This window comes from Bdellovibrionales bacterium (genome assembly GCA_041662785.1).
GTDB lineage: Bacteria > Pseudomonadota > Alphaproteobacteria > UBA9219 > UBA9219 > UBA8914.
This window is the reverse complement of record JBAZRW010000001.1, coordinates 402,699-517,526: the sequence shown is the minus strand read 5'-3', so window position 1 is coordinate 517,526 and position 114,828 is coordinate 402,699. Positions and strand designations below refer to the sequence as shown.

Annotated in this window: 108 protein-coding genes, 3 tRNA genes, 2 rRNA genes and 1 pseudogene (2 of these 114 running past the window's edge); 52 read left to right on the top strand and 62 right to left on the bottom strand. The window is 54.9% G+C overall.

Translation table 11 applies throughout. The features are described from left to right. The 7 genes from WC612_02420 to aroC all read right to left on the bottom strand — a co-directional run. Positions 1-1,170: ribosomal RNA gene (locus tag WC612_02420) — 23S ribosomal RNA — on the bottom strand; it reaches 1,577 nt to the left of the window's first position. 439 nt (positions 1,171-1,609) lie between these two features. Next, a tRNA-Ala gene (locus tag WC612_02415) sits at positions 1,610-1,685 on the bottom strand. Positions 1,686-1,707: 22 nt separating this feature from the next. Then, positions 1,708-1,784 (bottom strand) — tRNA-Ile (locus WC612_02410). Positions 1,785-1,944: 160 nt separating this feature from the next. Beyond that, positions 1,945-3,435 (bottom strand): 16S ribosomal RNA (locus tag WC612_02405). Together the 16S and 23S rRNA genes with 2 tRNA genes alongside form the textbook arrangement of a ribosomal RNA operon. A gap of 681 nt (positions 3,436-4,116) precedes the next feature. Further along, a complete protein-coding gene (radC, locus tag WC612_02400; GenBank protein ID MFA6279631.1) occupies positions 4,117-4,821 on the bottom strand; it encodes a DNA repair protein RadC in 705 nt (234 codons plus the stop codon). Positions 4,822-5,002: 181 nt separating this feature from the next. Continuing rightward, positions 5,003-6,001, bottom strand: coding sequence for a type I methionyl aminopeptidase (map, locus tag WC612_02395; GenBank protein ID MFA6279630.1), 999 nt, complete (start codon positions 5,999-6,001; stop codon positions 5,003-5,005). A gap of 143 nt (positions 6,002-6,144) precedes the next feature. Continuing rightward, a complete protein-coding gene (aroC, locus tag WC612_02390) occupies positions 6,145-7,212 on the bottom strand; it encodes a chorismate synthase (GenBank protein MFA6279629.1) in 1,068 nt (355 codons plus the stop codon). A 208-nt stretch (positions 7,213-7,420) separates the two neighbouring features. Here aroC and WC612_02385 point away from each other — a divergent pair, with 208 nt between their 5' ends. Further along, the gene (locus WC612_02385) at positions 7,421-8,683 is read left to right on the top strand and encodes a hypothetical protein (GenBank protein ID MFA6279628.1); all 1,263 of its coding nucleotides are present in this window, start codon (positions 7,421-7,423) and stop codon (positions 8,681-8,683) included. Positions 8,684-8,709: 26 nt separating this feature from the next. Here WC612_02385 and fabI read toward each other — a convergent pair whose 3' ends face one another. Next, positions 8,710-9,567, bottom strand: a complete 858-nt coding sequence (fabI, locus tag WC612_02380) for an enoyl-ACP reductase FabI (GenBank protein ID MFA6279627.1) — start codon at positions 9,565-9,567, stop codon at positions 8,710-8,712. Positions 9,568-9,888: 321 nt separating this feature from the next. On the opposite strand from fabI, the gene WC612_02375 reads away from it, so the two are divergent. Then, entirely contained in the window at positions 9,889-10,731 is an 843-nt protein-coding gene (locus WC612_02375; GenBank protein MFA6279626.1) for an undecaprenyl-diphosphate phosphatase, read from the top strand. Positions 10,732-10,738: 7 nt separating this feature from the next. On the opposite strand, the gene WC612_02370 is transcribed toward WC612_02375, so the two are convergent. Both WC612_02370 and WC612_02365 read right to left on the bottom strand, forming a co-directional pair. Then, positions 10,739-11,146 carry a (deoxy)nucleoside triphosphate pyrophosphohydrolase gene (locus WC612_02370; protein ID MFA6279625.1) on the bottom strand — a complete coding sequence of 136 codons (408 nt, stop codon included), beginning with the start codon at positions 11,144-11,146 and terminating at the stop codon, positions 10,739-10,741. A 15-nt stretch (positions 11,147-11,161) separates the two neighbouring features. Then, positions 11,162-12,151 (bottom strand): ABC transporter ATP-binding protein, encoded by a 990-nt coding sequence (locus WC612_02365; GenBank protein MFA6279624.1) that lies wholly within the window; start codon positions 12,149-12,151, stop codon positions 11,162-11,164. A gap of 79 nt (positions 12,152-12,230) precedes the next feature. On the opposite strand from WC612_02365, the gene polA reads away from it, so the two are divergent. Further along, complete coding sequence (gene polA / locus WC612_02360) at positions 12,231-15,101, top strand: DNA polymerase I (GenBank protein MFA6279623.1); 2,871 nt, start codon at positions 12,231-12,233, stop codon at positions 15,099-15,101. Between the two features lie 37 nt (positions 15,102-15,138). On the opposite strand, the gene WC612_02355 is transcribed toward polA, so the two are convergent. Then, positions 15,139-15,585, bottom strand: a complete 447-nt coding sequence (locus WC612_02355) for a hypothetical protein (protein ID MFA6279622.1) — start codon at positions 15,583-15,585, stop codon at positions 15,139-15,141. Between the two features lie 131 nt (positions 15,586-15,716). On the opposite strand from WC612_02355, the gene WC612_02350 reads away from it, so the two are divergent. The 8 genes from WC612_02350 to rsmA all read left to right on the top strand — a co-directional run bounded on the left by WC612_02350 (position 15,717) and on the right by rsmA (position 23,804). Next, the gene (locus tag WC612_02350) at positions 15,717-16,007 is read left to right on the top strand and encodes a hypothetical protein (GenBank protein ID MFA6279621.1); all 291 of its coding nucleotides are present in this window, start codon (positions 15,717-15,719) and stop codon (positions 16,005-16,007) included. Positions 16,008-16,019: 12 nt separating this feature from the next. Next, positions 16,020-16,412 (top strand): hypothetical protein, encoded by a 393-nt coding sequence (locus tag WC612_02345; GenBank protein MFA6279620.1) that lies wholly within the window; start codon positions 16,020-16,022, stop codon positions 16,410-16,412. 279 nt (positions 16,413-16,691) lie between these two features. Next, on the top strand, positions 16,692-17,579 hold the full coding sequence (locus WC612_02340; GenBank protein MFA6279619.1) for a 4-(cytidine 5'-diphospho)-2-C-methyl-D-erythritol kinase: 888 nt from the start codon (positions 16,692-16,694) through the stop codon (positions 17,577-17,579). Between the two features lie 341 nt (positions 17,580-17,920). Continuing rightward, positions 17,921-19,264, top strand: coding sequence for a peptidoglycan DD-metalloendopeptidase family protein (locus WC612_02335; protein MFA6279618.1), 1,344 nt, complete (start codon positions 17,921-17,923; stop codon positions 19,262-19,264). 75 nt (positions 19,265-19,339) lie between these two features. Beyond that, positions 19,340-20,464 carry an LPS export ABC transporter permease LptF gene (gene lptF, locus WC612_02330; GenBank protein MFA6279617.1) on the top strand — a complete coding sequence of 375 codons (1,125 nt, stop codon included), beginning with the start codon at positions 19,340-19,342 and terminating at the stop codon, positions 20,462-20,464. Next, complete coding sequence (locus WC612_02325; protein MFA6279616.1) at positions 20,461-21,549, top strand: LptF/LptG family permease; 1,089 nt, start codon at positions 20,461-20,463, stop codon at positions 21,547-21,549. The genes lptF and WC612_02325 overlap by 4 nt, the downstream gene beginning before the upstream one ends. Positions 21,550-21,606: 57 nt before the next feature. Continuing rightward, entirely contained in the window at positions 21,607-22,950 is a 1,344-nt protein-coding gene (locus tag WC612_02320; protein MFA6279615.1) for a peptidylprolyl isomerase, read from the top strand. Positions 22,951-22,961: 11 nt separating this feature from the next. After that, a complete protein-coding gene (gene rsmA / locus WC612_02315; protein ID MFA6279614.1) occupies positions 22,962-23,804 on the top strand; it encodes a 16S rRNA (adenine(1518)-N(6)/adenine(1519)-N(6))-dimethyltransferase RsmA in 843 nt (280 codons plus the stop codon). Between the two features lie 250 nt (positions 23,805-24,054). Here rsmA and gmk read toward each other — a convergent pair whose 3' ends face one another. The 3 genes from gmk to WC612_02300 form a co-directional block, all read right to left on the bottom strand. Next, complete coding sequence (gmk, locus tag WC612_02310) at positions 24,055-24,705, bottom strand: guanylate kinase (protein MFA6279613.1); 651 nt, start codon at positions 24,703-24,705, stop codon at positions 24,055-24,057. Positions 24,706-24,782: 77 nt separating this feature from the next. Then, positions 24,783-27,152 (bottom strand): phospholipid carrier-dependent glycosyltransferase, encoded by a 2,370-nt coding sequence (locus WC612_02305; protein MFA6279612.1) that lies wholly within the window; start codon positions 27,150-27,152, stop codon positions 24,783-24,785. 17 nt (positions 27,153-27,169) lie between these two features. Further along, the gene (locus WC612_02300; GenBank protein MFA6279611.1) at positions 27,170-28,111 is read right to left on the bottom strand and encodes a cation diffusion facilitator family transporter; all 942 of its coding nucleotides are present in this window, start codon (positions 28,109-28,111) and stop codon (positions 27,170-27,172) included. A gap of 185 nt (positions 28,112-28,296) precedes the next feature. On the opposite strand from WC612_02300, the gene WC612_02295 reads away from it, so the two are divergent. From WC612_02295 to WC612_02280, 4 genes are all read left to right on the top strand, one after another. Further along, positions 28,297-28,770: an RT0821/Lpp0805 family surface protein gene (locus WC612_02295; GenBank protein MFA6279610.1), complete on the top strand. Its 474-nt coding sequence runs from the start codon at positions 28,297-28,299 to the stop codon at positions 28,768-28,770. A 24-nt stretch (positions 28,771-28,794) separates the two neighbouring features. Then, positions 28,795-29,736 carry a DnaJ C-terminal domain-containing protein gene (locus WC612_02290; GenBank protein ID MFA6279609.1) on the top strand — a complete coding sequence of 314 codons (942 nt, stop codon included), beginning with the start codon at positions 28,795-28,797 and terminating at the stop codon, positions 29,734-29,736. Next, positions 29,733-30,122: a YraN family protein gene (locus tag WC612_02285; GenBank protein MFA6279608.1), complete on the top strand. Its 390-nt coding sequence runs from the start codon at positions 29,733-29,735 to the stop codon at positions 30,120-30,122. The genes WC612_02290 and WC612_02285 overlap by 4 nt, the downstream gene beginning before the upstream one ends. Before the next feature lie 519 nt (positions 30,123-30,641). Further along, positions 30,642-31,499: a tetratricopeptide repeat protein gene (locus WC612_02280; GenBank protein ID MFA6279607.1), complete on the top strand. Its 858-nt coding sequence runs from the start codon at positions 30,642-30,644 to the stop codon at positions 31,497-31,499. A 337-nt stretch (positions 31,500-31,836) separates the two neighbouring features. On the opposite strand, the gene WC612_02275 is transcribed toward WC612_02280, so the two are convergent. Further along, positions 31,837-33,129: an adenylosuccinate synthase gene (locus WC612_02275; protein MFA6279606.1), complete on the bottom strand. Its 1,293-nt coding sequence runs from the start codon at positions 33,127-33,129 to the stop codon at positions 31,837-31,839. A gap of 261 nt (positions 33,130-33,390) precedes the next feature. Between WC612_02275 and WC612_02270 the strand changes: the two genes are divergently transcribed. From WC612_02270 to WC612_02255, 4 genes are read left to right on the top strand one after another with little or no spacing between them, the layout of a single operon-like run. After that, a complete protein-coding gene (locus WC612_02270; protein MFA6279605.1) occupies positions 33,391-33,516 on the top strand; it encodes a hypothetical protein in 126 nt (41 codons plus the stop codon). Between the two features lie 13 nt (positions 33,517-33,529). Next, positions 33,530-33,775, top strand: a complete 246-nt coding sequence (locus WC612_02265; protein MFA6279604.1) for a type II toxin-antitoxin system RelE/ParE family toxin — start codon at positions 33,530-33,532, stop codon at positions 33,773-33,775. After that, positions 33,756-34,046 carry a transcriptional regulator gene (locus WC612_02260; GenBank protein ID MFA6279603.1) on the top strand — a complete coding sequence of 97 codons (291 nt, stop codon included), beginning with the start codon at positions 33,756-33,758 and terminating at the stop codon, positions 34,044-34,046. Before WC612_02265 ends, WC612_02260 begins: the two co-directional genes overlap by 20 nt. 35 nt (positions 34,047-34,081) lie before the next feature. Next, positions 34,082-34,663 (top strand): YqaA family protein, encoded by a 582-nt coding sequence (locus WC612_02255; protein MFA6279602.1) that lies wholly within the window; start codon positions 34,082-34,084, stop codon positions 34,661-34,663. On the opposite strand, the gene WC612_02250 is transcribed toward WC612_02255, so the two are convergent. From WC612_02250 to WC612_02240, 3 genes are read right to left on the bottom strand one after another with little or no spacing between them, the layout of a single operon-like run. Further along, positions 34,613-35,329 (bottom strand): hypothetical protein, encoded by a 717-nt coding sequence (locus tag WC612_02250; GenBank protein ID MFA6279601.1) that lies wholly within the window; start codon positions 35,327-35,329, stop codon positions 34,613-34,615. The two genes, WC612_02255 and WC612_02250, sit on opposite strands and share 51 nt — an antisense overlap. Next, positions 35,326-36,411: an AI-2E family transporter gene (locus tag WC612_02245; GenBank protein MFA6279600.1), complete on the bottom strand. Its 1,086-nt coding sequence runs from the start codon at positions 36,409-36,411 to the stop codon at positions 35,326-35,328. The genes WC612_02250 and WC612_02245 overlap by 4 nt, the downstream gene beginning before the upstream one ends. Positions 36,412-36,432: 21 nt before the next feature. Beyond that, a complete protein-coding gene (locus tag WC612_02240; GenBank protein MFA6279599.1) occupies positions 36,433-37,527 on the bottom strand; it encodes a DUF2066 domain-containing protein in 1,095 nt (364 codons plus the stop codon). A gap of 77 nt (positions 37,528-37,604) precedes the next feature. Here WC612_02240 and purM point away from each other — a divergent pair, with 77 nt between their 5' ends. Beyond that, positions 37,605-38,684 carry a phosphoribosylformylglycinamidine cyclo-ligase gene (gene purM / locus WC612_02235; protein MFA6279598.1) on the top strand — a complete coding sequence of 360 codons (1,080 nt, stop codon included), beginning with the start codon at positions 37,605-37,607 and terminating at the stop codon, positions 38,682-38,684. Beyond that, on the top strand, positions 38,672-39,325 hold the full coding sequence (gene purN, locus WC612_02230; protein MFA6279597.1) for a phosphoribosylglycinamide formyltransferase: 654 nt from the start codon (positions 38,672-38,674) through the stop codon (positions 39,323-39,325). The genes purM and purN overlap by 13 nt, the downstream gene beginning before the upstream one ends. A 391-nt stretch (positions 39,326-39,716) precedes the next feature. Here the strand turns inward: purN and gap are convergent, their stop codons facing one another. Genes gap through tkt form a run of 3 tightly spaced genes read right to left on the bottom strand, consistent with a single transcriptional unit; the run spans position 39,717 to position 43,223 of the window. Further along, positions 39,717-40,724 (bottom strand): type I glyceraldehyde-3-phosphate dehydrogenase, encoded by a 1,008-nt coding sequence (gap, locus tag WC612_02225; GenBank protein ID MFA6279596.1) that lies wholly within the window; start codon positions 40,722-40,724, stop codon positions 39,717-39,719. Between the two features lie 42 nt (positions 40,725-40,766). Next, positions 40,767-41,213: an NUDIX hydrolase gene (locus WC612_02220; protein ID MFA6279595.1), complete on the bottom strand. Its 447-nt coding sequence runs from the start codon at positions 41,211-41,213 to the stop codon at positions 40,767-40,769. A gap of 18 nt (positions 41,214-41,231) precedes the next feature. After that, on the bottom strand, positions 41,232-43,223 hold the full coding sequence (gene tkt, locus WC612_02215; GenBank protein ID MFA6279594.1) for a transketolase: 1,992 nt from the start codon (positions 43,221-43,223) through the stop codon (positions 41,232-41,234). A gap of 174 nt (positions 43,224-43,397) precedes the next feature. On the opposite strand from tkt, the gene WC612_02210 reads away from it, so the two are divergent. Together WC612_02210 and WC612_02205 are read left to right on the top strand one after the other, a co-directional pair. Next, positions 43,398-43,622, top strand: a complete 225-nt coding sequence (locus WC612_02210) for a hypothetical protein (protein ID MFA6279593.1) — start codon at positions 43,398-43,400, stop codon at positions 43,620-43,622. A gap of 13 nt (positions 43,623-43,635) precedes the next feature. Next, entirely contained in the window at positions 43,636-43,995 is a 360-nt protein-coding gene (locus tag WC612_02205) for a cell division protein ZapA (protein MFA6279592.1), read from the top strand. A gap of 22 nt (positions 43,996-44,017) precedes the next feature. On the opposite strand, the gene WC612_02200 is transcribed toward WC612_02205, so the two are convergent. After that, positions 44,018-44,455 carry a hypothetical protein gene (locus WC612_02200; protein MFA6279591.1) on the bottom strand — a complete coding sequence of 146 codons (438 nt, stop codon included), beginning with the start codon at positions 44,453-44,455 and terminating at the stop codon, positions 44,018-44,020. 238 nt (positions 44,456-44,693) lie between these two features. Between WC612_02200 and WC612_02195 the strand changes: the two genes are divergently transcribed. Together WC612_02195 and WC612_02190 are read left to right on the top strand one after the other, a co-directional pair. Next, positions 44,694-44,960: a hypothetical protein gene (locus WC612_02195; protein MFA6279590.1), complete on the top strand. Its 267-nt coding sequence runs from the start codon at positions 44,694-44,696 to the stop codon at positions 44,958-44,960. Positions 44,961-45,210: 250 nt separating this feature from the next. Then, positions 45,211-46,746: an AAA family ATPase gene (locus WC612_02190; protein MFA6279589.1), complete on the top strand. Its 1,536-nt coding sequence runs from the start codon at positions 45,211-45,213 to the stop codon at positions 46,744-46,746. Between the two features lie 52 nt (positions 46,747-46,798). Here WC612_02190 and gatB read toward each other — a convergent pair whose 3' ends face one another. Continuing rightward, positions 46,799-48,253 (bottom strand): Asp-tRNA(Asn)/Glu-tRNA(Gln) amidotransferase subunit GatB, encoded by a 1,455-nt coding sequence (gatB, locus tag WC612_02185; GenBank protein MFA6279588.1) that lies wholly within the window; start codon positions 48,251-48,253, stop codon positions 46,799-46,801. Between the two features lie 57 nt (positions 48,254-48,310). Between gatB and WC612_02180 the strand changes: the two genes are divergently transcribed. The 3 genes from WC612_02180 (at position 48,311) to WC612_02170 (ending at position 51,999) form a co-directional block, all read left to right on the top strand. After that, positions 48,311-49,021, top strand: coding sequence for a YggS family pyridoxal phosphate-dependent enzyme (locus WC612_02180; GenBank protein ID MFA6279587.1), 711 nt, complete (start codon positions 48,311-48,313; stop codon positions 49,019-49,021). A gap of 71 nt (positions 49,022-49,092) precedes the next feature. Beyond that, positions 49,093-49,980 carry a tol-pal system protein YbgF gene (gene ybgF / locus WC612_02175; GenBank protein ID MFA6279586.1) on the top strand — a complete coding sequence of 296 codons (888 nt, stop codon included), beginning with the start codon at positions 49,093-49,095 and terminating at the stop codon, positions 49,978-49,980. Between the two features lie 144 nt (positions 49,981-50,124). Next, the gene (locus WC612_02170; GenBank protein ID MFA6279585.1) at positions 50,125-51,999 is read left to right on the top strand and encodes an anthranilate synthase family protein; all 1,875 of its coding nucleotides are present in this window, start codon (positions 50,125-50,127) and stop codon (positions 51,997-51,999) included. Positions 52,000-52,090: 91 nt separating this feature from the next. On the opposite strand, the gene WC612_02165 is transcribed toward WC612_02170, so the two are convergent. The 10 genes from WC612_02165 to WC612_02120 form a co-directional block, all read right to left on the bottom strand. Then, positions 52,091-53,320, bottom strand: coding sequence for a phosphoglycerate kinase (locus WC612_02165; GenBank protein MFA6279584.1), 1,230 nt, complete (start codon positions 53,318-53,320; stop codon positions 52,091-52,093). Between the two features lie 85 nt (positions 53,321-53,405). Next, positions 53,406-54,014, bottom strand: coding sequence for a hypothetical protein (locus tag WC612_02160; protein MFA6279583.1), 609 nt, complete (start codon positions 54,012-54,014; stop codon positions 53,406-53,408). Between the two features lie 334 nt (positions 54,015-54,348). Further along, on the bottom strand, positions 54,349-55,050 hold the full coding sequence (locus tag WC612_02155; protein ID MFA6279582.1) for a SprT family zinc-dependent metalloprotease: 702 nt from the start codon (positions 55,048-55,050) through the stop codon (positions 54,349-54,351). Continuing rightward, on the bottom strand, positions 55,047-55,244 hold the full coding sequence (locus WC612_02150; GenBank protein ID MFA6279581.1) for a hypothetical protein: 198 nt from the start codon (positions 55,242-55,244) through the stop codon (positions 55,047-55,049). Before WC612_02150 ends, WC612_02155 begins: the two co-directional genes overlap by 4 nt. A gap of 18 nt (positions 55,245-55,262) precedes the next feature. Then, the gene (locus WC612_02145; GenBank protein MFA6279580.1) at positions 55,263-62,621 is read right to left on the bottom strand and encodes a tail fiber domain-containing protein; all 7,359 of its coding nucleotides are present in this window, start codon (positions 62,619-62,621) and stop codon (positions 55,263-55,265) included. Positions 62,622-62,912: 291 nt separating this feature from the next. After that, positions 62,913-63,278 carry a histidine triad nucleotide-binding protein gene (locus tag WC612_02140; protein ID MFA6279579.1) on the bottom strand — a complete coding sequence of 122 codons (366 nt, stop codon included), beginning with the start codon at positions 63,276-63,278 and terminating at the stop codon, positions 62,913-62,915. Between the two features lie 27 nt (positions 63,279-63,305). Continuing rightward, positions 63,306-63,899 (bottom strand): hypothetical protein, encoded by a 594-nt coding sequence (locus WC612_02135; GenBank protein MFA6279578.1) that lies wholly within the window; start codon positions 63,897-63,899, stop codon positions 63,306-63,308. Further along, positions 63,899-64,429, bottom strand: a complete 531-nt coding sequence (locus tag WC612_02130; GenBank protein ID MFA6279577.1) for a Smr/MutS family protein — start codon at positions 64,427-64,429, stop codon at positions 63,899-63,901. Before WC612_02130 ends, WC612_02135 begins: the two co-directional genes overlap by 1 nt. Continuing rightward, a complete protein-coding gene (locus tag WC612_02125) occupies positions 64,426-65,493 on the bottom strand; it encodes a murein transglycosylase A (protein ID MFA6279576.1) in 1,068 nt (355 codons plus the stop codon). Before WC612_02125 ends, WC612_02130 begins: the two co-directional genes overlap by 4 nt. Next, the gene (locus tag WC612_02120) at positions 65,490-66,164 is read right to left on the bottom strand and encodes a Tim44/TimA family putative adaptor protein (GenBank protein MFA6279575.1); all 675 of its coding nucleotides are present in this window, start codon (positions 66,162-66,164) and stop codon (positions 65,490-65,492) included. The genes WC612_02125 and WC612_02120 overlap by 4 nt, the downstream gene beginning before the upstream one ends. Before the next feature lie 125 nt (positions 66,165-66,289). Here WC612_02120 and secB point away from each other — a divergent pair, with 125 nt between their 5' ends. Further along, positions 66,290-66,757, top strand: a complete 468-nt coding sequence (gene secB, locus WC612_02115; protein ID MFA6279574.1) for a protein-export chaperone SecB — start codon at positions 66,290-66,292, stop codon at positions 66,755-66,757. Here the strand turns inward: secB and WC612_02110 are convergent. The 4 genes from WC612_02110 to rsmI all read right to left on the bottom strand — a co-directional run bounded on the left by WC612_02110 (position 66,754) and on the right by rsmI (position 69,493). Beyond that, positions 66,754-67,065 carry a hypothetical protein gene (locus WC612_02110; GenBank protein ID MFA6279573.1) on the bottom strand — a complete coding sequence of 104 codons (312 nt, stop codon included), beginning with the start codon at positions 67,063-67,065 and terminating at the stop codon, positions 66,754-66,756. The genes secB and WC612_02110 overlap by 4 nt on opposite strands. Positions 67,066-67,287: 222 nt before the next feature. After that, positions 67,288-67,455: a hypothetical protein gene (locus WC612_02105; GenBank protein ID MFA6279572.1), complete on the bottom strand. Its 168-nt coding sequence runs from the start codon at positions 67,453-67,455 to the stop codon at positions 67,288-67,290. Between the two features lie 223 nt (positions 67,456-67,678). Beyond that, complete coding sequence (rpsD, locus tag WC612_02100) at positions 67,679-68,293, bottom strand: 30S ribosomal protein S4 (protein MFA6279571.1); 615 nt, start codon at positions 68,291-68,293, stop codon at positions 67,679-67,681. Between the two features lie 231 nt (positions 68,294-68,524). Further along, positions 68,525-69,493: a 16S rRNA (cytidine(1402)-2'-O)-methyltransferase gene (rsmI, locus tag WC612_02095; GenBank protein MFA6279570.1), complete on the bottom strand. Its 969-nt coding sequence runs from the start codon at positions 69,491-69,493 to the stop codon at positions 68,525-68,527. Between rsmI and WC612_02090 the strand changes: the two genes are divergently transcribed. Then, on the top strand, positions 69,487-70,674 hold the full coding sequence (locus WC612_02090; GenBank protein ID MFA6279569.1) for a penicillin-binding protein activator: 1,188 nt from the start codon (positions 69,487-69,489) through the stop codon (positions 70,672-70,674). The two genes, rsmI and WC612_02090, sit on opposite strands and share 7 nt — an antisense overlap. 59 nt (positions 70,675-70,733) lie before the next feature. On the opposite strand, the gene WC612_02085 is transcribed toward WC612_02090, so the two are convergent. From WC612_02085 to WC612_02060, 6 genes are all read right to left on the bottom strand, one after another. After that, positions 70,734-71,438, bottom strand: a complete 705-nt coding sequence (locus tag WC612_02085) for a hypothetical protein (GenBank protein ID MFA6279568.1) — start codon at positions 71,436-71,438, stop codon at positions 70,734-70,736. A 340-nt stretch (positions 71,439-71,778) separates the two neighbouring features. Beyond that, positions 71,779-72,723, bottom strand: coding sequence for a hypothetical protein (locus tag WC612_02080; protein ID MFA6279567.1), 945 nt, complete (start codon positions 72,721-72,723; stop codon positions 71,779-71,781). 26 nt (positions 72,724-72,749) lie between these two features. After that, positions 72,750-73,199: a hypothetical protein gene (locus tag WC612_02075; protein ID MFA6279566.1), complete on the bottom strand. Its 450-nt coding sequence runs from the start codon at positions 73,197-73,199 to the stop codon at positions 72,750-72,752. Positions 73,200-74,031: 832 nt separating this feature from the next. After that, entirely contained in the window at positions 74,032-74,904 is an 873-nt protein-coding gene (locus tag WC612_02070; protein ID MFA6279565.1) for a transporter substrate-binding domain-containing protein, read from the bottom strand. Positions 74,905-75,030: 126 nt separating this feature from the next. Beyond that, positions 75,031-75,705 carry a hypothetical protein gene (locus WC612_02065; protein MFA6279564.1) on the bottom strand — a complete coding sequence of 225 codons (675 nt, stop codon included), beginning with the start codon at positions 75,703-75,705 and terminating at the stop codon, positions 75,031-75,033. A gap of 76 nt (positions 75,706-75,781) precedes the next feature. Further along, positions 75,782-76,405: a hypothetical protein gene (locus tag WC612_02060; GenBank protein MFA6279563.1), complete on the bottom strand. Its 624-nt coding sequence runs from the start codon at positions 76,403-76,405 to the stop codon at positions 75,782-75,784. A 168-nt stretch (positions 76,406-76,573) separates the two neighbouring features. Between WC612_02060 and leuS the strand changes: the two genes are divergently transcribed. The 3 genes from leuS to holA are packed head-to-tail and all read left to right on the top strand — an operon-like array spanning position 76,574 to position 80,712. Beyond that, entirely contained in the window at positions 76,574-79,165 is a 2,592-nt protein-coding gene (gene leuS / locus WC612_02055) for a leucine--tRNA ligase (protein ID MFA6279562.1), read from the top strand. Next, positions 79,162-79,689 (top strand): LPS assembly lipoprotein LptE, encoded by a 528-nt coding sequence (gene lptE, locus WC612_02050; GenBank protein ID MFA6279561.1) that lies wholly within the window; start codon positions 79,162-79,164, stop codon positions 79,687-79,689. The genes leuS and lptE overlap by 4 nt, the downstream gene beginning before the upstream one ends. Before the next feature lie 3 nt (positions 79,690-79,692). Continuing rightward, on the top strand, positions 79,693-80,712 hold the full coding sequence (holA, locus tag WC612_02045) for a DNA polymerase III subunit delta (GenBank protein MFA6279560.1): 1,020 nt from the start codon (positions 79,693-79,695) through the stop codon (positions 80,710-80,712). Positions 80,713-80,988: 276 nt separating this feature from the next. Here the strand turns inward: holA and WC612_02040 are convergent, their stop codons facing one another. Then, positions 80,989-82,107 carry a DUF2336 domain-containing protein gene (locus WC612_02040; protein ID MFA6279559.1) on the bottom strand — a complete coding sequence of 373 codons (1,119 nt, stop codon included), beginning with the start codon at positions 82,105-82,107 and terminating at the stop codon, positions 80,989-80,991. A 174-nt stretch (positions 82,108-82,281) separates the two neighbouring features. Here WC612_02040 and WC612_02035 point away from each other — a divergent pair, with 174 nt between their 5' ends. Beyond that, the gene (locus WC612_02035) at positions 82,282-82,803 is read left to right on the top strand and encodes an adenine phosphoribosyltransferase (protein MFA6279558.1); all 522 of its coding nucleotides are present in this window, start codon (positions 82,282-82,284) and stop codon (positions 82,801-82,803) included. Positions 82,804-82,826: 23 nt separating this feature from the next. Here the strand turns inward: WC612_02035 and WC612_02030 are convergent, their stop codons facing one another. Further along, a complete protein-coding gene (locus WC612_02030; protein ID MFA6279557.1) occupies positions 82,827-84,167 on the bottom strand; it encodes a D-alanyl-D-alanine carboxypeptidase in 1,341 nt (446 codons plus the stop codon). Positions 84,168-84,396: 229 nt separating this feature from the next. On the opposite strand from WC612_02030, the gene WC612_02025 reads away from it, so the two are divergent. Further along, complete coding sequence (locus WC612_02025; protein ID MFA6279556.1) at positions 84,397-84,795, top strand: phasin family protein; 399 nt, start codon at positions 84,397-84,399, stop codon at positions 84,793-84,795. Positions 84,796-84,849: 54 nt separating this feature from the next. Here WC612_02025 and WC612_02020 read toward each other — a convergent pair whose 3' ends face one another. Both WC612_02020 and ndk read right to left on the bottom strand, forming a co-directional pair. Further along, on the bottom strand, positions 84,850-85,599 hold the full coding sequence (locus tag WC612_02020; GenBank protein ID MFA6279555.1) for a sulfur transferase domain-containing protein: 750 nt from the start codon (positions 85,597-85,599) through the stop codon (positions 84,850-84,852). Between the two features lie 29 nt (positions 85,600-85,628). Beyond that, the gene (ndk, locus tag WC612_02015) at positions 85,629-86,051 is read right to left on the bottom strand and encodes a nucleoside-diphosphate kinase (protein ID MFA6279554.1); all 423 of its coding nucleotides are present in this window, start codon (positions 86,049-86,051) and stop codon (positions 85,629-85,631) included. Between the two features lie 202 nt (positions 86,052-86,253). On the opposite strand from ndk, the gene WC612_02010 reads away from it, so the two are divergent. Further along, the gene (locus tag WC612_02010; GenBank protein MFA6279553.1) at positions 86,254-86,718 is read left to right on the top strand and encodes a hypothetical protein; all 465 of its coding nucleotides are present in this window, start codon (positions 86,254-86,256) and stop codon (positions 86,716-86,718) included. Here WC612_02010 and WC612_02005 read toward each other — a convergent pair. Continuing rightward, positions 86,715-87,488: an SDR family NAD(P)-dependent oxidoreductase gene (locus tag WC612_02005; GenBank protein ID MFA6279552.1), complete on the bottom strand. Its 774-nt coding sequence runs from the start codon at positions 87,486-87,488 to the stop codon at positions 86,715-86,717. The genes WC612_02010 and WC612_02005 overlap by 4 nt on opposite strands. A 473-nt stretch (positions 87,489-87,961) precedes the next feature. Between WC612_02005 and WC612_02000 the strand changes: the two genes are divergently transcribed. Then, on the top strand, positions 87,962-88,297 hold the full coding sequence (locus WC612_02000) for a hypothetical protein (protein MFA6279551.1): 336 nt from the start codon (positions 87,962-87,964) through the stop codon (positions 88,295-88,297). 18 nt (positions 88,298-88,315) lie between these two features. Here the strand turns inward: WC612_02000 and WC612_01995 are convergent, their stop codons facing one another. The 4 genes from WC612_01995 to ruvX all read right to left on the bottom strand — a co-directional run bounded on the left by WC612_01995 (position 88,316) and on the right by ruvX (position 91,621). Beyond that, complete coding sequence (locus WC612_01995; GenBank protein MFA6279550.1) at positions 88,316-89,407, bottom strand: WD40 repeat domain-containing protein; 1,092 nt, start codon at positions 89,405-89,407, stop codon at positions 88,316-88,318. A 245-nt stretch (positions 89,408-89,652) separates the two neighbouring features. Then, complete coding sequence (locus tag WC612_01990) at positions 89,653-90,561, bottom strand: complex I NDUFA9 subunit family protein (GenBank protein MFA6279549.1); 909 nt, start codon at positions 90,559-90,561, stop codon at positions 89,653-89,655. Next, entirely contained in the window at positions 90,558-91,130 is a 573-nt protein-coding gene (locus WC612_01985) for a flavodoxin domain-containing protein (protein ID MFA6279548.1), read from the bottom strand. The genes WC612_01990 and WC612_01985 overlap by 4 nt, the downstream gene beginning before the upstream one ends. Further along, the gene (ruvX, locus tag WC612_01980; protein ID MFA6279547.1) at positions 91,127-91,621 is read right to left on the bottom strand and encodes a Holliday junction resolvase RuvX; all 495 of its coding nucleotides are present in this window, start codon (positions 91,619-91,621) and stop codon (positions 91,127-91,129) included. Before ruvX ends, WC612_01985 begins: the two co-directional genes overlap by 4 nt. Between ruvX and WC612_01975 the strand changes: the two genes are divergently transcribed. The 7 genes from WC612_01975 to WC612_01945 all read left to right on the top strand — a co-directional run bounded on the left by WC612_01975 (position 91,614) and on the right by WC612_01945 (position 96,700). Further along, positions 91,614-91,829 carry a hypothetical protein gene (locus WC612_01975; GenBank protein ID MFA6279546.1) on the top strand — a complete coding sequence of 72 codons (216 nt, stop codon included), beginning with the start codon at positions 91,614-91,616 and terminating at the stop codon, positions 91,827-91,829. The genes ruvX and WC612_01975 overlap by 8 nt on opposite strands. Positions 91,830-91,863: 34 nt before the next feature. Continuing rightward, complete coding sequence (gene gatC / locus WC612_01970) at positions 91,864-92,154, top strand: Asp-tRNA(Asn)/Glu-tRNA(Gln) amidotransferase subunit GatC (GenBank protein ID MFA6279545.1); 291 nt, start codon at positions 91,864-91,866, stop codon at positions 92,152-92,154. A gap of 127 nt (positions 92,155-92,281) precedes the next feature. Further along, entirely contained in the window at positions 92,282-93,766 is a 1,485-nt protein-coding gene (gene gatA / locus WC612_01965; protein MFA6279544.1) for an Asp-tRNA(Asn)/Glu-tRNA(Gln) amidotransferase subunit GatA, read from the top strand. A 329-nt stretch (positions 93,767-94,095) separates the two neighbouring features. After that, a tRNA-Gly gene (locus WC612_01960) sits at positions 94,096-94,169 on the top strand. Between the two features lie 163 nt (positions 94,170-94,332). Next, positions 94,333-95,574, top strand: coding sequence for an integrase arm-type DNA-binding domain-containing protein (locus tag WC612_01955; protein MFA6279543.1), 1,242 nt, complete (start codon positions 94,333-94,335; stop codon positions 95,572-95,574). Beyond that, positions 95,571-96,404, top strand: coding sequence for a hypothetical protein (locus WC612_01950; protein MFA6279542.1), 834 nt, complete (start codon positions 95,571-95,573; stop codon positions 96,402-96,404). The genes WC612_01955 and WC612_01950 overlap by 4 nt, the downstream gene beginning before the upstream one ends. An 80-nt stretch (positions 96,405-96,484) precedes the next feature. Next, the gene (locus WC612_01945; GenBank protein MFA6279541.1) at positions 96,485-96,700 is read left to right on the top strand and encodes an AlpA family transcriptional regulator; all 216 of its coding nucleotides are present in this window, start codon (positions 96,485-96,487) and stop codon (positions 96,698-96,700) included. A gap of 596 nt (positions 96,701-97,296) precedes the next feature. Here WC612_01945 and WC612_01940 read toward each other — a convergent pair. Next, positions 97,297-97,707 carry a hypothetical protein gene (locus WC612_01940; GenBank protein ID MFA6279540.1) on the bottom strand — a complete coding sequence of 137 codons (411 nt, stop codon included), beginning with the start codon at positions 97,705-97,707 and terminating at the stop codon, positions 97,297-97,299. A gap of 227 nt (positions 97,708-97,934) precedes the next feature. On the opposite strand from WC612_01940, the pseudogene WC612_01935 reads away from it, so the two are divergent. Beyond that, positions 97,935-98,315, top strand: a pseudogene (locus WC612_01935) (type ISP restriction/modification enzyme). Between the two features lie 177 nt (positions 98,316-98,492). After that, positions 98,493-99,725, top strand: coding sequence for an HD domain-containing protein (locus WC612_01930; GenBank protein ID MFA6279539.1), 1,233 nt, complete (start codon positions 98,493-98,495; stop codon positions 99,723-99,725). 118 nt (positions 99,726-99,843) lie between these two features. On the opposite strand, the gene WC612_01925 is transcribed toward WC612_01930, so the two are convergent. The 4 genes from WC612_01925 to mnmG are packed head-to-tail and all read right to left on the bottom strand — an operon-like array spanning position 99,844 to position 104,180. Continuing rightward, positions 99,844-100,764, bottom strand: a complete 921-nt coding sequence (locus WC612_01925; protein ID MFA6279538.1) for a ParB/RepB/Spo0J family partition protein — start codon at positions 100,762-100,764, stop codon at positions 99,844-99,846. A 26-nt stretch (positions 100,765-100,790) separates the two neighbouring features. Beyond that, entirely contained in the window at positions 100,791-101,621 is an 831-nt protein-coding gene (locus WC612_01920; protein ID MFA6279537.1) for a ParA family protein, read from the bottom strand. Then, positions 101,587-102,288, bottom strand: a complete 702-nt coding sequence (rsmG, locus tag WC612_01915; protein MFA6279536.1) for a 16S rRNA (guanine(527)-N(7))-methyltransferase RsmG — start codon at positions 102,286-102,288, stop codon at positions 101,587-101,589. The genes WC612_01920 and rsmG overlap by 35 nt, the downstream gene beginning before the upstream one ends. Beyond that, positions 102,285-104,180: a tRNA uridine-5-carboxymethylaminomethyl(34) synthesis enzyme MnmG gene (gene mnmG, locus WC612_01910; protein ID MFA6279535.1), complete on the bottom strand. Its 1,896-nt coding sequence runs from the start codon at positions 104,178-104,180 to the stop codon at positions 102,285-102,287. The genes rsmG and mnmG overlap by 4 nt, the downstream gene beginning before the upstream one ends. 124 nt (positions 104,181-104,304) lie before the next feature. Between mnmG and WC612_01905 the strand changes: the two genes are divergently transcribed. Next, positions 104,305-104,766, top strand: coding sequence for a hypothetical protein (locus WC612_01905; protein MFA6279534.1), 462 nt, complete (start codon positions 104,305-104,307; stop codon positions 104,764-104,766). 7 nt (positions 104,767-104,773) lie between these two features. Here the strand turns inward: WC612_01905 and mnmE are convergent, their stop codons facing one another. Beyond that, complete coding sequence (gene mnmE / locus WC612_01900; protein ID MFA6279533.1) at positions 104,774-106,261, bottom strand: tRNA uridine-5-carboxymethylaminomethyl(34) synthesis GTPase MnmE; 1,488 nt, start codon at positions 106,259-106,261, stop codon at positions 104,774-104,776. Between the two features lie 6 nt (positions 106,262-106,267). Next, positions 106,268-106,561, bottom strand: a complete 294-nt coding sequence (locus WC612_01895; GenBank protein MFA6279532.1) for a DUF6489 family protein — start codon at positions 106,559-106,561, stop codon at positions 106,268-106,270. A gap of 324 nt (positions 106,562-106,885) precedes the next feature. Between WC612_01895 and WC612_01890 the strand changes: the two genes are divergently transcribed. Further along, on the top strand, positions 106,886-108,871 hold the full coding sequence (locus WC612_01890; GenBank protein MFA6279531.1) for a hypothetical protein: 1,986 nt from the start codon (positions 106,886-106,888) through the stop codon (positions 108,869-108,871). Positions 108,872-108,898: 27 nt separating this feature from the next. Further along, the gene (locus WC612_01885) at positions 108,899-109,537 is read left to right on the top strand and encodes a dienelactone hydrolase family protein (GenBank protein MFA6279530.1); all 639 of its coding nucleotides are present in this window, start codon (positions 108,899-108,901) and stop codon (positions 109,535-109,537) included. Here the strand turns inward: WC612_01885 and dnaQ are convergent. From dnaQ to WC612_01870, 3 genes are read right to left on the bottom strand one after another with little or no spacing between them, the layout of a single operon-like run. After that, positions 109,534-110,229 carry a DNA polymerase III subunit epsilon gene (gene dnaQ, locus WC612_01880; protein MFA6279529.1) on the bottom strand — a complete coding sequence of 232 codons (696 nt, stop codon included), beginning with the start codon at positions 110,227-110,229 and terminating at the stop codon, positions 109,534-109,536. The genes WC612_01885 and dnaQ overlap by 4 nt on opposite strands. Then, complete coding sequence (gene coaE, locus WC612_01875; GenBank protein ID MFA6279528.1) at positions 110,226-110,837, bottom strand: dephospho-CoA kinase; 612 nt, start codon at positions 110,835-110,837, stop codon at positions 110,226-110,228. Before coaE ends, dnaQ begins: the two co-directional genes overlap by 4 nt. Further along, a complete protein-coding gene (locus WC612_01870; protein ID MFA6279527.1) occupies positions 110,834-111,694 on the bottom strand; it encodes a shikimate dehydrogenase in 861 nt (286 codons plus the stop codon). The genes coaE and WC612_01870 overlap by 4 nt, the downstream gene beginning before the upstream one ends. 378 nt (positions 111,695-112,072) lie before the next feature. Between WC612_01870 and hemE the strand changes: the two genes are divergently transcribed. The 3 genes from hemE to rho all read left to right on the top strand — a co-directional run. Then, positions 112,073-113,116, top strand: coding sequence for a uroporphyrinogen decarboxylase (gene hemE / locus WC612_01865; GenBank protein MFA6279526.1), 1,044 nt, complete (start codon positions 112,073-112,075; stop codon positions 113,114-113,116). After that, entirely contained in the window at positions 113,113-114,084 is a 972-nt protein-coding gene (gene hemH / locus WC612_01860; protein ID MFA6279525.1) for a ferrochelatase, read from the top strand. Before hemE ends, hemH begins: the two co-directional genes overlap by 4 nt. 244 nt (positions 114,085-114,328) lie before the next feature. After that, on the top strand, positions 114,329-114,828 hold the start of the coding sequence (rho, locus tag WC612_01855; protein ID MFA6279524.1) for a transcription termination factor Rho. It continues 799 nt past the right edge of the window; 500 of the gene's 1,299 nt are visible here — the first part of the coding sequence; the start codon lies at positions 114,329-114,331; its stop codon lies beyond the right edge, outside the window.

The window sequence follows — 114,828 nt, the reverse complement described above, 5'->3', positions numbered from 1 at the left end:
CGCGCGTCTTACGACGCACCCATCGCTTCGGTGGATGACTTGATCCCCGTTACATTTTCGGCGCAGGCCGGCTTAACTAGACCAGTGAGCTATTACGCTTTCTTTAAAGGATGGCTGCTTCTAAGCCAACCTCCTGGCTGTCTTGGCCTTCCCACATCCTTCCCAACTTAGTCACCACTGGGGGACCTTAGCGGATGGTCTGGGCTCTTTCCCTCTCGACTACGGACCTTAGCACCCATAGTCTGCCTCCCAAGTTAAACTCTTCGGTATTCGGAGTTTGGTTAAGTTTGGTAAGGCTCGCGCCCCCCTAGCTCATCCAGTGCTCTACCCCCGAAGGTCATCACTTAAGGCTCTACCTAAATAGATTTCGCGGAGAACCAGCTATTTCCTAGTTTGATTGGCCTTTCACCCCTAACCACAGCTCATCCCCGTCTTTTTCAACAGACGTGGGTTCGGTCCTCCAGCAAGTGTTACCTTGCCTTCAACCTGGCCATGGCTAGATCACTAGGTTTCGGGTCTCATCCATGCAACTCAGTCGCCCTATTCAGACTCGCTTTCGCTTCGCCTCCACCTATCGGCTTAAGCTTGCTGCATAAACGAACTCGCTGACCCATTATACAAAAGGTACGCCCTCACCCTTGCGGGCTCGGACTGTTTGTAAGCATTCGGTTTCAGGTACTATTTCACTCCCCTCATCGGGGTGCTTTTCACCTTTCCCTCACGGTACTTGTTCACTATCGGTCACAGAGGAGTACTTAGGCTTGGAGGGTGGTCCCCCCATGTTCAAACAGGATTTCACGTGTCCCGCCCTACTCAAGAATTAATCTCTTCATCTACTCTTACGGGGCTATCACCCACTATGGCTCACCTTTCCAAGTGATTCTGATTTGAAAAGACCAATTACTGGCCTGGTCCGCGTTCGCTCGCCACTACTTGCGGAGTCTCGGTTGATTTCCTTTCCTCCAGGTACTTAGATGTTTCAGTTCCCTGGGTTTGCTTCACAAACCTATGTATTCAGTTTGTAATACACCTTACGGTGTGGGTTTCCCCATTCGGACATTTCCGGATCAAAGCCTACTCGCAGCTCCCCGGAACTTATCGCAGCGTGTTACGTCCTTCATCGCCTCTCTGTGCCAAGGCATCCACCAAATGCTCTTGTCATGCTTGATCCTTATCAGAAGCCAGATGTTCTCATAAGCTTGTACCAATACAAAGCTTCATCTTGCGCTTGCAGGGCTGACATATTGACCCCAGCCCCTTTCGGGAGGCTGTCCAGACCTTTAGGTAAATCTGGGTGGGCCTGCCTGCAGGCTAACTTCTGACTGTCTTGTTTTACGTTTTCCCGCTCCTCTTGCACTCGACATGCAAGGTTTGCACGTAAAACAAAACGCTTTCATTGCGATTGCCCTTATCATCATCACAATGACAGGTACAATCAGTTCAAATCCTATTCACAATGGCCAAGAACATCCGCCGCACCCCGAAGAGCGGGGCGGAAACTTTTTTCTTCTCTCGGAAAACCAAAAAGGCACGCTTGCTTTTAACTGGTGGAGCTGATCGGGCCCGTGCGCGAAGCGCACAAAACAAAATCAGAAACACGCCGTTTAACTGGTGGAGCTGATCGGGATCGAACCGACGACCCTCTGCTTGCAAAGCAGATGCTCTCCCAGCTGAGCTACAGCCCCGTTAAATCGCAGCGAAATTGAGTGGTGGGCCTGGTAAGATTTGAACTTACGACCTCACGCTTATCAAGCGCGCGCTCTAACCAGCTGAGCTACAAGCCCCTCGAATGCAAAAGCGAACTTTTGCAAACTGGCTTCCGTGAGAAGGGATACGTAGACGGCGGAACCGGATGACCCGCGTGATTTGGGTCAGCAAGAATATCAAGTACTAAGTTTTGATGTGAAGGTGTCCGAAGACAAAATCAAACATCAAAATCCTTAGAAAGGAGGTGATCCAGCCGCAGGTTCCCCTACGGCTACCTTGTTACGACTTAGCACCAGTCATCGACCCCATCGTGGTCGGCTACCCCCTTGCGGTTAGCTCACCGACTTAAGACAAAACCAACTCCCATTGCTTGACGGGCGGTGTGTACAAGGCCCGGGAACGTATTCACCGTGGCATTCTGATCCACGATTACTAGCGATTCCAACTTCATGCACTCGAGTTGCAGAGTGCAATCTGAACTGAGATGGCTTTTGGGGATTCGCTCCAGCTCGCGCTTTCGCATCCCACTGTCACCACCATTGTAGTACGTGTGTAGCCCAGCCCGTAAGGGCCATGAGGACTTGACGTCATCCCCGCCTTCCTCCGGCTTATCACCGGCGGTTCCTTTAGAGTGCCCAGCATAACCTGGTAGCAACTAAAGGTGAGGGTTGCGCTCGTTGCGGGACTTAACCCAACATCTCACGACACGAGCTGACGACAGCCATGCAGCACCTGTGTTCCACCCGGCCGAACCGAAGGATCTGATCTCTCAGACCCATAATGGACATGTCAAGAGCTGGTAAGGTTCTTCGCGTTGCGTCGAATTAAACCACATACTCCACCGCTTGTGCGGGCCCCCGTCAATTCATTTGAGTTTCAACCTTGCGGCCGTACTCCCCAGGCGGTATGCTTATTGTGTTAACTGCGACACCCAAGGGCAAAGCCCCCAAACGTCTAGCATACATCGTTTACGGCGTGGACTACCAGGGTATCTAATCCTGTTTGCTACCCACGCTTTCGTGCCTCAGCGTCAATGTCGGACCAGTGAGCCGCCTTCGCCACCGGTGTTCTTCCCAATATCTACGAATTTCACCTCTACACTGGGAATTCCACTCACCTCTTCCGAATTCTATTCTGACAGTCTCAAACGCAGTTCCTGGGTTGAGCCCAGGGCTTTCACATCTGACTTATCAAACCGCCTACGCACCCTTTACGCCCAGTAATTCCGAACAACGCTAGCTCCCTTCGTATTACCGCGGCTGCTGGCACGAAGTTAGCCGGAGCTTATTCTGTAGGTACCGTCATCATCGTCCCTACCAAAAGAACTTTACAACCCGAAGGCCTTCATCATTCACGCGGCATGGCTGGATCAGGGTTTCCCCCATTGTCCAATATTCCCCACTGCTGCCTCCCGTAGGAGTCTGGGCCGTGTCTCAGTCCCAGTGAGGCTGGTCATCCTCTCAGACCAGCTATAGATCGTAGCCTTGGTGAGCCATTACCTCACCAACAAGCTAATCTAGCGCGGGCCCATCTTTTGGCGATAAATCTTTCCCCCGTAGGGCTTATTCGGTATTAGCGTCAGTTTCCCGACGTTATTCCGAACCAAAAGGTAGGTTCCCACGTGTTACTCTCCCGTGCGCCACTAATGTATTGCTACATCCGTTCGACTTGCATGTGTTAAGCCTGCCGCCAGCGTTCGTTCTGAGCCATGATCAAACTCTCAAGTTGAACTTGAGCATGTAACTTGCGTTACAAAATCTCACATAGCTTTATCGTATTTTCCGTTTTTCAACGGACATTGTTCAAACTAAATCTCAGGGTTTTTGGTTTGTTTCTTCCTGCTCTTGCGAGCAAAAAGAAATTCTACTTAAACTTGTCAATCTAGGATGTCACATACGACAAAACCGAAAACCACATTCTAACACTTGAGGCATTAGAATATGGCGTTTGGATATTCCCCAGCCAGAAACGCCAGACCCGAAGGTCAAAACATTTCCCGCCACAGAACCGCCGTCTGCGCATCCCTTCTCATTACCTATTCACGATGTCCAAGAACATGGATCCTTTCGAGATCCGAACCAACCCACAGAAAAAGCGACACTCACACACCCCAAGCTTTGCATTTGCTTGTCTTGGGCCATGGCTTGTCGAAGTGTCAATAAGTTAGCCACCGGAAGTCGTTGTTATCGGCGTCCGATGAAAAGCAACCTACTGCCTTTCTTTCCGCTTGTCTAGAGAAAAATAACTTTTTGTTGTGGATAATTAATTTTTCCCTAAAGCCCTTAGAAAATGGCTCAAACGCATGGTTTTTTAGGCCTTTCCGACAACCCTGACAACCCTTTTTTGGCGGCTATGCACAAAAAATATGCTTTCACCCCCCCCCCAAAAAAAGGGGGGGGGAAAGAGCCGTTACAACAGCCCTAGCGCCTTAAAACTCGCCACTTCATCGCGGCCCACGATGAGGTGGTCGTGAATCACGATATCAAGAGGCTTGCAGGCCGCCTGAATCGCACGAGTCATATCGATATCGGCCTTGCTGGGTGTCACGTCACCACTGGGATGATTGTGCGCCAAAACCAAGGCCCCCGCGCCGACTTCCAACGCGCGCTGCACGATCTCACGCGGGTAGACAGGCGTGTGATCGATTGTGCCACGCTGCTGCACTTCCTCGGCAATCAGGCGATTGCGGCGATCCAGAAACAGCAAGCGAAAATGCTCCTTCGCCTCATGCGCCATCGCCGCGCGGCAGTAATCCACGACACGTTGCCAGCTGTCCAACACAGGACGCGCGATGATGGTCGACTTCAGCCCGCGCCGCGAGGAGGCCGCCGTCGTCTTGAGCAAACAAATCGCGTTATCGCTAAGACCAAACGCGCGAAGCCTTTCAACAGGGGCGTTCAAAAGACTCCACAAGCCATCGAACTCATCCAAAAGTTTTTTCGCCAAAGGCTTCACGTCACGACGCGGAATCGCCGCAAACAACAGCACCTCCAGCAATTCGTAATCCTTCAGCGAATCCGCGCCCGACTCGATCAGCCGCGCACGCAAACGATCCCGATGCCCTTCATAGTGAGGCTTTTCACGCACCCGTTTCTCTGGAAAGGCTTCAGTCATAATGCACCAAGAGAAAGGGCGCTTTCTCTTACGTCATCCCCGCGCCCTCGTCCCGCCGCCCTTGCGGCGGGCGAAAGGGCAAAGCGGGGATCCCGTTTCCTTGTTTGAAATCGCAAGAAACCAAACGGGACTCCCGCTTTCGCGGGAGTGACGGTGTTTTTTTCTGGCGCCCCTTTTCTCATCACAACGTCTCCGCTCCCTCATACGGCGGGCAGTGCCAGCCCTTGGGTGAGCCGGTAAAAATCTCATAGCCCGTTTCCGTCACCGCCAAGGAATGTTCGAACTGCGCGGTGAGCGAGCGATCCTTGGTCACCGCCGTCCAGCCATCGGGCATAACCTTGACCGCGAATTTGCCCGCGTTGATCATCGGCTCAATCGTCAGGAACATGCCCACACGAAGCACCGTCCCCTGCCCCGCACGCCCATAATGCAAAACGGACGGCGCGGTGTGAAACACGCGGCCCAACCCATGCCCACAAAAATCACGCACGATAGAAAAACCAAAAGGCTCGGCATAAGACTGAATCGCATGGCCGATATCGCCGATTGTCGCGCCGTCGCGCACCACGCCAATGCCGCGCATCATGGCCTCATACGTCACCTCGACAAGACGCCGCGCCTTAAGCGAAACTTTATCGCCAACATAAAACATGCGGCTGGTATCGCCATACCAGCCGTCAAGAATCACCGTCACGTCAATGTTGGCAATGTCGCCGTTTTTCAGCTTCCGGTCGCTGGGGATGCCATGACACACCACCTCATTCAGCGAAATGCACGTCGCCTTGGGATAGCCCCGATAGCCCAAAGGCGCGGACACCGCGCCGTGATCGCGCGTGAACGCATCGCACAAATCATTCAAAGCGTCCGTTGTCACGTCCGGCCGCACAAAAGGCGTGATGTAGTCCAAGACCTCCGCCGCCAAGCGCCCCGCCTTGCGCATGCCCTCAAAGGCCTCAGCGCCATGGCACTTGATCGTCTCCCTGTCTTCGCTTTCGCCCTGTTCGTTCATACCGCGTCCTAATCCCCAATAAACGGCCAAAAAACTGAGAATCAGGATAATCGGAAAAAGCAGCCAGCGCCACCCCTCACCCAAAAGCCAACAAAAAAGGCCTCGCGCCGCCACGAAGCCTTTCCTTCCCTGAACTCTGTGCTCTGGCCCCTGAACTCTAACTTCGGACACAGCTCCGCACAGCAATGTCAATAGCAGAATCTTCCCGCTACGTCAAGGGAAAAAAGCGGATAACGCCAGTTTTATTTCCCTTATAAATCAGAGCGTTGCCAAATATGTCGGAAAAAACACCGTTTTCTATCCCGCTTAACCGCCTATTGATACGCCTTTTGCCGCAGCATGGCGTCGGCCAGAACGCAGGCCACCATCGCCTCGCCTACGGGCACGGCGCGAATCCCCACGCAAGGGTCATGGCGGCCCTTGGTCACAATTTCCGTATTCTCGCCCTGCACATCGATGGTCTGGTGCGGCGTGAGGATTGAGCTGGTCGGCTTCAGCGCAAAACGCGCCACAATGTCCTGCCCCGTCGAGATACCGCCCAGAATGCCGCCCGCATGATTGGAAAGGAAAACGGGCTTACCATCCTTGCCCTTTCGCATTTCATCGGCATTTACCGCGCCCGTAAGCGCCGCCGCCGCAAAGCCACTACCAATCTCCACGCCCTTCACGGCGTTGATGGACATCAGCGCGCGCGCAATGTCGCTATCCAGCTTGTCATAGAGAGGATCGCCCCACCCAGCGGGAACGCCGCTGGCATGAACCTCAACCACCGCGCCAACGGACTGGCCACCCTTACGGATTTCTTCAAGATAATTTTGCCAAAATACCGCCGCCTTAGCATTGGGACTGAAGACGGGATTGCGATCAACCTCGCCCCAGTTCCATTCGCTGCGATCCACAATATGTTCGCCGATTTGCACCATCGCACCGCGCACCGTAATGCCTTCGCCCAAAACCTTACGCGCCACCGCGCCCGCCGCGACGCGGCAAGCCGTCTCGCGCGCGCTAGAGCGTCCGCCGCCGCGATAATCGCGAATGCCGTATTTGGTCTGATAGGTGTAATCCGCATGGCCCGGACGGAATTTATCTTTAATCTCGCTGTAATCTTTAGAGCGTTGATCCGTGTTTTCGATCATGAGGCTGATGGGAGTGCCCGTCGTCTGCCCTTCAAACGTGCCCGACAGGATCTTGACCGTATCGGCTTCCTGCCGTTGCGTCGTCAAGGGCGACTGGCCGGGTTTGCGCTTGTCCAAAAAGGGTTGGATATCCGCCTCGGTCAGGGGCAAGCGAGCGGGGCAGCCATCAATCACAACACCAATCGCAGAGCCGTGGCTTTCCCCCCATGTCGTGAAGCGAAACAGGGAGCCGAAAGAATTAGACATGTGAGCCTGATTTAAGTTGAAAAAATTAACGCAACAAGACTTATAGCCTATTTGCCACAAACAGAAGCCCTTTTTTATACAACTAGGGGGCGGCATAACGGCAGCGAAACGCCCAGAATTAAGAAAAATTAAGATTCAAAAGATTCACGTCAAATTAAGCACTGCTGTAGTATTCTGCCTTTAAGAAAGTTATTTTTAGAGAACAATTATGCGTAAAAACTATCACCTTCTCAAACAACTTTCCCCACAACCGCCGCCGATGTTTATGGGGGATCCCCTTAAGCTGAATCTGGCTGCGGTCGCGCTGGTGCGCGCCACAAACATTTTTCCTGTGATGGATAAAAACGGCAGCGTTTTTTTTGATACGGGCATTAATGGGGAGCGCCCAAAAGAAAAAGGTTTTCGTAATTCGGTTCATTTTGCTTTGAACCACCACGTTCAGGCGAACAACGGCGGCGACTGGGCGGATGCGCCCTATGTGATTATTGCCGGTTTTGAGGAAACCCACCGTCCTATTCAGGAAAAAATGTCAAAAGCTGGACTGGCGGACAGAACAATGGAGGGGATTCATCTCGGCGCTTTTAATCCTCTCGATACTTGGTTTTGTCTCGGCTATGACGCAAAGTTAGAGCTACCTCACGCTGCGGTTGTTGCGCCACAAAGCCATGACACACGAACAAGTCACACATGGCCAAAATTGAATGATAACGAGCTTTTCAAGATTGAGGGGAACAGAACAACCTACAAACGCACAAATTATACGACGAACGACTTTCTTTCTGTTATGGAAAAAAGCGCGGCGTTTATGGGACTGTTGTCCTATAACGGCATAGAGGAAAAAACCGTTCATGAAATAGCAAATTTAGCGCGGCAGGAAACAGGGTTTAAACTTAACACCGTTCTACGTCAGGCCGGATATGGTAGCGAAGCAATCGCTGTTCTGAATGGCATTTTGCGTTATCAAATTAAAGATTTAGCCACAATCCACACGATGGAAGCCAAAGGTTATCCCTTTATGCGTACGTCAGGCCATAATTGGCAGGGGGTATCCATTGATTCGGCAGAAGACAAAACCATCGATAAAACGGCCCATGAACTGGGGGCAATCTTTGGGGCAGAGAGATACCATAGGCATACGCCCTATAGTGATCTGGAAGACTCTATTAACGGTCTGATCGCCGATACGCCGCGAGATGGGCCTGCTCGATTGAACGGTGTGGTTACAGCCCCCAATGGCATTCAGTATACGCACGCTATGCGCATTGAATCGGCGCTCAACAATCGAAAAATAGATGAATCAACAAGAATTGCCGCGCTTCAATTTTTAAAAGATCGCTACAATGTTTGTTGGGATTGGGAAGATGTTGAGGGGAAATACCGTGCAAAATTATTGGGGCCACCAGCTTCTGCTCCTAGCCTCCCTCACAATATTTCGAGGCACATAAAGGGCAACCCTGCCCCCAGCGCATAGGCTAGATTAGGCCACCGGTCATCCGATCATTTCGCCAAAAAGCCGCTGAGAAGCTCGGTCACAGGCTCGGCCTGCTCAACCGCCATCATGCCGATATTGTGATACCCGCTATCGACGTGCATCACTTCACCCGTCACGCCCGCGCCCAAATCACTGAGCAAATAAAGGGCCGAATGCCCCACTTCAATCGTCGTGACGTTACGGCGCATCGGCGCGTTGATCTCGTTCCAGCGCATGATATAGCGGAAATCGCCGATACCGCTGGCGGCCAGAGTCTTGATCGGCCCCGCCGAGATTGCGTTCACGCGAATGTTTTGTGCGCCCAGATCAACGGACAGATAGCGCACGCTGGCTTCCAGCGCGGCCTTGGCCACGCCCATCACGTTGTAATGCGGCATGACGCGCTCGGCCCCGATATAGCTGAGCGTCAGCAAACTGCCGCCCTCGTTCATCAGCGGCACAGCGCGCTGCGCCACGGCGGTGAAGGAATAGCACGAGATATCCATCGTCTTTAAAAAGTTGGAGCGCGTTGTGTTAACGTAATGCCCGTCCAGCTCGGTCTTGTCGGAATAGGCGATGCCGTGAACGACAAAATCCAGATGACCCCATTTTTCCTTGATCACCGCGAACAGACGGTCAAGGCTGGCCTCATCCGTCACGTCGCAAGGCTCAATGATTGGCGAGTTCAGCGAATTGGCCAATGGCACAACGCGCTTTTGCAACGCCTCGCCCTGATAGGTGAAGGCAATTTCCGCGCCATGGGCCGCGCAAACCTGCGCGATTCCCCAAGCAATGGAGCGATCATTGGCCACGCCCATAATAAGGCCGCGCTTGCCTTCCATCATCCGCCCCGTTAGTGGCGCGTTGATTCCTTTGCTCTCCATAGGTCTATCCTCTTGATTTTTTGGCGCGAGGCGAACTTAGCCCCGTCTGCGGGGACAATTTACACGATTAGCTCCATACGTCAAATGGCATGACGATTTTATGTGGTTTTTCTGGGGCAACTAGGTTAATGAGCAAAGATATGGCCGCTTTCAGATAAAATGATTCAAAAAAACGGGATCCCCGCTTTCGCGGGGATGACGGTAGAGGGATTAAATTAAACACAAAACCTGTCATTCCCGCGCCCTCGTCCCGCCGCACTTGCGGCGGGCGAAAGGGCAAAGCGGGAATCCCGTTTGTTTTCTTTCTCAACGAGTCGTTTCATGAGCCATTTGGTATCAGCACAACGAGAGGGCACTCAATCAATGATCGAGAACTGGATCAATACCGTTATCATGGGCCTTGTCGAAGGCATCACCGAGTTTCTGCCCATCTCCTCAACGGGTCATTTGCTGCTGATGGACAAGATTTTGGGCTTTCAGGGTCCTGCGGGCAACGTCTTTGAGATCGTGATTCAGTCCGGCGCGATTCTGGCCGTTGTCGTCGTTTACTTCCAGCGCCTGTGGCAGGTCGCCGTAACCGCGCCCAAGAACGCAAAGGCGCAGCGCTTTATCGCCGCCGTCTTGCTGGCCTTCCTGCCCGCGATGGTCATCGGCTTTTTCGCGCACGATTTTATCAAGGCGGTTTTGTTTAACCCCACTATCATCGCCATTTCCTTTATCGTCGGAGGCATCGCCATTCTGGTGATTGAGAAGAAAGCCCCCGCGCCATCCATCAATCAGATCGAAGCCATGCCGCTGAAAACCGCGCTGTGGATCGGCTTTGCCCAATGCCTTGCCATGATTCCGGGCGTATCGCGTTCAGGCGCGACAATCATGGGATCGCTTTTGCTGAAGGTCGAGAGGAAAACCGCCGCCGAGTTTTCCTTTTTCCTTGCCATCCCCACGATGGTCGCGGCCACGGTCTATGACCTTTACAAAAACCGTGATTCTCTTACGCTGGATGATGGCGCGGTGATTGGCGTCGGGTTTGTGGTCGCGTTTCTTTCGGCGCTTGTCGTCGTCAAAACCTTTGTCGGGTTTGTGGGCCGCCACGGCTTCGCACCGTTCGCGTGGTATCGCATCGCGGCGGGCATCGTCGCGCTTATCGCGTTGTGGGTGCTTTAGCCCCCGCCTATACCAATGCCTTTTTAACGGCCTCTTTCAGGCCGATGTCGGCGGGCGGCATGGCGTACTGATCGATCTCGTCCGCGCCTGCCCACATCAACGTCTGCCCCTCCATCGCGGTCGGCTCGCCCTGCCACACGCGGCACAGAAAAAGCGGCATGAACAGCTGAAATGCCTCATAAGCGTGGCTGGCAAAAGTCAGCGGGATTAAATCCGTTTCCTGCACGATAAGTGCTAGCTCCTCACGCAATTCGCGCACCAAAGCGCCTTCGGACGTTTCCTTCGGCCCAATCTTGCCACCCGGAAACTCCCACAGGCCCGCCATGTCCTTGCCCGCCGGACGCTGCGCGAGCAGCACGCGCCGCTGCGGATCCATCAGCGCCACCGCCGACACAAACAAAAGAGGAAGGGTCATAAAGGCGCTTTCTCCTCAAAAGAGCGTGGGGAAAGCCTGTTTTCCTGAAGGCGCATCAGGGGTGAGGCCTTTGGTAAATTTCAGGAAAACGTCTTCAAGGTTCGTCTCATACGTCACGATATCGACGATGTTAAGGCCGTTGACCTGCACGCTCAGCATCATTTGCCCCAAGGACAAGGACGCCTTGGCCGCTGGCAGTTTCAGGCGGCGTGGGCTTTCCAGCACCCAACCATGCGGGCGCAGGTTCGGCGGCACGTCATGCAAATCGCGATCCACCGTGATGGTCAGGCTCTTGTTATCCAACTGGCTAAGGAGATTGTCTTTCGTGTCGTTGGCGACGATGCGGCCCTCGTGCAAAATGGCAAGGCTCTCGCACAACTCTTGCGCTTCTTCAAGATAGTGCGTGGTGAGAAGGATCGTCGTCCCCCCCTTTTGCAATTGCTTGATCTGCGCCCATAACGCGCGGCGCTGCTCCACGTCCACGCCCGCCGTCGGCTCGTCCAGCACAAGGATAGGCGGGCGGTGCGCCATCGCCTTAGCCACCATAAGCCGCCGCCGCATCCCGCCCGACAGGCGTCGCGAAGGCGCATCGGCCATATCCATCAATGAGAGCATCTCTAGCAAATAGTTCGTGATCCGCTCTTTGGGAGGCACGCCGTAAAGGCCCGCCTGAAACTCCAGCAGCTCTCGCGGCGTAAAAAAAGTATCGATATTGTTTTCCTGCGGCACGACGCCGATGGCGCTTTTGACGCACCGCTCGTCGCAATCGAGGCTGGCCCCCCACACGGTGACCTGCCCACTTGTTTTAAGGGTCAGACCCGCCAGAATGTTGATGAGCGTGGATTTGCCCGCGCCGTTCGGCCCCAAAAGGCCGAACAAACTGCCTCGCGGCACGACAAGGTCGATGCCGTCCAGCGCCGCTCGCGTGTCGATCCCCCGCTTGCCCTTGTATCTTTTGGCAAGCCCCTTGATCTCAAGAGCGTTAGAGGGTTCGTTTTCGGTCATTTTTGTCATCAACAAGCGTACTCGCAAAAAAGATAGCGTTCCCCTATACTCTACAAGAAGCTCGCGGCGAAGGAAAGACATGACGGATAAAAACGACGATACGCTCTATTTGGTTGATGGCTCTGGCTATATCTTTCGCGCGTTCCATGCCCTGCCGCCCATGACGCGGGCGGACGGTACGCCCGTCAATGCGGTCTATGGCTTTTGCAATATGCTGCAAAAGCTCCTTCTTGACCTGAACGCGCACCGCGTCGCCGTCATTTTCGATGCCGCACGCAAGACCTTTCGCAACGATATCTACCCCGACTATAAGGCTCACCGCCCGCCCACGCCGGACGAGTTGATCCCCCAATTCCCGCTGATCCGGCAAGCGACCCGCGCCTTTGGCGTGCCCGCACTGGAAGTCCTGACCTATGAGGCCGATGATCTCATCGCAACCTATGCCCGCCTTGCCGCCGAAAGCGGGCAAAAGGTGCGGATCGTGTCGGCGGACAAGGATTTGATGCAGCTGATCCGCCCGCTGGTGGAGCTTTACGACCCCATGAAGGCCATCGCGATTACGGAAACAGAGGTTGCAGCCAAGTTCGGCGTCGCCCCCAATAGAGTCGTGGACGTGCAGGCCTTGGCGGGCGATAGCTCGGACAACGTGCCGGGCGTGGCGGGCATCGGCATCAAGACCGCCGCGCTTTTGATTCAAGAATATGGCGATCTGGAGACGCTGCTGGCACGGGCGAACGAGATTAAGCAGCCCAAGCGGCGCGAGGCTCTTGTCCAACAGGCCGACCTTGCCCGTGTATCCAAAAGGCTGGTGACGCTGGACGATCACGTCCCGCCGCCCATGCCGCTAGAGGATATTCGGATCGAAGCCGACCATCACGCCGACCTTATCGCCTTTTTGGAAGAACAAGGTTTCCGCTCGCTCTTGGCAAGGGTGAAGGCTTCACCGTCATTGCGAGCGACCACGCCACAGCAAAGCGGCGGCATGGGAAGCGAAGCAATCCATCACCTGAACCAACAACCATCACCTCTTTTCAATACAACAGGAGATGGATCGCCACGGGGGCTAACGCCCCCTCGCGATGACGAAAAGCCCCCCACCTATACCCTGATCCAAGACGTGGCCGCGCTGCGCCCGTGGATTGCCAAGGCGAAAGAGCAAGGCTTTATCGCGCTGGACACCGAGACGGATTCCCTGTTGCCCTCCACCACCAAGTTGGTCGGCGTGTCGCTGGCCGTGGCGGAAGGCGAGGCGTGCTATATCCCCCTCGCGCACGTCGATCCCGATGCGGCAACGCAGGAAGGCGGCTTTGCCTTTGAGCCGATTAAAGCCCCCAAACAAATCAAAACGGCGGCGCTGGCGGACGCGTTGAGTGAGCTGCTGGCCGATCCATCCGTCCTTAAAATCGCGCACAATCTAAAGTTTGATGCGCAAGTGCTGGGGCAACACGGCCTGACCATCGCGCCGTACGACGACACGATGCTGATGTCCTATGTCCTTGGCGCGGGGCTGCACGGCCACAGCCTTGATGAGCTGGCTCTTCGCCATTTCCAACACAAGATGATTTCCTTTGATGAGGTGACGGGCACAGGCCGCGCCCGCATCACCTTTGATCGCGTGCCGCTGGACAAAGCAACCCCCTATGCCGCTGAAGATGCCGACTATGCCTTGCGCCTGTGGTTGACGCTAAAGCCCCGCTTGGTAGCCGAGCATCTGACCAATGTCTATGAGCGGCTAGAGCGTCCCTTGATCCCCGTCGTCGCGGCGATGGAAAAGGCGGGCATTTTGATCGACCGCACGGTTTTGAAAACCCAAAGTGGCCATCTGGCCACGCGTCTGCAATCCTTGGAAGAAGAAATTCACGCCCTTGCGGGGCATCCCTTTAACGTCGGATCGCCCAAGCAACTGGGCGAGGTGCTGTTTGGTGAGATGGGCCTGCAAGGCGGCGCGAAGGGGAAGACGGGCGCGTATTCCACCAGCCACGACGTCCTAGAGCCTTTGGCCGAAGCGGGAAGCGAGATTGCCCTTAAAGTCTTGGACTGGCGCGGCCTGTCCAAGCTGAAAAGCACCTATACCGACGCGCTGCCTGAGCAAATCAGCCCCAAAACGGGGCGCGTGCATACCTCGTTCTCGCTGGTCGGCGCGGCAACAGGGCGGCTGTCCTCCACCGATCCCAACTTACAGAATATCCCCATCCGCACCGAAGAAGGCCGCGCCATCCGCAGCGCCTTTATCGCGGCTGAGGGATGTGAGCTTCTCTCTGTCGATTACTCGCAAATCGAATTGCGCCTTGCCGCCGAAGCGGCGGGGATCGAGGCGCTGATCCAAGCTTTTCATGACGGGCAGGATATTCACGCGCTGACGGCCAGCCAAGTGTTCGGCGTGCCGATGGCCGCCATGACGCCCGAAATCCGCCGCCGCGCCAAGGCCATCAACTTTGGCATTATCTATGGCATCAGCGGCTTTGGCCTTGCCAAGCAACTGGGCTGCTCGCCATCGGAAGCCGCGTCCTTTATCCGCGCCTATCTGGATCGCTTCCATGAGCTGCGCGAGTGGATGGACTCCACCAAAGAGTTCGCCCACACCCATGGCTATGTCGAAACGATGTTCGGGCGGCGCGTTCATATTCAGGCGATCCACGACAAAAACGGCGCGCGCCGCGCGGGCGCAGAGCGGCAGGCCATCAACGCCCCGTTGCAAGGCACAGCCGCCGACATCATGAAACGCGCCATGATCCGTATGCCCGCCGCACTAGAGGGGGCAGGCCTGAGCGCTAAACTCCTATTGCAGGTGCATGATGAGTTAGTGTTCGAAGTGCCAGAGACAGAAATTAAAGCCAGCGCCGCCCTGATCAAACGCGTGATGCAGGACGCGCCGTTGCCTACCCTCACCCTGCGCGTGCCCTTGGTGGCCGAGGCCGGCCACGCCAAAAACTGGGCACTAGCGCATTAGGAAAGAACCCTAACAGCAATAAAGGGCTTAGCAAGCCCTATGGCTTTACACACACCCATTGGATCATGCCCCTGTTTTCATAATAAATTTGGGGGCATGTATTTGCTGCTCCCACGGCGGCATTAAAATCATTTATGTGTTGAGCCGTAAAGTCTGTAGGGCAAGTACACGCACTGGTAACGATGTTTGGCTGTCGACAATCCCCCGTATTGGGAGAGGCCTGAAAGACGCCCGCTGCATCGCAAATATACGTTTGATATATACCGCCAAACTGCGGTCCCGTAAACGCCTTCCACGCCGTTCCATTACAAAACTCCATAGCCTTGGACGTGCTGTTATAGCGCTGCGTTCCTTCTTTCGCCGCCGAACAAGCCGCCGCATCAGCTCCAACTTTCACGCTGCCAGAAGCATTCACCGCGCCCGCAACATCCAGTTTAGCCGCTGGCGTTGATGTCCCAATCCCGACGTTGCCACTTCCATCCATGCGAAGCCCTGATGTTGCGGCAGCCCATGGCGCAATAACAAATGCACCTTGCCCCCCCCTCTTCAGCCTCTTTTAACCCTTTCGGCGTAGAAGGGGAGGCTCGGTAGCGGCAACTTTCAGGAAATCTCTTCGTGAATATCGGTCTTATTGTCAATGCGCGCGGGAAGCTTTGTCTGGTTCATGATGAACCTTTTGAAGCCACGCCCCTATGGATAGGCTATCATATCGATACGCGCCGCCTAGAGATCATTTTCGACACAGGCAGCACCTATCCCATTGATTGGGAAGCCACGGACGAGATGAACGCCTATCTTATAAAAATCCATAAGATCCTGATCATTCGCATGGAAAACAGGAAACCCGTCGAAGGGTTTGACACCAGCTTCCTGCGACTGAAAGACGGACGCACTCTTGACGATTAGGGGCGCATAGCCATGACAGAACAAGAAATCCCGCCTTCCGACGAGACGGAAGAAAAAGAAGGCAAGAGCGGCAAAGGCAAAGCCGAGTCGGGGGCCCTTGGCCGCTCAGAAGTCGCGGTCGAGCCAGCTTTTTATGAAACGATGGCAAAGTTCGGCGCATCGGTTTCGCAAATATCCGAGATTCTTCGCAATTGGCGTCATCTGCGGGGCAGCGGCCTGACGCGTGCGCTGGCTGATTTTGCGCGTTCCCTGACCCGCGCCTCGGCCCATGCCGAGGTTGAGATCGCCAAAGGCAAGGACTTTGGCCTTCTCCACAATTTGATCCAACATATCAAAACTATGGGACATGCGCCCGAGCAAAAGCACGCGCCGCATAACCAGCATCACGACAAACCGAGTCTTTAAAGAAAACCGCTTTCTCAAAACGGGCGGGCACGTTCGGAAATTAATAGCCTGTGTCAAATAAAATGATTCAAAAAAACGGGATCCCCGCTTTCCCCCTACGCTGCTTCGCAGCTTCGGCGCGACAGGTCGCGGGGATGACAATAGAGGGTTGAAAATAAACACTACTCCCGTCATGCCCGCGAAAGCGGGCATCCCGTTTGGTTTCTTTTTCATGCTCATTTTATATAAGTATAGGCTATAACATCGCACAGCTTTTCTTTAACCCCGCGCGATGAACCGATGCTTGAAACCCTTGCCCCTGCCAAAATCAACCTTTACCTGCATGTTACGGGACGGAGGGAGGATGGCTATCACTTCCTCGATTCGCTGGTGGCCTTCACTAATATCGGGGATTTCCTGCGCCTTGAGCCCGCCGCCTCTTTTTCCTTTGAGATGAACGGCCCCATGGCCGCCGCCCTCGCGCAAGGCGATCACGAAAACAATCTGGCCGTCCGCGCCGCAAGGATCCTTGCCAAGACATTGGACAAGCCGCTGAACCTTCGCCTGACTCTGACCAAAAATCTCCCCATCGCCTCAGGGATCGGCGGAGGCTCCACCGATGCCGCCGCAACCCTGCGCCTTTTGGCCGCGCACTGGCGCATGCCGCCTGATGCGCCCCTCCTCCACGACATCGCGGCCAGCCTTGGCCAAGACGTGCCCTGCTGTATCGCCGCGCAAAGCTGCTATTTTCAAGGTATCGGGGACATCACGACGCCCGCGCAAGACCTGCCGCTCACCCATATCGTGCTGGTCAATCCGAACCAAGCGCTGTCCACGCCTTCCGTCTTTAAGGCGCGAACAGGGGCCTTCACGCCCGCAAATCCGCTGCCGATAACACCCCAAACGCCAACGGAGCTGGCCTCTCTTTTGGCAGCGCGCACCAATGGCCTGACCGAAGCCGCCTGTTCCCTTTGCCCCGAAATCAAGGACGTTCTGGCCGCGCTTCAGGCGCAGCCTGACTGCCTTTTGGCGCGGATGTCAGGCAGTGGTGCGACCTGTTTTGGCCTGTTTGCCGACAGGGGCGCGGCCAAACAAGCCGCCTCGGCCCTCTACAAGGAGCACCCCTCTTGGTGGGTAACAGCGGCCTTCTTGCCCGCCACCATAGAGCCACTGGCTCTTTTATCGTAAGATTGTTTCATCCTTGATCTAAAACAAGCAATTATATTGCTTACCGAAAAGGGGGGATTTCCCCCTGTTTAACAATAGAATCGGTATAGAAATCAATAAGAAAAGAAAGTACCCGTTCCCCCTTTTTCATCAATTCATTAAAAGGCCATACTCTTTTATAAATCCTTGGTTGACAGGAGAAGCTTCAAGGAAGCATCCTTCTGGCCTTGCTGCGCGATCTTTGTTTTAACAACTGCGGAAAAGCACCCTTGTTTTATGTTCGTCTTGGTTCTGTTCACGCGAATACTTTACACGTTCGCAGAACTGCCTCTCTTTTACTGACTGGCCTAATAATTCTTAGTGTGGGGACAACAGGTCACCACTATTGGCCAAGTCTTGCCGGAACGGCTGGTGCCTTTATGCGCGCGGCGGTTCCCGTCGTTGAAGAAATGGCCGATTCCGCCCCGCTTCAAGCTGTCGCAGAAACCGCTAGCGAAGTTCAGGATCTTGCCGCCTCGGTCGTCGCGCAGACACCGGAAAATACGACACGCATTGTTGAGCTTGGCGAAGGCCGCACCTTTGCCCGCATGTTGATGGACGCCGCCCTATCGAGCGATGACGCTCTGGCCGCTGCCACGGCGCTGGGCAACGTCTATGATCACCGCAAGCTTAAGGCCGGACAGGAAGTCGCCTTGTCCATTACCCGCCTTGGCGAAAACAGAACGCTCACGGGTCTGACGTTCTCGCCTGAATCGACCAAAGAAATTTCGATGAACCGTCAACCTGATGGCTCTTTCCTTGCCCAACTTAAAAACACGCCGTTGGAGCGCCAGCGCGTGGCCGCCCAAGGCGAAATCAAAGGCTCTCTTTACGGCGCTGGCGAGCGCGAGGGGGTTCCCCGCGCCATTATGGCTTCTTTAATTCGCGCCTATTCGCATGAAATCGACTTTCAGCGCGACCTGCACGCAGGCGACAAGTTTGAAGTTCTCTACGATCAACCTACCGCCAAAGATGGAACGCCTGTCGGTCAAGGCGTGATTATCTATGCCGCCCTGATTATCAATGATAAAGTCCGCCCCTTGTACCGCGTGACCTTTGGCGACGGTGCGGTCGATTATTTCGATGAACGCGGCAACAGTGTCAAACGCTCCCTTTTGCGCACGCCCGTCGAAGGCGCAAGGCTAACCTCTGGGTTTGGCATGCGCATGCACCCGCTTTTGGGCTATTCGAAAATGCATAAAGGCGTCGATTTCGGCGCGCCAACGGGAACGCCCGTCTATGCGTCAGGCTCAGGCATCGTGGAAACAGCGCAGTTTAACGGCAGCTATGGCCGCTATATCCGTCTGCGCCACAATGGGCGCACACAAACGGCCTATGCCCACCTCAGCCGTTTCGCCAAAGGCGTTTATACGGGCGCACGCGTCCAGCAGGGCGACGTGATCGGGTTTGTCGGCACATCAGGCCGTTCGACAGGGCCGCACCTTCATTATGAGGTTATGGTAGACCGCCAACAGGTCAATCCCCTGAGCGTCAGCATGCCGACAGGCCGTGTCTTGGAAGGCAAGATCCTTAACCAGTTCAAGCAAGGGCAGACCAAGATCAAGCAAGAGTTTCATAATCTGCTTGAAAAGGATGGCACGCCCCAAAACAACGCGCAGGCCACTGACCACGAGCCAACACCTGCGGCCTCCGCCAAAAAATCATAACAATAACGGGTGCGAACGGGATCAAAGGGCGGTATAGTCAGCCGCTCTTGTTGTCTTGCCCGAAAGGACGTTCGCTTGATCCACCGGATCAATCTTTATTTGTTTCGTCAGATTCTAACGGCTTTTCTCTTTTCGGGAATAGCGGTGAGTTTTGTCGTCCTTTTTACGCAATCTTTTCGCCTACTGTCTTTTGTCATCGACAATTCAAGCTCGATGGCCGTTTTTTTCCGGCTTATGGGGCTGATGCTCCCGACGTTCTTGCCCCTTATTTTGCCCATCAGCCTTGGGATCGCCGTCCTTTTCATCTATCACAAAAACGCTGTCGATAGCGAAATCGTCGTCATGCAAGCCGCTGGCATTAGCCCTATGCGCCTCGCCCTTCCGGCGCTGGTCATGGCCGCCGCGACCATCGTGGTCGGCGGGATGCTGACCCTATGGCTCACGCCCGCCGCCAACAGGGCGCTTGTTTCCCTGCAATACCAAGTGCGCGATGAATACTCGGCCTTTATGATCCGTCCGGGGGCGTTTAACGATCTGGCGGAAGGCCTGACCTTTTACGCCCGCCGCCGCTCTAGCGCAGGCGGCCTTGAAGATATTTTGGTTCATGACGTCAGAAACCCCGCCCGCCCCGTGACCATCATGGCCCAAAAGGGTCTTTTTTCCGTTGAGGGGGGGCGTCCTCAAGTGGTTGTTTTCGACGGACGGCGGCAAGAGGTTGACGTTGCCTCAGGCCGGTTGCAACAACTGGACTTTGATCGTTATGTGCTGGATCTTCATTTGCTTAAAAACGAAAAAGACAACCGCCAGCCCGCGCCGCGCGAATTGTCCATAGGGCAACTTTTGAACGCCCAAGCCGCACATGGCACGTCAAACGCAAGCCTGAGCAAAGTCTTGGCCGAAATTCACCAACGCATCGCAGGGCCGTTTCTAGCGCTGACCTTCGCCCTTATGGGGGTAACCGTCGTCCTTATGGGTGACTTTAATCGGCGCGGCATGACGCAGCGCGTTTTTTGGGCGGGCGCGGGCATCGTCGTCGTGCAAGCGGCCATGATTGGCCTTGTATCGCAGATCAACAAACTGCCTTGGATGGCGTTGCTTCTTTACGGGATTATCTTTCTCCCCGCCCTACTTTGCTTTACCCTTCTTCGGCAAGCCTCGCTGCCTTCGTTCCTTATCAAGAAGCCCAAGGGGGCCGCATGAGAGGCTGGACCCTTTTTCGCTATTTAGGGGCACAATACCTCCTTTGGTTTATCTGCTTCTTTGTGGGGCTGACGGGCATCATCTATCTTTTTGAGGTGGCGGAGCTGCTGCGCCGCTCGGCCGATTTGGATCACGCCTCGTTGGGGCTTGTCCTTCGGATGGGGGCCTATAAAATGCCCGACACCATCGAGAAGATTCTTCCCTTTGTCGTTCTCTTCGCCAGCATGTTTACGTTTTGGCGGCTAACCCGCAGCCAAGAGCTGATCGTGGCGCGAGCGGCCGGCGTGTCCGCGTGGCAGTTTCTGGCCCCCGCTTTTATCATCACGCTGCTTTTCGGCCTTTTCCAAGTCACGTTGATGAACCCCGTCGGGGCCTCGATGACCACACGCTATCAGGAATTAGAGGCGCGTTACTTCCGGCAAGGCCCTTCCTTGGAACTCACAGGCGCGGGTCTGTGGCTGCGCCAAGAAGATGCTGAAAAGCGCTATCTTCTTCACGCCGATCAAGTCGCAACCGAGCCGTTGACCCTGCGCCCCCTTATTGTTTTTATTTACGACAAAAATAACGCGTATCTGGGCCGCCTTGACGCACCCCAAGCGGTTTTAAAAAACAGGCAATGGGTTATTTCAAAAGCATGGTTTAACTGGGACGGCCAGATGCCCGTTTATGAGGAATCCTTCACACTTCCCACGGCGTTGACCTTGGATAAAATTCAAGAAAGCATGTCGCCGCCCAACACCATCTCTATATGGCAATTGCCCCGCTTTATCCGTGCGCTGCGAAGCGTTGGCCTTCCCCCCGTCCGTCATGAGCTTAAGCTTCAAACCCTTTTGGCGCAGCCCCTTATGCTTTGCGCCATGGTCTTTTTCGCGGCGGCCTTTTCCTTAAGGCTTAATCGCCGTGGTGGGATCCTTAACGCCATGATGGCGGGAATCTTTACGGGCAGCCTTATTTTTGCGCTTAACAACGTGGTAACAGCCTTGGGATCGAATCAAACCCTTCCCGTCCTTTTGGCCGCATGGGCCGTCCCGCTTATGGCGCTTATTAGCGGTCAGGCAACTTTACTTTATCTGGAAGATGGCTAACATCGAAAAATCCTGTAAGATTGTCGCACATTCCACGCTTGAAAGGTTTCTTTTTGCATGAAAAAACTGCTGCTTCTTGCCCTCGCCCTTGGCCTCCTGCTGCCCTGCACGGCACAGGCGCAGCGCGTCGGCGCACCAGCCCCCATGATGAGTGGGCAAACCGGCGGCGCGGGATTGCTTAGCGCAACGCCCGAACAAGCCGCCCCCAAAGCTCCTATGGCGGAAGGCATCATTGCGGTTGTGAATGATTCCATCATCTCCTCAGGCGACCTGCGCGCGCGCCTTGCCCTTGCGATTCTGTCGGCGGGCCTGCCCGACTCGCCAGAGGTTCAAAAGAAACTCCTCGCCCAAACCTTGCGCACCTTGATTGACGAACAGCTTCAAATGCAAGAAGGCAAACGGCTAGAGATCACGATTCCCGATTCCGAGATTCAAGACGCCATGAGCCGTTTGGCGACAGACAACCAAATTCCGGGCGGCAACATGGCCGCCTTTTTGCGGCAACATCACATTCCCCCCTCTACCATGAAGGCTCAGATCAAAGCCACCTTGACGTGGAACAGAGTGGCCATGCGTGAGCTGCGCCCCCGTATCGATATCGGCGAAGATGAGATCAACGCCGAGATCGGGCGCATGCGGGCCAATGCCGGAAAACAGGAATATCTGGTCAGTGAAATCTTTTTGGGCGTCGATAAGCCCGAGGATGAGCCAGAGGTTCAAGCGCTAGCCGAAAAGCTGGTTGAGCAAATCAAAGGCGGGGCTGTTTTCGGCTCTGCCGCGCGGCAGTTTTCTCAAGGCCTAGGCGCGTCCACGGGCGGCGACATCGGCTGGATCCAAAGCGGCCAACTGGCGCCAGAGCTGGATAAAACCCTGCAAACCCTTCAAAAGGGCGATGTCGCAGGGCCACTTCGTACCGCCGACGGGTATCATATCCTTGGCATTCGCGATATGCGGATTGTCTCGATGGGCGACATGAAGACCATGGCGGTCAAACTGGAGCAAATCTTCCGCCCCTTCACGCCCACGACAGAAAAAGAATCCCTCCTGCGCGAAGCCGAAACCATTCGGCAAACCGTGACGGACTGCGCGTCGTTAAAATCCACGCTGGCGTCCAGCTTCCCCCTGTGGCGCTGGCAGGATTTGGGCGAGGTGAAGCTTGCGGATGCACCCCCTTGGCTGGCGAACAAAGTAGCGCCTCTTTCAGAAGGACAAGCCAGCGAAGCGATGGCCACCGACAGGGGCGCGTTGATGGTCTTTGTTTGCGGTCGCACGATGCCAGAGGAAAACGTCAACCGAGAAGCCATCCGTTCAGCCATCGGCGGCGAGAAGATGGAGCTTTTGGCGCGGCGCCAGATGCGTGACTTGCGTAAAAGCGCCTTTATCGACGTTCGCCTGAAATAGCGGCGCTGCCTTTGACATCGCCGCCCACCCCCACCCCTGACCTTATGCCGCTGCGTAAGGTGATCACCCATTATGGCCTTGCCGCCCGCAAGGGGCTGGGACAGCACTTCCTGCTTGATCTCAATTTAACGGGCAGGATCGTCAAGGAGGCGGGCGCGATGGCGGGCGTTCACGTTATTGAAATCGGCCCAGGCCCAGGCGGCCTCACCCGCTCACTCTTGGCCAGCCCCGCCGCCCACCTGACCGCCATTGAAAAAGACCCTCGCTGCGTTAAGGCGCTTGAGCCGCTTACGGCGGCCTATGGCGAGCGCTTCACCCTCATCGAGGGCGATGCGCTGGATGCCGACCTGATCGCCCTTAGCGCCGCGCCACGCGCCATTATCGCCAACCTGCCCTATAACGTCGGCACGCCGCTGCTGCTGTCGTGGCTTCCGCTTCTCGATCAGTTTCAAAGCCTGACGCTTATGTTGCAGACCGAGGTGGTGGATCGTCTGCTGGCAAAGCCCGACACGGAGGCCTATTGCCGCCTGTCCGTCTTGACGCAGTTTTGCGCCACGGGGCGGTGCGTGATGAAGGTTCCAGCGGGGGCGTTTTCACCGCCGCCCAAAGTAGAATCCTCGGTTGTTCATCTGACGCCACGCAAGGATCGCCCCGTGGACGTGGCCTTTGAAACGCTGCAAAAGATGGCCACCACGGCCTTTGCCCAGCCACGCAAAATGCTGCGCACAAGCCTTAAATCTCTGGGGGGCGAAGCGTTGTTAGAAAAGGCTGGCGTTGATCCGTCTTGGCGTGCAGGGCAGCTTTCGCTGCAAGCGTTTGAGGCTCTTTCTCGCGCCTATCGCAAGGGAGATTGAGGCTTCCTGCATGCCCCCTTCCAAGGAAGCATCCCGCATATTCCCCCCTTCCGTCATTCCCGCGAAAGCGGGAATCCAGTTTGTTTCGGCACGCGCTCCGTTAACGCCAAAGCTGTTTGTGATGCTTTTTGAAAAAAGAAAACGGGATCCCCGCCTTCCCCCTACGCTGCTTCGCAGCTTCGGCGCGACAGGTCGCGGGGATGACAGCAACGGCTTAATACAAAACACAGACCACGTTTTATTTCAGAGACTAAGCCCCCGCCTGCAAGCCTTTCACAAAATCGGCAAGGCCGACCAGACGGCGGCGCTTTAGCCTCTCGCTGCGCAAGATGGCGCAAACCGCCTCGGTTGAGGATTCCAGATCGCGGTTGATAATCACATAATCATACTCGGCCCAATGGCTCATTTCATCGGTGGCCTTCGCCATGCGGCGGTTAATTTCGGCAGGCGTATCCTGTGCGCGTGAAAACAAGCGGCGCTCTAACTCATGCCAATCGGGGGGAAGAATGAACACGCTGACAAGGTCGTCACGCGCTTTTTCGGCCAGCTGCTGCGTTCCCTGCCAATCAATATCGAACAAAACATCATGCCCTTGCGCTAAGGTGTCCTCAACCGCCTTACGCGGCGTCCCATAATAATTGCCGAAAACCTTGGCATGTTCCAGTAATTGATCGCGATTCACCATCAAGTTGAAGTCAATCGTATCGACGAAATGATAGTCTGTCCCCTCAACCTCGCCCGCCCTTGGCGCGCGCGTCGTCACCGACACCGATAGGCTTAGGTCGGCTTCCGTCTCAAGCAAGCGGCGAGAAATAGTGGTCTTCCCCGCACCCGAAGGCGAGGAAAGCACCAGCATCAACCCGCGCCGCTGCAAATCGCCGAAAACTTGTGATAGTGCCATGCCTTAAACCCTTTGTTTTCTTCCCCGACTCTTTTTCTAAACTTATCCTATTTTACCGCAAACGTCACCCCTTTAGCCTAGTACTCGCCACCTTCGGGAAGCCAGCTACCCTTGCCACCCAAGGGATAGGTCACGCGCGTCAGCTCCTTCCCGCTCCAAGCCGAGGCCACGATAATGGTTAGGTTTAGGTTCATTTCATACGGACTGAAGGGCAGGGTTATCTTAAACGAGGGGTTTTTTACGGGATCGTGCCGCGCCAAAACAGTGCCATCGTTCTTGATCTCATAGGCAAACGTCAATTGATCATCAAGCGAGAACCCCATGGGGTTGGGATCCATGACAATTTCCCAAGCATCCTTATCCTTCTGCTCTATTCTGGCTTGCAGAATAAGATAGTTTGATTCTTCGGGGTATTTTTTTTCGATCCCATGGCCCACGGCAAAGACAGCCTCGCGCCCAATCGCCCGCACCGCACCAAGATAGGTTGGCCCCACCGTCCGCTTGCCCGGAATCTTGACAGGCATATAGCCGTACATGGAAAGACCCGAGATAGGGAGTATCTGCAAGACGTCCTGATAATTCGGGATCGCCGCCGGATCCTTAATCGAAAACGGAGAGTAATAGGTGGCCTTGGGATTCCAATGCATATAGCCAAAATAGGGCATTTTCTCATGCGTCATGACAACGCGAATTCTGTCCGCCGCGCGAATCTCGTCAATGATGCGGTCTTCGGCCAAAAGCCAATCATAGGGGATTTTTTGCGCAAAGAACAAATCCGGCAACGCGCGAAAGCCACTATACATTACCAGATTATGGTCGATAATCAGGTTCGAAAACACGACAAGAAACACCATGACCCAGCGCAGTTCGTGCCAGACGGTTTTCTTGATGGGCGAAAAAACCATGATGGCGGCGGGCGCGGCGCAGACCAGATAAAAGGTGAAATAGGTCGCCGTTCCTTCCATATAAAGCGTCGAAAACGACCACAAAAGCAGCCATAAAGGCGGCGTCATCGCCAAAAGGAAAAAGAGGGGGCGCAAAGGAAACCGTTGCCGGAGCGCAAGGATGCCCTGCCACGGCCACAGCAGCCACACAAAGGCCGACCACAGGGAAAACTCGACAAAACGGACGGACACGGGGATCGTTACCCCGACAAAGCGATAGTTTAAATGATAGTGCGTCGGGTCTTGACTTAAGAGGGGCTTAATCAATGGGTTGACCAACGCGTTCAACGCCGAGTTAAAGCCCTGCCGATCATTCGCGATGGGCCACATATTCATGTCCGCAATCGGCGAGAGCATCATCTGGCTTAGGTAGATCAAAAGATTTTGAAGGCCTATGGTCAAATTGGCCGACAGGTTGAAGACATCTTTCTTGAAATCGTCGAAGAAATAGAACCGCTCCACCGAAGCGTAATTGTAAAACAAGAACGGCGCGAACATCACGATCACAATCAACGCCGTCAAAAGCGCGGTCTTCCATCCTATCGCTTTGCCCCACAGGCGAAGCCGCACGGGCGCTTGGCGAAGCGGCCACAACGCGACCAACCCCACAAGCGCAACGATCGGCATCAAAAAGACGATGTGCAGCTTGGTTCCCGCGCTTAGCCCCAGCGCCAGCCCCGCCATGAAGAAATAGGCATGCCGCCCCGTTACCAGCCAACGCCAGCCCATGTAAAGGGAGCACAACAAAACGGCGGCGGTTAGAATCTCGTCATTCGTTGAGGTCGCCTGCGCCAGAATGCTGGGTGTCATGCCTACCAGCCACGCGGCCAGCAGCGCCAGCAGACGGTCGCCGCCAAGGGCGCGCCCAAAGCGATAGGTCGTATAGACGATCATAAGCCACGCCAAAAGGGACGGCATCGCGTGCCACGTTCCGGGCAAATTATACAGGACGAGCGGGATATAGAGCGCCACGCCATCCAGCGGATAATAAAGGATGCGGTTGTCGGGCGCGTCAAAGGGGTGCAGCAAATTGCCGTGGCTGACATACCAAATGGCGCGGGGCAGCCGGTAGATCATCGAGTCCGCATTGTCGGGATAAACGCCCTGCCCGAGCACAAGGCTGATCAGCGCAAACAACGCCAGCGTCACAATCAAAAACCAAAACAGAATCCGGCGCGTTTTCTCATGCTCGATTGTCGCAAAGGGTAAGGCTGGTTTGACGAGAAGCGGCGTCGCCACGGGAATCCGCCAAAGGAAGGAAACAAGCGCCAGCATGATCCCCAGCGCCACAAAGCTCATGGGGACATAAACATCCAGCTGGTTTAAGGCATTAAACGCGCCCGTAAAGTGCGCGGCCAGCACCAACGTCGCCCATAACACGAGCGCAACAAAAAAGGGCATGTCGTTCCATGGCAGCTTTCTTTTTCGGCACGCCCAAAAAATCAGGCCGATAAGGGCCGCAGCGTGCAAAAAAGCGGCGGGCGTTAAAACAAGATCAAGCATACCCTCTTCTTGGCTCCCTACTCTTTGACGGGGTCGTTTTGTTCGATCACGGTATCCAGCCGATGCTCCTGAACGCCTGCAGGATCCTGATGAACCAACACATCGGCTTTGGGATACGCTATTTCAATCTTGGCCATCACGGCCTCGGCGATATCATGCGACTCGACAAGGGAAAGGGTCGCTGGCATTTCGATATGCGCCTCAATGATGGGTCTTTCTCCGCCAAACCGCGTACGCAAATCATGGACGCCCAAAACGCCCTTAACAGACATCGCCAGCGCCACAATGGCTTCACGATCTTTTTCGGGCATCTCGGCATCCATCAGGACAAGCAAGGTCTGCCGCGTAATCTTGATCGCCCCAATGCACATTGAGGCCGCAATGAGTAAGGCAAAAAGCGGATCAAGCCAAGGAACACCCACCGCCTCGCCAAGCGCAAAGGAAGCCATAACGGCAATGTTAATGGCAACATCACCAACATAATGCAGGCGATCCGAAGCGATGGCCAAAGAGCGCGTGCGCCGGATCGTATAAGTCTGAAGCGCCAAAAGAGCGATGGTCATAACCACCGCCAAGCCCATAACCCCATAGCCAATGTCTAGGCGTTGAAGCGGTGCAGGATTCCAGAAACGATGAACCGCTTCTTTGATCAGAAGACCAGAGGACATAAAGATAAAGATCGCCTGCGCTAACGCCGCCAGCGCCTCAGCCTTACCATGGCCAAAACGGTGATCGCGATCAGGGGGCCGCAGCGCGATAAAAACGCCATAGGCTGTAATCAACGAAGCCAGCAAATCAACGCCTGAATCAACCAACGACGACAAAAGGGCGACCGAATCCGTGGCCATATAGGCCACCAGCTTGGCCGCAATCAAAGAAAGCGCTACAGCCACGCTGGCATAGGAAGTCACCTGACGAAGCTTGTTGGCGGAAAGAAGGAAGCGCGACGGTTTATTCATCAAAAACATATCCTTTGATGGGCTGCCCCCCCACGACGAATCAGGGGAAGGGGTTTACAGGCCTCTACCTTAGCGGCCTTCCCCCTTTTTGACAGCCTTTTTTAGCCATAGTTGCGCCTTGATTACGGATTAGGGTATGCTCCTAATCAGACTTCTCGCTCAACCATCTTTGATGAGGTTTTCCCATGTTTCATCGTCCTCTTCTTGGCGTCCTCGCCCTCGCTCTTTTGCTCTCTGCCTGTCAGGCGGAAAATATGGGCACAAAAGAAGGTGTCGGCACACTGGGCGGCGCGGCTGTTGGCGGCCTATTGGGCAGCAACATCGGCAAAGGCTCTGGCCGTCTGGCGGCTACGGCAGCGGGCGTTGTTTTGGGCGGCTGGCTTGGCAACGAGATTGGCTCTTCGCTGGATAATGCCGACCGCTCAGCCATGGGCGGGGCGACCTCTCGCGCCTATACCGCGCCTGTTGGCCAGCAAATCACGTGGAATAATCCCCAAAGCGGCAACGCCGGAACCATTACGCCCATTCGTGATGGCTATGCCAATGACGGCGCGTATTGCCGCGAATTCCAGCAAACCATCACGGTCGGCGGGCAAAAGCAGCAAGGCTATGGCCGCGCTTGTCAGCAACGTGATGGCTCATGGAAGATTGTGCAGTAAGCCCTTTTTGTTCTATAACAAGGCATGAGCGATCCCTATCAAACCCTTGGCGTGACGCGCTCGGCCACCGCTGCCGAAATCAAAAGCGCGTACCGCAAGCTGGCGAAGAAATATCACCCTGACCTGAATCAGGGCGGTAGCAAGGGCATTGAGCAAAAATTCAAGGAAATCACCGCCGCCTATGACCTTGTCGGCGATGCGGCCAAACGCGCACGCTATGATCGCGGCGAGATCGATGACCAAGGCCAAGAACAAGGCTATCGCCCACGAGGCAACGGTGATCCTTTCGGCAACGGCAGCGCACGAGGTGGTACGCGGCGCTCGGCAGGAACAGGCGGCAATCCCTTTGGCTTTAACGGCGGCATGGGCATGGATGATATCCTGTCCGAGTTTTTCCGCTCATCACGGCAAGGTGGCACAAGGGCTCCGGCAGAAAAAGGCGCAGACGTTGCCTATACCATCACCGTGCCCTTTGTTGAGGCCTGCCTTGGCGGTAAAAAACGCCTGACGCTGGATAGCCAAAAAACCATTGACGTCACCATCCCTGCCGGAACCGAGGACGGCCATAAGCTGCGTTTGCGTGGCCTTGGCCAAGCGGGCGAGGGTGGCGCGGGGGCAGCACTGATTGAGATTAAGGTTGCGCCTCACCCCTTTTTCCGGCGCGAGGGAAACGCCCTTCATCTGGATGTTCCCATTAGCCTATCTGAAGCGCTTTTAGGCGAAAAAGTAACGATCCCGACACTGGACGGCTCGGTTTCCGTGCGCGTTCATAAGGGCGCGAATACGGGCAGCGTCATGCGCCTAAAAGGCAAAGGCATTCCGAGCGCCAAGGGCGAGGCAGGCGACATGTTCGCCACGCTTAAAGTTATGTTGCCCGAAGGCGAGGACGCCGATCTTACGACCTTTATCGAGAAATGGGCCAAAAAGAAGGCCTATACCCCTCGCAAAAAATTGGGGTGGGCATGATCCCTCACTACAAAACGACAAAAGAACAGCGCGGGCTCTCTGCCCATCGGCGCGGCCACTGGGCAGAAACCCTATGCCGCGTGGCCTTATGGAGTAAAGGCTACAGGATTATCGCTACCCGCTATAAAACGCACCAAGGCGAAATTGACCTGATCGTTATGCGGGGCAAAACACTGGCCTTTATCGAAGTTAAAGCACGCCCCGACACGCGGCAGGCCAGCGAGGCTGTCTCGGATCATCAAAAGGTACGATTGGCACGCACAGGCTCTCTCTTTTTGGCGCGGCAACGCGGTTTTTCAGGCTTTGATATTCGGTTTGACGTGATGCTGGTTCTGCCTTGGCACTGGCCCGTCCATATCCAAAACGCCTTTGAGCCGCCTTTGTGAGAAAGATGGCCTCCTTTCCTTTTCGCACGCCGCAAGGGCGGCGTGGGCGCTTTCCTTTTCGCACGCCGCAAGGGCGGCGTGACGGGGGGGCACTGGCCCGTCCATATCCAAAACGCTTTTGAACCGCCTTTGTGAGAAAGAGGGTTCAGAGGGCAGGAAAGGGATCGCGGCTCCGGCCTTCCCCTTACCGTCATCCCGCACCCCTCTACGCCCTTTGGGCTTCGCGGGGCAGGCGAAGCGGCGCAGGAGCGCCGCGAAGATGCGGGACCCAGCCTGCCGCCTTGCCGAAGCTGCGAAGCTGCGTAGGCAGGTTGAAAGCTTTTAAAAAAGCAGCATCGTCCCCAGTCCCCTAGGTCCCCGATCCGCGCGATGCTGAAGCATCGCTTGTCGGGGATGACGAAGGGGGGGGCGAAAATGGAGGGGATAACGAGGAAGGAAAGAGGCCGCCGCAGGCCAACCCCACCCCCTGCTCCCGCTTTCTCGATTCCTTTTTGTCTTAAACTGGGGTAAAGTGATTCGATGAATTCCCAACAAGAATCACTTCGCATTTTGCGCCGCGCGGGAGAAATGGACGATGGCGTCCTTTCTCTGGGTGAAGCCGCGCTTGCCTTAGCGTCCTTAGAAAAACAAGGCGCAGACCTGACGCCCTATCGTCAGCATTTAGCCGTGCTGGTCGAACAAGTGCGCGCGGGTGGGGCGGCCACAACGCTTGATGTGCAGTTGCAGCGCTTGCGTCACGTTCTGGTCGTGCAAAACAAATATCAAGGCGATGACAATCATAACGAGGACGCCCGCGCCACGAACTTGATGGACACCATCGACCGTCGTCGCGGCTCGCCCGTTATGCTGGGCGTGATCTATCTTCATGTAGCGACGGCCATGGGATGGGCCATGACAGGCCTTGACCTTTCCGGCCACTTTTTGCTGCGCCTATCGGCTCGGGATGGACAAGTTGTTATCGATCCTTTCCGCGCAGGGCAAACCTGTCAGCTTGAAGAGGCAGGCGACTATTTTATTGACGATGAGGACAGCCTGCTTGAGGAAGAGAGGCATCGCCCCACGCTTCTTGACTTATCCTCAGAGCTTCTTACGCCGCTCAGCAGCCGCGATTTGTTGCTGCGCCTACAACACAACGTCAAACGCCGCCTTCTATCACAAGATCGCGTGGAAGCCGCTATTGCGACCTTGCAAGGCATGATCCTTTTCGCGCCGCGCCATCAGGATTTGTGGAAAGAGCTGGGCTACCTACAGGCCGAGCGCGGCCATCTTCGCGCCGCCATCACCGCGCTGGAGGTCGTCAAAGACCTTGCCGGAGGCCCCATCCCCGCCCAGCAAACCGACGTCATGCTACGCGAGATTCGCTGGCGGCTGAATTAATCCGCCTTCGTCATCCCAAGACATTTTCTCTTCGCCTTTTTAGGCGAAAGAAAATGGACGTGGGATCCAGCCGCTCTGTCCGCCCTCACGAGCATTTCTTCATCGCCCAGTCCCCTGGATCCCCGCTTTCGCGGGGATGACGGTAAGGGTTAATACCAAACACACACCCCGTCATGCCAGCGAAGACTGGTATCCCATTTGGTTTCTTTCAATGAGTCGTTTCCTGCGCCGTTTGGTATCACTCCCGCGTAAGCGGGAGTCCCGTTTGTTTTTTTGAATTTTTCGGCAAACGGCTAGTTCTTATGTTGACCGAGCCGATTCACGCGAATGGTTCTAATCAATCCGCGAACGGATCGCGCACAAGAATCGTATCGTCACGCTCTGGGCTTGTTGAAACAAGCGTAACGGGCACGCCCGCCAATTCCTCGATCAAACGGATATACTTGATCGCGCCAGCGGGCAGATCAGCCCAGCTCCGCGCCCCACGCGTGCTTTCGCTCCAGCCTGCGCAGGTTTCATAGATCGGCTCAACGCGGGCTTGTTCAGCCGCGTTGGCGGGAAGGTGATCGATTTCCTTGCCATCCAGTTTATAGGCGCGGCAGATTTTAAGCTCGCTCATCCCATCCAGAACATCCAGCTTGGTGAGTGCGAGACCATCAATGCCGCCAATCGTCGCGGCCTGTCGCACAAGCACCGCGTCCAGCCAGCCGCAGCGGCGCTTGCGCCCCGTGACCGTACCGAACTCAAAGCCCCGTGCGCCAAGACCTTCGCCAACGTCGCCCGTGTCTTCGGTCGGGAAGGGGCCCGATCCCACCCGCGTTGTGTACGCCTTGCAGATGCCAAGGATGCGCCCCAACGTTTTCGGCCCCACGCCCGCACCCGCCGCCGCCGCGCCGCCCACGATATTGCTGGACGTCACGAACGGATAGGTTCCGTGATCGATATCCAGCATCGAGCCTTGTGCGCCTTCGAACAAAATCAGCTTGCCCGCCTTACGCGCCGCTTCAAGGCGCTGCCATACGACGGCGCTAAAGGGCAAAATCTTTGGCGCGATGGCCATGACTTCCGCAAACACGGCCTCAAGGGCAAGCTCCTCCGCGCCATAGCCGCGCAGCAAGGCGTTGTGGTGGACAAGAAGCTCATCCAGTTTCTCGCGCAGCAAATCGGGCGTGCGAAGATCGCACAGGCGAATGCCGCGCCGCGCCGCTTTATCTTCATAGGCGGGGCCAATGCCGCGCCCCGTCGTGCCAATTTTCCTAGCGCCCTTAGCGGCCTCACGCGCACGATCCACAATCCCGTGAACGGGCAAAATAAGAGGCACGTTTTCGGCAATAATCAGATTGTCGGGCGTAACCGTCACGCCTTTTTCCGCGATGGAGTCAATTTCCTTAAGCAGCGCCCAAGGATCCATAACCACGCCATTCCCAATCACGGATAATTTGCCCGACCGCACAATGCCCGATGGCAGCAAATTGAGCTTATACGTCACGCCATCGATCACCAACGTGTGGCCGGCGTTGTGGCCGCCCTGAAAACGCACCACGACATCGGCGCGAGACGACAACCAATCGACAATTTTCCCTTTGCCTTCATCGCCCCACTGGGCCCCGACAACGACGACGTTTTTCATAAAAGCAGATCCTAAATTGATAAGTTGCCAAACCGACCACAAAAGCTTTGTCATCCCCGCGAAAGCGGGGATCCCGTTTCCTTATTAAAAAACAAACGGGACTCCCGCTTACGCGGGAGTGACGGTGGGAGGGATGACTCCTAAAGGGTTACAACATGGCCGAATTAAGCACGTTTTTGCCTCTTAACCAAGGAATCTTCGCATTTGATCGGAGAAAATCGAACGACATTTCCTTAAATAGTTCTTGCCGAATGTGCGGCAATGCCGTATAGTATGGCCATGCAGGTTGTTATTGAAACGCCCGATTATCTGCGTGATGCCAAGGCGCTTGGGCTCACGGTCGAGGAGCGCCATGCTATTGTAGAGTGTATTGCGCGAAAGCCCTGATACCGGAGACGAAATGAAGGGAACGGGAGGGGCGCGAAAGATTCGTTTTGCAGGACGCGGGAAGGGGAAAAGCGGCGGGTATAGAGTTATTGCTTTTTATGCAGGAAAAGAGATCCCCGTGTTTTTGCTATCCCTCTTTTCAAAAGGAGAAAAGGCTAATTTGTCTCAAGCCGAAAGAAACGAATTAAAACAAATTTTGGGATCAATCGCTGACGTTTATAAAAAAGGAGTCAAACATCGTGTCCAAAACAGGAAGTAAGCTCATTAAATCGGCGAGGCACGCTCTTGCCTATGCCCGCGGGGAGGTTCGGACCGGTTTTGTCGCGCACGTTCCCGATGAAGTGGATGTTAAATCGATCCGCCATCATCTAGGTCTAACGCAACCGGAATTCTCTCAGCGTTTTGGTTTCAATGTGCGTGCCGTGCAAGATTGGGAGCAAAAACGCCGCCAGCCTGAACGTGCGGCGCGCGTACTTTTAACCGTCATTGCCCATGAGCCCGAAGCCGTCAACAGGGCTTTGGCTCATTAATAACTTAGACCGTCGTGAAGAGGCTGCCTTTAAATATGTCCCCCATTCGATCCCTTTATGACTGGACGCTTCGCCAAGCCGAAGGGCCGTATGCGGCCTTTGTGCTGTTCGCGGTTGCCTTTGCGGAAAGCTCGTTCTTTCCCCTGCCCCCCGATGTTTTGCTTTTGCCCATGGCGCTGGCGAACCGCGAAAAAGCTTGGCGCTATGCGCTGATCTGCACCGTCGGCTCTGTCGTTGGAGGATTGCTTGGCTATGCCATCGGCGCATGGTTTTACGCTACGCTCGGTCAATGGATCATCGAGACCTATCACATGCAAGAAGCCTTCGCCCGCTTCCATGACGAGTTCAACAAGTGGGGCGTCTACGTCATTCTGGCCAAGGGCCTGACACCCATTCCGTTTAAGCTCATCACCATCGCCAGCGGCGTCGCCTCTCTGCCGCTTGTGCCGTTCGTTTTGGCTTGCATCGCAACGCGCGCGGCGCGGTTCTTTTTGGTGGCAGGATTGGTGCGTAAGTTTGGTGAGCCGATCCGCACCTTTGTCGAAAAGTACCTTAACTGGGTGGCTTTAGGCGTCCTTGCGGCCATTATCTTCGGCTTCTGGCTCGTTCTGGGCTAAAACTTTTTGCGCAAACGGGATAGAGATTTTGCGCCCTTCCCCCAACGCAGCCTCATCCAATTGCGCCACAGCGTCACGCACAGCCGCCGTGGTGCGCTCTAGCCGCGCGGACAAATAATCCACCACGCCCACCTCAACCATCAACTGCCTGTCACTAAAAAGCTTCATCAAAAGCCCGCGCATCAAGGCATCATCCGGTTCATGAAGGCTTGCGCTCACGCAGCTTTTCAGGCGCGTTTCAATATCGCGCAGCCCCAAGCCCCATAAGGCCGGAGGATGCAGCGCCGTCAGCAAGACAGGCAACGAAGCCGCCTTTGTCGCATTATAAAAATGCTGTAGCCATTCCTCTTGCGCCGGATCGCCCACGCAAGCATCGGCATCGTCCAAAGCGAAGGCGGGCGCTAAGGCCTTACCATTGACAATGGCTGCCAAAACCGGATCACCCAGCGCGATGCGCTGCGCCTTTTGCCGCTCGCACCAAATGGACAGGAGGTGCGTCTTGCCCGCGCCTTCCGGCCCCCACAGAACAAGCGCGTGCGACGGCCAAGAGGACGGCTCACGCCGCAAGAGCCACGCCACACCCTCTTCGTTAGAGGACGAGGGGAGGAAATCTTCCAGCCCCATGGCCGCCTGTAACGGTAAGGGGAAATGGTACTGCCTGGTCATGGGGAAGGGGTCTTTTTGTGATACAGAGCGCTGCCCTTATAACGGGAAAGGGCAAGGCGAATAAGAACACCCAAGACCGCCGCAACAGGCACAGCAATTAAAATACCGACAAAACCCAAAAGGCTGCCGCCTGCAAAAAGGGCGAACAGAATCCAGACGGGGTGCAGGCCCACACGATCCCCCACCAGCTTGGGCGTCAAAACATAGCCTTCTAGTGTTTGCCCCACCAAAAACACGACCAAAACTAGGCCGATGGACAAACCATTATCGAACTGGACAAAGGCAAGGATCATGCTGACAATCAGCCCGAAGCCAGAGCCTACATAGGGAATAAAAGACAAAACGCCCGCGATAATGCCGATGGTCGCGCCATAGTGCAGCCCCACGAGCGTCAGCCCAACGCTATAAATAAAGCCCAGTGACAGGCATACAAGCGCTTGGCCACGGATAAAGCCAGAGAGCGTTTTGTTGATCTCGATGGCTGCCTGCCGCACGATGCCATGCTGCGCGCGGGGGACAAGCTCATCAACATTGCGCGTCACCTTGGGCCAATCGCGCAAAAGGTAAAAAGCGACGACGGGGGTAATAATCAAAAGAGTCAACACATCGAACAGCGCAAAACCCTTTGTCACAAGGCCTTTCAGAAACTCGCCCGTAAGGCCCACCGCATTGCCCGCGTAATCACTGGCGGCCTGCCTTAATTTCTCTACGTCCGCAGGGGACAAGCGACTGAGCCAATCATAGATACGCGGCATAAAGCGCGTGCGTAGCGTGTCAACATAGGTCGGCAGCGCGTCAATGAGCGCCATCATCTGCGTTTGGATCAACGGCACAATCAAAAGCAACAGAAGTGCCACCACCAAAAGAAAGCCCAGAAGAACAAGCGCCGTGCCAAGCCAGCGCGGCACGCGCCAAAGGGTCAAGCGATCTACGACAGGATCAAGGAAATACGCCAACGCCGCCCCCGCAACAAAGGGCAGCAGCATGGGTCGCAAAAGCCAAAGAACGGCCACAAAGGCGATAATCATGATCACCCAAAACCGCGCCTTCGGCGTCTGTCTGCGATCGATAAGAGTGGTCATGAAGTGCGCCTTTCTTTTTTTCTAATGCAAAAGCCAGCCGCCGCCTGCGCTTTGCTCCAACGTCAAACCTTGCTCGGCGACGGCTCTGGGCAAGGCGGCAAGCTCACCGCGAAAGCCAAGCTCGATATGCACAAGGCCACGCGTCATCGTCACGATTTGAGCGCTGGCCACCGCAGGCACTTGGGTCAGCCTTTGCCTGATCTGCGCCCATGCCTCCAAGGTCGGAACATCAACATCAACAGGCAACGTCGCCACCGCGCCAGAGGGAACCTTATTCACCGCCCGCCAATCGGCCTCTAGCGACTGGGATAAAGACCGGATCGCGGCGGCCAAAACCTCGCCCCTTTGCGCAAGGGAGGCCCACGCAACGGGAAGGCGACCAAGGTCTTTGGCCGCGCCCGCCTCGTCATAGCGACGCGCCGTGACAACGCCCTCGCCCTTTTCACTTGGGGTTGGGGACTCGCCCTCCGCCGCAAGAGAATCGGTTTCAAGAACAGCCACCAAAACGCCGCCCGCGCCGTATTTTTGGCGAACAGCCTCAAGAGCCTCTGGCTTGCCAGTCAGAGCCTCTGCCGTGCTGATCTGCGCGATATCCTCTAAATCACCAGTAGGCACAATAAAAGGAACCAACCCCGTATTTTTCTCACCACCCATCCACACGCTCCGCCACGGGGTCGAATCCTCCCATAGCGTGGCCCTCTCCTTGCTTTTGACAATGGGTAGCACCACAAGCGACTTGGCACGATTTTCCGTATATTTGACGCCGAGCGTGCCCAACCACTGCCGAACAGCCGCGGGTTTGAATTGAACAGAAAAAAGGCCTGTATAGCGATAGCCCGCCGTATGCTCGTTCTGGATTTCAAAGGCCTGCACCAAGGCGGCCAAGGCCTCATCGGAGGCTTTGGCCTGTGGCTCCCTCACACCAAGCCTTTCTAAAAGCAGGGAAAACGCGCTGCGCTGCGCTTGCATAATGGCATGATCCCGCGCCACGGTTGCATTGGCCGCCGTGACGTCAACCGTCACGCCAGCGATGCGATACACCGCCAAATCTTCCTGCGCCCACGCCGGAGACGCGAGGCAAAAAAGACTGAAAACCAAAAATATTACGACGCGCATTGCAAACCTGTCACTTTTTGTTATTGTGCCTGTTCTTACTAGCCTGTTTTACGCTAACCATCAATCATGACGGTATGATGACCAACTCAAATGACTCCCCCCAAGATGCTTATGCCAAGGCTGGCGTCGATATCAATGCCGGTAACGCCTTGGTTGAAGCCATTAAGCCCCTTGCCAAGGCAACGGCCCGCACGGGCGTTATGGCCGGTTTAGGAGGGTTTGGCGCTCTTTTTGACCTGAAAGCGACAGGCTATCAAGACCCTATTTTGGTCAGCGCCACGGATGGCGTCGGAACCAAGTTGCGCGTCGCCATCGAGGCGGGCAAGCACGACACCGTCGGGATCGACCTTGTCGCCATGTGCGTCAACGACCTGATCGTCGCGGGGGCTGAGCCTTTGTTTTTCCTTGACTATTTTGCCTCTGGTCACCTTGAGGTCGAAACGGCCCGTGCCGTGATCGCGGGAATCGCCGAAGGCTGCAAGCAATCGGGCTGCGCCCTTGTGGGCGGCGAAACGGCCGAAATGCCCGGCATGTATGAAGGCGAGGATTACGATCTGGCCGGTTTTGCTGTTGGCGCGGTTGAGCGCGGCCAAAGCCTGCCGCGCGAGGATATTGCCGAGGGGGATGTCGTCTTGGGTCTGGCATCCAGCGGCGTTCACAGCAACGGCTTTTCGCTGGTGCGCAAGATCGTGGCCCAAGAAAACCTTGCCTATGACGCGCCCGCACCCTTTGATCCCTCTCGCCGTTTGGGAGAAGCCTTGCTAGAGCCGACGCGCCTTTACGTCAAGCCTATGCTGGCCGCCATCAAGACGGGGCACGTTAAAGCCATGGCGCACATCACAGGCGGCGGGCTTTTGGAAAACATTCCCCGCGTCTTGCCTGATGGCCTTGGCGTTTGGCTGTCTGCCGAAAGCTGGAGCGTGCCGTCCGTCATGAAATGGCTGGCACAAAAAGGCGCGATGAGCAGCCATGATATGGCGCGGACGTTTAACTGCGGCATTGGCATGGTCGTGATCGTCGCCAAGGAGGACGCCGAAGAGATCAAGTCTTTACTGACTGACACGGGCGAAACGGTTTTCCGCATCGGCGAAGTTGAAAAAAACCTGTCGACATCGCGTGTGTCAATTCAAGGCATGGGGTCAACATGGCCGTGCTAAACGTCGCCGTCCTTATTTCTGGGCGCGGCAGCAATATGCAAGCGCTTGTGCGCGCCTCGCGTGAACCTGATTATCCTGCCAAGATCGTCTGCGTTATCTCTAACGATCCCACGGCGGGCGGCCTCGCTTGGGCGCAAAAGGAAGGCATTCCCACCGCTGTCGTGAATCATAAGGATTACGGGGCTGACCGCGAGGGCTTTGAGGCCGCGCTGGATGCCGAGATTAAAAAGCACGACGCGCAGCTGATCTGCCTTGCGGGCTTTATGCGGATTCTAACGCCATGGTTTGTCGATGCGTGGCGCGACCGCCTTGTCAACATCCACCCTTCGCTGCTGCCCGCCTTTACGGGCCTGCATGTGCAGCAAAAGGCCATCGATTACGGCGCGAAGTTTTCGGGTTGCACCGTTCACTTTGTGCGCGCCGAAATGGATTGCGGCCCGATTATCGTTCAGGCCGCCGTCCCCGTCATGGCTGACGATACGGAAAATACCTTGTCCGAGCGCATTTTGCAGCAAGAACACGCCGTCTATCCCATGGCCGTGCGCTGGATCGCCGAAGGCCGCGTGAACATCCACAGCGAGAAATGCTTTATCCTTGGCGAGGGCGAACCGCCCTCGCTGATCTGCCCTATGATCAAGTAGAAGGTCTTCCTAATACCAACAAGTCAATGACGTGACGCATAAGAAGAAAACAAACGGGATGCCCGCGACCCAGCTTCGCTTTTATACCAACGGCTATAACTACTGACTCTTATGGAACGCTTTTTCCTTTAGCGTCATACCGGCGAAGGCCGGTATCCAATCGCGCCGTGTCCACGGCGCATAAGAGTCTTATGCCGCGCTAGCCTGCCCCGTGCTTGACACGGGGAGCGGCGCTGGATCCCGCTTTCCCGTCTATGCTGCTCCGCAGCTTCGCCGGGCTAGCCTTCGGCCCTGCGAAGCTCGTCAGAGCGAAGCAGGGTCAGCGGGATGACGAAAGGGGGTTTGTCCGTCCGTGTGTCATTAATTATAACCGTTGGTCTGAGGCAGTCTTCTACTTCGCCGCCATCATCGCAATCGCCGTATCCGACATGCGGTTTGAGAAACCCCATTCATTGTCATACCAGCTAAGGACGCGGACAAAGGTTCCCTCAATCACGCGCACTTCGTTCAGCGCAAAGATGGATGACCGCGCATCATGGTTGAAGTCCGTGGACACCAACGGCTCGTCATACACGCCTAAGATGCCTTTCAACTCGCCCGCTGCTGCGGCCTTCATCGCCGCGCCAATTTCCTCGGCGGTCGTGGGGCGCTTGGCAACAAACTTGAAATCGATAACCGACACGTTGGGGGTCGGCACGCGAATGGCTGTACCATCCAGCTTACCTTTTAGCGCGGGCAGAACCTTACCCACCGCCTTGGCCGCACCTGTCGAGGTCGGGATCATATTGATAGCCGCCGCGCGGGCACGATGAAGATCGCTGTGTGCCGTATCCACCACGCGCTGATCACCCGTATAGGAATGAATGGTCGTCATAAAGCCATGCGAAATGCCGACCGTCTTGTCCAAGACCGAGGCGACGGGCGCAAGGCAATTCGTCGTGCACGACGCGTTGGAAACGATGGCATGCTCGGCTTTCAGCTCGCTGTGATTGACGCCATAAACAACCGTGAGATCCTCATCCGTCGCGGGGGCAGAGATCAAAACCTTTTTCGCACCGGCCTCAAGATGCTTGGCAGCGTCAACGCGTTTGGTAAAGCGGCCAGAGCATTCCATGACCACATCAACGCCCATCTCGCCCCAGCCAAGCTTGGTGGGATCCGCGCCTTGCAGGCCCTTCACGCGCATGCCGTTGATGATAAGGTCGTTGCCATCCACCGCAACCTCACCGTTAAAGCGGCCATGAACGGAATCATATTTCAACAAATGGGCATTCGTCTGCGCGTTCGCCAGATCGTTCAGCGCCACAAACTCAAGGTCCTTGCGGCCCGAATCCATCGCCGCCCGTAAAACCAAACGACCAATGCGTCCAAAACCATTAATTGCTACGCGTGTTGTCATGATGTTTTTCTCCGTTAGGTTGGGGGTTAGCGGGGGCGCTTTTCAGCACTCCTCCAAAATCTTGAAGCTTTCGGCGATATCGTCCCGAACGCCTGCAATAAAGTCATAGGAGTCAAGATCATTTTCTTGAACCCACGCGTACGCGGTGTGCTCTTTGGGATCAAGGACAACGTCCTGCCCCCCATCGACCGAGCAAACAAACTTCAGACCCGGAATGCCGCCGTCTTCGGTTTCGATAAAATAGTCGCCATAAGGAAAAAGAATGTCGGCCTCAAGGCCTGTCTCTTCCTTAATCTGGCGCAAGGCCGCGTCTTGAAAAGACTCGCCCGCCTTCATCTGCCCGCCACCACATTCCCAAAGATTGGGATAAAGGGAGCGGGTGGCTGTACGCTTGAGGATTAGGCAGCGCGTCTCGTCTTCGCTTTCAAGATCAAAGCAAAGAGCGGCGACATGAACCTCAATCTTATGAAGACCTTCTTCTCTAGGCATAGGAAATCCTTTCTTGGATTAAGCACAAACCTTTTTCGCCGCGTCAACCAGCGCCTCGACGGTGATGCCGAAATGCTTGTACAAGATTTCGGCGGGGGCCGACGCGCCAAAGCCGTCCATGCCGATAAACGCGCCGCCATCGCCAAGATACGTGTCCCAGCCCATGCGGATGCCCGCTTCAATCGCGACGCGAGGTGCGGTTCCCAGCACAGAAGAGCGATACGCCGCGTCCTGCTTGTCAAACAAACTCATGCACGGAAAAGAAACAACAGCGGCGTCGATACCTTGTTCCTTCAAAAGCTTTTGCGCTTGCATGGCCAACATGACTTCCGATCCGGTCGCAAGCAGCGTCACGGCGCGCGGGCCCGCCGCCTCGGAAAGCACATACGCGCCCTTGGCTGATTTGTTGTATGCGCTGCCATCGCGCAACGTCGGCAAGCCCTGACGCGCAAGCGCCAGCAAGCTTGGTGCGTCTTTGCTTTGCAAGGCAATCTGCCAGCACTCTGCCGTTTCAATGCCATCGCAAGGTCGCATGGTCAAAAGATTCGGGATCGCACGAAGCGCGGCTAAATGTTCTACAGGTTGATGGGTGGGGCCGTCTTCGCCAAGCCCGATGCTGTCATGCGTCATCACAAAAACGACGCGCTGTTTCATCAGCGCGGCAAGGCGGATCGACGGGCGGCAATAATCGGCAAACTGCATAAACGTGCCGCCATAAGGAATGATACCGCCATGAAGGGCCATGCCGTTCATGGCAGCGGCCATGCCATGCTCGCGTACGCCAAAGTGAATATACTGCCCCGCATAGTTCGACGCCGCGCTGATTGCGCCCTCGCCCTTCACCTGTGTGTTGTTCGACGGGCTAAGGTCAGCCGAGCCGCCGATAAGTTCGGGCATCGCGGGCACAAGCGCCGCGAGCGTCGCGCCCGACGATTGGCGCGTCGCATGCTTGGGCGCTTCGGTGGCAATCTTTTGCTTAAAAGCCGCAAAGACAGCGTCCAACGATTCCGGTAAAACGCCGTCCATCATGCGCGTAAACTCGGCTTTGGCGGGGGCCGCACTTAAACGAGCCTCCCATGCCTTGCACAAATCCGCGCTGCGTGCGCCAGCCTTACGCCATGCGCTTAAAATGTCGGCGGGAATTTCAAAGGCCGGATGATCCCAGCCCAGCGCTTGACGCGCCGCCGCAACTTCGGCTTCGCCAAGTGGCGAGCCATGGCAGCCCGACGTGCCCTGCTTGTTCGGCGCGCCAAAGCCGATAATCGTGCGGCAAGCGATAAGCGAAGGCTTATCCGTAACGGCAAGCGCTGCATCGGTTGCGGCAGCAATCGCCGCCGGATCATGCCCATCGACTGCCTGCACATCCCAGCCGTAAGCGCGGAACCGCGCCTGCACGTCTTCGGTGAAGGAAAGCTCTGTCCCACCATCGATGGAGATTTTGTTATCATCATAAAAAACGACAAGGCGGCCTAGCTTCAAATGCCCCGCCAAAGACGCGGCCTCGTGACTGATGCCTTCCATCAAGTCGCCGTCCGAGGCGATAACGAATGTACGGTGATCCACCAGCGCGTCGCCGAAGCGAGCGTTCAAGATTCTCTCGGCCAACGCAAAGCCGACCGATGTGGCGATGCCTTGCCCCAAGGGGCCGGTCGTCATTTCAACGCCGATGTCGAGGTCGCGCTCAGGATGACCCGCCGTCAGGCTGCCCAACTGGCGAAAGTTCTTGATTTGCTCCATTGTCATCTTGGGATAACCCGCCAGATGAGCCAAAGCGTAAAGCAGCATCGAGCCATGCCCCGCCGACAGGATGAAACGGTCGCGGTCGGGCCATGCTGGATTTTGCGGATCAAAGCGAAGATAGGAGCGCCACAAGACCGTCGCTACATCGGCCATGCCCATCGGCATACCGGGATGCCCCGATTTGGCCCGCTCGACAGCGTCCATCGCAAGGGCGCGGACAGCATTCGCCATGGTTTTAGGAGAGGGGGCAGAGGTGCAGCAACAAGTCATAAGATAATCTCTTTTACTTAAAGGAAGGAAAGGCGCAAAATGCCGGAAAAGAGGTGTTAATGCAAGGCTGTTCCTTTCTGCTCTTTTTGCGTGATCCCCTGTTGACGGGGAGGCCCTCCTTCTTTTAGTCTTACTCGATTAATACGGAATCGAGACGATTCGAAAGGATTTAAAATGAAGCGCCTCAAAGCCGCTCTTGAAAAGCTTGATGAAACCATCTCTGACCTTGAGGACACTGTCGGCTGTGATGTCGCTGCACGCGCCGAGTCCCAAAAGAAGCTGAATGATATTTTGAAGCAAAGCAAATCGCGTGAAGCGGGCGTTTTAGCCGTCACGCAAAAGGTCGCCTTGCGTCTGGATCAAACTATTGATCACGTTGAAAAGATTTTAAAAAGATAGGGACACCCTGACCATGGCTAAACAAGACGCAAAAGATGCCAAAAAAGAACCGACCCTGCCCGTTCTGGCCAAGGTCAGCGTTACACTGCATGGGCTTGAATACATTGTGGCGTGCGACGCGGGGGAAGAGCGCAAGCTAGCCGAACTCGTCAAACTAGTGGACAGCAAGATCAATGAAGTCGCGGGCAAGGGAACGAATGCCAGCGAAACACGCCTATTTATGCTAACCTGCCTTTTGCTGGCTGACGAGTTGATCGAAACGCGCAAACTCGCAACGACGGGACGCAAAAGCGATGAGGATTTGATGGTCGCTGCCGTCAATCATTTGCAAGGCCGCGTGGCCTCTATCGCCGCGCTGGTCGGGAAGGCCTAAGTCCTTCCCTCACGATAACCCTCTATTTTAGCAACAGCACGATGGGGCCAAGTTGGTTGCAGGCATTAACGTCCCGAAAGTGATCCCGATCCTTTTTCGGCAGTTTATCATAATCTATTTTTCCCTTTTCTGTCGTCGTTAGCGACGCAGGCGTTCGAGAGAAATCATAAAGCGCTTCTGCGCCTGTTAAATTGTCGATCAAAACAACCTGATTCTCTTTTGATTTCTCAAGGCTATAATAAAGGTCGTTTATCCCATGATCTCGCAGACAGGCTGTGAATTTATTCTTCACAAGCGGCGCCGCCACCTCACCCGCAGCCTTTAAGAAAGAGCCAACCAATACACTTGTTCCAACGCCGAAAAGGAGGCTCCCCCCAAGGCCAAATAAAATAATTTGGGTGTAAAGTTTTTTTGTCCCGCTTTTCTGTTTTTTCTCAAAATCGTTTCCATAAGAAGACATAATCCCTCCGTGGCGATGTAATTTCGATGAGGCAATCGTTATAAGCAGAGGGCCTTTGTAAAACAACCCCAAAGCCCGTTAACCAAAGGGTCAATTGACTCGTCCCATCAAGCCCAAAAAATAATTGTTACGTTAACGATAATATCGAGCGTTTTATTCAATTTATTTTAAGTTTTTAGGCGAATAATAGAGGTATTAGAGGCGACTTAGGTTTTAGTTTTTTGACAGGGGGGTTGCTATGATGCTCTCGAAAAATACGGCATCCGTTTTGATCGATATGATCGAAAACCGATTGGCCATGATCCAGATCAGCGACCGAGAAGAGCTCCGCGAAGTGATGACCTTGCAACGCTGCCTGTCCGAAATCAACGGGCTGATGACGACGAGCCGCGAGCCCCATGCGCATGAGGACGAAACCATCCCCACCCGTGGCCGCCGCCGCAAGTTTGAATCCCTGATGGAAGATTTCGCGCACCAGAATCAGGAAATGAGACAACAGGCCTAAAGGAACCCAAACAACAACCACCCCCTCAGAGAAAAAACGCCACGGCAAAACCGTGGCGTTTTTATTGGCCCTTAGCCTGCCGTCTTTTCGCTAGATTGCCCTGACCCGCCGACACGGCATAAGCCCTAACACATTGAAAGATTGTTGCGTTTTTTTGCACACACCGCATGAAAATAATTCCACATCCTCGCCGGACGTGTTACTTTCCCCCTGATTATTAGGTCACAATTTTCAATGTCAGGAGATTATTATGAGCAAAAGTGACGCAGAAGCCCTCCTTAATGAAATTCAGTCAAAGGAAATGCCTGCCTTTTATTTTTTGCAAAAGGATGAAAAATACATTCGCCGCTATTCAAAATTATCGGGTGACGGACAGCGGCATCTTCTCGAAAAACTTTATAGGGCAGAAATCGAAAAATTGTCCTTGAAAAAACATGGGTTCAACCCCATTAGGGTGGCCCTCGGAGCAAACAACCTCAACCCAGATCAACGGCTTTTTAACTTGGTTGTCTGTGGAACCCTTACAAACCACAGTACTGTTTCTTCCTACGCCCTAGAGGTTGGTCTTAGGCTTGATACAGGATCAATATCAAACGCCACGTTTAATAAACTAAAATACCTAAAAGAGAATCTTGAAAAGATTGATGAGCCATGGGTCAAGGACTGCCTTACCGCGTGTGGCATTCCCATGGTCAACCAATTTCTAAAACAAAAACTTGAGGCAATGCAAAGGGGTGATCCTGATGCCGCCAACGGCCCTTCCCCTGACTCAGCGGCCGCCCCCTCAAAAAGCATAGATAAATTCGAAGTCATTCAACACGACAAGGTACCCTACCAAGACGCACTAAGGCATCTTACCGACATTATCGGTCTGAATGACATTAAGAAAAGAATCTATGGCATGGTCATTCGATCGTCCTATGACAAAGCACGGGCGCAAGCGACCAAGAGAAACGAGGGGGGTCGCTTCAATAACATTATTTTGTCAGGACCTCCTGGGGTTGGCAAAACAACCCTTTCTCGTATTGCCGGAGAGCTCCTGTCTGCCAGTGGCCTTCTGCCTGAAAAGAAGACGATCTTTGCCATTTCCCACCAACTGATCGGTCCCTACACGGGGCACACAGAAAAAAACATTGAACAACTGATGGCCGTCGGTCGCGGCGGCATTATCGTTCTCGATGAGTTTGATCGTCTTGCACAAGGCAGCAAAACAAGCTTTCAAGAATCGGCCATCGATTTCATCACCGCCCTTGTCAGTCATGAACGCAATATCAACAGCGGGACTGTTTTTGTCCTCTCCGGTTACCCTGACGGCATCACAGCCCTCCTCAACGCCAATGAAGGGCTTGCACGACGTTTCCCCTATCGTTTTGAGATTGAGCCTTATTCCATCGACACCTTGTGCAAGATTATGCAGGTCAAGACTAAGGCCCGTGACTACACTATCACGCCGAACGCCTTAACGAGCGTTTCAAAAATCCTTGGCTCCGCCCAAAAACGCATGGGCAAAAAATTTGGCAACGCCGGCTCCGTTGAGGATATCCTTGAGCTTATGATCGATGCCGTCAGCCAGTCTTTAGAGGCAAATTATATCGCGGACACACTGACGGGTCAGATAACGCCTGAAACATTCTTGGAAAGAACACGCCACCTAACGGCTCAGCATGTTCCCTCCTTCAACTATCGCTCAGGCACCTTTGAAATAGCGCGCCCGATATACCCCAATGAAACCCAACCGCCCCGCACACGAGGCAAACTGCTCCCGTTCCCGAAAAAGGAGCTATAAGCCACAAAGACAAGAGGGGGCATAACGTGAAGGAAAGAAAGAACGGGGCAGCTTACCCTTTCAATTTTTCTTTCAGTGTATCATTCAGCATGGCGGGGTTGAGCTTGCCGCCCGTGGCCTTCATCACTTGGCCGACGAAAAAGCCGAACAGCTTGTCCTTGCCCGCGCGATACTCGGCCACCTTATCGCCATTCGCGGCCAGAATCTTGTCGATCTCCGCGCCAATCGCGCCCATGTCCGTGACCTGCCGCAGACCTTTTTCCTCGACAATTTGCGCGGCGGGTTTGCCGCTGGCCAGCATCTCGGCAAACACGTCCTTGGCGATGCGTCCCGAAATCGTATCGTTGCTGATCAGCTCGATCAGGCCGCCCAGAGCCTCACCACTGATGGGGCTTTCCTCAATCGACTTGCCCATTTTATTGAGCGCGCCGAACAGCTCACTCGTCAACCAGTTGGCGGCCAGCTTGCCATCACGACCCTTGGCCACCGTTTCAAAGAAATCGGCGCTCGCCTTTTCCGCGACCAACACCGAGGCGTCATAGTCGGTCAGGCCGTATTCGCTGATAAAGCGCTGCTTCTTTTCATCGGGCAATTCCGGCAGTGTCTCTTTGATCGCGTCCACCCACGCCGCGTCCAGAACGAGCGGCAACAAATCGGGATCGGGGAAATAGCGGTAATCGTGCGCCTCTTCCTTTGAGCGCATGGCACGCGTGATGCCCTTGCCCGTGTCCCACAGGCGCGTTTCCTGCTTGACCTCCCCACCGGCCTCAAGGATCTCCACCTGACGCTGCGCTTCATAGTCAATCGCCTGCATCACAAAGCGGATGGAGTTCACGTTCTTGATCTCACAGCGCGTGCCGAGCGTCGTGACCCCGACGCGGCGCATAGAGATGTTCACGTCGCAACGCATGGAGCCTTCCTCCATATTACCATCGCAACTGCCCAGATAACGCACGATAGCACGTAGCTTCTTCAGGTACGCGGCGGCTTCTTCGCCACTGCGCATGTCGGGCTCAGACACCACTTCCATCAGCGCCACGCCCGCGCGGTTTAAATCCACAAAGGTTTCCGTGGGGCTTTGGTCGTGCATGCTTTTGCCCGCGTCCTGTTCAAGATGCAGGCGCGTAATGCCGACCGTGCGCGACTTGCCGCCCTCAAGGTCAAGGATGATCTCGCCCTTGCCGACGATGGGCTGCGTGAACTGGCTGATCTGATAGCCGTTGGGCAAATCGGCATAGAAATAGTTTTTGCGATCAAAGACGGAAGTCAGGTTGATCTGCGCCTTCAGGCCAAGGCCTGTGCGCACCGCTTGCTCGACGCAGTATTTGTTGATGACGGGAAGCATGCCCGGAAAGCCCGCATCGACCAGCGAGACATGCGCGTTGGGCGCGCCGCCGAAAGCCGCGCTTGCGCCGGAAAACAACTTGGCCTTCGAGGTCACCTGAGCATGAACCTCAAGCCCGATCACCATCTCCCACTCGCCTGTCTGCCCCTGAACGTATGCCATCATCACTCCAAAAGATAAAAAACCAAAGACGCGCTAATTTGCGTTTCTAATAAGCTGTTGTCAAACGCTCATGGCATCTTTATTTTGGCGGGCATGACCACCTTTGCCAAAAATCTGGCCCTTGTTTCCCAAAAAATCGAAGAATCCTGCCAAAAGGCGGGGCGGGGCGCTGCCTCTGTGACCCTTGTGGCTGTCAGCAAGACGCAGCCCGTCGAGGCTATCGAGGCTATCGAGGCGGCTTTGGCGGCAGGGCAGCGCGTTTTTGGCGAAAACAGGGTGCAGGAGGCGGCGGCCAAGTTTCCGGCCCTTAAAACCCGCTATCCTGAGTTAAAACTACACCTGATCGGCCCCCTGCAGACCAACAAAGTCCCTGAAGCCGTTGGCCTTTTTGACGTGATCGAGACGCTTGACCGACCCAAGCTGGCGCAGGCGCTGGCTAGGGAGATGAAGAAACAGGGTCGCACGCCGCGCTTGCTCATTGAGGTCAATATCGGGGCGGAGCCGCAAAAAGCGGGCATTCCGCCAGAAGAGGTTGCGGCGTTTTTAGGGGCCTGCCAAGCGCTTGGCCTTAAAATTGACGGATTGATGGCACTTCCTCCTAAGGATCAGGATCCCGCGCCCTTCTTTGCCGCCCTGAAAAAGCTGGCCGACCAGCACAACCTTGCGCAGGTCAGCATGGGCATGAGCGCGGATTTTGAGGAAGCCATCACCCACGGCGCAAGCCATGTGCGAATAGGAACGGCTCTGTTTGGCCAACGCTTGCCTTAAACCTCAAGGTTGGCTTTCTGGACAACGGCGCTATGATGAAAAAAGACACTGATTCGATTGGGAACCCCGCCATGATCAAACATCCCCTCCTCGCCTCGTCCGCCCTTATGATTGCCCTTGTGCTTGTTGCGCCACCACTCTGCGCCGCTCAAGACGAGGAAGCCCCCTATGCCGCCAACGCCGCCAGCACAGGCATGGAAATGCGCCTGTCCGTTGTTGAAGATCAAATGCGTGCCCTAACAGGCAAGGTCGAGCAAATCGATTATGCCATGCGCCGCATTGATACGGCGTTGCAGAAAATGCAGTCAGATGCCGATGCGCGCCTGACCAAGTTGGAAAGCGTTCCGCCCGCCGCGATCCCTGCGGCTGCCCCCCCCCTGCTTCCGTCTGCATCGGGCACACCATCCCCCTACCGTGATGAGGATGAGCCTACGGCAACGGGCATTCCGGAGCCTGATCAAGCCCCCGTTTCCGGCACACTGGGCGGCGTCAAAGTGCGCGGCGATAAAGTTACAGGCGCAGTGGCAGGAGCCAAAGCGCCGCCGCTGCCCGCCAAGCCCGCCGATTATGGCCTGACCCCACAAGAGCAATACGAACGCGCGTTTGGTCTGTTGCGCCAAGCCAATTACGATGAAGCCGAAAAAGCGTTCAAAAGCTTTATCGCCAAGAACCCCAAAGACAGGCTGATCGATAACGCCAAGTACTGGCATGCCGAGACGTATTATGTTCGCGCCAAGTTTGGTGATGCTGCCGCGGCCTTTGCCGAGGCGTATCAGCAAAACCCCAAGGGAACCAAGGCCCCCGATTCTCTTTTGAAGATGGCAATGTCTTTGGGTTCCATCGAAAAGACCGAGGACGCGTGCAACACCCTGTCGGCGCTTAAAAGCAAATATCCCAACGCCGCGCCGACGATCCGCGCCCGTGCGGATCAAGAACGCTCTAAGTTAAAGTGCAAGTAGGAATAAAAAACGCGCATGCTTTTTTCTTTTTCTCTTTTTCTCGCAACGCAAGGGCGATGGCGGTAGGGCCAAACGCCTTTGCCGGTGTGGCGTGTTCCTTTTCGCGCTCACGCATCCTTCCTTTTTAAAAAGAGAGAAAAAGCCATGATCAACTTCTTGACCACCACAGAGCCGTTTGCCCTGATCCGCCGCCAAGCCGCAGACACCGTTTTGTGCCTGTCCGGCTCGCTCGCCGCGCTGGATAAGCTGGAAGGCATTCCACGCCGCAAAGAAACGCCCGCCCAAGAAACCTTCGATACGCTAAGCATTCTGCCCTTTCGCCAAGTGGAAGAGCTTGGTTTTCAGGCGCGGCACAAAAACGAAAAGATCCTGTGCCTGAACGTCAAGGAACAAGACAGCATCGCGCTAGACCAACTGCTCGCGCTTTTGCCCGATAACACGCTCGTCATGGACGGCGAGGGCGCGTTCACCCCCGACGATGCGGGCTTTGCCGCGATGGTGCGCCGGATTATTGACGACGAGATCGGCAACGGCGAAGGCTGCAACTTTGTCGTACCGCGCACCTATCGCGGCCGCATTGCGGCGTTTGATCGCGCGAAGGCTTTGTCCGTCTATCGCCGTCTGCTGGAAAATGAATACGGCACATACTGGGCCTTCCTATACTTCACGGGTGATCGCTATTTTATCGGCGCAACGCCAGAGAGGCATTTGTCGGTTAAGGGCGGCAACGTGAAGATGAACCCCATCAGCGGCACTTTCCGTAAGATGGAGCATGACCACGCCGCCGCGCTGCCCGCCCTGCAAGGCTTCCTTGGTGATCAAAAGGAAATCTTTGAGCTACTCATGGTCGTGGATGAAGAGCTGAAGATGATGGCCGAAGTGTGCACAGCGGGCGGCCAAGTCGTCGGCCCGATGATCAAGGAAATGTCTAAGCTGATCCACACGGAGTATGTCTTAGCGGGACAATCGGATCGCGATGTGGTCGATATGCTGCGCGAGAGCATGTTCGCGGCCACCGTGGTGGGCAGTCCCATCGAGAACGCCTGCCGTATCAATTACCGCTATAACGAACAATCGCGTGGTTATTATGGCAGTGCCTTGGCTCTTCTGGGTCGCGATACGAGCGGGAGAGATATGCTGGATTCGCCCATCACGATCCGCATGGCCGAAATCGCGCTGGACGGTTCTTTTTCCATCAGCGCGGGCGCAACGATTGTAAAGGACAGCGATCCCGAAAGCGAAACCGCTGAAACGGCGGCGAAGGCTCGTGGGATGCTGGCGGCGCTAGGCTTTCGCGCAGGCTCGAACGAGCCGCTCTATCGGCTTGGCGAGCAAGTGTATGGCGAGGACATGATGATTAAGCTGTCCTCACGCAACGCCAAGCTTTCGCGCTTTTGGATCGAGGATCAAAGTGATGCGCGGCATCCCGACCCGCGCCTCATCGGCAAGAAGGTGACGATCATCGATAATGAGGATCACTTCACGCGCATGCTGGCGCATATGATCCGCCCGCTGGGCATGATCCCCAAGATTGTGATGAACGCGGCTTATGATGCCGCCACGGACGACGCCGATTTGATCGTGCTAGGCCCCGGCCCGGGGGATCCGCGCGATAGGGAGAATGCGCGCATCGCCAAGGCCACCGTGCTATGCCGCACTTTTATTGAAACTAAAAAACCGCTGTTTTGTATTTGCCTTGGGCATCAGATTCTGTGCAACGTCCTTGGCCTACCTCTTGTAAAAAAGCAAAGGCCGTTTCAAGGCGCACAAGAGCTGATTGATCTGTGGGGCGAACCAGAACGCGTTGGTTTTTACAACACCTTTGCGGGCAAAGTGGATGGAGCCGCGTTGCCGCAGGGTATGGACGTCAGCTTTGATGCGCAAACGGGCGAGGTTCACGCGCTACGCAGCACAGGGGGCGCGGCACGCTTTGTGGGGCTGCAATTCCATCCCGAATCTATCCTCACCACCAACGGCGTGCGGATTATCCGCGATGTGATAATGGGCCTGATGGCATGACCGTCATCCCGAGCAGCGGGACGAGGACGCGGGAATGACGGAAGGAGTAAGCGAGGAATCTCTACCTGAATCCCGAATCCTAAATCCTCTCTTATATAAGCACCTTGCCTGTTTTGACGGCAGGGACGGCCTTTTCCAAAGCGGCCACACCCGGTAACGTTTTACCCTCTAGCCATTCAAGGAACGCGCCGCCCGCCGTGGAAAGGTAGGAGATGCCGTGCGTCACGCCCGCATGGCTAAGCGCGGAAACGGTGTCGCCGCCGCCAGCAACCGAAAGAATCTTCCCGCGCTTGGTGAGATCGGCAACAGCGATGGCCACTTCGTTTGTCGCGGCATCAAACGGCGGCATTTCAAAAACGCCCAAGGGGCCATTCCAAATCACCGTGCGACAAAGGGAAAGGTTTTCCTTAATATCCTTCACTGTTTTTTCTCCCAGATCAAAGATCATTTGATCCGCTGGAACAGCGTTCACCGAAACGGTTTGATGCGCCGCGCCCGCCTTCGTCTCGCCCGCCACGACAACGTCTGTGGGCAAAAGGATATGACAGCCGCGCCCGTCCGCCGTGGCCATAATAGCGCGGGCAGTGTCCAGCATGTCCGGCTCGTACAGCGACTTGCCGATAGCCGTCCCCTTGGCGGCCAGAAACGTGTTAGCCATCCCGCCGCCTAAAACGAGAATGTCCACCTTGGCAACGAGATTATTGAGCAGGTCTAGCTTGGTCGAGATTTTCGAGCCACCAATCAAAGCCGCCAACGGCTTTTCGGGATGATCCAACGCCTTGCCAAGCGCCGAAAGCTCTTCCTCCATCAAACGGCCTGCGGCGGCGGGCAAAAGCTCAGCCAGCGCGACAGTTGTGGCATGGGCGCGGTGCGCGGCGGAAAAAGCGTCATTGATAAAGACCTCGCCCAGCGCCGCAATCTGCCGCGCAAAAGGCAAATCGTTCGCCTCTTCCTGCGGATAAAAGCGCGTATTTTCCAAAACCAAAATCTGGCCGTTTTGTAAAGCCTCCACCGCGCGCTGCGCAACCGCGCCCACGCAATCCTCAGCAAACGCAACGGGATCCTTTAGTATCCCGCTAAGCTCCTCTGCCACGGGGCGCAGGGAAAAGGCCTCATCGCGCTGGCCCTTGGGCCGCCCGAAATGCGAGAGCAGCACAATCTTCGCGCCCGCTTTTTGCAGATCGCGGATCGTCGGCACAAGCCGCTCAAGGCGCGTGGCGTCGCTCACGCGGCCGCCCTGCATCGGCACGTTCATATCGGCGCGGACAAGAGCGACCTTGCCACTCAAACGAAGATCATCGATGGTTTGAAAATCAGGCATAACAAAACCCACAAAAAAACTGGCCAGAGAAAATCCTCTCCAGCCAGTTTAAGGGTTCTCATGCGGCGCGTCTATCTTTTATGGATTAAAGATTCAGCGTTTTGCTTGTTCTTTTGATGGGCTTAGAACGATCCGTTGGGATGTCGATAGTCACCTCACTTGGCTTGCCTGTGATAAAATCTTTTTCAAGAACGCTGACAGAGCAGCCACTGCCATCTTTTTTAACGGGAGAATAGACCTCCCCTATTTTAATAGAGGCATCCCCATCGCTTCGAATAAAGCCAACATCCCCAATAGCCGCGCGGCCATTAAGAATGGCTTGAGCCTCGGCAATATCATGCGACGTCACGGGCGTTTCCTTTTCATGATACAGCGCTGTCATCCCATGAAAAGAAGTAGCGGCAGCAACAAGCGCCACTGTTCCCACAGTCCCCGAAATCACAACCCCGTTAAAAGCTTTACGGAAAACGCCTTGCGGGCTTGCGCCTTCTGGTTGCGCTGTCATCTTGTTTTTAGTCACCGCATAGGCCAGCCATGAGGCCGCGCTGGTCACCGCCACGATGCCCGCCGCATAAGGAGAGAGGATGGCAAAAGCCGCTGCGTTAAGGACAGCCAACGCGCCCTTGCCCCAATGGCAGCCAACAAAAGATTTCTTGTTTTCTTGAAATTCTTCCTGAACGGGTTTCTCTTTCATAATGGCGCTCCCCTTAAAAATTGATGCCCTCATCATACCTCAAAAAGGGTATGAAAACAATTAACGCAACTATTAAGAGCCGCGATAAAAGTCAAAACTTCGGTCGATTTTGGATTTGGGCGAAGTTTGTTTTTGACCTACTATAGGTTGTGTTTTTTTGCTTTTCGAGGCCACAACATACGGTAGGTTTTAAGGCTGAAACGCCCGTAGAGAGCGTTCTTGGCAAAAAAGCGGGGGATTGTGCACGCTCCGCACGACCATAGAGGCCTGTTTTTTGCCAACCCCTTGAGAACAAACGACTTTATTTTTGCGATTTTGCCCGCCTTTTTCCCCTCTAGTCCTCCCCCGTCCTTTGCGCCTCCCACGCACGCAAGGTGCGGCGCAGGGCTTTCGCGTCGGGCATCGCCGCCTCAACGCTCCGCCAAAAAGCCTTGCCATGGTGCTTGTGCGGAATGTGGCAAAGCTCATGCACGATGACGTAATCCAGCAGCTCTGGCGCGGCCATAATCAGTCGCCAGTTCAGGCGAATATCGTTGGTGGCTGAGCAACTGCCCCACTGCCGCAAAGGCGCGGTCACGATCAGCCGCGCAGGCCGAAGGCTAAGCCTCTCCGCCCAAAGCGCCAGCCTTTCGGCAAACACGCGGCGAGCCTGCCGCTTATACCACAAGGTAAGTTCCGTCTGCGCCTCTACCCGCCGCCCCTCATCGGACAAACCCGCAGGCAAAGAAAAAAGGATCACGTCGGCCTCACCGCCCTCTACGGTCGCCCCCTCTTCCACAAGCCTGACGCGCCGCAGCTGCCCTTGATAGGAAACAAAAGCGCCGTCCTCAACGACCGGCGTAGGCCTTGACGCCTTTTCCTGAACGCGAGCGCGACGCCGCGCAATCCAAGCGGCCTTGCTTTCGATAAAGCGATTGATCCACGCCACGCTTGTTCGCATCGGCGCTTGCACGCACAGGGTTCCATCGGGCTGCACATGCAAGGCCACAGAGCGCTTGCGCCTTGCGCTGCGGAGGATGGTGGGCTGCTCGGTCATGGTTTTCTTATACCAAACAGCGCATGAAATGACTCGTTGTGCAAGAAAACAAACGGGATTCCCGCTTGCGCGGGAATGACGGGTTTTGTGTCTAAGTTAAACCCTCTATCGTCATCCCCGCGCCCTCGTCCCACCGCTCTTGCGGCGGGCGAAAGGGCAAAGCGGGGATCCAGTTTTTTTTCTTTACGCATCATTTCATAAGTTCGTTGGTATTACGCCACGCGTTTCCGTTGGCGGAGCAACGCCACGCCGCACGCGCCAAGGCCAAAGATAAGCAGCAACCCAACCGCGCCACCGATCTTGATGGTGAGGAGCAAAAGGGCGCGGGTGTCGTCATCCCGCGTGTTGTCTTGTGCCGCGCCCACGCCAACATCTTTTTCTTCCCCTGACTGCTGAAGGCTAAAGGCTGAATGCTTCTCGTTCCTCAGCGACTTATTCTCAGCCTCCAGCGCGACCACGCGAGCCTCAAGCGCCGCAACAGCAGTTGCCTGATTGTCGTTGCTGGCCTTCAACTCCTGCATCGCCTTGACCACCACGGCCACCATATTGCCATAGGACAGACCATAGCGACCCTCGCGGCTGACCGAGACGACTTCGGGCACGACCTCGCCCACATCCTGCGCGATAAAGCCAATTTGAGGCTCATGCGTGCCGATCATCTCATAGGCGACAGGCTTCAGCTTCATCAGCGTATCAATGCCATAGGAAACGGTGCGTATATTTTCTTTGATCCGGCGATCCGACGCGTTCGTCCACACGCCCGCTGCCGTCAGATACGCGCCATTGCCGTTGCCTGAGGTCGAGCCGACCTGCAAGGGATAGCTGGCAATCGTCGTCCCTAAATTGATGCCAACAAGCTGCGAGGCCATATCGGCATTGATCACGCCCCCGATGTTGAGGAAGTTGCTCGTCCCTGCCGCCGGCGTGTCCACCGCCGATGACGTGCCGATAAGGATGTTGCTGCTGCCCGTCGTCAGTGTCGTGCTGGCGACACTAGGCCCAATGATGACGTTGCTCGCACCCGACGTTACCACCCCGCCGGCCAGATACCCCAACGCGGTATTGTTATTCGCCGTCGTCATCACGGCCCTTAATGAATCTCGCCCAATCGCGGTGTTATAGCTCCCTGTCAGCCAGTTCGCCGTGGCAGAGTCGGCTACTAAGGCCCCGTATCCTACCGCCGTGTTCGATGACGCGTTGGTGTAAGCGGCGGCATAATACCCCTCGGCCGTGTTATAGCTCCCCGTTGTGTTCCTTAAAAGCGCCGCATACCCATTGGCCGCATTCGAAGAGCCCGTTGTGTTGGAAGCAAGCGCCCAAGAACCATTGGACGTGTTCCAGTTGCCCGTCGTGTTGGCCTGAAGCGCGACAATCCCATTGGCCGTGTTATAGGCCCCCGTTGTATTGTAATAAAGCGCTTTGTGTCCATTGGCCGTGTTATTGTAACCCGTTGTGTTGGAATAAAGAGACGCGTAGCCGTTAGCCGTGTTTTGGTATCCCGCTGTGTTGTTTCGAAGCGCTGCAGACCCATTAGCCGTGTTATTGTAACCCTCTGTGGTCTGCTGCAGCGCCCCCACACCAACCCCCGTGTTGTTCAAGTTCGTCGCGGTTTGCGCTTGCAGCGCATAAAGTCCAACCCCGATAGACGTGTTATCCAGCACAGGCATGCTGATGATCGGGTTTGTTGCCGTCACCGCCGTCATATCCAGTTTTATCGCATTGCCGATGTTGAGGTAGCTGCTGGTGTCTGCCGCTGGAGTCGTGACAGCGACGGACGTACCAATAAGGATGTTGCTACTGCCCGTCGTCAACACTGTTGAGGCAACACTATACCCCAACACCGTATTATTGGAACCACTTGTGATCGAGCCACCCGATACAGAACCATAAGCCGTATTATTGCTACCCGTCATGCTGGAAGCAAGTGAACTGCGCCCATAGGCCGCATTATAGTTGCCCACTGTATTCATAATAAGCGAATAATATCCACTGGCTGTGTTCGCGGCTCCTGTTGAGGTTAAATAAAGTGAATAATACCCACTGGCCGTGTTTTGAGTGCCTGTTGTGGCAGAATAAAGCGCATAATACCCATTGGCCGTGTTAGAGGAGCCCGTTGTGTTACTATAAAGCGCCCCAACACCCACAGCGGCGTTGTATTTATTCGTGGCTGTTTGTGCTTTCAACGCACCCAATCCAACTCCTATCGACGTATTGTCCAGCGCAGGCATGCTGATGATTGGGTTGGTCGCCGTCACCGCCGTCATGTCCAGCTTGATCGCATTACCGATGTTCAGGAAGCTGCTGGTCGCGGCGGCGGGGGTCGTAACCGCCGCCGACGTGCCGATCAGGATGTTGCTGCTGCCCGTCGTCAAAACCGTTGAGGCAACGCTAGGCCCAATGATGACGTTGCTCGCACCCGTCGTCACCACCCCACCCGCCAAATACCCCAGTGCGGTGTTTTTGTTCGCTGTCGTCATCACGGCCTTAAGCGACTCTTGTCCAACCGCGGTGTTGTAACTCCCCGTCAGCCAGTTCGCCATTACGGAATCACCACGCAACGCGAAAGCGCCCATCGCTGTGTTCGAAGATCCGTTGATGTAGAGAGCAGAATAAAGCCCACTGGCCGTATTGCTGGAACCTGTTGTGTTGGAATAAAGAGACCAATATCCACTGGCCGTATTGCCGCTGCCCGTTGTGGTAGAATAAAGAGCCTGATATCCACTGGCCGTATTTTGTGAGCCCAGCGTGTTTAAATATAACGCCCCATACCCATTGGCCGTATTCCAGAGACCAGTTGTGTTAGCCTGAAGCGTATAATACCCATTGGCCGTATTCGAATTGCCCGTTGTGTTGGCCTTCAGCGCACCTGTACCCACTGCCGTGTTATATTTGTTCGTCGCCGTTTGCGCTTGCAGGGCATAAAGGCCAACCCCAATCGACGTATTGTCCAGCACAGGCATGCTGATGATCGGGTTTGTCGCCGTCACCACCGTCATATCCAGCTTAATCGCATTGCCAATGTTGAGGTAGCTGCTGGTCGCGGCGGCGGGGGTGGTAACGGCATTAGAATTACCAATCAAGATATTGCTGCTGCCCGTCGTTAGCGTTGTGCTGGCGACACTAGGCCCAAGGATCAAGTTTGATGCCCCCGTTGTAACCGTCGCCCCAGCATAGTACCCCAAAGCCGTGTTGTTATTCGCCGTCGTCATCACGGCCTTAAGCGCCTGCTGCCCAATCGCTGTGTTGTAACTTCCCGTCAGCCAGTTCGCCGTCGCCGCATCCGCCAGCAAGGCATTGTACCCTATTGCAGTGTTTGAGGATCCGTTGGTGTAAAGGGCGGCGCCGCTTCCCTCGGCCGTATTCCAGCTGCCTGTTGTGTTGGATCGAAGTGCCGAAAGCCCACTGGCCGTATTGCTATTGCCCGTTGTGTTGGCGGAAAGCGCCCCAAAGCCAGCCGCTGTGTTCCAATTGCCCGATGTTGTAGACGCAAGAGCCCCATAGCCATTGGCCGTGTTATTGTAACCCGTTGTGTTGGAATATAGCGCTTTGTGTCCATTGGCCGTGTTACGCATGCCCGTTGTGGTCTGCTGCAGCGCCCCAACCCCTACCGCCGTGTTGTACAAATTCGTCGCGGTTTGGGCTGCTAACGCTCCGGGGCCTGCTGCAAAACTCGTCGTATCGCTGGCGGGCTGGTGCAGCACTTTCGTATTCGCGATATAGTAGCCGTTCGTGATCGCACCCACGTTGATGTTGCCGTTGACGTCGAGGGCTTGAGCGGGGGCGCTCGTCCCAATCCCAACGCTGCCCGTCGCCGTGACTCGCAAGCGTTCTGTTCCCGCCGTGGCGACACTCACCGTTTGCGCCGCATCACTGAACAGACCCGTCGTCACGTCATCACTGCGGCTGGGCGAGGTATGCGTTGCATCCGCCCCAAGGTACATCGTGCTTCCCGCCGTGGCGGAGGTCGCCAGCGAGAACCATGCCGGAGTCGTGCCCTCATAAACCTCGATACTGCGAAGATCCGTGTTGTACCGCACCATGCCCTCAACCCCCACGGGCTGCTGCGCGGTTGTGCCCTTGGGCAGAAGGAGAGAGTCGGTGCGAGACGATAAATCCAAACTCGTCCCGCTCGTCACCGCCGCCGCCCCGATGGCCACGCTCCCAAGGCTCAAATCCCCATAGATCGTGTTCCCGATATTCAGCCAGTTGCTCGTCGCGGCCGCCGGCGTGTCCACCGCTGCCGACGTGCCGATCAAAATGTTGCTGCTGCCCGTCGTCAATGTCGTGCTAGCGACACTAGGCCCAATGATGACGTTGCTCGCGCCCGTCGTCACCACCCCGCCCGCCAGATACCCCAAAGCCGTGTTGTTATTCGCCGTTGTCATCACGGCCTTAAGCGCCTCTTGCCCAATCGCGGTGTTGTAACTTCCCGTCAGCCAGTTCGCCGTCGCCGCATCCGCCAGCAAGGCATTGTACCCTATTGCAGTGTTTGAGGATCCGTTGGTGTAAAGGGCGGCGCCGCTTCCCTCGGCCGTATTGTTAATGCCTGTTGTGTTGGATCGAAGTGCCGAAAGCCCACTGGCCGTATTGCTATTGCCCGTTGTGTTGGCGTAAAGCGCCCCAAAGCCAGCCGCTGTGTTCCAATTGCCCGATGTTGTAGACGAAAGAGCCCCATAGCCATTGGCCGTGTTGGTGTCACCCGTTGTGTTGGAATAAAGAGCCTGATACCCATTGGCCGTATTCCAGCTGCCTGTTGTGTTGGAATAAAGGGCTCTATCCCCCACCGCCACGTTAGCACTGCCCGTTGTGTTGGCGTAAAGCGCCCAAAAACCATTGGCCGTGTTATTGTAACCCGTTGTGTTGGAATATAGCGCTTTGTGTCCATTGGCCGTGTTACGCATGCCCGTTGTGTTGGAATAAAGAGCCTGATACCCATTGGCCGTATTCCAGCTGCCTGTTGTGTTGGAATAAAGGGCTCTATCCCCCACCGCCACGTTATCACTGCCCGTTGTGTTGGCGTAAAGCGCCCAAAAACCATTGGCCGTGTTACGCATGCCCGTTGTGGTCTGCTGCAGCGCCCCAACCCCTACCGCCGTGTTGTACAAATTCGTTGCCGTCTGCGCGGCGAGGGTACTTGCCCCCAAGCCAATTGACGTTGTGTCTGATACGGGCTGGTGCAGCACTTTCGTATTCGCGATATAGTACCCATTCGTAATCGCGCTTACGTTGATGTTGCCCGTCACGTCCAATGCTTGGGCGGGGGCGCTCGTCCCAATCCCGACGCTGCCCGTCGCCGTGACGATAAGGCGCTGCGTTCCGTTCGTGGCGACAGAAACCGTTTGCGCCGCATCACTGAACAGACCCGTCGTCACGTCGCTGGCACGCTGAGGGTTGGTGTGCGTAGCGTCCGTACCCAGCAAAACATTGCCCGTAATCGTGCCAATATAAGTTCCATCGAACGTGCCCGTGAAGTAGCCCAAGAAGCCGCCCGTCGCCGCGACGCTGCCCGCAAAAGTCGCATTGCCCGTGGCGCGGTCGATATTCAGCACCGTGGCCGCCACGCCCGCATCGGTGTAACGCCGGAGCACAAAATCCGATCCCGTGTCGCCCGATCCTGTTTCCGTTTGGTCATCCGCCGCGACGACCCAGCGCTTGGCATTCGTCGATGTCGCGAATTGAAGCTCTCTATACCCATCGCTGGGCCCTGAAATGCGCGTGTTTCCGCCAAAGACATGCAGCTTTTCGGCGGGATCCATCGTGCCGAGGCCAAGGCTCCCCGTGGCCGTTAGAGTCATCTGCGCGGCGCTGGCCGTCGAGAAAATCAAGCTGCCGCCATTAGTGGCCGAGGCAATGATGCTCTCCCCCACGCCATCGGTGATGCGGTCGGTAATGGGGAGAACAAAGCTGCCGTTTGTCACGCGCCCAGCGGAATCCACCTCCACCTGATTATAGGTTCCCGAGGCCACGACGTTGGTCATCTTGCCACTATCAAGGCTATTCGCGCCAATGCGATCAACGCTCAACGCTGTTCCTGGAGACAAGTCGCCGCTGAATAAATTATCCAAAGCGCCGCTGGCCGTACCGGAACTCGTACCGCCATGAGCAATGGGAACCGTGCCCGTGATGTTTGCGCCATCCACGCTGCCCGCCTCGCCCGTAATATCGACGTTCAGCGTGCCCGACGTGCCCGTTAGACCCAGAATACTCCACGCCGTCGCTTGATCGGCGGCGGTAAAGAGAGGGCTGCCGACCGCGCCGCCGCCCAGCGCTGTGCGCCCCGCTGTTGCCGTTGCCGCCATAAAGACGCCTTTGCCAACCGCCGTCGCGCCGAGCGCCGTCTGCGCCGTATCGATATCGGCCGACAAGAACACCGCGTCGCCAATCGCCCCTGCTCCTAACAAAGTGGAGCGTACCGCTGTCGCCGTAGCCGCGACATAAACGCCTGAGCTAAACAAATAATCACCCATCGTCGTCGCGCCCAAAACGCTGCGCCCCGCAGCCGCATCAGCGGCCACAAACAGATCGTTGCCGACCGCGCTCGCCCCCAAAAGCTCTAGCCGCGCTGCGCTGGCGGTATCAGCCACTAGGGCTGTTCCGGCCAACAAATAATGCCCAATGGCTGTCGCGCCCAGTGTGTTGCGTGCGCTTGTCGCCGTCGCCGCCAAGAACAGGGAATCGCCCGTGGTTCCCGACCCCAAATTCGCCCTTGCTGTCACGATATTATTCGCCGCCGTACCGCCGCTGACGATAGGAAGAGGATTTGTCAAATACAGCATGCCAAAAGTCGCCGTGTTGACAATAAGCCCCGTGGCCGTGATGACGCCCAGATCAGAGACGCTGACCTTATTCCCCGTTTGGCCATATTCAACAGCACTGCCTGTATCTTGCCACAAAGCAGCACGCTGAATTGAAGCGCCAACGGTTGACCAGTTTAACTGGTCATCGCCCTTGGCCGTATCGTCGCCGCATTTGGTTTCTAGCGTCGCATTCGCGCCCGCTGCAATGACTTTAATGGCTGGCGCATCGGCGGTTGCTCGTGGATTCTCCCACCGGCAATAAATATAGAAGTGTCCCCACGGATCCAGCTGCTTGATTCCTGCCGCCGCCGCGAAGACGCCTGCCTCATAAGGGCCGCCCGTATCATCGGCAAGAGCATAGCTGATGGGAAGCTTGGCCACATCGCCGCCCGCCACATCGGCAAAAAGAACCAATTTTTCGGGCACGCCCACACAACCCACGCTGACCCCTGCACTGCCCGGAGGACAGAAAACCGTTTGATCCGCGCTGAGGATCGCCGTTGCCGAAAGAGTCGTTACCGCGCCAGAGATATCGCTCTTCGCCGTCGTGGCATTGGTGACATTGATGTTGCTTCGCAAAACTTGACTAATGTTGCTGAACAAAACGCCGCTGGCAACGCCCGCCAGAACCAATAAATAAAGGATAGGCGCGATAGCAAAGCCTTCGCGGCGATGGTTGAGGGGTGATTCGCGGACGCACGCGAACGCTTTGCGCTTTTTCCCAAAGCACAACTCCCCTCTTTTTGTCGGCTCAGGCTTTATGGTTTTCTCCACAAAGCCCCCACAAACAAAGCATCCTTTCGGGACAGAAACGTCAAGCTCAACCCCGCCCTGTATTCAACACACGCATCTAATGTCCGCGCAAGCATGCACGAACGTCAGGTTTCGCCGGAAACCGAGGACGAGTTTGTGTTCCTAATCGTTAAAATTTAGTTCAGATTAGCCCTTCTACTTAACCGAGGCAAAAAAGAAAACAAAACGGGATCCCCGCTTTCGCGGGGATGACAACACAGTGTATAAAGAAACAAAAAACCGTCATTCCCGCGAAAGCGGGAATCCCGTTTTTTATAATGCCTTCGCCATCATCGGGCCGAGCCTACCGCCGCCAAGGATATGGACGTGATAGTGGGGGACTTCCTGCCCCCCGTTCGCGCCACTGTTGGCAATCAGGCGATAGCCGCCCTCCACAACGCCCGTCAGCGCGGCCACTTTGCCAACGGCACGGGAAAAGCCCGCGATCTCCGCCTCGCTTGCATCCGCCGTAAAAGCCGCATGGTTTTCATAAGGGCCCTTGGGGATCACCAGCGCATGAACGGGCGCGGCGGGATGAATGTCATAAAAGGCCAGCGCAAAATCATCCTCATAGATTTTCTTGCACGGAATCTCGCCGCGGAGAATCTTGGCAAAGAGATTGTTGGGGTCATAGGTCATGGGAGACTCCTTTTTGCATGGTTTATCTTACCCGATGGCGCGTGCGGGGGAAAGGGCGCGACGACGGAAGAATAGCATTATGACCATCGATGTTTCCATAACAAGAACCGCCGTAGGATAAAGGCCCGTTGTCCAAGAATAAGGATCAATGGACAATACCCTGAAAATGGAAATACTGACATAAAGGCTAAACGCTTTAAGATTTTCCTCCAGCGGTTTGTGCCACGCTTTTCGGAAGGTTGGCATAAAGCCGAAAAAATCAATGCTTGCCGCCAAGAAAGCCGCCAGCAACGGCTCCTTGGTGAAAAACCAAAAGGGAATGATCGATAGCGCCGATAAAAACATAACCCAATCGGAAAGCGTGATCCTCTTCTCCCCATGCCGTAGGGCTAAAAGGCTAATCACAAAACACCACAAGCTTCCGTTGCCAATGGCCAGCGCCCCCATATAAGCGCCTTCGCTAAAGGCTATCGCCGCGCCAATTCCCATGACCAGCGCCCAAACAAGCCAACTAAACAGGTGCGGTTTTGTTTTTCCCCGCAGAGTATCCCGAATATAAATAGCATTGGTGAAAAACGATATAAAAACAGCCAAAGCAGCGGCGGCAATGGTCTGTTCCATCACGCCCTCTTCCTCAACAGCACATAATAAGCGCCATCGCCTCCATGGTGCTGCGCGGCGGTGCGCACGGCCAGCACCTGCGCGTCAAACGGGGGCACGGCGCACCAGCGCGGCAGGTTTGAGCGAAGCACCGAGGTTCCCAGCGCCCCCTTGCCCGTGATCACAAGGAGCATGCGCTTGCCGCGCTCGCTTTGCGTTTCAACGAAGGCCTTGAACGATTCATAGGCGCCGGCTTCCGTTTGGCCATGAAGGTCCAGTTTGGCTTCAATAAAAACATCGCCAAGGCTCATGTTGCGCTCAATGCGCAAATCAAGAGGCTCTTTGTTCCACACCTTAGGCAAAGACGGAGGCGGCGCGGCGGCTTCCCTTTGGAGGGCGGGTTCTTTTTCCGGCGATTCAAGAGGGGCGGCAGCTTGAGGCAGCGGCACAGCGCTTTTCGTTTGGAGAGGAGCCTCCGGCTCCTTATCCCCCATGCGTTTTACGCCCTTGGCATACAGACCCCAAATATCCTGATCCTCCGCGCTGCTCATGGAGCCTCTGCTCCCTTGGGCAGCAAAAGAAAATACGTCCCGCTTTCTTGCATCGAGCCCGCGCCCTCTGCCGCCGCCTCGCCTGCGCCCCAAAAAAGATCGCCACGCACAGCGCCCTTAATCGCGCCGCCGGTATCCTGTGCCACCACAAGGCGGTGGCGCGCTGGCGTTTCAAGCCACACGGGCGTGCCAAGTGTCACGAAAAAAGGATCGACAGCCAGACTACGCAAAGGCGTCAAAACAACGCCCTGCGCCCCCACCGCGCCGCCGCGGTCAACCTTGCGGAAAAAAACAACGGACGAATTGGCGTTCATTGTTTGTTGCGCTTTGTCGGGATGCGCGGCTAGCCAAGCTCGAATTTTTTGCATCGTGACGGGCTTTTCAATCTCACCCTGCGCGGCCAACACGCGCCCAATCGGCGTATAGCCATGCCCGTTTTGCGCGTCATAGCCCACGCGCACCACGCTGCCATCTTCCATCAGGACTTGGCCTGATCCCTGTATTTCCAAAAAGAACGCATCCACAGGATCGTCCACCCAAAGGAGCGGTTTGGCGCGATGAGCAAGGCTTCCCGCCGCAACATCTTCACGCGCATCATAGGGAACAAAGGCTTTTCCTTGCGCTTTGCCCGTTATCTTTTGCCCCTTAAGCGAATTCTTAAACGCGCCTAGGTCTGCTGTCAGCATATCGTCGGGGCGCGACCAAAGCGGCGTTTGATACGCGCCTTTTTGCGTCCACGCCCCCTTAAGCTGCGCTTCGTAATAGCCTGTAAAAAGCCCCTGCCCCGCGCCATCAAAACGATAGGGCGTAAAATTGTCCTCAAAGAAACGCCGCGCGGCTGCCGCATCTTGAGGAACCGCCCGCGCCGCCGCGCACACGTCACGCCACGTCTCTTTTATTTTCAATACAGCGCAGGATTTTTGAAAAGCGTCCAGCGCTTCGTCCTGCGCGTCCCGATCCCATCCCTGAAGCGCATCATAGGAAACAGGAACAAGTGTAGGCTTTTCGGGAACAACGGCACAGCCCGCCAGAAAAAGAAGAGCCAGACCTAAAAGCCTCTTCATGACCGAGTCTCGATCAGCTGCCAATTGGGATCGGCCGATTTCATGTCGCGGCGAAAGACCCAGATATCGCGCACTTCCTCGGCCTTGCCCACAATCCCGCCCATCACTTGACCGCCCGCATCGCGAAGGACATTGACCTGATGCGTCACGAACTCAACCGTCATCGTTGACAAAGAGCCTTGCGTTTGCGCCCCCACAATATCGACGGCGGCAAAACGCTCGATCCGATTTTCAAGGGATTGCCCTTCGGCCTTCCTTTGACGAATCGCTTCCTCAAACGGGTCGAGCACGGAACGCCCCAAAAACCGTTGCACAGGCGTCATATCGCCCGCTGCAAAAGCGGCCACAATGCGCGAAAAGGCGACACGCGCGCCTTCCAAAAACTTTTTTTCATCAAAGGCGGGGTCAATCGCCTTCACCTGATCAAGCGCCCCCGCCAGCGAGGCCGGCGCATGGCCCGCAGGCGTCAAGGCCGATGGTGGCATGGGACGGGCTTGACCTTCCAGCACGACAGGGCTTTCTTCTGACGGCGGTTTGTCCGCTCTGGCAAAAGGATTGGGGCGGGACGCGCCGCTCCCATCGCCCTCGTCCTTCTGTCCTAGGACAGACCAAAGCCGATAAGCCAAAAAGGCGGTGATAGCCGCATAAATAAGGATGTCTAAAGATTCCATAAGAAGCACTTTACCGCGTCATCCGCCTTTGCGCAACGGGTGCAAGGTGGGGGAGCAAAGGGAATTGTGATTACCGTAAGAGCGTGCTAAGCAAACGCATCATTTTTTTAGAAGGATTCCTTACGATGACAGAACAAGCGACAACCACCGCGCCCGTCCAAGTGGCCATTCATGCGCAATACGTTCGCGATTTCTCTTTCGAAAGCCCTAACGCGCCACAAATCTTTTCCAATGTCCAAGCACAACCCACCGTGGATCTGGGTATTAATGTCCAAACGCGGAAATTGGATCCCCATACCCACGAAGTTCTTTTGATGCTTAAACTGGAAGCCAAGCTGGCCGACAAAACGGCCTTTATTGCCGAGCTAGCCTATGGCGGCGTTTTTGGCATGCCCGCCCTGCCAGAGGAGACGCTTAAACAATTTTTACTGATTGAAGCGCCGCGCCTCCTCTTCCCCTTCGCCCGCGCTGTCGTCGCCGACGCCGTGCGCGATGGGGGCTTTCCGCCCGTCTTGATCAACCCCATCGACTTTGCCGCCCTGTATGACCAGCAGCAGCAAGCGATGCAGGCCCCGCCGCAGGGCAACGCCTAACCCTTATTTAGGTGGGGCAACAGCTGCGACAAAATCTTTGACAGACCTCTGGGGGGCGCTCGCCCCTGCACAGGGGTTTGCGTTTGTTCCGCCGCCGCAATAAAATCGCCCAAAGAAATGTTGCCCTGAAGCGTCGCAGCCACTTTCATAAGAGACTTGCCCGTCAAAGAAACATAATGACGGATATCGCCCAAAAATTCTTCAAGCCAAATGGCCAGCACGCGCCCACCGCCAACAACTTGCGGTTCGACAATTTTAAAAAGCTGCCGAATAGAAAGCGCGTACGGTTGTTTCTTTTCTTTTGTCATAGGGACGGCCCCCTTTAAAAAGTTTTTGTTCTTATCGTCCTTATTATTACCATGAAAAATTTAAAGGGTGATGAATGATAAAACATTGATAAAATTGAATCTAATTCGCCCTCTTTTGCTGAACCCCTTCATTTTATTGCCGAAAACAAAAACGCGCCCCAAGGGGGCGCGTGGCGGGCTCGACAAAAAACAGCGTTTTTTCTTTCAATAAAAGAAAAGAGGCTATTTATCGTTCGTCAACGCATCAAAATGATACGGGAGGTGCTGATGGACGGGGCGCGTGGCATTGCGCTGAATAACAACGGCGCGAACAATATCGCCCTCCCCCAAAAAAGCCGTAAAAGCCTGATCGGGTGCGGTCTTGTTGGTCTTAAAAAGGCGCATAATCATGAAAGCCTCCTCAAAAAATAAAAAGCAGGAGAATCCCCCAACTCTTCCTTAACAAGAGATTAAGGCTTTTTCTCCATGAAAGCAATAAAAAATTATACAAAATCAAAAGGCTGGTGATTCATTGCCTTTTGCTTTCATGGACTTTCCTTATTGGGTAGGGCGAAAAATGAAAAGGGGCGGAAAGCTGCCTTTCCACCCCTTTTTCTCAAAACAAAGGCGCAAATTACCTTGAGTAGTATTCAACCACCAGATTGGGCTCCATCTGCACCGGATAGGGGACTTCGTCCATTTTCGGAATGCGAACGAACGTACCCTTCATTTCCTTGTGATCGACTTGGATATAGTCAGGAACATCACGCTCTGTCAGCGCCACGGCCATCAGAACAGGGGCCATTTGCTTGGCCTTGGCACGAAGCTCAACAACATCGCCTTCTTGGATTTGATAGGATGCGATGTTGACCTTCTTCCCGTTCACAAGAACATGGCCATGGTTCACCAGCTGACGCGCAGCAAAAACGGTGGCCGTAAACTTCATGCGATAAACAACGGCGTCCAAGCGGCGCTCTAGCAACTGGATCAAGTTTTCTCCGTTATCGCCCTTGCGGCGCAGCGCGTCTTTGTAATAACGCAGGAATTGACGTTCGCCGACATTGCCATAATAGCCGCGAAGGCGTTGCTTAGCGTGCAACTGAATGCCGAAATCCGTAGGCTTCGTGCGGCGCTGACCATGCTGGCCGGGGCGATAATCGCGTTTGTTAAGCGGGCTTTTAGCGCGGCCCCAAAGGTTGACGCCAAGGCGGCGGTCGATTTTATGCTTGGATTCAAGACGTTTCGTCATTGTTGGGTCTTTCTTCTTTATCGCGCCAAAAGTGCATCGTAAAAAAAGGCACTGGCTCTTCATTGTCCCGATAGGTCTTGGTCCTTTTGATCAAGACGGGACAGGCCGACGCGTTTTCATAAGGAAAACCGAGACTGTCCACGTTTTCGGGAATGAGGGCTTATAGCGAATCCAAGCCCCCCCTGTCAAATAGCAAGAAAAGGCCAAAAAAGAGGGTCAAAACAGGTCGTTTTAGGCGTCGTTTTCGACCAAATTCAGCGCTTTTTGATAGGTTGCGGTCTTTTTAAGCCCCAGCGCCGCCGCAACCGTGGCCGCCGCATCGCGCACGCTGAGTGTTTTCAGCGCCTCGCGCAAAGCCTGATCGATGTCCTCGTCAGAAAGCGTTTGCTCTTCGCCAGCCTCCACAAGGATGACAACTTCCCCCTTGGGCGGCGCGTCGGCCTCGCCATACCGCGCGGCAAGCTCTGCCAATGGCGCGGTTACGACTTCCTCATGCAGTTTGGTTAGCTCTCGTGCCATCGTGGCCATGCGCGTGCCGGACAAAACGGCCGCCATGTCCGCCAGCGTCGCGGCGAGCCTTTGCGCGGATTCATAAAACACTAAAGTGGCTTTTGTTCGCGAGGCCTCTTGCAAGGCCTGCTGCCGCGCCTTGGTTTTCACGGGCAAAAAGCCGACAAACAAAAAACGATCCGTCGCCAAGCCGCTGCTGGCCAGCGCCGTTAGAACCGCACTCGCGCCCGGCAGAGCGATCACCTCATGCCCCGCCAGCCGACAGGCACGCACCAGACGAAAGCCCGGATCGGAAATAAGTGGCGTCCCCGCATCACTGACAAGCGCAAGCCGTTCGCCTGCGGCAAGCCTTGCCATCACCTCAAGGCTGCGCGAGGCCTCATTATGATCATGGCAGGAAATCAATGGCTTTTTGATTCCGTAATGATGCAACAGGCCGCCCGTCACGCGCGTGTCTTCGCATAAAACCGCATCAACCTGTGAAAGTGTCCAAAGCGCTCGTAAAGAAATGTCACCTAAATGGCCAATCGGCGTCGCCACCACATAAAGGGCAGGGGGCAGGGTTGCTTGTTTACTTGACTCGTTATCTTGGCTACCTTGGATCAATCGTTGTCCCCAAAGAGAGAAATCCGGCCATGCCTTCTTCTTTTTTTCGTTCTCTTTTGTCAAAAAAATGTCTTTCTTTGTCATGGGCTCTTCTTTTGATCCTGATGGCGGGGGGCTGTTCAAGCCTTGGTATCATACAGGATCACAGGAACATCTCAACGCCGGAAACGGCAGCCTTATCCGCACAATCCGCAAAAGACGTCGCCGCTTATAAAAACAACCCTTATTATACCCCTGCCCCCCCTAACGCCATGCCCGTGGGGCAAAGCGTCCTTGCGCAAAAGGTCGCCCTTCTTGTTCCCCTGTCCGGCAAAAGCGCCCCTTTGGGGCAAGCCATGGTGAATGCCGCCCAGCTGACTGTTTTTGAAATGGGATCCAAGGACTTTGAGCTGATGCCCCGCGATACTAAGGGAACGCCAGCTGGCGCTGTGCAGGCCGCGGGGGAGGCGCTTGCCAGCGGCGCGCAACTGATCATCGGGCCTTTGTTCGCAGGCGATGTCGCCGCCGTCAAAAGCGTGATCAAGCCATCGGGCGTCAGCCTTTTGGCCCTTTCAACCGATGTGTCGCTAGCAGAAAACGGAGCCTTTGTTATGGGCTTTGCCCCTGCGCCACAGGTGAAGCGCGTTATTGCCTTTGCTGTCAGCCAAGGCGTTCGCCACTTTGCCGCCGTCGCACCCACGGGGCCCTATGGCAAGCTGGTTATGGATGCCTTTGACGAGGCCGTCAGAGAGTCGGGCGGCGTGATCGTCGCCACGGAAACCCCCGCGACGGTGGCCGCCCTCGCGTCGCATAAAGACGAGATTGAGGCCGTCTTTGTTCCCTTTGGCGGCGCAGCGCTTCGAACGATTGCAGGCCAACTGGCCGGAGCCGGTTTTGAAAAAGGACATGTGCGCCTTATCGGCACGGGTCTGTGGGATGAGCCGCATGTGGCCGAGGGACAGCCCCTGTTGGAAGGCGGCTGGTTCGCCGCACCCGATCCGACAGCGCGTGAAAAGTTTATGACCACCTATCAATCGACCTATGGTCAGCCCGCGCCACGGTTGGCGACCTTGGCGTTTGACGCCACAGCCTTGGCGGTTGTTTTGGCACGTCATGGATTGCGCTACGACAACGCGACGCTCACCTCACCCTCTGGCTTTGCGGGCATCGATGGCGTTTTCCGTTTGATGGAAACGGGTCAGATTGAGCGCGGCCTTGCGGTGATTGAAGTCACGGGGACAGAAACCCGCGTGGCCGATCCCGCCCCGACAGCGTTTACGAGATAGGGTTTAGCCCGTTACGCCCAAAACATTTCAAGAGTTGGTAGGGGCAAAAAGTCACGTTCTTATTTTGCTTCAAAACGACTCATGCCGTTGGACAATGTGGTTTGCTTGAAAGAAATCTGCCCTCTTAGCACCTTAGGTGTTCCTGTAATACAGTTGATACGCCATCCCGAAACATCCATCGTTCCCGATAAAACGGAAGCGCCATCTTTTGCATAAGACAGTTTTGTGTCCTCAACCGTCACCACAGCAGAGGGTCCTTCGACACCATCGTACATCCAATCAAAGGGGAAATAATGATAGGGAACGCCCATCCGACATTGCTTTCCCTTGGATAAGGGGGTCGCCCCTGATGGCTGTGATTGAGATATCTGATTGGCCATGCTGTGAGAAATTCGTTTGTCAGCGGTAAGCTCCATGCCGGCAGCTACACTAAGGGAGAGAATCCCTGCGGCAAGATAGGCACGGCCAAACCCTGCCGTCGGACTCTGTTCCCAATTTGCTGAAGAAGTCGAAGGGAACGGATCATCCGGATCAAGAGCAGACAATAAAGACACTGCAAACGCCCCAAAGGCGTGACACGCAGCCATGGCGGTTAACAACATGGGGTGGTCCATATAAAAAAGGCCAACGGGCAGGGTGATGTATCCCGCCACCGCAGCCATTCTTTGTATGAGAACGGCTCTTTTCTCTTTCTTTTTTTGAAAATCGCTTTCTGTTTTATCTTCTGCCATAGAGCTAACAGGGCAAACATTGTCTTGAATCATGTGTAAGCACTCCTTAAAAATAATAAGAACAACCTGATATGAGCCGCTGGACTGAAACTATGTTTTTTTATCGAAAAAAACAATGCGTTTAATACTTTCATGCCAATTAACGCAGAATTATGCCCAAAACATTTCAAGAGTTGGTTTTGGGAAACACTCCTTTTTTAAGGGATTAGCCTTCTTTCTTGTGAAGAGCGCGTCGCAATCGTCATTACGAAAAGTAGCAATTTAGCTTCTTTTTGCGAAAGACGCTCGGGGGGGTAAGGGGGCTGATTTTTTTCTTCGCCATAAGGCATATAGCCAGCCAAAAATCAAAGAAACCGTTGGCTTTTTCCTCGTCTTAACGCGGGGCAACGGTCGCGCTGGCTGTCCTTGCGGCAATCGTTGTTACGAAATGCATCAATTTGGATTCTTTCTGAGAAAGGCGTTCAGCGGGACTTCCACAATATTTCGGTGAACGCTTGGCAGCGCGGTCTTGGCGGTTCAGCTTACGATCCAATCGAACAAGCTCCGGCACGGGAATGCCACCGTTGAACAATTCTTTCGCCGCAACCTTCCATCCTTTTTGACGGTCGATCATGTAAAATTCTTCAACGGCCAGACATTCTCGCATGATTCTTTCCGAGGCTAAATCCCATGCGGTTCTATTGAGCAAGTCTTGCTCGCTCACGCAAACAACGCGATAGGCCGTCTCAATCGCATTCAGCTTGAACAGCTTGCGAATGTCCATGATCGAGCCTTCATTGACATCTTCAATATCGCGGGATTTTGCAAGGCCTGTGATAAGATCAACAGCCTGAACGCCAAGCCGTGGAAATTCGGTATCAAAGAAAATGCGGTCACGCCCTGCACCGCAAACGGAAGTCGTCACATGACCCCAAAGGCCGTCAACGAAATATTTTGAAGCGACACGCATGATGTAGTCGGCTTCTGCAACGGCTTTGTCCTTCGGCTTTTTTTGATCTGCAAACGATTTTATAACGTATTCGTATACGGGAAGGCCGGAACAAGCAATATCATCCAAAACCTGTGTGGAAATATTCATATGGTCAACCAACTTTGCTCCAAAGACAGGAGCTAAAAACTGGGCGCGTTTGTGATTGCTGCCGAGCTTCCAATCATAATGAAGGATATTCGAGCCGTTCTCATGGATTTCGTAACGAGGCCCTGTATAAAGATGGGCGCGGCCAAAATAGGGGCAAGCGGCTGTGCCGTCCTTGCGGATAGCAGCCATCATGAGGTCAATAATCTCGTCGGGGGTCAACCACTTGGCAACCATCGTCATTTCTCCCTAAAGTGAAGCTATGACGATTAAAGTTTCAAGCGGCGTTCGTTTGCCTGCTCTTGCAGATAGCGGCGCGTATCTGCTTCAAGCCGATCTTTCAGCTTTGCAACATCGGCAGGATTAGCGCGGGGACCAAGGTCGCCTTCTTCGGCAACAAGCAACTCAATTTCATGATTTGGATTTTTAGCGTAAGCCTTCGCCGCAGGATGTGTGCTGGGGATAGCTGTCGCGCTCTCGTAGTTGTAAGTATTGTTGCCATTGAAGCGAAGGCGGATGAGCGTTCCATCCGGTAGAGGATAAACAAAAGCATGCGGTCGACCGCCCTCATAACCGCCTTCGCCGGTGAGGATAGTTGCAACAGGTTGCAAAGCTGGGATTGTCCGCTTCACTTCGTTTTCGTCCTTCACGAGCCGCAACGCGACAACGAGCGCGGGGGTCGTTAAAAATGTGTTTTCCGAGTATCTTGCGTTTAACATAGCGTCCCCCTGTGGGTTGGTAAAATGATTTCGTGGCCTGTTAATTGTTGCGCGATGCGCCAAATACCTTTTCGTCTGCTGGTGGATGATAGCAAAAATCCGACTTCAAAACAACTTTCCCATTACTTTCAACAAGTTACGTTTACTGTTTGTTAATAAATGAGCGTTGTTAATCCTTTTTTTCGACAATGGCGCGGGGTTTGGCATGGCCGTTAATTATGTTGTCGATTCTTCTTGCTAATACGCGCCCTCAAACAAAAGGGCGTGGGATGACAGAGAATGGGTTATGCAAGAGGCCTGTTGCCTGTTGTTGATTATGGTTAATTTTGGGGACTTTTAGGGTGCTCAAAAGGTCGTTTGAGGGGCGTTTCCGATAATGAGGGTGAAATGTCCCTTTAGAAGGCCTCTCACGGCGCTTGGGATGAGCATGGGCGCGTTATTTCGAGTCCTCGGCAACCTACCCTGCCAAAACATCTATTAACACGCTCTAGCCTCATTTAAAGCGATTTTGCCAAATGGGTGTTTATACCAAACGGCGCATGAAACGACTCGTTGAGTAAGAAACCAAACGGGATTCCCGCTTTGCCCTTTCGCCCGCCGCAAGTGCGGCGGGACGAGGGCGCGGGAATGACAGGTTTTGTGTTTAATTTAATCCCTCTACCGTCATCCCCGCGAAAGCGGGGATCCCGTTTTCTTTTTTCATTAATGGATCATTTCAAAAGGCGGTTGGTATTATATGGCCGCCCTCGCCGTCGTTCGTTCAACTCTTATGGAAAGAGAAAGTTTTCTGGGATGACGGGGAGGGACAACGAGAAGGTTAGCGCCCAGCCCCCTAGGGAGCCCGATTCACAGGCAAGGGGTTGCGTAGGTAGCTATGTTCCTTGCCGTATTTTTTTAAAATATCATCGAGCGTCCCATCATACTCAACATTGCGCAGTGTGTCGTCGATAACTTCCTTAAAACGCAAATCATCCGGCGGCAGGAGCATAACGGTCGGATAAACATTCATGGCTTGGGACGGAAACAGGTTTTTGATCTTTCCCGGATTGCGGGCGGTATAAGTGCTTACAGAGGAAGCGTCCGCCACGAGAAAATCGGCTTTCTTCGTTAAAAGCGTTTCGATTTCGTCGGAGATCGTGTCTAGCTCCGGCAAAGAAAGAACCTTGGCTTTTGGAAATCGTTTTGCAACAGATTGTATTTCGGCACTGCCCTCTGTTTGCACGACCGTCACTTTATCCGAATTCAGTTCTTCAGGATTGTTAAAGTGGCGGGGATCATCCTGCCGCCCCCAAACATAAAGCGGCGAATAAAGTTGAGGCGCTGATGTGGCCACAAGCTTGATACGCGCGGGGTTAAGCCAATAGCCAGCACAAGCCATGTCAACGCGCCCGTTTCTGACGCTTTCCGTGACCATGCCCCAGCCGATTTCCTCCTGCCAGACAATTTTCAGACCAAGGCGCGTGCCTACCTCTTCCATCATGTCATGAAAGATGCCGCGTTTTTCGTTGGTTTGGGGATCAATATAAAAGAGAGGATTCCAGACGGAATAGCCGCAACGGATTGTACCCGTGCGCGTCACGCGCTCAAAAGTGCTTTCTTTGGCGGCTGCCCCAGATGATGGAGCCGTCGAGGCAACATAGCGCACCGTTCCAAAGGCCACGGCGGCACTAAGCCCTACAACAAGGAGAACATGGGATATTTTCATGGCGGTGTCCCGTTTGATGCTGCGTAAATAGGCGAATTATTCTCCGCAACAAGGCTAGGGAAAACAGAGCGACAAGTCAATGTACGAAAGGCCTTCGTTTTTCAGAATGCCACCTAACCCAAAGCCTCAACCAAACTCGCTGGGCGGGGGGTCGATGGGCAGGTTCAGCTCTTCCAAAAGAAGCTCCTCGTTCGTCAGCTTCATCTGGCCGATGGTGAAGTGTTCGGGCACGCCCGCCTCGGCATCAAACACGTCCATTTCATAGGGCGCGACTTTGATGTCTGTTTTGAACAGCGCGTTTTTAAACACCACCGTGGCCGTCAGCGTAAAAAGGTTGTCGCGGCCAATGCCTTTATAGGTGACGGGCATAAGCTTGGCGGCCACATCGGCCTTTTCCTTATCCGTCGCGTTGTCCAGCCAGACGACTTCTTCGGGCTTTTCCACGATGATAAAGCGCCCCAGTTGTCCGCGCACATAGTGGAAGAAAAACCGCGCATAGGCGACCAGCGTCTTGCGATCCAGCTTGATGGGACCCTTTTCATTCACCTCATAAAGCGGCTCATTCGTCCAATTCATGATATGAAGGTCGCCCTCCTTATAAAGGACATAGCGCACGTTGGGCGGCGGCAAGGTCATGTCCGTCAAGGCATAAAGCTTATAGTCGTCGTAAAAGGGCAGCGCGGCCACTTGCACCAGCGTTTTGTCCGCCGGAACCATGATGGGCAACAGATCATGCGCAACGGTGGCCAAAAAAGCGCGCGCGGCATCGGGGGCAAGGGCTTCAAAAGTTAGACCGTCCATAAGATTTTCTCCATTGATATCAAAAACTCGCCGCCATTATGGCATCGGGTTATTAGCAAATGGTTACAGAGTCAGATTAAGGATTGGGGCTTGAGGGAGCCGTTGGGGTCGTCTTGGCATTTAACAGGTAAGGAAAAGGCTTTTCTGCCGCCCATGTTCCTCGGTACATATTGCGCCAACGCTTCCGCCCTTCGTCAAAACGTGCTGCTGCGGGCATAAGGGCGGCCAACGTGGTGGCCACCGACAACGCGCTATTCGGAACAGTCATCAGGACATTGGCCGCGCAAACTCCAGCAAAAAGAACGGCCACGCCCTTTTTTATGGCGCGGGCGTTGCTTTGCCACAAAAGGCGCTCCTTCGTAAAGGTATCGGAAGGATTCATCGTAATAACAACGGGGGTTGGACTCCTGTGCCCCTTATGCGGCTGTGTGCCTTTTAGGGCCAGATACGAGGCCTGCGCAAGTTCGCCAAACCACATGACAGCGACCCCGAAACCAGCGCTCAAACTCGTCGTAAGGCCTAGTTTCAAGACGGCATCCGATGGGGCATGTGGCTCACAGACATGACAGGCTGCCACCGCAAAAGCGAAAGACAAAAGGGTAAACTGAAAATCTGTGCGCAAGCCAATGGTTCTAAGACGCGAACCAAAACCATACCCAATCGAGTCACCCAATATGGTCATTCTGTCTTTTTCTATCATTTAAAAATTCCTTCGTGAAAATGGGCCGCCGCGCTGAAGCATTATGCCAAAAACCCCCTAATCGCGTCCATATGAAACTAATTCCGCAAGCGCGCCCTCCTCCTTGCGGGGCAAAAGAATGTGCGGTAACGTGGCGGCTTGTAAACGCTAACCCTTTGGTCATCTCCTATGTCTGAACGCTATAACGCCCCCGCCACCGAAGCCAAATGGCAACAATACTGGCTACAAAATCAAAGCTTTAAGGCTGTCACCGACACCTCGCGGCCCAAATACTACGCCCTGTCCATGCTGCCCTATCCTTCGGGGCGCATCCATATGGGTCATGTGCGCAATTACACCCTTGGCGACGTGGTTGCCCGCTATAAACGTGCCATGGGCTTTAACGTCCTTCACCCCATGGGCTGGGACGCCTTTGGCCTTCCGGCGGAAAACGCGGCGCGGGGCAACAAAACGCATCCAGCAACATGGACATACGACAACATCAAAGTCATGAAGGCCGAGCTGCAGAGCATGGGACTGTCGCTGGATTGGGATCGCGAGATCGCGACGTGCGACGTTTCCTATTACAAGCATCAACAAAAATTGTTTTTGGATTTCCTGAAGGCCGGTTTGGTCTATCGCAAGGAAGCGTGGGCGAACTGGGATCCCGTGGACAACACCGTGTTGGCCAACGAACAAGTGATCGAGGGACGCGGCTGGCGATCAGGCGCTTTGGTTGAAAAGAAGCTGCTGTCCCAATGGTTCTTGAACATCACTTCCTATAGCGAGGATTTGCTGCAATCGCTGAAGACTCTGGATCGCTGGCCGGACAAAGTCCGCCTGATGCAGGAAAACTGGATCGGCAAGTCTGAAGGGGCTTATGTAGATTTTTGCGTGGCACGCGACTGCTCTGCGCTTCGCGCAACCGCGACTGCGTGCGAGCACGGCGCGGTGGAAACAATACAGGTCTTTACAACCCGCCCCGATACTTTGTTTGGCGCATCGTTTGTCGCGATCTCGGCCAACCATCCTTTGGCCAAAGAGCTGGCGCAAAAGGACGAGAAGTTAGCGGCCTTCTGCGCCGATTGTAACCGCACGGGAACCAGCATCGTCGATATCGAAAAGGGCGAGAAGAAGGGCTTTGATACAGGGGCGCGGGTCGTTCATCCCTTTGACGCGTCGTGGACGCTGCCTGTCTTTGTCGCCAACTTCGTCTTGGTCGAATACGGCACGGGCGCGATCTTTGGCTGCCCCGCGCACGATCAACGCGATTTAGACTTTGCCCGCAAATATAACCTGCCCGTCAAGGCGGTCGTGCTGCCTGACGGTGAAGACGCGGCCACCTTTACCGTGGGCGATGTTGCCTATACCGGCGAAGGCAAAGCCTTTAACTCACAGTTTTTAGATGGACTTGGAACCGTCGAGGCGCTTAAGGCCGCGATCAAGAAAATCGAAGGGCTGGGCGCGGGCAAAGGAACCGTACAATACCGCCTGCGCGATTGGTGCGTTAGCCGCCAACGCTATTGGGGCTGCCCCATCCCGATCATTCACTGCGAGCACTGCGGCGCAGTGCCTGTGCCGGAAAAAGATTTGCCCGTCGCGCTGCCCGACGACGTTACGCTGGACAAGGCAGGCAATCCGCTGGACCATCACCCAACGTGGAAGCATGTCGCATGCCCCCAATGTGGCAAGCCCGCGTTGCGCGAGACCGACACCTGCGACACCTTTGTGGATTCCAGCTGGTACTATGCGCGTTACTGCTCGGCAACATGCGAGGATAAGCCCGTCGATCCGAAGGATGTCGATTACTGGCTGCCCGTCGATCAATATGTCGGCGGCGTTGAACACGCGATCTTGCATTTGCTCTATGCCCGCTTCTTTGCCCGCGCGATGAAAGCCACAGGGCATTTGAAAATCGATGAGCCTTTTACCGGCCTGTTCACGCAAGGCATGGTCTGCCACGAATCCTATAAGGATGAAAACGGCGCATGGCTGTACCCCGAAGAAGTCAAACGTCATGCGGATGGCTCTGGCGTTCACGCGCAGACGGGCCGCCCCGTCACGATTGGCCGCATCGAGGTCATGAGCAAATCCAAAAAGAACGTCGTCGATCCGGGCAAGATCATCAAGCTTTACGGCGCAGATACGGCGCGGCTTTTCATGCTGTCCGACAGCCCGCCGGAACGCGACATTGAATGGTCAGAGGCTGGCGTTGAAGGCGCATGGCGCTTTATTGGTCGCCTGTGGCGCTTGCTGGACAAAGCTGAAGCCGCGCCGACAAACGACAAGAGCGATGCGGACAAAACGCTCGCCTTGCGACAAACGATCCACCGCACCATCGCGGACTTCACCGCCGACATTGAGCGCTTCCACTTCAACCGCGCCGTCGCGCGGGCGCGTGAGATGGCCAACGCTTTGGAGTCTTTTGAGGGCGATGCCGCCGTTCTACGCGAGGGCATCGAAACACTGGTACGTCTTTTGAACCCCATGCTGCCCCACATCACGGAAGAGCTGTGGCAACAACTGGGCCACACCACGCCGCTGGTCCAAGGCACATGGCCGAAAGCCGATCCCGCTTTGCTGGTGGAAAACACCACAACCATCGCGGTGCAGGTGAACGGCAAGCTTCGTGCAACCATCACGATTCCCAAGGACGCAAGCGTCAAAGCCATTGAAGAAGCGGCGCTGGCGGAGGCGGGGGTCAAGAGAGCCATGGAAGGTAAAACGATGAAAAAGATTATCGTCGTGCCAAACAAAATCGTTAGCGTCGTGGTGGCATGATGACCTTTCGCCCTCGCGCTTTTCTGATGGGTCTGCTGCTGCTTTCGGCGTGCGGCTTTTCCCCGATTTATGGCGATCATGCGGGCTCGCACGCCGTCACAGCTTCCATGAGTGACGTTTTTATTGAGTCCATTGATGGGCAAGACGGCCAATTCCTTCGCAATAAATTGATCGACCGGCTTTATTTCCATGGCCGTCCTGCCGCGCCCAAAGCGTTTTTGACCGTCGTTCTTACCTCAACAGAAGTGGGGCTTGGCGTACAAAAGGACGCGACGACCTCGCGCAGCCAGCTAGAGATGAACGCCTCTTATAGGCTAGTGGGCAAAGACAAGAAAAACCTTTTCAGCGGCACGGCACACAGCGTCGCCAGCTATAGCCGCCTTACGGCACAGTTTGGCACGCTGGCCACGCAGCGCGATGCGTATGAACGGGCGCTGAACGAAATCGGCGAGCAAATTGCGGGCCGCCTAAGCCTTTACTATGCAGAAAGAGAACGTCCCTCTGCCACCAAGCCAGCCCCCTAAAGCATGAAGCTTTCTTTTTCTCAGATCGCCGGTTTTCTGCAAGCGCCCCCGAAGGACGTGCGTGCGATTTTGGTTTATGGCCCCGATGCGGGCCTTGTTAGCGAGCGCGCCGAAAATCTTGCCGCCAAACTTGTTAAGGACAAGGCCGATCCTTTTGCCGTTTCGCTTATGACGGGCGGGCAGATTGGCGGCGATAGCGCCACCCTTTATGACGAAGCTGCGTCGATGGCGCTGGGGGGTGGGCGTAGGCTTATCCGCTTGCAACGCGCCAGCGAAAGCAACGCCGCCGCGCTGGCTGTGTTCTTGAAAGATCCACCCGCCGTCGACAGCGTTATCCTGATCGAGGCAGGCGATTTGGACAAACGATCCAAACTCCGCGCCTTGTGTGAGGGGACCTCTCCTCTCGCCGCAGGAATTCCCTGCTACCAAGAGGATGCCGCGGCGAGGGCCCACACCGTTGCCGCCGCGCTGCAAGCCGAAAAACTGGCCGCGCCACGCGATGTCGTCCAGCTTTTGGCCGACCTTTTACCGCCCGACCGCCTTGCCATGCGCAGTGAGCTGGACAAGCTTGCCCTTTATGCGCAAGGCACTGGCAAAGTGTCTGTTGAGGATGTCACCGCCGTGATCGCGAATGCGGGCGGCGCCGAGATTGACGATCTGGTGCAGGCCGCCGCCAGCGGCGAGGCGCGACGCGCCGCCACCTTACTGGATCATTTGCTGGCCGAGCAAAGCTCACCCATCGCGCTGCTGCGCGGGATGCAACGACATTTGATGCGCTTGCAACTGGCACGCGCCCATATGGCGAATGGCGCAAGCGCAGGCGAAGCCCTTAAAAAACTTGCCCCGCCCGTTTTTTGGAAATTGGTCGATCCCATGACGCGCCAACTAAATCGCTGGGGACTGGAAAGTCTTGAAACGCGCCTTTTTCAACTCGCCGAGGCCGAGGCCGTATGCAAGCGCACCGGCACGCCCGACGTGGCACTTGTCAGCCAGCTTTTCCTGAACATCGCCGCGAAGGGGTAGACGCACAGCTCCGAACTCGGGTTAACAAAGACCCAGAACGACCCTCCCCTTGCGGGAGGGTCGTTTATTATCTTGGATTCACGCCCTTGGGGGTAGACGCCTGTTATACCAACCGCCTTTTGAAATGATCCTTTTAAAAAAATAAGAAAACGGGATCCCCGCTTTCGCGGGGATGACGCGTGTGGATTGATATTAAAAACAAATCCGTCATTCCCGCGCAAGCGGGAATCCCGTTTGTTTTCCGTCTTAATGAGTCACGTCGTAGTGCCGTTAGTATTAGCCAGCGCGTTTTTCGGCAGACATAATATCGCCCAGTTTGTTTAAAAGATATTCGAAGTCGTCTGAGCCAACATCTTCGAACTGGGTCAAGACGCGCTCAATCACCCGCGCCCGATAACGCTCCATATCATGGGCCGCGCCATCCATCTCGGTTTCATGAACGACATCCAGCGCCGCCCGAATGACCGGCATCATATTGGGGGGCATGGTGGCGCGGTCATAAAGCGTTTTCATTCCCAATTGTCCCCCATCATGGATGAGGATTCGGGCATTCAGAAGCGGGATCCCTGCCCTTACCGCCAAAGCGGATTCAAAAAACAGAACATCGCCCATGCACAAGGCGCGCAGAATGATCGACGGCGTCAACCGCCCATTGTCGTTCATTTGGGTGACCAGACGCTCCATCTCCTCTTCAGAAGACCCAGAGGCCATTTCAACAATGGTGCGCTCACGGCTTTGTAAAACCAAATCGGCGGCAACCGATGTGGAAAGCGCGTGATGCGAAACCAAATAATCTTGGAGCTTTTCCGAAACCATAAAGGCCAAGCGTTCGGCGACAGTGGCGGGCAACGTAGCACGCCTGCAAATGGCCTCTTTGACCACATCATTCGATTCAAAACGCGTGATGGCCTTATCATAGCCTTCGTTCGATATTTGTGCGCCCCTGTTGCCCAGCAACGTTGTGACGGCCTTTTCACCCGCCGAGGTAATGATCGCCTCCGACACGGTGGCCGAAACGATAGCCCGACCGGCGATCGCTTCTTGTTTAGAGCCAGAGCCTTTGGCAATAATGGAAAGCAAATCTTGATCTGTTAGAACCCCTGACTCTTGTAAAATGGGAAGAGCAACTTGCTCGATATCATTCGCCAGTTGAACGGCAATGTCATGAGGCAGGCGCGCCGCATGGCGCAAATTTTGTGAAAGGGCTAAGCGAACGGACGCTTCAACGTCTTTGGCCATAAGCCGGACGACTTCTTGCGCCAACGCCGTTTCATTATCCGACAAAATAGGATTCTCGATGTCCAGCGCCAATTTACCCGCCACTTCGGCGCGCACGGAAGGGGACGGTTCTTGCAAGAGTCGCTGAACGTCTTCCTTGGTCAAATGGGATGTCATTTTTGGGCCCCGTTTAAGATATAGCGCTCCCGCCACAGAAAGCGGATCGGCTTCTCAGTGTACCCTATCCGCTTAATGCTTTGCATATTATTAATAAGGGACAAATTTTTCTGGCTTATGCCCCAGAATGCGTTAGCATGCGCCCGCTCTTTGTCCTTATAATAAAGGTGTTTTATGCCCCTCGATCTTAAAGCTCACATTCGCTCTGTTCCCGGCTTTCCCAAGGAAGGCATTTTGTTTTATGATATTGGCACTCTTTTGGGCCACGGGCCCGCTTGGCAAGAAACGATTGACCGCCTTGAGGTCATTGTTCGAGAAGATGTCCCTGATTTTCTTATTGCTGTCGAATCACGAGGCTTTCTGGTCGCCGCACCTTTGGCGGCGCGCTTAGGGATTGGCCTTATTATGGTTCGCAAAAAAGGCAAGCTTCCAGGTAAAACGCAGTCCTATAGCTATGAGCTAGAATACGGAACAGACACCCTTGAGATTCAAGAAGGGCTTATCACGGTGGGCCAACGTGGCGTTATTATTGACGATTTGCTGGCCACAGGTGGCACGACTGCCGCGACCATCCATTTGGCACGCCAAATGGGCGTCGACCTTGTACGGGCGGTTTATATTATCGAGCTGCCCTTTCTGAACGGGCGTCAAAAAATAGACATCCCCGTCTCCAGCCTCTTGTCCTATGACGAATAGTCCTTAAGCGTCTGTTCAGGAAATCATGGCCCCGTAATCACCAGACAGCTACGCCCGCTTTTCACAAGGTGTGCACACGCGGCGCGGGCGCTGCTTTGCTCGAGACCCACAAAGCGCGCACGATACATGGCCGAGCCATCTGTCATGGTTACTTTTTGCAAGCTTGGCTCGCCCTTCCCCAAAAGGGGGGCCATAGAAGACGCCATCTGCGCCAGAGCTTTTTGGGCTCCATCAATTTCGCTATACGCGCCGACCTGTATGCCCCATGCATCATTTTCGCTTTGTTTTTTTTGGGTTTCGCCTTCTTCCCCCTTCTGCAAGGCGGACTCAACGGGGGAATCATCGGGCAGAACGGTTCTAACACGACCCGCCTGGGTCCGCAAAACGCGAGGACGCGACGAGGCGGCAAAAGCAGGAACCGACTTGGATGGCAGCGCAAGCGCACGCGCCTCACGGCACTCCTGACGCGAAACCGCACCAAAGGCATCGTTTAAAAGAGCTTCCATCTGCCGATCGCGAGACGGGGCGCTGGTTCCGCCAAAAACCACGCCAATCAGGCGCGTTTGCCCACGCATGGCCGAGGCGACAAGATTAAAGCCGGACGTGCGAATATAGCCGGTTTTAATGCCATCCATGCCCTCAAACCGCTCCATCAGATGGTTATGGTTGTTATAAGTATGTCCCTTATAGACAAAGCTCTGTTTTGAAAAATAAGGATAAAATCCCGGAAAATGATAGATCAGGCCATAGCCCAACATCGCCATATCCCGCGCCGTCGTGAATTGATTCGGGTCAGGAAGCCCATTGGGGTTTTGGAAAACGGTTTGGCTCATACCAAGAGCCTTGGCCTGCTGCGTCATCATGGCCGCAAAACGAGGAATGTCGCCCCCAAGGCCTTCCGCCAAAACGACAGCCGCGTCGTTCGCTGATTCCGTGATGAGGCCCATGATGGCGTCATAGGCGCGAATGGTCTGTCCCGCTCGCAAACAAAGCTTGGTGGGGGCCTGCGCCGCCGCACGCGCCGACACAGGAAGGGGCGTGTCCAATCGGATCGCGCCCGATTCAAGGGCTTGAAACGCTAAATAAAGCGTCATCATTTTGGTCAAGGAGGCAGGACGGCGAATCGCAGTACTGTTGGATTCATGCAAGACCTTCCCCGTTGAGGCTTCGATCACTATATCGGCATAACGCGCCGATGAAGAATCAACCGCCAGAACGTGATGCGTCCGCGCCTTTGCCTTGCTTTTCCTTGTTTTAGCTTTGCTTTTAGCAAAGGCATCCCCAGCACCCCCCACGCAAAGCGCGAAGACCACAAGGCCAATGAAAAAGAGCTTCTTTCCCCGATTAATGCCTAACAAACTCATCGATTCATATCACTTTTTGCCCACGAACTTGAAACGCCAAGAATGAGTCCAAAGCGATCTAAATGCAACCCGCTTCCTTATATAATTTTTTTTGTTAAGTATTCTTGACAAACGCCCCAACCCCGTATATATTAACTCTAAATTGTTGCACTGCAACATACCATTATGTGCGCCAAGGCCTTTCTCTTCGGGGTGTTTGTGCGTAAATTTTCTCTTTCAGGGGGCAGAAATGCAAGCCACAAACGAACAAATGGAAAAGATGACCAGCACGCTTCTTCAAGCGGCAAGCGACATGAACACCATGGTGCGGGATACAATGAACGTCACCTTGCAATCTGTTTCGATTATGACCAAGGGCTGCGGCGAACTGTGCGACAGCCTTAGCGCCCTCGTTCAGAAAAATATCGACCAAAGCAGCAAGGTTACCCAATCCCTTTCGTCCATCACCTCGGTTGATGATTTGGTCAGCACGCAAAACACCGCGTTGAAAGACAATTTCGACTCGATGATGTCGGACCTTAACAACTTGTCCCAGATTTCCAGCCGCGTGGCGCAACAAGCCGCTGAGCCTGTGACCAAGCACGTTAACGACTCGATCAACAAAATCTCGAAAATCAAGGCCGCCTAATAGCCTTTGTTTTCTTCCTTTAAAAAGGCCGTTCCTGAAAAGGAGCGGCCTTTTTTATTCCCGCCGTAAAACAAGATCGCCAAGCCAGCTGACAAAGCGGCGGGGTTTATACACGGCCATAATGGCCTCACGGTCATAAGCGGGGCTTTGCGCCCAAGCCAGAAAGGTCACGCCCTCTTGCGCGGCAGCTTTTTGATACGCCGCCAAAAACGCATCCAAAACGCCCGTTTTGGACGAAGCCAGATGCCCATAGCGCAAGGAAAGCTGTTTTTGTGCTTCCTCAACAGACCGCCCATCATGGATCATAAGGCAAAGCGCCGCCGCCAGCCCCGTTCGATCCGCGCCGGACTTACAGTGCATAAGAGCGGGATAAGTGGTCGTTGAAAACACCTGCGCCAATTCCGCGATCTTTTCGCGGGTCGGTGGGCGCTTTGATTCCATCGTGACATTAACAAGCGCTATGCCATGGCGCTGGCAGGCCTGCTCTTCAAGATAATAGGACGCGCAGTCCCTCTCGCCGCGCAGATTGATAATGGTGCGAATCCCCGCCTTGGCCAGACCACGAATCTGAAAGGGATGGGGCTGCCCCGCTCGCCACAGCTTTTCCGTCACGCGATGCTTGTTCAAAAACAAAAAGCTGAAAAGCGTATTATCGATAAAAAGGGTTTCGAAATGCGCGAGGCAGCGCTGCCACGGCGTTTGCACGCGGCCACGCTTGGCCTTGAGGACATGCTCAAAAAAAGCCAACCCCCGTAAAAGCGGGTTTTTGCTGCGGCAATAAAAGGGGGGCAGAAATTTGTTCATACCCCCCCTTTTTAACACAACAGGCCTCTTTAGCCCACGATTTCCGTCTGGCTGAAGAAATAGGCAATTTCAATCGCCGCATTTTCTTCGCTGTCCGACCCGTGAACTGAGTTTGCTTCGATGCTTTCGGCCAGTTCCTTGCGGATTGTGCCAGCGTCCGCATTCGCGGGGTTGGTCGCACCCATCACGTCGCGGTTTTTCTGGACGGCGTTTTCGCCTTCTAAAACCTGCAACACGACGGGACCAGAGGTCATAAACGTGCAAAGATCGTTGAAGAAGGGGCGCTCACGGTGAACGGCATAAAACCCTTCCGCCTGTGCGCGGGTCAATAAAACGCGGCGCTGCGCGATGATGCGAAGACCTGCGGCCTCTAGCATGGCGTTAACCTTGCCCGTTATGTTACGGCGCGTGGCGTCAGGCTTGATAATCGAAAAAGTGCGTTGGATAGCCATGGGAACGATCTCCTTTAAAGACATGTTTTGTTGTCGCGCTTATAGCCAGCCTCCTCCAACAAAACAAGGGGATGCCATTGTTTTTCTTTTAGCAGCCCGCCCGAAAGACAGCATGAAACTATTAACGCCCCTGTTTTTCTTTGATCCCGCGCCGCTGCTCGTGTACAATAAGCCTTGTCATTTTCAGTGGAAAGGATTGACCATGAACAATAAAAAACAAATGCAGGCCCCTCTTTATATTGCCGATGCATCGGGAACTTCCCACGTTCACCTTTATGCGCCCGCTCTTTTTCTTGCCGAGTATGCCGATCGTCGTTTTATGGTGAACGCCGCCACCAAAGAAGAGGCCGCCGCTTTTATCGGGCCACATGTCTGGAGCCAGAATCTCTCCTTCGCACCCGCTATTCCGGCCGAGGTGCTCAAAAACAAATGTGATTATTTGTATGTCGTGAATGGGTCGAAGGACGTCATGACAGGATACGCCCTTAACGCCGACGATATCGCGAAGGGAAAACGTGATGGAACGGCTATTTTTTCCCTTCTTAAAATTATGCCCCCGAATGAGCCCGCCGTTATTTCAGAGGCCTTTTTGGGTCAATATCCCACACGCTTGAGCACAGGGGGGCACCGACTCCCCACGGCAACAGCCGCTACCCTCGCCCTTTAACCGAGGGACTCTACGCCCCTTTTTCTTGGCAGACGGCGAAAGAGCCCGTCTGCCAAGTTGGGGGAAAGCGCGGACATAAGCCACACCAGCGCCGCCAGCCGCCACGGGAAAACGATGCGGGCTTTATTTTTCTCTAGCCCCCTTTTCATGATCCGCGCCGCCTTATCGGCCTCCATCAAAAACGGCATCGGAAAGCCGTTTTGCCCTGTCATCGGCGTCTTCACAAAGCCCGGACAAATCACATTGATCTTGATGCCCTGCGGCGCAAGCTCGTCCCGCAAGGCTTCGCCATACACACGCACAGCCGCCTTGCTGGCGCAATAGGCGGGCGCACCCGCAAGCCCCCGAAAGCTAGCCAGTGAGGCCATGATGGCAATCTGCCCGCGCCCACGCGGCTTCATTAACGCCAAAGCAGGATGGATCGTGTTAAAAACGCCCTGCACATTGGTTTCCATAACGGCCTTCGTTTGGGCAGGCGTTTCTCCACCCCCGCCCGTTCCCGCCGAAATACCCGCATTAGCAATCACCAGATTAAGCGGCGCGGTTTGATCGCACTGATCAATCCACGAAGCCATGGCCGCGCCATCCGTCACGTCCACAATGGTCGCCTCAACGCACGCGCCCTTAGCGCGGCAACGGGCGGCGACACCCTCCAACCTTGCAGCATCACGCCCGCTTAAAAAAAGGGTCACGTCAGGCGCGGCATATGACTGCGCCAACGCCGCGCCAAGGCCGCTTGAGCCACCCGTAATCAGAATGCTGGTTTCCATTTTTTGCTCCTATAGCCGAGACTTTTGATTTCCATGCCCCCCTAGCCGTCACTGCGAGGAGCCTTGAAAAGGCGACGCGGCAGTCCATCTCCTAGATTGGCAAACATTCTCAAAAACGGCAAATACAGGAGATGGATTGCCGCGCTCCCGTTGGTCGCTCGCAATGACGAGAACATATTACTGAAATTATTCGACCCAGCCCCGCGCAACTTTATTACACGGAACGCAACAAAACGTCATGAAAGTATAAAAATGCGCATTTTTTCATTGTTTTTTGTCGCGCCATAGGTGATACTTCTTTTCATGACGAAACGCACTGACCATATCTTATTTTCTGCCGCGCTGCTAGGCCGCCTTACGGGGCGACTTACGCGGCAAGCGCATTTATAAAACGATCTGACCCCATTGATAGCACCAGAAAAAGCCGCCACCCCCTCAAGGGGTCAAGCACAAACCATAAAAAGGAGCCCGCCATGTTTCCCACATTTGCCCAATTCGACGCCATATTCCCCACCAAAGAACAGCCCCAGTTTTCTTCTTGCGATATTGCACACGATAACGGGCGTGTGGCCATTGCCTATAAAAACTCAGACGGTGTGGCGGCTTTTTTTTCGATAAATGGCCGTGAAGCAACAGCCGTTGCCGCCGCCATAAAAGAAGCTCAACCGTCTCTGAACAACGGCGGAGCCATTGTTGCAAATTTCAAAACCGCAAGCAATCTGTCCGTTCCCGTTTCCCTATCTCCTAGAATGGCTACGTCCTTTGCCGATGCGGTGCTTGCAGCAGCGACCTCCTGCGTTCCCGCATAAGGACAAAAACAGGCAACCCTATCCCCCAAACCGCCCGCGCACAAAGCCCGCGATTGAGGAATGTGTGAAAAGAAGCAAATGGCCATTTTCTAGGCCAACAACGAGGCCATCGCCCTCACCGCTCCACACCATCCCCACAACGCCCGCACCGCGCGCCGCCACAGGCGGGTGGATCATAATCTCCATCCGTCCATCAAGCGGCGCAAGGATCACCATCCCGTCATCATAGCCCGCCGCGACCACAGGATCGACAGGATGGGGCGCGACGTGGCCCACCAGCCGCGCTTCAGCGCCGCCCAGCATAAGGGGGCTTTTGTCCCACGGACCCTCGCCGCCAAACGGCCAGCAAACAACTTGCGCCGCGCCACTGGTCGCCAGATATTTTCCGCCCGTTGTAAAGCGCATCGAGGCAATTTTCGTTTCATAGCCCTGCATGTGCATCTCACGCCCCTCTTCGGGCGACGGGACGCCGCCTTGAAACAGCCAGCCATGCACCGCGCCATCCTGCATCGAGGACAAAAGAAACTGGCCGTCAGGACTCCACAAAAGGGAAAGGTGCGAGCCTTTCCAAGGCAAAAGGGTGGGGGCCTTTAAAGGCTTCTTGCACGACAACACGCTCACGCCACCGTAATGGCTGATGGCAAGCAGCTGGCCATCGGGGCTAAACGCCAGCCCGCCGATGCTGCTGGGCAACGTCAAAGGAGGGGCATATTCTTGCGCAGCGTCATCCAAACGATAAAGCATCTTTCCAATGGCATAGGCGCGAAGCCCCTCGCTGGATGAGGCGACATGATCAATCCATTTGCCCGCGTGCTCGGCCAAAAGCGTTGGCACATCAATTTGCGGATCGACTAAAAGGAGGCGGCCATCATCGCCGCCCGACAAAAAGGCATGATCGTCAGCGTCTGCCGCGATTTCCAGACTCACGCCCTGATGCCCCGCGATAAGGCGCGGCGGCGCGCCCGTATCGCTGGACGGCACGACAACCAGCGCCCCGTCGCCCAAAGCGCCCAAAGCCCAATCGCCACGACGGTTGGGGGACAGCCCCCACAGGGGTCGATCAAGTTTCCAGTGCCGCGCCGCGGCTGAAGAGGGGGGAGAAGAAGTCACGCGCAGATTACCTTACAGTTCAACTGATTATTTTTTAATGGCAAGATAAACCTCAGTCTTCCTGTCATCCCGACGAAAGTCGGGATCCAGTCGCGCGGCGTCTGCCGCGCACATGAGTCTTTTGCCGCGCAGACGCGCGGCGCTGGATTCCGGCCTTCGCCGGAATGACGATCTGTTTTTTTGATATCTCTCATAAAAAACAAAACGTGGGTGTGTAGGGTGGGGTGGATCACGCACAAAATCCTTCAGCACAAATAAGTCGGCAAAATATCTTCCAGCGGCGCGGGCGTGATGCCCCACTGGGGCAACGCGCTGCCGTCCCGCGAAAGACTGTCCGTCAGCAACAGATCAATGTGCTCTCGCGTTAATGGGGGCGAGGGCAGTAGAGAAAGAAGCTTCACCACCGCCCGCGCAAGCCAAACAGGCACGGGAAACAAAATACATTTTTTATTCATCACGCGGGCCGTGACCAGCATCAAGTCACGCAAGGAATAAGTGCGCGGGCCGACAAGATCAAACGTGCCGCCTTGCGCGGAGGGGTTGCTTAGCGCGACCATGATGGCCGCTGCCACATCGCCGACATAAACGGGCTGAAAGCGCGCCACCCCGCCACTCAGCAGGGGAAGAAAAAGCCAATACCGCGCCATCAACGCAAGGCGCGTAAAAAAGCGATCGCGGGGGCCGAACATCAGGCTGGGTCGAAAGATCACGGCGCTAGGGAAAAAGGCGCGAACGGCTTCCTCGCCCCGCACCTTGGTTTGCGCAAAGCATGAGGCGGCGCGACGATCCTGCCCCAACGAAGAAATGTGGACAAAATGTTTCACGCCCGCGCTCTTCGCAAGCCGCGCCAGTCGCGCCGCTGTCTCGACAGGGGCAAGCGATGCTCCCTTTTTGTTTTTTTCGCACAAGGGGCCGATCAGGTTGATGGCAACGTCACAGCCCTCAACCGCCAGCGCGACCGAAGCGTCCGACCTTATAGACGCCAAGAACGGGATGACCTGCCCCACCGCGCCCAGAACTTTGAGGTCCTGCGCCTTATTCAAATCCCGCGTTGGCACGCGCACCGTATAGCCCTTGGCCACCAAGGCCTGCACAACGGTATGCCCCAAAAAGCCGGAGCCGCCAAAAACAATGGCTACCCGCGCGGACGTCATGCCACTTCTTCCTCTTGAACAGGTGGAGCCAAAAGCGCAACGCGTTTGGCCAAAGACTCAACCTTATCCCACGGCGTAAAATCGATGGCCGCGTCCAGATTTGTTGGCCCGCCCGTTATTTTCATAATCAAGCGGATCGCTTGCTTTTCCCACCAGCTATAAAGTTTGTAATCCAGCTTGCCCGCAAAAACCGTCGCGATAAAAGGACGGAGGCCATGCTTTTTCACCCACCTCCCCAAATAGGGATTGGCCTCTGGCGTGTCCTTGCCCTTTTTCCGCGCCGTCAAATTGATCGAGACCAAAACCAACGGCTGCTCGTTTAACGTTTTCTTATGGCGCTTGATAAAATCATCGACAGGCGGCAAATGCTTGCCAAAGCGTATAGGCGCAATAACAAAACACGCCGTCGAATCGTCCCATAAGGCCACGGGCGGCTGATCGCGTCCCAAATCAAAAGCGACGGCTTCGTGCCCCATCGTCGTTAAATGGCCCGCCAAAAAGGTCGCGACCCGCGCCGCCTGACCATCACGCGAGGCATAAAAAAGTGAGAAACGGGCAGGTTCGTTCATGCACTCTCCTTCTTCATCGATTGCAGGGCATCCAGCGCCCCTTGCAGAATATAGGCGGCGGCGGCTTTATCAACCGTTTCGTCCCGTTGCTTGCGTGAGCGATCATCCGCGATCATGGCGCGGGTTACCGCCGCCGTGGAAAAACGCTCGTCCCAAAAGGCAATCGGCATGTTGGGGTGAGGCAGCGCAGCGCGGCGCATAAGGTTCGAGGCGAACGTCCGAACCGCCTGCGCCATGGGGCCTTCGGTTCCATCCATATTCTTAGGCAGGCCCAGAATAAGGCCACCGATGTTGCGCTCAGTAATAATTTGGCTCAAAACCTCGCGATCTTGCGTGAATTTGCGCCTTACCAGCCCCATAAGGGGCGAGGCCACCCGCGAGGCGGGGTCCGCTATAGCGACGCCAATGACAACGCTGCCGTAATCCAGCCCCAAAAGGCATTGGTCGGGCTTTAACAGGGCGGGCATATCGGAAAGGTTGCAGATGGCCATGGCCGATGATAGCTTGCTTTTGGCTTTTTGCCAAAGACTCTGTACTCAAAAAATTTCGAAAGGTTTGCGCGATAAGAAAACAAACGGGACCCCCGCTTTTGCGGGGGTGACGGAGCGGGAGAAACGGAAAACAAAAACCGTCATTCCCGCGAAAGCGGGAATCCCGTTTTCTTTTTCTATACAATCGCACTCTCCTTTTGAAGCATGAAGCGTTTATAAAAACCTTTCACCTGTGGGATGCCATGACCGTCGATATCAACACCGTTGTCAAAATCGCGCGCCTTGCGTGCCTTAAAATCCCGCCCGAACAGCAACAAAGCGTTGCGGGCGACCTTAACAAAATCCTTGCTTGGGTTGGCCAGCTGGACGAAGTGAACGTCGAGGGCGTGGAGCCGATGGCCAACGTCAACGATGCCTCTCTCGGCTGGCGTGAACAAGACGTCGTTACCGATGGCGATAAGCCGCAAGATATCCTTGCCAACGCGCCCTCTAAAACCGCTGACTTCTTTACCGTCCCTAAGGTGGTGGAATAAAAAATAAAAACGGGATCCCCGCTTGCGCGGGGATGACGAAGGGGACAACCAATTTCCCTTTCCCGTCACTCCCGCGAAAGCGGGAGTCCCGTTTGTTAAAACAACCTGTTAGTTTGGAAAAACGACCATGACCGATTTAACCGATCTTTCGATGACGCAGGCCTTGGCTGGCCTTGCGAAAAAAGAATTCTCTGCTGTTGAGCTGACCGACCGCTATATCAAAGCCAGCGTCAAGGGGCAGGCCGCCACCAACGCCTATATCGTCACAACCTTTGATCAGGCACGCGAGGCCGCCAAGGCTTCGGATGCGCGACGCGCGGCGGGACATGCGGGGGCCATGGACGGCACCCCTATTGCCATGAAAGATTTGTATTGCACCAAGGGCGTGCAAACGACGGCGGGCAGCAAGATTTTAGAAGGCTTCGTCCCCCCTTATGAATCCACCGTGTCGCAAAAACTGGCAGACGCTGGGTGCATCACCTTGGGCAAGGCCAACTTGGATGAGTTCGCGATGGGCTCCTCCAACACCACGTCGGCCTATGGCAATGTCATTAGCCCTTGGTCGGGCGAAGACCCCGCGAACGCGGTGCGTAAGCTGGTTCCGGGCGGCTCTTCGGGCGGCAGTGCCGCCGCCGTAGCGGGACGCATGGCGCTGGCCGCAACGGGGACGGATACAGGCGGGTCGATCCGCCAGCCCGCCGCTATCACGGGCATCGTCGGCATTAAGCCGACCTATGGCCGCTGCTCACGCTTTGGCATTATCGCCTATGCCTCGTCACTCGATCAGGCAGGGCCCATGACGCGCACCGTCGCTGATGCCGCGCTTATGCTGCGCGAAATGGCGGGACATGATCCTAAAGATTCCACCTCGGTGGATTTGCCTGTGCCTGATTTTACGCAAGCGCTCGGCCAGTCTATCAAGGGGCTTCGCGTCGGCATCCCTCGCGAATATCGCATTGATGGCATTCCTGCCGAAATCGATGGCATTTGGGAAAAGGCCGCGCAAATGCTGCGCGAAGCGGGCGCAGAGGTGGTTGAGCTTTCGCTGCCTCATACCAAATACGCCCTGCCCACCTATTACATCATCGCGCCCGCCGAGGCGTCATCGAACCTAGCCCGCTATGACGGCGTGCGCTTTGGCAAGCGGGTCGGCGGCGAAAGCCTTGCCGACATGTATGAAAACACGCGAGGCGCGGGCTTTGGCGTTGAGGTGCGCCGCCGCATCCTGATGGGAACGTATGTGCTATCAGCGGGCTATTACGATGCCTATTATAAAAAAGCGCAGCGCGTGCGCCGCCTGATCCGGCAAGATTTTATCGACGCCTTTGAAAAGTGCGACGTGATACTGACGCCCTCCGCGCCATCAACGGCTTTTGCCATTGGCGAGAACGAAGACGATCCCATTAAAATGTATTTGGAGGACGTTTTCACCGTCACGCTCAACCTTGCGGGATTACCGGGCATCGTCGTGCCAATGCAGCTTTGCGCAAACGGTTTGCCCATGGGGCTGCAGTTGATCGGGAAGGCCTTTGACGAAATGACGTTGTTTAAGGCCGCCTCGGCCCTTGAATCGGCAGCAGGCTTTGCGGCAAAACCTCCGTTTGTGGGGTAAGACGGAATCTAGTTGAGCCCTTTTTTGAGGCGTTGAAACCGGATCAAAAGATTGTTATGGTGCAGCCCACAAACGGGCGGGCCTTGTTTGCTTTTATTGCGGGCAGGTCTCAATGCCCGCGAGCGTAGGCGAGCAAAAAGCTAAATGTTATACCAATGGAACGATGACGTGACTCATTAAGATAGAAAACAAACTGGATTCCCGCTTTCGCGGGAATGACGGCTTTGTTTTTAATATCAATCCACAAGTGTCATCCCCGCGAAAGCGGGGATCCAGTTTTCTTATTTTTTTAATGGATCGTTTCAAAAGGCTGTTGGTGTTATTTGTATGCGGGTGTAGCTCAATGGTAGAGCAGGAGCTTCCCAAGCTTCTTACGAGGGTTCGATTCCCTTCACCCGCTCCATCTTCTGATTTCAAAGCATCCCAAATCATCCAATACCTCTTGAATTTCTCTGCAAAAGCTGGGCATTATTGTCCAGTGCCGTCCAAGGATGCTTTTCTACACCCTGCCCAATTGGGGGCATAAGTGGGGGCAGAACCTCTGGGGGCACAGAAAATATGCCCCCATGCCCCTGACAAATACCACTTGCAAGAACGAAAAACCCCGAGCAAATGCCTTTAAGCTGTCGGACGGCGGCGGCCTGTATCTTGAAGTCATGCCGAACGGCAGTAAATACTGGCGGCTAAAATATCGCTTTGTGAACAAAGAGAAGCGGCTCGCCTTGGGTGTCTATCCCGAAGTTTCCCTGCTTGATGCCCGCGAACGGCGCGAAGCTGCCCGTAAGCTTCTTGCCCAAGGAACAGACCCCGGCCAAGCCAAGCAAGAAAGAAAACGCCAGATCGCGCTAAACGCTAACAACACTTTTGAGGTTGTTGCGAGAGAGTGGCACGAACACCAAAAAGCACGGTGGTCGCAAGGCCATGCAAAGGACATTTTGCACAGGCTGGAAATGGACGTTTTTCCCGAACTTGGCTCGCGCCCCATCGCTGACCTCGTTGGTTCTGACGTTCGCGCCCTCATCCAGAAGATCGAAAAGCGCGGGGCTCATGAGATGGCACGTCGTGCCATTCAGTATTGCAGTCAGGTTTTCCGTTACGCCATACTCACAGACCGCGCACAGAACAATCCTGCCCTTGCCTTGCGCGGCATTTTACAGCCCCATACAGCAGGGCACTATGCAGCAATCGACGCGGACGAACTTCCGGCCTTCCTCCTGACGCTTCAAAACAATGATGCCCGTCTCTTTATACAGACCCGTCTTGCTGTTCGTTTTCTCATGCTCACCTTCGTTCGCACGGGAGAAATGCTGAAAGCCACATGGGATGAGTTTGATTTGGATGGCCAGCAATGGGTTGTCCCAACCCCACACACAAAGATGAAGCGATGCCCCCACATCGTTCCTTTATCAAAACAGGCCGTAGGTGTCCTGCGTGAGTTGCATAAACTCACAGGCCAGTGGGAGCTTGTTTTCCCCAATCAGGTTCATCCCAAAAAACACATGAGCGAGAACACGGTTCTAAGTGCGTTGAAGCGGCTCGGGTACAAGGGGAAAATGACAGGTCACGGCTTCCGCGCCCTTGCCATGTCCACGATCAAAGAAAAGCTCGGCTATCGCCATGAAGTCGTTGATCGTCAGCTGGATCACATGCAGCGCAACAAAATCGACGCAGCCTACGACCGCGCCAAGTTTCTCCCTGAGCGCAAAATAATGATGCAGGACTGGGCAGATTATTTGGATCAGGCCACGGCACAAAAAACAGGCAACCAAGAAATACCACCACCTCAACAGGAACAGGGGGCGTCATGACGCAAACCAAAAGCAGATTATATAAACTGAAAGATTGGTATTCGCTTCAAGATGCCGCCAAGAGGGTTTCCTTGGCCTTTGGTGAAGAAATAACTGAGAATGATCTTCTGCAACTTGTCGTCGAAAACACTGTCCGTCTGTCATGGTACATCCGGGGGCGGCCAGCAAGGCGGCTTGCTTCGACGGAAGAAACGTCACCGCATCCCGCTCAAGAGACTATCTCTGAGCTTGAAGGACCGCATCATTTTGAAACAAAAGAAGCCAGCCATACGCGAGATTGGATTATGTCCCTCATCACGGATAAAAGAGGATCGCTTCAATCTTCCATTTACTGGGGTGGGCTGACTGTCTGGGACAAAGAGGGGTTTCAGTGGGAGGTCGTTCGACGGGTCACAGATGAAGAAAAGAGCGACAACGCAAAAAGTTTTGCGGATTTTGAAGCCAGCGTGACTGTCGCTGACGACGCCCCCATAAAAACGCGCTGGCTGTCCGATTACATCAAAGAGACAACATGGCCGGATCGTTCTGAGCTTGGCTTCCAGCGCGTAGATTTAGAGGAGCTGGAAAACGGTGGGAAAGAATGTCCTGCATTGCTGGGAGCTCGAGCGGAAACAACATACCTCAACATCATCGGAACGATGCTTGCTCTGCTTTTGGGAAGGACACCTAACGGCAAGAAACCTGCCCCCTACGGTAACGAAACGGCAGTAATCGCCAAGCTATTAGAGGATTTTCCACAAGAACAAGGCCTATCAAAAAGAACGCTTGAGGATAAGTTTGCGCGTGCGAAAGGGGGGCTAAACAACAACGTTTTTGCGCAATTGCGGTAAGTCTTTCCGCACTTGCGGTGAAGCCACGAGGGCAGTTCTCTACACGGGTCATATCTTGAAACAACCTAGAGGGTTTAGATATGTCTCAAACAATCACAAACGAAAAAATCATCCGCCTTCGCGAGGTTCTTGACCGCACTGGTCTGAGCCGCAGCATGGCCTACGACCTCATCGAGAAGGAGCAATTCCCGCGCCCCGTCAGCCTTGGCGCGAGGGCTGTTGGATGGCTTTCTTCACAGATTGATGCTTGGATAGCAAGCCGCATCCCGACCTCGCGCCAAGCTTCCAGCAATTGAGTGGCGAAGTAAATGGCTCGTTCTTCATCCATTACTTTGCCGTCCAAGGCTCAAAGCCCGTTCAAACAGCTTGCGTTGAGCTATTACGATATGGGTTTGTCCATTTTTCCTTGTTTGGGAGAAGACGGCAAACACCCTCTGGTTAAATGGAAACCATATCAAGACAGGCAGCCCACAAGGTCTGAGCTTGATAAAATGATAGCGCGATTTTCCAACGCAAACATTGGGCTAATCACAGGAAGGCTATCGAATATCACTGTTGTTGACGTTGATGACCCAGCACTTCCGCTAGAGGCCCTTTACGATGAGTTTGGAGAAACCCCTGTGGTTGTTTCCACCCCGCGTGGAGGCAAACATCTCTATTACCGATTTGTCGACGAAAAGAACAGCACCTCTGCCAAACGAAAAATTGATGTGCGTAGCGAGGGTGGATACGTGATCGCACCACCGTCTATTAATCCTGAAATGAACAGACAGTATGTTTTTCTTGAAGGGGACATTTCCTTTCTGGAAGACCTCCCGTGTATAAAAAAACACGAGGCGGGCCCTCGTCGGCAACAAGCAAGGTTGGGGGAAAGGAACACCTCCCTTTTTAATCACCTTGTCAAGGTTGCTGCCAATAATCCTGCCCCATCTAACGCTGCCTCCGGGCGGTCTGTAAAGGGGAGAAGGGTCAGCCATTCTTCTAATTCATATAGTGATTGTTGTAGCATCCATTGTTTTTTCTGCGCCTCTGCCATCCATGTCTGGACCCCAGAAAGAACAAGGCCTGCTTCCAAAATATATCCATTTAAAACAAGGATCGTAAGAATGCCGCGTTTTGATTGGACTGGCAGATTGGAGTGAATAAGCTGGTCCTTATGGCAGGCAACCCCAACATTTATAATACCTGTGTGATCAGAATTTGAGCCCACTGTTACTTTTTGGCATTTTGGGTTCGAGCACAACCACCCCACAGCTTTGGCGAGTTTGTTTTTTGTTGCCTCGGTAAAGTCGTCTCTGGACATAATGGGCACTATCCGGAAAGCTTGAACGAACGTTTCTTAGCATAAATTGTGAAGCTTGGCGGTTTTTAAAAGATACTTTTTGGGGTTTTATGCTTCCGCCCTGCTTCCCCCAGAATGAACGACAAAAAGCCTCTCAGCGCGACCGCTTGTAACCTATTGATATTATCTCGAAAACTGGTGCTGCCGATAGGGATTGAACCGACGATCACGTCTTTAGCAAGGATAAGGCGACGTTTCATGCGTTGGCCACACAGGGAGGCAAGCTTCGCGCCCTACATCTGATGGAAAGCCCCGCACTGGATACGCTCATCACCGCCTATCCTGTCTCCGGCGATCACGAGGTTATTGCCTTGCGGTTCGCGCCGACAAAGGACCATGCCGCCACAGGGCGCGTCTGGATCAACCCCACGCAGTATTTCGATCATGTGCCGCTTGTGGCTTGGGAGTTTTATATTGGCGGCTATCAACCCGCGCAGAAATGGCTCAAGGATCGCAAGGGGCGCAAGCTGACCAGCGACGACCTTATGCACTGGCAGCGCATCATCGTCGCCCTCACCGAAACCGACAAGGTGATGACCGAGATCGACACCATTCCCTTTTTGCCTTAATTCCTAATCAGTTACTTATAGATCGCAATCACGCGCAATCCGTCCCTGCCGACATTAGTTAATGAAACCTTTCCAAAAACACCTCTCGATGGGCGTGTTTTTTTCTTGAGTGTGTAATTGCCATGCTCATACCAAATCGGTATGATGATTTGACAGCAGGAAATCCAAATCAGGGGAATGTGCCATGGAAACGAACTTGATCGCCCTCAAGTTGCTTTTGGATACGCTTCCCGAAACATAACAATTGCTCCGAGAGATTTTGTTGTTTTTCGCCTTGCGGGTCTTCTTCATGACATAGGCCATTACCCGTTCTCTCATGCGATGGAACATGCGATTAGAAGTTATTGCAACGCATCCATAGTCGAAGGCGGACCGCCGTTGAAACCGCTCAAACATGAGGCGGTAAGCAAGCGCGTTCTTGATCAAGATGCCAACATACGCGCGCTTTTAATAGACAACGGAATTGAACCGACGGAGGTTTCAAACATCTTCAACAGAGAGGCCCCGTGTCGTTTTGCAAATCTCGTGAGTTCGGACCTAGATGCAGATCGGATTGATTATTTAATGAGGTCGGCCCACCATACGGGGCTGCCTTATGGTGCTATTGATCTTCCTTACCTACTAAGCCAAATGGGGGTAGATCGCGATGAGCAGATATGCTTGACGGCAAAAGCACTCCGTACAGCAGAACATTTGTTGCTTGGTCGCTTCTTCGATTACCAACAGGTCGTATATCACAAGACCGTTGTTTCAATGGAGTGGCTTTTGAACTGCGTTCTCATCTATTTGTTAAAAAACGGTCGATTGGAAGGCGAAGCGGATCAAATTGAGACCAAAATATCTAACGGCACATGGGAAAGATATGACGACACATACGTCCACGAAAAAATTCGTGAGTTGGCCATAGAAGATGGTTCGGACGAAATTCACGCAAAGGCTCGAGCAATTATACAAAGGAAGCCGCCAAAACTAATTGGTGACGTTGAATATATTGATGCCAGAGGAGAAGAGAGTAAAGACGCTTTTTTGGGTCGACTTCAAGCTCTAAACGAAAAAATAGAAGTGTGGGCGGACCACTACAAAATCCCAGCTTCTTATTGGAATGTTTGGAGTGCTCAGATGAGCATTACAAAAGTTGGGACTTTCGTCCCCGCATCGGAAGGATGCACGGCGTCATCACCCGACAGGGCACACAATGCTGAAAGCTTTGAACAGGCTGTGAGAATTCGAAACGGAGAGGGGGGCTCTGTGTCGATAATGGAGCATAAATCGTCGCTGATGAAGGTGCTCTCCAACCAAACGCTTTATTCAATACGCGTGTACGTTTTGCGCCCCGAAGATAGGCCTGTCGATTTTGATGAAATGAGACAAAGGGTCAAAGGAGATTTCCGATACATGCCGTGGAAATAGCGTCTGGGGGCACAATTGGGGGCATGTTTGAAGTTCACGCCGCCGTCACAATCGTTAAATCAATGCGTTATGGCTTAAATGTGGCTCCCTTCACCGCTCCAAAAAACCGCTCCCGCCCCTACGCCTGCAATTTTTTCAAAACGCCTTCCAGCTGATCAAGGTCGTTGTAGTGAAGTGTCAGCGTTCCGGTCGTTGAGGTCAGCACGTGGATCTTGATCTTCAACCCCAGTGAACGGCCAATGTCGCGCTCTAGCGCAAGGATGTTGGGATCACTGCTGGTGGACGCCCTCTCCTTCTTCGCAAAACGGCCATCGGATTCTTTTTTGGCCAGCGCCTCGGCTTGGCGAACACTAAGCCCTTTTTTCAAAATTTCATTGGCCAACGCTTCGGGATCCTTGGCCGTAATCACGACCCGCGCATGGCCCATGGTGATCGCGCCGGAATCCAGCATGGCCTTAACGCTGTCCGGCAATTTTAAAAGCCGCAGAAAATTCGTAATGTGCGGGCGGCTTTTCCCGACGATTTTGGCCAGATTTTCTTGCGTGTGGTTGAACTCTTCCAACAGCCGTCTATAGCCCTCGGCCTCCTCAAGCGGCGAGAGGTCCTGACGTTGCACGTTCTCGATCAGGCCGATTTCCATCGCCTCACGATCCGTCATCGCCTTCACGATCACGGGAACCTGATGAAGCCCTGCCTTTTGCGATGCGCGCCAGCGGCGCTCACCCGCGATGATTTCATAGGAGTCTTTTTCACCGGCGATGGGTCGCACCATAAGGGGCTGCAAAACGCCACATTCTTTGATCGAATTGGCTAGCTCTTGGATTGATTCGGCATCGAAATGACGGCGGGGCTGGTAGGCCCCCGGCTGAATCCACTCAATCGGCAAGGACTGAATCGTGGTCCCGTCCTGCGCGGGCTTCACGGCGGCGGGAGCGGCGCGAGACACGGTTTGCGGCCTGTAAGACGCGTCTGTATCCCCGAAAAGGGCGGAAAGGCCGCGGCCAAGGGGGGCTGGTTTTATGTTGGCTTTTGCGTTCATGTCTTTTCCTTTTTAAACACAACTCATTACGCGGCATCAGCCTCTTGCGCCTTATCTTCCTCACGGCGCAAAAACTCGCCCGCCAAAAGCATATAGGCGCGGCTGCCAGAACATTTTAGATCGTAAAGCAAAACAGGCTTGCCGTGGGACGGCGCTTCGGACACGCGCACGTTGCGCGGAATCTCTGTTTCATATACCTGCTCACCAAAAAAGGCGCGGACATCGCTGGCGACCGCTTCCGACAAACTGTTGCGTTTGTCAAACATGGTCAACACAACCCCTTGTATCTCTAGCATCGGATTGAACCGTGCGCGAACGGCATCGACGGTCTGTAAAAGGCTGCTCATTCCTTCCAGCGCATAGAACTCCACCTGCAAAGGAACCAGCAGCGCATGCGCCGCGACCAGCGCGTTGAGCGTGATAAGGTTCAATGAGGGGGGGCAATCGATCAAAATAAAATCGTAATCCTTCGCGCTGCGCTCTAACGCCGCACGCATGCGCGATTCACGCTGTTCGATATTCACCAGTTGAATCTCCGCGCCCGCCAAATCGGCAGAGGATGTGATAATCGAAAGATTGGGGATAGGGGTGGCGACAGCCACGTCCTCAACCGCCAGCCCATCAAACATAAGCTCATAACAGCCAACGCCGCGCTCGCTTCGCGAAAAGCCAAAGCCGGTCGAGGCGTTGCCTTGCGGATCGGCATCAACGATAAGAACGCGCTTGCCCACCGCCGCCATGGCCGTCGCCAGATTGACCGTCGTGGTTGTTTTCCCGACGCCGCCCTTTTGATTGACGACAGCGATCACACGACAAGAAGCGTCATTTTTTGTTGGATACGGGGCGTTTTCTGTCATGTTTTGGACGCGCTTTCAGGTCGCTTATTTGCAAAATAACGCTTGTTGGGGAGGTTAGGCTCTCCCTTTTTTCAACACTGAATGTCCAATATTTATGCGCCTCTGTCAATTCCGCATCGGCCTTTTCGCCCTTTAAAAAGAGGCCGATGGAGTCTTTTTTCATAAAAGGGGCGGCAAGCCCCAATAAATCGGGAAGGGCGGCCAGCGCCCGCGCGGTCACAACATCGCCCTTCAGGCCCTTAAGGGCTTCAATTCGATCCTGATGCACCGTGACGGGAAGGGCCAGCCCTTTGGCTACGGCCTCCAAAAATCTTGCCTTTTTGCCTGTGCTTTCAACACAATGCACCTCGGCCACGCCCATGATGGCTAAAACCAGCGCGGGAAAGCCCGCGCCTGAGCCTAGATCGATAAGCCGCGCCGTCTTGGGCGAGGGGATCAGAGGGAAAAGCTGCGCCGAGTCCAGAAAGTGCCGCTCCCACAGGCAGGGCAGGGTGCTGGCCGCCACCAAATTGATCTTTTCGTTTTCTTCCCGCAAAAGGGCGGCGTAGCTCTCCAGCTTTTCCATCGTTTCACGGGCAACGGGGAAGCTGGCCTTAAAGGCTGCAAGGCCGCCGTCCGAGACCTCTGTTTCACAAGAAACGGGGGGAGAAGAAAAAGAATCCGTCATTCTTGTACCCTTTCTTTGCGCCTTTTCGTAAAGCGTAAAAGCGCCATAATGGCCGCTGGCGTTACGCCCGGGATACGCCCCGCTGTACCCAATGTTTCAGGCCGCACGGCCTCAAGCTTTTGCCGGATTTCGGTGGAAAGCCCGCCCACCGCGCCATAGTCCAGATCGGCGGGGAGGGTGAGCGCCTCATCGCGGCGATAGGCACGAATATCCGCCTCTTGCTGCTGAATATAGCCCGCATAGGCGCTTTCAATCTCCATCTGCGCCTTGACGGCAGGGGAAAGGGCCTTCAGCGCGGGCCAATAGCCCTCCAGACGCTCAAAAGAAAACTCTTGATGCGCCAAAAGCTCACGGGCCGAGCGCCGGATGCCGTCCTGATTGATTTTAAAGCCCGCCTGAGCCAGTTCTTGCGGCGTGGCGGTCAGGGCGTCCATCTGCGCCCTTGCCTGCGTCAGCGCCTCGCTTTTGGCCTCAAAAACACGCTTCCTGTCAGCACCGACGCACCCGATGGCCAACCCGCGCGGCGTGAGCCGCTGATCGGCGTTGTCCGCACGCAGGATAAGGCGGTATTCGGCGCGTGAGGTGAACATGCGGTAAGGCTCGCTCGTGCCCTTGGTGATCAAGTCGTCGATCATCACGCCGATATAGGCCTCATCGCGCCCCAGAACAAAAGGCTCGCGCCCCGCGACCTTCAGCGCGGCATTCAAGCCTGCCATCAGGCCTTGCGCCGCCGCTTCCTCATAACCCGTGGTGGCGTTGATCTGCCCCGCAAAGTATAGCCCCGCGACACGCTTGGTCTCCAACGTCGCGCGAAGCTCTCGCGGGTCGCAATAATCATACTCAACGGCGTAACCATAGCGCAGGATTTCGACCTTTTCCAAGCCGCGGATGGAATGGATCATCGCATCCTGCACATCGCGGGGCAGGGAGGTCGAAATCCCGTTGGGATAAACGGTGTCATCGTCTAGGCCTTCGGGCTCTAAGAAAACCTGATGCCTCTCGCGGCTGGCAAAACGCACGACTTTGTCTTCGATTGACGGGCAATAACGCGGCCCTATGCCTTGAATCTGCCCCGAATAAAGGGGAGCGCGGTGCAAATTGGCGTGGATAATCGCGTGCATTTCCGGCGAGGTGTGCGTGATGCCGCAAGCGATCTGGCGGTTTGTGATAGAGCTTGTCATCATGGAAAAAGGTTCGGGTGGGTTGTCGCCCTCCTGCTTTTCTAAAACGGCCCAATCGATTGTTTTGCTGGAAAGCCTTGCGGGCGTCCCCGTCTTGAGGCGCCCCAAAGGAAAGCCCAGCGCTCGCAGCGCCGCCGCCAATCCCACGGAAGGCGGCTCACCCACGCGCCCGCCGATGATTTTATCCTCGCCGATATGCATCAGGCCATTGAGGAAAGTGCCGGTGGTCACGATCACGGCCGCGCCCGTCAAAGACGCGCCCGCCGCCGAGGTGATGGTGAAAACGCCGTCCTCACCACGCGTCAAATCTTCAACCGACATTTCTAAAATGGTCAGGTTTTCTTGGGCAAAAAGGGTTTCGCGCATCGCTTCGCGGTACAGCTTGCGGTCGGCCTGACAGCGGTGTCCACGCACCGCCGCGCCTTTGCTCTGGTTCAAAACGCGGAAGTGAATGCCCGCCGCATCCGCCACACGCCCCATCAGCCCATCCAGCGCATCGATCTCGCGTACCAATTGGCCCTTGCCAAGGCCGCCAATGGCAGGATTGCACGACATCTCGCCCAGTGTCGCGATGGACAGCGTGGCCAGCAGCGTCTTCGCGCCCAGCCGCGCGGCGGCGGCGGCGGCCTCGCAGCCCGCATGCCCCCCACCGATCACGATCACGTCATAAGCGGCGTTTGGCGCGGCACGGTCGCGTTGTTGGCTGTTCATCTTTATTTCTTCCGGAATCAAAACCATGGCGGTTATCCAAGGCCGTTTGTTGACTTGCCCCCGTTCGTAGGGTAGAATTCGCGTTCGTCATAGCGTTTTATGACCTAAAAAGAAAGATATTTACATGAGCCCTATAGACAAAAATGCCAAAGCCATGATGGCTTTTCTTTGGAAGACGAGAAACGCGCTTTGCCACGCACAGCCCCACGACCAACGCGAAGAAGAGCTCATCAACATCCTTCTTGACGGCGCAGAGAGCGCCTTTAACGTTGATCCGGCCACGACCTTTGGTTTCATTAATCTTGCCCATCGCTATGCCGTGCCGGGGAGCGAACAAAAGGAAAGAGCGGCGCGAACGCTCCTTGGCTTTATGACCCATGAGGCAGCGCGGCCCCTCTATGAAAAGGAGCCAAGGGAAATGATCGACACATTAGGACGAGCCATCGCCTGTGCTGTGGGGGTGTCGCTTGTTGGCGTCGTTACAACGTTTGAGGACGTTCAAAAACTAGCGGGCGCAGCCCTCAACGCCCCCCAAAAGCCACTGACGGCCTCACAAGAAAAGCTGGAGCGCCTCGCGCTCGAGTAGGCCGCCCTCACTTCCCAACGCAAAAGCTGCTGAAGATAATGTCGAGGAGGTCTTCAACATCCACGCGGCCCGTGATGCGGCCAAGAGCGCGGACGGCCACGCGAAGGTCCTCGGCACACAATTCCGTTTCACGCGCAACGAGTGCACGGCGAAGCAGCGCGGCGCACGCCTCAACAGCCTCGCGGTGGCGCAGGCGCGTAAGGGGCGGAGACTCGCTGGCCATAAAGCGCCCTTCGATTTCCTGAACAAGGCTGGCAAGCAGCAGCACCATCCCTTCGCCTGTTTTGGCGGAGATAAGGAGGGGTCTCTTTTTTTCTATACTTGTTTTTTGGTTTTCTTTTTCGCCGTTTAAAAAAACGGGATCCCCGCTTTCGCGGGGATGACGAAGGGGTGAAGGAGGACAAGGAGAAGAAAAAGAGGGAAGACGCCCCTGAATCCCGAATCCTGAATCCTGTATCCTTCTTACATCCGCTTTATTCACCACAACCAGCGCGTCTTTGTCCGCCAGCGCCATCGTCGCCTCGTCGAACGGCTGCGCCACGCTGCCATCGAATAACAGGAGTTTAAGGTCGGCTTGCTGGGCGCGGGCAAGGGCGCGGCGCACGCCTTCGCTTTCGATTTCGTCGGCGCTTTCGCGAAGACCCGCCGTGTCAATCACGCAAACGGGGCAGCCGCCCAAATCCAAATCAACCTCGATCACATCGCGCGTTGTTCCGGCGATAGGCGAGACGATGGCGGCCTCACGCTGCGCCAACGCATTAAGCAGACTAGACTTGCCCGCGTTCGGCGCTCCCAAAAGCGCCACCGTGAAACCCTCACGCAAGCGTTCGCCACGATGGTTGTCGGCAAGATGGCCTTCCATCTCGGCCAGAACGGCGCGAACGGCGGCTAGGCGGCCTTGGGTCAGGTCGGCGGGGATGTCCTCATCCGCAAAATCTATTTCGGCTTCGATATAAGCTAGGCTTTGGGTCAAGCTTTCGGCCCAGCCGTGATAAAGCCGCCCCAACGCGCCGTCCATCTGCCGCAGGGCTTGCCGCCGCTGCGCTGCTGTTTCGGCGTCCACCAGATCGGCGATACCCTCGGCCTCGGTTAAATCCATCTTGCCGTTGTCAAAGGCGCGGCGAGAAAACTCGCCCGCTTGCGCAAGGGCAAAGCCGTCAAGGCGCGTGAGGGCCTCAAGCGTGGCGCGAATAATGGCGCGACCTCCGTGCAGGTGAAGCTCCACCACGTCCTCGCCCGTAAAGCTGTGCGGCGCGGGAAACCAAAGGACGAGCGCATGGTCGATCAGCTCATCGTTGGCCGGATCAACAATGTCGCGCAAGGTAGCGCGGCGCGGCGCGGGGAGGGTTGCGGGACGGCAAAGGGCAGGAAAAACAGAGGCGGCGCGAGGGCCAGAAATCCGCACAACGGCAACGCCCGCGCGTCCAAAGGCCGAGGCCAACGCAACGATGGTTTTATTATCAGGAAGGGGGGGCGTTTGCGCGGTCAACGTCAAAAAACCTTACGCCGCCGAGTCTTTGTCCTTAACGGTAACCATAGTGTTCGCCGTATTAACCACGCCCGACATCATGTTCTGGACTTGACCCCAAAACATTTTTTGCAGATTTTCCGCGCCCTGCATGCCTGCGGGAAGCCATGTCTGCACGGCGGCTTCGGGCGTCATGGCGCGGATGTTGTCGCGCATACGCTCCTCAATTTCTTTCATCAGCGCCGCTTGCATGGGCTGAACATCGGGCAGGCCCAAAAACGTCCGCGCCTCTTCGGGCGTGCATTCAACATTGACGGTGACTTTCATGGGAGGGGCCTTTCATTTGGCGCAGGGGATCGTCTAATATCAACTGTCCTTTGAAGTGACCTTTAAAAAAACGAGATTCCCGCTTTCGCGGGAATGACGGCGTTTTTTATGGCTAAAGACGGGATGAAAATCACAGAAAGCGCAACATTTTATCCTACACTAACCATTCCGCTCCATGGTCATCCCCGCGAAAGCGGGGATCCCGTTTGGTTCCTTTTTGCCTCATGTCACCTCATTGGCTCGTTGGCATTATAGGCTCTCTGGCGACCCACGGCAACACGTCTTCTCTTGTTGCAATCTGATTGCTTCTGTAAGCTTGGCGTTATGTTCCGTCGTGCCGTTCTTCCTTTTTCTTTTGCCGTGCTGGCGCAGGCCGTTTTCGTGTTCCTTTATCTGGGACACGAACGCGCCATCAACTTTTGGGACTACGCCATGTATTCCAACATGGCCGTTAGGTTGTGGGCACAAGGTGGGTGGGCGGATTTTGCCCAAAGCTTCGCGCAAAAATACAATTTGCTTTTTGCGCTGCCCTCGCTGATTTCTTTTTCGCTGCTGGGCACGTCGCGCACCGTTTTTATTGTCACAAACATGATTGTCTATGGCGCAGCGTATCAGCTGGCAGCCGGTTTTTTGCTGCGGCGACTTTATGGCTTGTCGTGGCAAGCGGCCTTGCTTGCGGCAGCGGGGATTTGCTGCCTTGTTCCTTTTCTTTGGTATCCGCTGTTGGAAGGCTATCCCGATCATGGCGCGGCGGCCTTGTTGCTGGCCGCAATGGCGTTGGCGTGTGAAAAAGAAAAGTCGGCTAAAAACGCCCTCGTCCTTGGCCTTCTCGTTGGCTTATCGATTGTTTTCAGGCGGCATTACGCCTATGCGGGCCTCGCCGTTCTGGCGGCGGGCGCGGTGGTGGATTTCCCCCAGTGGAAAAAGAAAAGCTTCTGGCAAACCCACGCGCTGCGCGGGATCGCGGCTCTGGCGGCACTGATGATGATTGAGCCTTCCTATTTGCAGGAAATGCTCACAGCCGATTACAAAACGCTTTATCAATCCTATGAGCGCCCTGCCCCGTACTTTTTTCATTTCGCCGCGGCGCATGGGGGGACGCTCTTACTGGTCACCGCAGGCGCGGGGTGGTTTTTGGCATGGAGAAAATCTCTTGTTGAAAAGCGCGGGGCGGCGTTTATCTTGCTGTCCGTTTTGTTGTGGCTGTTGCTGTGGGGCTTTGGCCCTTCGCAGGCAGGACAACATTATTTGATTGCACTGCTTCCCCTCTTTTTCATTGTGGGGCTGGCGGGGCTGTTTGTTGCCCTGAAGAAAGAGCGTGTTGTTTTTTGGATGACACTCATGCTGCTTGCCTCCAACGCCGCGTTTTGCTTTTGGCTCGCGCCGCGTTTTGTGTTGCCCAGTGAGCCCCCTGCTTTTTCTGTTTTTGGTACGCCGCGTGCGCCTTGGGTGCGTCACGACAACGACGCGCTTATCGCACTGGCGCAGGTTGTGGCAAAAACAACAACGGACGGCGATACCATCGTCGTCAGCGGTTCGTCCTTTCTTTTTAATCAGGATTTAGTGCGGGCACTTTACACGGACGTGTTGCGGGAGGCCGCGCCCGCGTATCGCTTTATTCCCGCGCCCGAAAGCGACGGGGATCAGCCGCCGCCACTGGACGTTTACGCCGCCGCCAACGTCTATCTTGTGGCAACGCCCGCGCAATTTCACCTTGATCCCGCGCGGCAAAAAAACGTTGCGGCGCTGGCCGCAATGTTTCCGCCGCCGCCTGCGCTGACGCCTTTCTTCACGAAGGACGAGAAAACGTTTTTGCTTGACGGCGGCGTGAGCATATCAATCTGGCGGCGCAGTCCTTGGACGCCGCAGATGCTCCACGAAGGCCTTAAGACAATCCGCGCCACAACGCCTTCCCCGCAGCCTTGGGTTTTGGAAAAAGCGGGGGCGCACTTTTTCCCCCTGCCTTCCGTTTCTCCTTTCAGCGCGTTTCAGCTCGCCCTTACGCCGCAAAAGCCTTTGGCGCGCTTGTTTTTGGATGAGCCTTTGGATAAGGGGGCCTATCGCCTCGGCCTGACCTTGGAAAAAAGCGCGGGCTGTCCCGCTCTTTCTGTACGCGCCTTGTTGCGCGATCCGGTGGGAGGATCGGAAAAGGAACAATCCTCCCTTTTACCAAACAGCCCTTCCCTATTCTTTTTCCCGTTTGACGTTGGCTCAAGCGGTTCGTTTTTGTCGATTGAGGTTAAAAGCCCTACCACAAACGTGTGTTGGGCAGCGCTTCGTGATGTTTTCGTGGAAAAAACGTTTCGTTAGGGTTTGTCTGGTAAAATAAAGACTCTCATGACCCAGCTTTCTATACCCTCTTTTGGCGGCGATATGATTGAATCCTTCCTTGCGACCCCTGCGGGGGGACACGGTGCGGGGTTGATCCTTCTTGACGGCGCAGAAACACCACCAGAGCGCTTGTCCGCACAGTGCGAAGATTTTGCCGCCATGGGCTATTTAACCCTTTGTCCTTTGATCACGCAAAAGCAGGCCCCCACTTTCGATCACGATCGCGCGGTGGGGGACCTTCTCTCTATGCTCGCTTTTTTAAGAAAGCAGCCTAATTGCAGCGGAAAGGTCGGCGCGGTGGGCTTTGGGCTGGGCGGCCTTATGGCCTTTTTGCTAGCCGCGCGAAGTGACGTTGACGTGGCCGTGGCCTGTGGCTCCCCCGACCTTACGCCCAGCCTTGGTGAGGTTCACGACATCCGCATGCCGTTCTTGGCGCTGTGCGGCGAACAAACGGATCCCCTTAAGGCGGCAACAGCCGCCCGCGTCGCACGTTCTCTGGGGCGCAATAAAATGATCGCGGTGCATACTTATGCGGGTGTAGATGACTCTTTTTTCCGCGTGGAGCATGCCAGCTTTAATGCCGAGGCCGCCCGCGACGCGCACGAAAAAACGTTGGCGTTTTTAGGCGATCAGCTGAACCATTAGCCTGCGCTTTTCCAAAGAGGGTTTTTAATTTTCGCCAGCCACGCCTCATGCGCAGCGGCCTCTTCCGCTGAAGGTGCGTGGACGCGGGCGGCCTTAAAGGTGCGCTGCACCTCGCCGTCAATGAAAACGGCAGCGGCGGCCACGCCCTCTTCTTTCGTGACGGCAAGATCGGGCTGCCGCCCGCCCATCAGCTCTAAATACACATCCGCTAAAAGCCGCGCGTCCAAAAGAGCGCCGTGAAAATCGCGGCTTGATAAATCCACGCCAAACCGTTTGCAAAGCGCATCGAGTGAGGCGGGCGCTCCCGGAAACTTCTTTCGTGCCATCGGCAGCGTGTCCACCGCCCGCGTCATGGGCAGATTGCGAAAGCCACAGCGCGTCAGTTCGGCATTGATAAAGCCCATATCAAAGGGCGCGTTATGAATGACGAGAGGGGCCTCGCCGATAAACGCTAAAAAGCCATCGACCTCGGCGGCAAAAAGGGGCTTATCAGCAAGAAAGTCATTTGTAAGGCCGTGCACGCGGGAAGCTTCGTCGGGCACGTCGCGTTCTGGATTAATGTAACGATGAAAAACATTGCCCGTCGGCATAAGATTGATCAGCTCAACGCAGCCAACCTCCACCAGCCGGTCGCCTTTCAGCGGGCTAAGGCCTGTCGTTTCTGTATCAAGGACGATTTCGCGAACGTTCATGCCTGTTCCTTTTTCCACAAGGCCCACAGCGCGGCGATCATGGCCTGCGCTTGCTTACGGCTGACCCCCATATCAAGGCTGACATCCGCTAAAAGGCGCTTTTCAGCGATGGGCTTCTGCCGCGCTTGTATAACCTTTAATTTCGCGGGAGTCATGTTTTTGCGCTTAAGCACGCGCTCTTTTTGAACGGCGGCGCTGGTATAAAGGCACAGTGTTTTGTCACAAGCGCTTTGTGCGCCCGTTTCGAATAAAAGGGGGATATCCAAAACAATCCCGTCGCTCTTTTGTTTTCGGGCGACGGCGATGGCCGCATCTCGCGCTTTCCAAACAAGGGGGTGAAGAACTGCCTCTAGTTGGGCAAGGGTCTTTTTGTTGTGAAACGCTAACGTGAAAAGGGTCGGGCGATGGATGCGGCCTCGCACAAAGCTGGCGGGAAAAACTGTCTTGATTTTTTCTTCCGCCGCGCCGCCTTTGGCCAGCGCCGCACGAACGCACGCATCGGCGTCAAAGACGGCCACGCCAAGCGCCGCAAACATTTTCAGAGCCGTGCTTTTGCCCATGCCGATACCACCCGTCAGGCCAATAATAAGAAAGCGTTTCTTTTTCATTGCTTTTCTCCTCCTAAAACGTGGGCACGCAGGGCGGGCGTCACCTCTGGCTCGCGGCCAAACCACGCGGCAAAAGCGGGCGCGGCCTGATAAAGGAGCATCCCTAGGCCGTCAACCGTTTGCAAGCCCCGCGCCCGCGCCGAAGCAAGCAAGGGCGTTTCTAACGGCGCATAAACAATATCGGTCACAAAGGCTTTTTGCGGCAGGGGGGTTAAATCGATTTCCAGCGGCGGCTGCCCCTGCATGCCCAGCGAAGTTGCATTAATGAGCAAATCTGTTTCAGCCAGCGCGTCTTTTGCTTTTTCCCATGAGAACACGGCAAAGCTGTTTTTTCCGGCCAACGTTTCACAAAGGGTTTGCGCCCGATCTTGATCGCGATTAACAATCCGGATTTCCGTGACTCCCATCTCTTGCAGGGCCACAACGACAGCCCGCGCCGCGCCGCCCGCACCAAAGACGGTTGCGGTAAAGCCTTCTTTGGGGGGAGAAAAGCCGCCCGCCTTCACGTTTTGCGAAAAGCCATAAACGTCCGTGTTGCGCCCTTCTAACGATCCGTCTTCGCGCACAAGAATAGTGTTGGCCGCGCCCACGCGCTGCGCCAAAGGATCCACATGGTCAACAATATCCATCGCCAGCTCTTTGTGGGGGATCGTCAGGTTTACGCCGCGAAAACCGAGAAGGGGAAGTGCGCGCAGCGCCGTTTCCAAGGTCTCCGGCCTGACGGCCAAGGGGACATAGGCTCCATCAATTCCATATTGGTTCAGCCAATAGCCATGAAGGCGCGGCGATTTGGAGTGCGCGATGGGCCAGCCCATCACGCCCGTCAACGCCGCCTTGCCTGATAAAAAAGAGGTCATCTTTTATCCACCCTTTTTCCGTCCCTGTCTCGTTATGGGGATAAGATAGACTTTATCCATAGCTGGAATGAATCCACGCCCCTTTTCCTTTAGTTATCCACGATATCCGAATTTGGGGATAGCTTTTTTTACAGGTGTGTGGATTAGGGGGATACTTTTTTATCTTTTTACTCCCGTTATCCACAGATCCATCCACGCTTGAATTTAATCGATTTTAATATCTTATTAACAAACTTGTTTACGGGACCTCTTTTTTCGTCCTTCATGGTGGCGTGGATAAGGGGGCTCTTTTCTGTTTATAAAAAAGGATCCCCATTCCTTGCCACACCCACTCTCTACTACAATCTAATTATATATTATTATAAAGGGAAGAAAGCCGTGCATAAGACCGATAAGCCTGTCCTTTCTCTTTTAACCAAAGGGGTATCGGATTTTATCCCTGTCTGGTTGATGCGGCAGGCAGGACGCTATTTGCCAGAGTATAATGATTTAAGGAAAAAGGCGGATGGTTTTGTCGACTTTTGCCTAACGCCAACTTTGGCGGCCGAGGCGACGCTTCAGCCGCTTCGGCGCTTTGATTTGGATGTCGCCATTCTCTTTGCCGATATCCTGCTTGTTCCACACGCTTTGGGGGTTAAGGTCGATTTTATCGAAAAGGAAGGCCCGCGCCTTCAGCCAATCGAAGACGAAAAGCAGGCTCAAGGCTTGATCTACAGACCAGAAAGGATCGCGCCCGTGTTTGAAACGATCCAGCGCGTGAAGCCGCTGCTCAAAAGCCATCAAACCTTGATCGGGTTTTGTGGGGGGCTGTGGACGGTCGCTTGCTATATGATCGAGGGGCGAGGGCGGCAAGATTTTGTGAAAGCCAAGGAGGCGGCACTCCACCAGCCAGCCTTTTTAAAGGCGCTGATAGAGAAAATAGAGGCGGCAACACTCGTCTATCTGTTGGGGCAGATAGAGGCTGGCGCGGAAGTTATCCAAATCTTTGAAAGCCACGCGGGGCAGCTTTCGGGGCAGGCCTTTCAGGCGTTTGTGATAGAGCCGACGAAAATGCTGGTTGAAGGCATTCGAAAAAAGCACCCATCCTTTCCGATCATCGGCTTTCCGCGTGGCGCGAGCCTTAGCGATTACAAAAAATATTTTGAACAAACAGGAATAAGCGGCTGTAGCCTTGATCAAAACATTTCTTTGGACTCGGCAAAAAAAGAATTACTGCCACTAGGCTGCCTTCAAGGGAATCTCGATCCTGATCTTCTTTTGGCTGGGGGAAAGGCCATGGATGATCAAGCTGAAAAAATAATGAACGTGCTTGGCGAAAAACTTATTTTTAATCTGGGCCACGGCGTGATCAAAGAAACAAACCCCGATCATATAGCGCGGCTTGTTGCTTTGGTGCATGGCTTTCAAAAGGGCGAGGCATGAAAACGGCGGCCATTCTAATGTCCATGGGGGGGCCGGCATCGTTGGAGGGCGTAAGGCCTTTCCTTTTTAATCTGTTTAAAGACCCCGCCATTTTGCGCCTGCCTTTTTTTATCAGGATTCCTTTGGCGTTTTATCTGGCGCGGCGGCGTGAAAAAGCGGCTATCGAAAATTATAAAAAGTTGGGCGGCAGCTCACCGTTGCTTGCCAACACAAAGGCGCAAGCGGCGGCGCTTGAAAAAGAATTATCAAAGCGTGGCGCGTTTCGCTGTTTTGTAGGGATGCGCTATGCGCCCCCGTTCATTGACGAGATGATGGCAGAGGTTAAAAAATACGCGCCTGATCGTCTGGTCTTTCTTCCCCTCTATCCGCAGTTTTCGACAACGACGACGGCCAGCGCGTTGCGCGAGGCGCAAAAAGAAGCCAAGCGTTGTGGCTTTTTAGAAGAGCCGATAACAGAGGTTTTGTCTTTTCATACGGACGCAGGCTTTATCGAAGCGATGGCGCAAAAGGTCGAACACGTTTTTGACGAAGCCAAGAGGCATGGAAACCCCAAAGTTATTTTCACGGCGCACGGCCTGCCGCTTTCTGTTGTGCGGGCGGGCGATCCTTATCCACAGCAATGCGCGGAAACGATGGCGGCGATCCTTGCCGCGTGGAAGGGCGACCCCCCCCATGATCCCGCTTTGGCCTATCAAAGCCGCGTGGGGCGGGCGGCGTGGCAGTCCCCCACAACAAGCGATACGGTTTTAATGGCCGCGCGGGAAAAACGCCCCATTATTCTTGTGCCGATCTCTTTTGTAAGTGAGCATGTGGAAACGCTGGTTGAATTGGAACAAGAGGCGGTGGCTTTGGGGATTGACGCGGGATCGCCATTTGCCCGTGTTGTCCCAACCGTGGGGACGGACGCCCTTTTTATTAAGGGGCTTGCGGCGTTGATCGTTAAAAACACAGAAAAGACGCGAAAATAAAGGATTAACCATAGTTTTTTTTTGACATTAGGGGCAAGAAAGCCTAAGGAAGGTCGTGCTGAAGCGGTAATTTTTCTGGAAACAGCAATCCCTATCTTCTTCGGCCTTCTCACAACAGCGCGAAAAGACATTCTGCCATAAGCAGAAAAAAAAGCCTGTCTCACCACGAAAGCCCCTTGGCCCCCTTCTCACGAAACGCGAGAAATCATCATAAACAAGCCTTTCTAAAACCTACAAGGACACCATGAATTTACGTGAACTCAAAGCTAAAACCCCCGCTGAGCTTCTAGCCTTTGCGGAAGAAAATGAAATCGAAAACGCTGCCGCGATGCGCAAACAGGAAATGATGTTTGCGATTTTGAAAGCGCAAGCGGAAAAAGGAAACGCCATTTATGGCGAAGGCGTTCTGGAAGTCTTGCCCGATGGCTTCGGCTTTCTGCGCTCACCGGAATCCAATTATCTGGCTGGCCCCGATGATATCTATGTCTCGCCCAGTCAGGTTCGCAAGTTTAGCCTGCGCACAGGCGATACGGTGGAAGGCGAAATCCGCGCCCCAAAGGAGGGCGAGCGTTATTTTGCCCTGCTTAAGGTGGGCAACATTAATTTCGAAGAGCCGGAAAAAACGCGCCATCGCATTGGCTTTGACAATTTGACGCCGCTGTATCCGGATCGTCGCTTGCTTTTGGATATGCAGGATCCGGCGAAAAAAGAATACACAACGCGCGTGATCGATTTGATCTCGCC

Bases quoted from the DNA above. Each gene is read 5' to 3' on its own strand.
- WC612_02155 (MFA6279582.1), bottom strand. From the start codon at position 55,050: ATGACCGAGCAGCCCACCATCCTCCGCAGCGCAAGGCGCAAGCGCTCT.
- WC612_01985 (MFA6279548.1), bottom strand. From the start codon at position 91,130: ATGAACGAACCTGCCCGTTTCTCACTTTTTTATGCCTCGCGTGATGGT.
- WC612_02140 (MFA6279579.1), bottom strand. From the start codon at position 63,278: ATGACCTATGACCCCAACAATCTCTTTGCCAAGATTCTCCGCGGCGAG.
- WC612_02205 (MFA6279592.1), top strand. From the start codon at position 43,636: ATGGCTAAACAAGACGCAAAAGATGCCAAAAAAGAACCGACCCTGCCC.
- WC612_02285 (MFA6279608.1), top strand. From the start codon at position 29,733: ATGATCCCTCACTACAAAACGACAAAAGAACAGCGCGGGCTCTCTGCC.
- WC612_02340 (MFA6279619.1), top strand. From the start codon at position 16,692: ATGCTTGAAACCCTTGCCCCTGCCAAAATCAACCTTTACCTGCATGTT.
- WC612_01950 (MFA6279542.1), top strand. From the start codon at position 95,571: ATGACGCAAACCAAAAGCAGATTATATAAACTGAAAGATTGGTATTCG.
- WC612_02280 (MFA6279607.1), top strand. From the start codon at position 30,642: ATGAATTCCCAACAAGAATCACTTCGCATTTTGCGCCGCGCGGGAGAA.
- WC612_01895 (MFA6279532.1), bottom strand. From the start codon at position 106,561: ATGAAAGTCACCGTCAATGTTGAATGCACGCCCGAAGAGGCGCGGACG.
- WC612_02320 (MFA6279615.1), top strand. From the start codon at position 21,607: ATGAAAAAACTGCTGCTTCTTGCCCTCGCCCTTGGCCTCCTGCTGCCC.
- WC612_02355 (MFA6279622.1), bottom strand. From the start codon at position 15,585: ATGGATGGAAGTGGCAACGTCGGGATTGGGACATCAACGCCAGCGGCT.
- WC612_01870 (MFA6279527.1), bottom strand. From the start codon at position 111,694: ATGACCTCTTTTTTATCAGGCAAGGCGGCGTTGACGGGCGTGATGGGC.
- WC612_02220 (MFA6279595.1), bottom strand. From the start codon at position 41,213: ATGCCTAGAGAAGAAGGTCTTCATAAGATTGAGGTTCATGTCGCCGCT.
- aroC (MFA6279629.1), bottom strand. From the start codon at position 7,212: ATGTCTAATTCTTTCGGCTCCCTGTTTCGCTTCACGACATGGGGGGAA.
- WC612_01940 (MFA6279540.1), bottom strand. From the start codon at position 97,707: ATGTCCAGAGACGACTTTACCGAGGCAACAAAAAACAAACTCGCCAAA.
- WC612_02150 (MFA6279581.1), bottom strand. From the start codon at position 55,244: ATGATGCGTAAAGAAAAAAAACTGGATCCCCGCTTTGCCCTTTCGCCC.
- purN (MFA6279597.1), top strand. From the start codon at position 38,672: ATGGCCGTGCTAAACGTCGCCGTCCTTATTTCTGGGCGCGGCAGCAAT.
- coaE (MFA6279528.1), bottom strand. From the start codon at position 110,837: ATGAAAAAGAAACGCTTTCTTATTATTGGCCTGACGGGTGGTATCGGC.
- WC612_01890 (MFA6279531.1), top strand. From the start codon at position 106,886: ATGTTCCGTCGTGCCGTTCTTCCTTTTTCTTTTGCCGTGCTGGCGCAG.
- ndk (MFA6279554.1), bottom strand. From the start codon at position 86,051: ATGGCTATCCAACGCACTTTTTCGATTATCAAGCCTGACGCCACGCGC.
- WC612_02030 (MFA6279557.1), bottom strand. From the start codon at position 84,167: ATGAGTTTGTTAGGCATTAATCGGGGAAAGAAGCTCTTTTTCATTGGC.
- WC612_02250 (MFA6279601.1), bottom strand. From the start codon at position 35,329: ATGACCAGGCAGTACCATTTCCCCTTACCGTTACAGGCGGCCATGGGG.
- rsmI (MFA6279570.1), bottom strand. From the start codon at position 69,493: ATGACAAAGAAAGACATTTTTTTGACAAAAGAGAACGAAAAAAAGAAG.
- WC612_02305 (MFA6279612.1), bottom strand. From the start codon at position 27,152: ATGCTTGATCTTGTTTTAACGCCCGCCGCTTTTTTGCACGCTGCGGCC.
- WC612_02075 (MFA6279566.1), bottom strand. From the start codon at position 73,199: ATGTTAAACGCAAGATACTCGGAAAACACATTTTTAACGACCCCCGCG.
- WC612_02120 (MFA6279575.1), bottom strand. From the start codon at position 66,164: ATGGAATCTTTAGACATCCTTATTTATGCGGCTATCACCGCCTTTTTG.
- WC612_02070 (MFA6279565.1), bottom strand. From the start codon at position 74,904: ATGAAAATATCCCATGTTCTCCTTGTTGTAGGGCTTAGTGCCGCCGTG.
- WC612_01975 (MFA6279546.1), top strand. From the start codon at position 91,614: ATGGCCATGGCCGATGATAGCTTGCTTTTGGCTTTTTGCCAAAGACTC.
- WC612_02370 (MFA6279625.1), bottom strand. From the start codon at position 11,146: ATGACCCTTCCTCTTTTGTTTGTGTCGGCGGTGGCGCTGATGGATCCG.
- dnaQ (MFA6279529.1), bottom strand. From the start codon at position 110,229: ATGAACGTTCGCGAAATCGTCCTTGATACAGAAACGACAGGCCTTAGC.
- WC612_02080 (MFA6279567.1), bottom strand. From the start codon at position 72,723: ATGACGATGGTTGCCAAGTGGTTGACCCCCGACGAGATTATTGACCTC.
- WC612_02190 (MFA6279589.1), top strand. From the start codon at position 45,211: ATGAGCAAAAGTGACGCAGAAGCCCTCCTTAATGAAATTCAGTCAAAG.
- rpsD (MFA6279571.1), bottom strand. From the start codon at position 68,293: ATGACGAAACGTCTTGAATCCAAGCATAAAATCGACCGCCGCCTTGGC.
- lptE (MFA6279561.1), top strand. From the start codon at position 79,162: ATGATGACCTTTCGCCCTCGCGCTTTTCTGATGGGTCTGCTGCTGCTT.
- WC612_02365 (MFA6279624.1), bottom strand. From the start codon at position 12,151: ATGACCGAAAACGAACCCTCTAACGCTCTTGAGATCAAGGGGCTTGCC.
- WC612_01885 (MFA6279530.1), top strand. From the start codon at position 108,899: ATGACCCAGCTTTCTATACCCTCTTTTGGCGGCGATATGATTGAATCC.
- WC612_01920 (MFA6279537.1), bottom strand. From the start codon at position 101,621: ATGACAGAAAACGCCCCGTATCCAACAAAAAATGACGCTTCTTGTCGT.
- gmk (MFA6279613.1), bottom strand. From the start codon at position 24,705: ATGGCACTATCACAAGTTTTCGGCGATTTGCAGCGGCGCGGGTTGATG.
- WC612_02125 (MFA6279576.1), bottom strand. From the start codon at position 65,493: ATGAAGAGGCTTTTAGGTCTGGCTCTTCTTTTTCTGGCGGGCTGTGCC.
- WC612_02385 (MFA6279628.1), top strand. From the start codon at position 7,421: ATGCGTAAAAACTATCACCTTCTCAAACAACTTTCCCCACAACCGCCG.
- mnmG (MFA6279535.1), bottom strand. From the start codon at position 104,180: ATGAACAGCCAACAACGCGACCGTGCCGCGCCAAACGCCGCTTATGAC.
- fabI (MFA6279627.1), bottom strand. From the start codon at position 9,567: ATGGAGAGCAAAGGAATCAACGCGCCACTAACGGGGCGGATGATGGAA.
- radC (MFA6279631.1), bottom strand. From the start codon at position 4,821: ATGACTGAAGCCTTTCCAGAGAAACGGGTGCGTGAAAAGCCTCACTAT.
- WC612_01990 (MFA6279549.1), bottom strand. From the start codon at position 90,561: ATGACGTCCGCGCGGGTAGCCATTGTTTTTGGCGGCTCCGGCTTTTTG.
- WC612_02325 (MFA6279616.1), top strand. From the start codon at position 20,461: ATGAGAGGCTGGACCCTTTTTCGCTATTTAGGGGCACAATACCTCCTT.
- WC612_02085 (MFA6279568.1), bottom strand. From the start codon at position 71,438: ATGATTCAAGACAATGTTTGCCCTGTTAGCTCTATGGCAGAAGATAAA.
- WC612_02375 (MFA6279626.1), top strand. From the start codon at position 9,889: ATGAGCCATTTGGTATCAGCACAACGAGAGGGCACTCAATCAATGATC.
- WC612_02160 (MFA6279583.1), bottom strand. From the start codon at position 54,014: ATGAAAGAGAAACCCGTTCAGGAAGAATTTCAAGAAAACAAGAAATCT.
- WC612_02255 (MFA6279602.1), top strand. From the start codon at position 34,082: ATGTCCCCCATTCGATCCCTTTATGACTGGACGCTTCGCCAAGCCGAA.
- WC612_02200 (MFA6279591.1), bottom strand. From the start codon at position 44,455: ATGTCTTCTTATGGAAACGATTTTGAGAAAAAACAGAAAAGCGGGACA.
- gap (MFA6279596.1), bottom strand. From the start codon at position 40,724: ATGACAACACGCGTAGCAATTAATGGTTTTGGACGCATTGGTCGTTTG.
- WC612_02105 (MFA6279572.1), bottom strand. From the start codon at position 67,455: ATGATTATGCGCCTTTTTAAGACCAACAAGACCGCACCCGATCAGGCT.
- WC612_02060 (MFA6279563.1), bottom strand. From the start codon at position 76,405: ATGATAGAAAAAGACAGAATGACCATATTGGGTGACTCGATTGGGTAT.
- WC612_01955 (MFA6279543.1), top strand. From the start codon at position 94,333: ATGCCCCTGACAAATACCACTTGCAAGAACGAAAAACCCCGAGCAAAT.
- ybgF (MFA6279586.1), top strand. From the start codon at position 49,093: ATGATCAAACATCCCCTCCTCGCCTCGTCCGCCCTTATGATTGCCCTT.
- WC612_01945 (MFA6279541.1), top strand. From the start codon at position 96,485: ATGTCTCAAACAATCACAAACGAAAAAATCATCCGCCTTCGCGAGGTT.
- WC612_02000 (MFA6279551.1), top strand. From the start codon at position 87,962: ATGTTTCCCACATTTGCCCAATTCGACGCCATATTCCCCACCAAAGAA.
- leuS (MFA6279562.1), top strand. From the start codon at position 76,574: ATGTCTGAACGCTATAACGCCCCCGCCACCGAAGCCAAATGGCAACAA.
- WC612_02245 (MFA6279600.1), bottom strand. From the start codon at position 36,411: ATGACCACTCTTATCGATCGCAGACAGACGCCGAAGGCGCGGTTTTGG.
- WC612_01930 (MFA6279539.1), top strand. From the start codon at position 98,493: ATGTGCCATGGAAACGAACTTGATCGCCCTCAAGTTGCTTTTGGATAC.
- purM (MFA6279598.1), top strand. From the start codon at position 37,605: ATGACCAACTCAAATGACTCCCCCCAAGATGCTTATGCCAAGGCTGGC.
- WC612_02130 (MFA6279577.1), bottom strand. From the start codon at position 64,429: ATGAGCAGCGCGGAGGATCAGGATATTTGGGGTCTGTATGCCAAGGGC.
- WC612_02025 (MFA6279556.1), top strand. From the start codon at position 84,397: ATGCAAGCCACAAACGAACAAATGGAAAAGATGACCAGCACGCTTCTT.
- WC612_02110 (MFA6279573.1), bottom strand. From the start codon at position 67,065: ATGACAAAAGAAAAGAAACAACCGTACGCGCTTTCTATTCGGCAGCTT.
- WC612_02135 (MFA6279578.1), bottom strand. From the start codon at position 63,899: ATGGAACAGACCATTGCCGCCGCTGCTTTGGCTGTTTTTATATCGTTT.
- rsmG (MFA6279536.1), bottom strand. From the start codon at position 102,288: ATGACGGATTCTTTTTCTTCTCCCCCCGTTTCTTGTGAAACAGAGGTC.
- WC612_02295 (MFA6279610.1), top strand. From the start codon at position 28,297: ATGTTTCATCGTCCTCTTCTTGGCGTCCTCGCCCTCGCTCTTTTGCTC.
- WC612_02035 (MFA6279558.1), top strand. From the start codon at position 82,282: ATGCCCCTCGATCTTAAAGCTCACATTCGCTCTGTTCCCGGCTTTCCC.
- WC612_02290 (MFA6279609.1), top strand. From the start codon at position 28,795: ATGAGCGATCCCTATCAAACCCTTGGCGTGACGCGCTCGGCCACCGCT.
- polA (MFA6279623.1), top strand. From the start codon at position 12,231: ATGACGGATAAAAACGACGATACGCTCTATTTGGTTGATGGCTCTGGC.
- WC612_02165 (MFA6279584.1), bottom strand. From the start codon at position 53,320: ATGCCTGATTTTCAAACCATCGATGATCTTCGTTTGAGTGGCAAGGTC.
- WC612_02210 (MFA6279593.1), top strand. From the start codon at position 43,398: ATGAAGCGCCTCAAAGCCGCTCTTGAAAAGCTTGATGAAACCATCTCT.
- tkt (MFA6279594.1), bottom strand. From the start codon at position 43,223: ATGACTTGTTGCTGCACCTCTGCCCCCTCTCCTAAAACCATGGCGAAT.
- hemH (MFA6279525.1), top strand. From the start codon at position 113,113: ATGAAAACGGCGGCCATTCTAATGTCCATGGGGGGGCCGGCATCGTTG.
- WC612_02270 (MFA6279605.1), top strand. From the start codon at position 33,391: ATGCCGTATAGTATGGCCATGCAGGTTGTTATTGAAACGCCCGATTAT.
- gatA (MFA6279544.1), top strand. From the start codon at position 92,282: ATGACCGATTTAACCGATCTTTCGATGACGCAGGCCTTGGCTGGCCTT.
- WC612_02040 (MFA6279559.1), bottom strand. From the start codon at position 82,107: ATGACATCCCATTTGACCAAGGAAGACGTTCAGCGACTCTTGCAAGAA.
- gatC (MFA6279545.1), top strand. From the start codon at position 91,864: ATGACCGTCGATATCAACACCGTTGTCAAAATCGCGCGCCTTGCGTGC.
- ruvX (MFA6279547.1), bottom strand. From the start codon at position 91,621: ATGGCCATCTGCAACCTTTCCGATATGCCCGCCCTGTTAAAGCCCGAC.
- gatB (MFA6279588.1), bottom strand. From the start codon at position 48,253: ATGGCATACGTTCAGGGGCAGACAGGCGAGTGGGAGATGGTGATCGGG.
- WC612_02195 (MFA6279590.1), top strand. From the start codon at position 44,694: ATGATGCTCTCGAAAAATACGGCATCCGTTTTGATCGATATGATCGAA.
- WC612_02065 (MFA6279564.1), bottom strand. From the start codon at position 75,705: ATGGACGGTCTAACTTTTGAAGCCCTTGCCCCCGATGCCGCGCGCGCT.
- WC612_02345 (MFA6279620.1), top strand. From the start codon at position 16,020: ATGACAGAACAAGAAATCCCGCCTTCCGACGAGACGGAAGAAAAAGAA.
- WC612_01905 (MFA6279534.1), top strand. From the start codon at position 104,305: ATGAGCCCTATAGACAAAAATGCCAAAGCCATGATGGCTTTTCTTTGG.
- WC612_01925 (MFA6279538.1), bottom strand. From the start codon at position 100,764: ATGAACGCAAAAGCCAACATAAAACCAGCCCCCCTTGGCCGCGGCCTT.
- WC612_02005 (MFA6279552.1), bottom strand. From the start codon at position 87,488: ATGGAAACCAGCATTCTGATTACGGGTGGCTCAAGCGGCCTTGGCGCG.
- WC612_02275 (MFA6279606.1), bottom strand. From the start codon at position 33,129: ATGAAAAACGTCGTCGTTGTCGGGGCCCAGTGGGGCGATGAAGGCAAA.
- holA (MFA6279560.1), top strand. From the start codon at position 79,693: ATGAAGCTTTCTTTTTCTCAGATCGCCGGTTTTCTGCAAGCGCCCCCG.
- secB (MFA6279574.1), top strand. From the start codon at position 66,290: ATGACAGAACAAGCGACAACCACCGCGCCCGTCCAAGTGGCCATTCAT.
- WC612_02240 (MFA6279599.1), bottom strand. From the start codon at position 37,527: ATGCGCGTCGTAATATTTTTGGTTTTCAGTCTTTTTTGCCTCGCGTCT.
- WC612_02010 (MFA6279553.1), top strand. From the start codon at position 86,254: ATGAACAATAAAAAACAAATGCAGGCCCCTCTTTATATTGCCGATGCA.
- WC612_02265 (MFA6279604.1), top strand. From the start codon at position 33,530: ATGAAGGGAACGGGAGGGGCGCGAAAGATTCGTTTTGCAGGACGCGGG.
- WC612_02300 (MFA6279611.1), bottom strand. From the start codon at position 28,111: ATGAATAAACCGTCGCGCTTCCTTCTTTCCGCCAACAAGCTTCGTCAG.
- WC612_02020 (MFA6279555.1), bottom strand. From the start codon at position 85,599: ATGAACAAATTTCTGCCCCCCTTTTATTGCCGCAGCAAAAACCCGCTT.
- WC612_02170 (MFA6279585.1), top strand. From the start codon at position 50,125: ATGATCAACTTCTTGACCACCACAGAGCCGTTTGCCCTGATCCGCCGC.